Here is a 113,293-nt window from a genome sequence, read left to right as displayed (position 1 = left end):
TGCACGAGCGCGATCGCGGAGGCGAAGCGGCGGTCGGACAGGTCCGGGAAGAACGGCTCCAGCTGGCCGGTGGTCAGCATGCCCTTGTAGACGACGGTCCGCGCGGACAGCGACGGGAAGTACACGCCGGCCTCCCGCTCGGCGCGCTTGCGCAGCACGAACGCCTTGCGGTCCAGGGCGATGCCCGCGGAGGTGCCGTCGGCGACGAAGAGCTGACGGAAGACCGGCATGGTCGAGCGGGCGGTGGCGCCCAGCAGCTGGGGCGCGACCGGCACCTCGCGCCAGCCGAGGACGGTGAGGCCCTCGTCGGCGGCGATCGTCTCGATCTGCGAGACGGCGTCCGCGGTGGAGTCCTCCGGGAGGAAGGCGATGCCGACGGCGTAGGAGCCCGCCGCGGGCAGTTCGAAGCCGGCGACGTCGCGGAAGAAGGCGTCCGGGACCTGCGACAGGATGCCCGCGCCGTCGCCGGAGTCGGGCTCGGAGCCGGTGGCGCCCCGGTGTTCCAGGTTGCGCAGGACGGTCAGAGCCTGTTCCACCAGGGTGTGGGACGCCTCGCCGGTGAGGGTGGCGACGAAGCCGACGCCGCAGGCGTCGTGCTCGTTGCGGGGGTCGTACATACCCTGCGCAGCAGGGCGAGCATCCATGAACGACCAGTTCCGGCCGTTCGTGGAGTGCTGGGACGGCTGGCGCGGCGTACGCATCGGCTCTCCCGTCGTCGTCAGGTGGCATGTGCAGGTGCCGAGGGACGACGTTGGCCCTCGCGTGATCGCAAAATTTCGTGCAGGTTACATGATGGAGCGGTTCTCGGGAAGCGGGATAATCCGTTCCACCATGCGGACACCCCGGCTGTGCGGACGGGTCACCGAACCGGCGGTGGAGGCTGTGTGGGGGGCCGGACGGATCGATCGGTCGGATCGGCCTGCGTCGGCCCGAGGGGGCGGAGCGGGCGCCGTCGCCCACCCCGTCGAGTGCGCGGCGGGCGTCGTTGCCCGCGGCGCTTACGGCTCATGCCCGGTCGTTGCGCCCCCGAAACCAGCGAGTAACGACTACCTATGCGGTCCCTTGCATAGGTCCGAGCCGCCCTATCCTACGGCCGTTCCGAACAGGGTGCCCAGGGCGTACGTCACACCGGCCGCCGCGCCGCCCAGCAGCAACTGCCGCAGCCCGCTGTACCACCAGGTCCGGGCCGTCACCTTGGCCACGACCGCGCCGCACAGGAAGAGCCCGAGCAGCGCGAGCAGGACGGCCGGCCAGAGCGTGGTCGCCCCCAGCAGGTAGGGCAGCACCGGGACGAGGGCGCCCAGCGCGAAGGAGCCGAAACTCGACACCGCGGCCACGGTGGGCGAGGGCAGGTCCCCGGGGTCGATGCCCAGTTCCTCCCGGGCGTGGATCTCCAGTGCCTGCTCGGGGTCCTTCGACAGCTGCCGGGCGACCTCCTCGGCCAGCCGCGGCTCGACGCCCCTGGCCGCGTAGAGCGCGGCCAGCTCGGCCTCCTCGTCCTTCGGGTGCTTCTTCAGCTCGCGCCGCTCCACGTCCAGCTCGGCCTCGACCAGCTCCCGCTGGGAGGCCACCGAGGTGTACTCGCCCGCGGCCATGGAGAAGGCGCCGGCCGCCAGGCCCGCCAGTCCGCTGAGGACGACGGTGTGCTGGCCGACCGCCCCGCCGGCGACACCGGTCATCAGGGCGAGGTTGGAGACGAGGCCGTCCATGGCACCGAACACCGCCGGACGCAGCCAGCCGCCGTTCACGTCCCGGTGCGTGTGGTTGTCCCGGTGCGCCTCGTGCAGCGCCGCCTCGGTGTCGATGATCGCCATGAAAGATCCGCTCCCCTTGTCTGGACTAGTTCCAGATTTGTACAACCCCCAAACTACGCTCGGAATTCCGTCCCCGCCAGCAAGGAAAGGCTGCGCTAACCTGCGCTTTTACCCTCCGGCGGCCTCTCCGCCCATTCTGCTGCCCGGGCGTCGACCGGGTGACGCTGGGGCTCCTCGTGCTCGCGCCGCCCGCCCGGGTGGGACACATGCCGCATGGCATCGACCGCCCGCACCCCCTCCGCCCCGGAACCGCCGGACGCCGCCGGGTTCCGCGCCCGGGCCCGGGGCGCCCTGCTGGGCCTGGCCGTCGGTGACGCGCTCGGGGCGCCCGCGGAGAACATGAAGCCCTCCGAGATCCGGGCGCGCTGGGGGCGCATCACCGGGTACGTGGCGGAGAACCCGGCGGGCACGGACGACACCGAGTACGCGATCTTCTCCGGTCTCCTGCTGGCCCGGCACGGCTCCGCGCTGACCCCGGCCCATGTGGAGACGGCCTGGCACGAACTGATCGCCGACCGCCACGAGGGCCCGTTCCGCGGTGCCGGTTTCAGCGAACGCGGCACGCTGGAGAACTTGCGCCGGGGCCTGGCCGCCCCCATCTCCGCCCAGCACCGGCACGCCTGGAGCGACGGCCTGGCCATGCGCGCGGCGCCCTTCGGCGTCTTCGCCGCGGGCCGCCCGGCGGAGGCGGCCCGGCTGGTCGCGATCGACGGCTCGGTGAGCCACGACGGCGAGGGCATCTACGGGGGCCGGGCGGTGGCGGCGGGCGTCGCCGCGGCGATGGCGGGCGCCCAGGTGATCGCGGTCGTGGCCGCTGCCCTGGCGGTCGTGCCCGACGACTCGTGGACCGCGCGCTGCCTGCGCCGGGCCGTGACGGCCGCCCACCGCGGCGAACGCGCCGTGCGTTCCGCGGTCGTCATCGGCGGTTACCCCTGGACCGACCTGGCCCCCGAGGCGGTCGCGCTCGCCTTCGGCGCGTACGCGGCGGCCGACGGCGACTTCGAGCAGTCCGTCCTGACGGCGGTCAACATGGGCCGCGACGCGGACACGACGGCGGCGGTGGCGGGAGCGCTGGCCGGGGCGACGCAAGGGGTGTCGGCGATCCCGGCCGGCTGGGCGGCCCCCATCGGCCCGGTCCGCGGCAGCTGCCTCCCGGCGATGGCCGGCTACCACGTCCTGGACGTGGCGGACCTGCTGACCCCGCAGCCCCCCTCCCGGGAACCGGCCCCGACGGACCCCGGGCCGGCCCCGGCGGACTTCGTCCTGGCGGCGGGAGACGAATCGGAGGCGTCCCCATGACGACGGACGAGATGACACCGCCCGGCACTGCGCGGCAGGCAGCCACGGCACAGCACGACCCGCCGGCCGCCCTCGGCGCGCACGCCCCACGGGAGACCGGGACCGCTCGAGTGACGGTCGCGGGCGGCGCGTGGGCGGAGGACACCGGGGCCGCCGGCGAGGCCGGGGCCGGCAGCCGGACCGAAGGGCTCCTGCTGGGCCTCGCCGCCGGCGACGCCGCCGGCTGGCCCGCCGCCCGGCACAGAGCCGCCCGCATGCCCGACTGGACCCGCCGCCTCACCCGCGAACTGGACACCTTCGCCGAGCAGAACGCCACGACCACCCTGCCCGTCCCCATCGCCCTGAACCAGCCCCCCGAGCCGCTGCGCCTCGGCCCCTCCGACGACGCCGAATGGGCGGCCTTCGCCGCCGAGGCCCTCCTGAGCGCCGGTGCGGACACGGTCCTCGACGACCTCGGCCGGGACCGCCGTATCCGGGCCGCCATCGACCTCACCTGGAACGCCGTCGCCGGGGAGGTCGCCGCCGCGGCGGACCGCGCCCCGGAGATCGAGTCCGCCGTCCTGCCCCTGCGGGCCCGCATCTCCGTCCGCGCCGGCCTCGGCAACCTCGCCACCGGTCTGCGCCCGCCCGCCACCGGCCACGACAACCCGCACTACTTCGACGACGCCGCCTGCGTCCGCGCCTGCGTCCTGGCCGCGGCCCACCCCGGCGACCCGGCCGGCGCCGCCGCCCTGGCCGAGTTCGACGCCCGCTACATCCAGGACGGCGACGGCGTGCACGGCGCCCGCGCGATGGCGGCGGCCCTCGCCCTCGCCCTGGCCGGCGCGGACGTCGGCGCCTGCGTCGCGGCGGCCCTGGCCGAACTGCCCGAGACCACGGAGATCGGCCGCAACGCCCGGCACGCCCTGCGCCTGGCCGCCGCGGCGGACGGCACCTTCGCCCTGGTCCCGCCCCTGGAGCACCAGATCGTCGACCACGTCTACAGCTACGGCATCGCAGCCGCCGAGACCGTGCCGGTCGCCCTCGCCCTGGCCACCGCCGCCCGCGGCCGCATCGCGGAGGCCGTCCCGGCCGCGGCCTGCCTGTCCCGCGTCGCGGACTCCGCCCCGGCCCTGGCCGGGGCCCTCACCGGCGCCCTGGGCGGCGGCGCGTCGATCCCGGCGTCCTGGCGTGAGACCTGCCGCACCCTTTCCGGCTGCGTCCTGCCCCGCCTCACCGGCACCGACCTGGTGGAACTCGCCGGGCTGCTGGAAGCAGCACAACCGGCCCGACCGGGAGGATGATGCGGCCATGCAGCCCGAATCACACCAAAACGCCACCCTGGACGAGCGGATCACCGGCGCCCTCGTCGGCGCGGCCGTCGGCGACGCCCTCGGCGGCCCCGTCGAGGGCTACAGCCCCGAGCAGATCCTGGAACGCCACGGCGGCCGCGTGCACGGCGTCGTCGGCCCCTGGCACGGTGACGACTGGCGCACCGCCCGCCCCCTGGCCCCGTACCACAAGGGCGACGGCCACGTCACCGACGACACCTTGATGACGCACGCCCTGATCCGCGTCTACGCCCGGGTCCGCGACCACCTCGACGCCTACGCGATCGCCGACCACCTGGTCCCCGACCTGATGACCGAACCCCGCTGGATCCCCGAGCTGGAGACCGAGGCACTCCCCCTGCAGCGCCTCTTCCTCGCCGAGAAGTGGCTGGTCACGCGGCTCCACTACGGCCACGCCGATCCGCGCGAGGCCGGCACCGGCAACATCGTCAACTGCGGCGCGGCCATGTACGCGGCCCCGGTGGGCCTGGTCAACGCGGCCGACCCGCGGGCGGCGTACGCCGAGGCCCTGGACGTCGCCGGCGCACACCAGTCGTCGTACGGCCGTGAGGCGGCGGGCGTGCTGGCCGCCGCCGTGGCCGCCGCCTGCACCCCCGGGTCGAGTCCGGACTCGGTCGTCTCGGCGTGTCTGACCCTGGCGAAGGACGGCACCCGCGCGGCGATCGAACAGGTCTGCGAGGAGGCCTCGCGCCACACGGACTTCGAGTCGGCGCTCGCCCCGCTGCGCGAGGCGGTCACCCCCTTCGACACCGTGGGCCCCGACTACCGCGCGCCCTCCCTGGGCGCCCGCCGCCCGTCCCGGCTGCACGCCGTCGAGGAACTCCCGGTCGCGCTGGGCATGCTGCTCGTGGCGCGCGGCGACTACCGCCACGCGGTCCTGGGCGCGGTGAACTACGGCCGCGACTGCGACTCCATCGCCACCATGGCGGGCGCCCTGGCCGGCGCCCTCGGCTCGCCGGTGCCCGAGGAGTGGGCGAAGACGGTGGCGGAGGCCAGCCGTCTGGACCTGTGGGAGCCGGCGGCGACGCTCACGGCCGTGACCCGCGAGATCTTCGCCAAGGACGTGGCCCGCCGCCGCGCCCACGAGCGGGCGTTCGCCTCCCTCGGAGGCCGGGAATGCTGCGACTGACCTGGGTGCAGCCGGAGGACCTGATCGGCCACGAGCTGCGCCAGGCGGCCCAGGACGGCCGGGAACCGTCGCGGATCGCGGCCCGCTGGCGCGCCGCGGGCGGCGCACCGGCCCCCCTCGCGGCCGGGGCGTCCCCCACCCCGGCCTCCCGCTCCCTGCGCCGCCTGGCGGAGGACCTCCTGGACGAACTGGCCGACCTGCCCAGCGCCTTGGCGGACGACGAGCCGACCGGCCTGGAGGCGATCCGGGCCGCCTGCCCCGACTGGCCGGCCCCCTCGGCCCGCTCGGCCCGCTCGGCCACCACCACCGACCGCCTGGAGGCCGCCTGGCTGGGCCGGGCCGCCGGCTGCCTGCTGGGAAAGCCGGTCGAGAAACTGCCCCTCGACGCCGTCCGCCGGCTCGCCCGCGCCACCGGCAACTGGCCCCTCGCCGGCTACTTCACCGCCCGCGGTGTGCCGCCGGACCTGCTGCGGGAACACCCCTGGAACCGCCGCTCGGCGGCCACCTCCCTCGCCGAGAACATCGACGGCATGCCCGAGGACGACGACCTCAACTACCCCCTGCTGAACCTGATCCTGCTCCGGCGCCACGGCACGGGTTTCACCACCGCCGACGTGGCCCGCACCTGGCTCGACGAACTCCCCGCGGGCCGCACCTTCACCGCCGAGCGCGTCGCCTACCGCAATCTGCTCTGCGGCCTGGAGCCCCCGCACACCGCCCGCCACCGCAACCCGTTCCGGGAGTGGATCGGCGCCCTGATCCGCGCCGACGTGCACGGCTGGACCCACCCCGGCGACCCGGCCGCCGCCGCCGAACAGGCCCACCGGGACGCCACGCTGACCCACACCGGCAACGGCGTCTACGCGGCGATGTTCACCGCGGTCGCGATCGCGACAGCCGCGACCGGCGACCACGACGTCCACGCCTGCCTGCGCGCCGGCCTCACCGTCGTCCCCCCGCGCTCCCGCCTCGCCGCGGCCGTCCGGCACGCCGTGCGGCTGGCGCGCGAGCACGAGGACTTCGACACGGTCGTCGACGAGCTGCACGCCGTGCACGCCGAAGGCCACCACTGGGTGCACGCCGTCCCCAACACGGCCCTGACCGCGGCCGCGCTCACCCACGCCGACGGTGACTTCGGCGGCTCGATCAGCCGCGCGGTCGGCGGCGGCTGGGACACGGACTCGGTCGGAGCGACGGCCGGGAGCATCGCGGGCCTGCTGGCCGGGCACCCCGCGGCGCTGCCGGACCACTGGACGGCACCCCTGAAGAACCGCCTGTCCACGTCGGTGGGCGATTTCAACGGCATCGGATTCGACACGCTCGCCCACCTCACGCACCGGGAGATGCACCGCTCATGACAGCGCCTCAGCCCGCGCCCCTGTCCGGTCTGCGCGTTCTCGACCTCGCCACCCTCTTCGCCGGCCCGATGGCCGCCACCCTGCTCGGCGACTTCGGCGCGGAGGTCGTCAAGGTCGAGCATCCCGCGAAGCCGGATCCCTCACGCGGCCACGGCCCGGCCAAGGACGGCGTGGGCCTGTGGTGGAAGACGCTCGGCCGCAACAAGCGCACCATCACCCTGGACCTGTCCAAGCCCGGTGGCCGCGCCACACTGCTGCGCCTCGCCGCCACCGCCGACGTGATCGTCGAGAACTTCCGCCCCGGCACCCTGGAGAAGTGGGACCTCGGCTGGCCGGAGCTGTCGGCCGCCAACCCCCGGCTGGTGCTGGCCCGCGTGACCGGGTTCGGCCAGTTCGGCCCCTACGCCCACCGGCCCGGCTTCGGCACCCTCGCCGAGGCCATGAGCGGCTTCGCCGCGATCACCGGCGAACCGGACGCGCCCCCGACCCTGCCCCCGTTCGGCCTGGCCGACGCCATCGCGGGGCTGACGACGGCGTACGCCGTGATGACGGCCCTCGCGGCGCGGGAGCGCACCGGCGAGGGCCAGGTCGTGGACACGGCCCTGATCGAGCCCATCCTGGCCGCGCTCGGCCCCCAGCCCCTCTGGTTCGACCAGCTCGGGCACGTGCAGCCGCGCACCGGCAACCGCTCCCCCAACAACGCGCCGCGCGGCGTCTACCGCACCGCGGACGGCTCCTGGGTCGCGGTGTCCACCTCCGCCCAGTCGGTCGCCGAGCGCGTGATGCACCTGGTCGGCCGCCCGGAGCTGATCGACGAGCCCTGGTTCGCGACCGGCGCCGACCGCGCCCGCCACGCCGACGTCCTGGACGAGGCGGTCGGCTCCTGGATCGCCGCGCGCACCCGCACCGACGTGCTGGCCGCCTTCGAGAAGGCCGAGGCGGCGGCGGCTCCGATCTACGACGTCCGGGACGTGATGGCGGACCCGCAGTACCAGGCCCTGGGCACCGTCACCACCGTCGACGACCCGGAGCTGGGTCCCCTGCGCATGCAGAACGTCCTCTTCCGCCTGTCCGCCACGCCCGGCGCGATCCGCTGGGCCGGCCGGCCGCACGGCGCCGACACCGACGAGGTCCTCACCGAACTGGGTCTGACCCCGGCCGACCTCACCGCGCTGCGCACCGAGGGCGCCCTGTGACGCGCCACCCCCTCACCTGGCTCTACGCCCCGGGCGACCGGCCGCACGTGGTGGCGAAGGCCCTCACCCGCGGTGCCGACGCGGTGGTGGTCGACCTGGAGGACGCCGTCGCCCCCGACCGCAAGGCGTACGCCCGGGCCGCCACCGCCGAGTTCCTCGCCGAGCCGCCGCCGGTCCCGGTCCACGTCCGCGTCAACGCCCTCGGCAGTCAGTGGGGCGAGGAGGACGTCGCCGCCCTCGCGCGGGCGCCCGGCCTGTCCGGGCTGCGCCTGCCCAAGGTGACCTCGCCCGCGGAGATCATCCAGGTCGGGAGCCGGGTCGCGACCGGCCTGCACGCCCTGGTGGAGTCGGCCCTCGCCGTGGAACTGGCGTATGTCATCGCCACCGCCCACCCGGGCCTGCGCGGCATCTCCCTCGGCGAGGCGGACCTGCGGGCCGACCTGGGCGTGCGCGACGACCGGGGTCTGGACTGGTCGCGGTCACGGGTGATCGTGGCCGCCCGGGCCGCGGGTCTGCCCCCGCCTGCCCAGTCGGTCCACCCCGACATCCGCGACCTGCCGGGCCTGGCCGCCTCCTGCGCGCACGGCCGCGCGCTGGGTTTCCTCGGCCGGGCCGCGATCCACCCCCGGCAGCTTCCGGTGATCGAGCGCGCCTACCTGCCCACCGAGGAGGAGATCGAGCGGGCGGAGTCGGTCCTCAAGGCGGCGGCGAGCGACCCGGGTGCCCAGGCCCTGCCCGACGGCCGTTTCATCGACGCGGCGATGGTGACGGCGGCCCAGCGCACCCTCTCCCTGACCCGCCACCGCTGACCATCGCGGCCCGTGGCCGCCGAGGGCCCGACCCCGCCCGGGGGGCGGGAGCCCACCGAAGTCGCCACCACCGAGGGTCCCGTCCCGTCGCCGCTCGGGCCCCGTGGCCGGCCGCTCGGGGACCCGGCGGCCACACGGTCGCACCCGGCACGGCGCAGACGTCCCCGGTGGGCCCGCCGCCGCTGAGGGTCGCGGGCGGGTCACCGGTGAGGGCCCACCGGTCCCGTCCGGAAGTGGTCCCAGGGTCTTCGCGGGCCGTGGGTCTTCGCGCGCCGTCGGCGGAACGCGGCGCGGGCGCCCCGGACGGTTCCGGGGCGCCCGCGATGCCGTGGAGGAGAGCCGGTCAGGTCTTCTTGCCCGACCCGGCCTCGTTCCTCGCCTCGTCCCCGGTCTCCTCCCGCCCGGCCTCACCGGCGAAAGCGCCACCGGCCTTCTCCGCGGGCTCGTCCGCCTTGTCCGCGGCCTCGGTCTTCTCCTCGCCACCGGCTCCCGCCTCGCCGGCCTCGACCACGGGGGCGGCGGCCCCCGGCTCGACGACGTCCTCCCGGCCGGGCCGCTTCTTCGCCGACACCACGAGGTAGGTCACCGCGAGCAGGAACACCAGGATCGCGGTCCACACGTTGAGCCGCAGGCCCAGGACGTGGTGGGCGTCGTCGACCCGCATGTACTCGATCCACGCGCGTCCCGAGCAGTACGCGGCGACGTACAGGGCGAACGCCCGGCCGTGCCCGAGCCGGAAGCGGCGGTCGGCCCAGATGACCAGCAGGGCCACGCCGACGCACCACAGCGACTCGTACAGGAACGTCGGGTGGTAGGTGCCCGGGATCCGGCCGTCGGAGGAGGAGGTGATCTCCAGGGCCCACGGCAGGTCGGTGGGCTTGCCGTACAGCTCCTGGTTGAACCAGTTGCCCCAGCGGCCGATGGCCTGCGCGAACGCGATGCCGGGCGCGACGGCGTCGGCGTAGGCGGGCATGGGGATGCCGCGGCGGCGGCAGCCGATCCAGGCACCCAGCGCGCCCAGCGCGATAGCACCCCAGATGCCGAGGCCGCCCTCCCAGATCTTGAAGGCGTCCACCCAGTCACGGCCCTCGCTGAAGTACAGCTCGTAGTCCGTGATCACGTGGTAGAGGCGGCCGCCGATCAGGCCGAAGGGGACGGCCCAGACCGCGATGTCGGCCACCGTGCCGGGCCGCCCGCCCCGGGCGATCCACCGCCTGTTGCCGAGCCAGACGGCGACGAAGACGCCGATGATGATGCAGAACGCGTAGCCGCGCAGCGGAACGGGGCCGAGGTACAGCACCCCGCGCGACGGGCTGGGAATGAAGGCAAGTTCCATGGCAAGGTCGACGCTACCGTGCCGGACCGGGCCCGGGGCGGGCGGCCCGGCTACGGGTCCATAACAGGGGCGGCTGAATTCCCTATCCCTGATTCGCCTTCTGCACCATCTGCTTGAGCTTGGCCGGGGTCATCGTGCGGTCCTGGTAGATGTTCCTGCCGTCGAGCAGCACGGTCGGGGTGCCGGAGAACCCGCCCTTGTCGAACGCCTGGTGGGACTTGGCGACCCAGCTGTTGTGCGTGCCGTCCTCGACGCACTTGCGGAAGGCGGGCGTGTCCAGGCCGTCGACCTTGCCGGCCAGCTCGATCAGTTTGCCGTTGTCCGCGTAGGCGTCGTCGACCTCCTGCGGCTGGTTGTCGAAGAGCACGTCGTGGTACGCGGCGAACTTCCCGGCGTCCTGGGCGCAGGCGGCCGCGTTGGCCGCGTTGCGCGAGCCGGTGCCGCGCATGTTGCCGTCGATGAGGGTGACCAGGTGGTACTCGACCTTGAGCCGGCCCGCCCCGGTCAGCTCGTGGATCACCGGCCGGTAGACGGTCTCGAAGGACTTGCAGGCGGGGCAGCGGAAGTCCTCCCACACCGTGAGCGTCGACTTGGCGCCGTCCTTGCCGACCTGGATGGCCAGACCGTCCTTGCCCTGCGCCCCCGAGGGCGCCACGACCGGGCCGGAGGCCTCGCCGCCGTCGTCCTTGCCGGCGTTGGCCGCGACGACGCCGATCACCGCCGCGAGTCCCAGGACGGCGACGACGGCACCGCCCACGATCAGCGCGCGCCGGCGCTTGTCCGCGGACTTCTGCTTCTCGCGCTCGACCGCCAGTCGCTCACGGGCGGTGCGCTTTCCCTCACGGTTCTTCTCGCTCACACCCCGGAAACGAACCGGGGAGACGCACCGCGCCTCCCCGGCCCCAGGTCCACCCGTACGAGGGACCCGTATGACTTCCGGCGTCGTCACGCCCGTCCGCGCACGCCCTGGGCGAGGTCACCGGCGAGGGCGCGCACGGCCTCGACGCCGGCCGCCTCGTCGGGGGCGTCGAGCATGGCCTTGACGAAGGCCGAGCCGACGATCACGCCGTCGGCGAAGCCGGCGACCTCGGCCGCCTGGGCGGGGTTGGAGACGCCGAGCCCGACGCAGACCGGCAGGTCGGTCCCGGTGCCCCGGGTGCGTTCCACCAGGTCCTGCGCCTGGTTGCTGACGCTGGCACGGGTGCCGGTGACGCCCATGAGGGAGGCGGCGTAGACGAAGCCGCTGCCCGCCGCGGTGATCTGCGCGAGCCGTTCGTCCTTGCTGCTGGGGGCGACGACGAAGACGGTGGCGAGACCGTGCTTGTCGGCGTGCTCCCGCCACAGCGCCGACTCCTGCACGGGCAGGTCGGGCAGGATGCACCCGGCGCCGCCCGCCTCGGCCAGCTCGGCGGTGAACCGCTCGACGCCGTAGCGGTCGATGGGGTTCCAGTACGTCATGACGAGGATGGGCTTGCCGGTGGCGGTGTGGGCCTCGCGGACGGTGCGCATCACGTCGGCGATCCGGACGCCGCCGCGCAGGGCGATGTCGTCGGCCGTCTGGATGACGGGGCCGTCCAGGACGGGGTCGCTGTGCGGCAGGCCCACCTCGACGACGTCGGCGCCGCCGGCGACGACGGCCTTGACGGCCTCGATGCCGCCGTCCACGGTCGGGAAGCCGGCCGGGAGGTAGGCGATGAGGGCCGCACGCCCCTCCGCCTTGGCCGCGGCGAGGGTGTCGCTCAACAGCTGCAGGTTGCCGCTCACTTGGCGTCCCCCTCGATCTCGGCGGTGCCGGAGGCGTCCTCGGCGACCTCTGCGTCGGTGTCGTACAGGCCGAAGTAGCGGGCTGCGGTGTCCATGTCCTTGTCACCGCGGCCGGAGAGGTTGACCACGATCAGCCCGTCCTCGCCCAGCTCCCTGCCGACCTCCAGGGCACCGGCCAGGGCGTGGGCGCTCTCGATGGCCGGGATGATGCCCTCGGTGCGGGACAGCAGGCGCAGCGCCTGCATGGCCGCGTCGTCGGTGACCGCGCGGTACTCGCCGCGGCCGGAGTCCTTCAGGTAGGAGTGCTCGGGGCCGATGCCCGGGTAGTCCAGGCCGGCCGAGATCGAGTAGGGCTCGGTGATCTGGCCCTCCTCGTCCTGCAGGACGTAGGAGCGGGAGCCGTGCAGGATGCCCGGCTCGCCCGCGGTCAGGGTCGCGGCGTGCTCGCCGGTGTCGACGCCGTGCCCGGCGGGTTCGCAGCCGATGAGGCGCACGCTCTCGTCGGGGATGAAGGCGTGGAAGAGGCCGATGGCGTTGGAGCCGCCGCCGACGCAGGCGATCGCGGCGTCGGGCAGGCGCCCGGCGCGCTCCAGGAGCTGGCGTCGGGTCTCGACGCCGATGACTCGGTGGAAGTCGCGGACCATGGCCGGGAAGGGGTGCGGTCCGGCGACCGTGCCGAACAGGTAGTGGGTGCGGTCGACGTTGGCGACCCAGTCCCGGAAGGCCTCGTTGATGGCGTCCTTCAGCGTGCGGCTGCCGGACTTCACGGCGATGACCTCGGCGCCGAGCATGCGCATGCGGGCCACGTTGAGGGCCTGGCGCTGCGTGTCGATCTCGCCCATGTAGATGGTGCAGTCGAGACCGAAGAGGGCGCAGGCGGTGGCGGTCGCGACGCCGTGCTGGCCGGCGCCCGTCTCGGCGATGACCCGGGTCTTGCCCATGCGCTTGGTGAGCAGGGCCTGGCCGAGCACGTTGTTGATCTTGTGGGAGCCGGTGTGGTTGAGGTCCTCGCGCTTGAGGAAGACGCGGGCGCCGCCGGCGTGCTCGGCGAAGCGGGGCACCTCCGTCAGGGCGGAGGGGCGGCCGGTGTAGTTGACCAGCAGGTCGTCGAGTTCCCTGGCGAACTCGGGGTCGTGCTTGGCCTTGTCGTACTCGACGGCCACCTCGTCGACGGCGGCGACGAGGGCCTCGGGGATGAACTTGCCGCCGAACGCGCCGAAGTAGCCCTCGGGCGTCGGGGTCCGCCCCTCGGGGTCGGGGATGAAGAACTGGCTGGGCATGCGGATACCTCACGGTGAGTGGGTGTGGGATGCACTGATCGCCGTGGGGGCAGGGCTTCGCTGTCGACCGCGGGCCGTATGTGGCTCGTCGCGTCCGCGCGGCGGCAGCCGCACGTCAGATGATGCCCCGCGCCCTAACGGGCGCGCTGCCATCGCATGCCGTTGACCTGGCCCGGTTCGTCGCCGATGACGTACCGGACGCGGCGGCCGTGGACCCGGCGGGCGGGCGCACGGCAGCCGCGGGGGCGGCAGCCGCGCGCGAGGCGGGCGTACCGGTCCACGGTCGTCAGGGTGGTGGTCATCGGGGCAAGCCTAGCGGGAGGTCAGCTCCGGCCGTGCCGGAGTGCGGGGTGTTCACCGGCCGCCACCAGGTCGGACACCGCCGTCCTGGGGTCCTTGCCGGTGACGAGGGACTCGCCCACCAGGACCGCGTCGGCGCCCGCGTTGGCGTAGGCGATGAGGTCGTGCGGGCCCCGGACGCCGGACTCGGCGATCTTGATGATGTGGTCCGGGATCTCGGGGGCCACGCGCTCGAAGGTGCCGCGGTCGACCTCGAGGGTCTTCAGGTTGCGGGCGTTGACGCCGATCACCCGGGCGCCCGCGTCGACCGCGCGCTCCACCTCGTCCTCGTCGTGCACCTCGACCAGCGGGGTGAGCCCGATGGACTCGGCGCGCTCGATGAGGGACTCCAGGGCGGGCTGGTCGAGGGCGGCGACGATCAGCAGGGCGACGTCGGCGCCGTAGGCGCGGGCCTCCCACAGCTGGTAGGAGGTGACGATGAAGTCCTTGCGCAGCACCGGGATGTCCACCCGGGCGCGCACGGCCTCCAGGTCGGCGAGCGAGCCGCCGAAGCGGCGCTGCTCGGTGAGGACGGAGATGACGGCGGCGCCGCCCGCCTCGTAGTCGGCGGCGAGGCCGGCCGGGTCGGCGATGGCGGCCAGGGCGCCCTTGGAGGGGCTGGAGCGCTTGACCTCGCAGATGACCTTGACGCCGTCGCCGCGCAGTGCGGCCGCGCCGTCCTTGGCGGCGGGAGCCTTCGCCGCGCGCTCCTTGAGCTCGTCGAGGCTGACGCGCGCCTGCCGCTCGTCGAGGTCGGCTCGGACTCCGTCGATGATCTCGTCGAGCACACTCACGCGAGCGGCCCCCTTCCAGACTCTTGACAGTTCCAGCGACCGATCGGAAGCCGATGGTCACTGCGATGGTATCCGCAGCGGGGCGTAGGCCTCGCATCCGGTTGACGCCGGTCCCACTACCTGGACGTACACAAGATGATCAAGGATGGAGCCAGCCACCGAAGGGCAGGTTCCGGACAACCGTGAAGACCAGCAGCAACGCCCCGAGGCTCCACACCAGCCCGGCCGGGGGGTCGATCCGCAACGGGCGCCCGCGGACGGCGTGGACCACCCAGACGGTCCAGAACACGGCGAAGGCGAGGTAGCCCGCGACGGCGGCGGCGTTGTCCTGGAGGGCGGCGGCGAGGTCGCCGTGGACGACGGCGTGGGCGCTGCGCAGTCCGCCGCAGCCCGGGCAGTACAGGCCCGTGTACCGCAGCAGCGGGCAGGCCGGGTAGTGGCCGGGTTCGTTGGGGTCCACCGCGCCGACGTAGGCGAAGGCCGCGGCCGCCGCCGCGAGCACCCCGGCGGGGATCGCGAGGCGGCCGGCGAGGCCGGTCGTCGCCCGGCGGTGGCCGGCCGTCACCCGGTGGTGGTCGGTGTTCACAGCAGGCATTGTGCCCCGCACACGCGCGAGGGGCGGCTGCGGCACGTGCGTGCCGGCCGCCCCTCGCGCGGGGACGCCTGGTGCGCCGGGCTCAGCCCTGGGCGCCCGCCGGCTCGCGGTCGCCGGTCGTCTGGTGCGGCTGGCCGTGCTCCTTGGGCTGGCCGAGGCCCATCATGCGCATGATGCCGCCGACGACACCGCCGAGGAGCACGACCGCCATGCCCGCCCAGAAGCCCACCGGGTGGTCCATCACCATGAAGGCGCCCGCGACGCAGAAACCGATGAAGGCGATGATGACACCGGTCCAGGCGGCCGGGGTGTGACCGTGGCTGCTGCCCGCCATTGCTTGCTCCTCGTTGCTGTGTGCGTGTCTGAGCAGGACGCTCGGGGCCATTGTTCCGCACGCGCACTCGCCGGGTCACCGGGGGTGCGCCCCGTCCTCACCCGTGCGGCTCAGGCGCCGGTCGGGTCCTCGCCCCGGTCCAGTGCCTTCCACAGGTCCTCGGGCCGGTCGGGGTCGACGGCCGGGGCCGCGCGGCGCGGCCGGGGCCTGCTGCCGCCGCGCTCGTAGCGGCCGGACATCCCCGGCCACAGGCGGCCGTAGCGCAGGGCGAGCAGTCCGGCGAGCAGGATCAGGACGCCGCCGACGGCCGCGACGTAGGGCCAGGCGGTGTGGCTGAGGGCGCCGACGGAGGCGGAGGTGTCGCCGGTGGCCTGGGCGGCCTGCTCGTCGAGCGCGGAGCTGTCGGAGGCGCCGAGCAGGGCCGCGGCGACGATGCCCGCGCCGGAGAGGGCGAGCAGCCCGGCCACGACGAGCCGGCCGGCGCGGCGCACGGCGAAGACGGCGACGAGCGCGGCGAGGCCCACTATGGCGAGCGCCGCGGGGACACCCGTGACGTCGCTGCCCTTGGCGGTGAGGGGGAACGCGCCGCCGGCCACCGTCGCGGTGCCCTCCGACCACTGCTGCCGGGTGGCGAGCAGGGCCACGGCCGCGCCGAGCGCGCCGGCCGGCAGGGCGACGGCGAGGCTCAGGCGGCCGGCCCGGGAGGGTCCGGCGGCTCGGGAAGGGGGGTGAGGTACGGCAGTCACGTACTCCACTATCGCCTGAACCCCGGGCGATACGTCACCCGGGGTTCGTCTCAGGCCCCGTCCAGACGGTTGGCCGTGTGCACGGCGCGCAGCACCGCGGCCGCCTTGTTGCGGCACTCGGTGTCCTCGGCGACCGGGTCCGAGTCGGCGACGACACCCGCCCCGGCCTGCACGTACGCGGTGCCGTCGCGCAGGAGGGCGGTGCGGATGGCGATGGCGGTGTCGGAGTCGCCGGCGAAGTCGAGGTAGCCCACGCAGCCGCCGTACAGCCCGCGCCGGGACGGTTCGAGTTCGTCGATGATCTGCATCGCCCGGGGCTTGGGCGCACCGGAGAGGGTGCCGGCGGGGAAGCAGGCGGTGAGGACGTCGAAGGCGCTGCGGCCCGGGGCCACGCGGCCGGTGACGGTCGAGACGATGTGCATCACGTGCGAGTAGCGCTCGACGGACATGAAGTCGACGACCTCGACCGAGCCGGGCTCGCACACCCGGCCCAGGTCGTTGCGGCCCAGGTCGACGAGCATGAGGTGCTCGGCGCGCTCCTTGGGGTCGGCCAGCAGCTCCTCGGCGAGGGCCTGGTCCTCCTGCGGGGTCGCGCCGCGCCGGCGGGTGCCCGCGATGGGGTGCACCATGGCCCGGCCGTCCTCGACCTTGACCAGCGCCTCGGGCGAGGAGCCGACGACGTCGAACCCGTCGAAGCGGAAGAGGTACATGTACGGCGAGGGGTTGGTGGCCCGCAGCACCCGGTAGACGTCCAGGGCGCTCGCCGTGCAGGGCGTCTCGAAGCGCTGGGACGGCACGACCTGGAAGGCCTCGCCGGCCCGGATGCGCTCCTTGATGTCCTCGACGGCCTGCTGGTAGTCGGGGCCGCCCCACCGCGCGGTGTACTCGGGCAGTTCGGAGGGCGGGAGCACGGCCGGGGGCTGGGCGACCGGGCGGGTCAGGTCGGCCTGCATGGCGTCGAGGCGGGCCACGGCGTCCGCGTGGGCCTCGTCGACGCCCGTGTCCCGGTCGTTGTGGTTGATCGCGTTGGCGATCAGCAGGACCGAGCCCTCCCAGTGGTCCATGACGGCGAGATCGCTGGTCAGGAGCATGGTCAGCTCGGGCAGCCGGAGGTCGTCGCGCTCGCCGGGGCCGATCTTCTCCAGGCGGCGGACGATGTCGTAGCCGAGGTAGCCGACCATGCCGCCGGTGAACGGCGGCAGGCCCTCCTGGTGGGGGGTGTGCAGGGCCTCGATGGTGGCGCGCAGCGCGGCGAGCGGGTCACCGCCGGTGGGGACGCCGACGGGCGGGGCGCCGAGCCAGTGGGCCCGGCCGTCGCGCTCGGTCAGGGTGGCGGCGCTGCGGACGCCGACGAAGGAGTACCGGGACCAGGAGCGGCCGTTCTCCGCCGACTCCAGCAGGAAGGTGCCGGGGCGCTCCGCGGCGAGCTTGCGGTAGAGCGCCACCGGGGTGTCGCCGTCGGCGAGGAGCTTGCGGGTGACGGGGATGACCCGCCGGTCGGTGGCGAGCTTGCGGAACGTCTCGAGGTCCATGGCGAGTGACCTTACTGATCCGTGGCGGGGTCGCCGGTGCCGCCGTCCTTCAGCAGCACGTCCTCGTCGAAGCAGGTGCGCGCGCCGGTGTGGCAGGCGGCGCCGACCTGGTCGACCTGGACCAGGATCGTGTCGGCGTCGCAGTCCAGCGCGACGGACTTCACCCACTGGACGTGGCCGGAGGTGTCGCCCTTGACCCAGTACTCCCGGCGGCTGCGCGACCAGTACGTGCACCGGCCGGTGGTCAGGGTGCGGTGCAGGGCCTCGTCGTCCATCCAGCCGAGCATCAGCACCTCTTTGGTGTCGTACTGCTGGGCGATGGCGGGCAGGAGGCCGTCGGGGCTGCGCTTGAGGCGCGCGGCGATCTCCGGGTCGAGGCGGCCGGATCGGTCGGACGTGCTGGTCATGCCGACCATTGTGCCGCGCCGCGCCGCCGGACCCGGTTCCGTGTCCACTGGGCGGACCGGCGCGGCGGCCTCGACCGGCACGTCCGCTGGGCGGACCGGGGGGCCGGCCGTAGGCTGGCCGCATGTCGACCCATGCCAAGCGTGAACGACTTCTCCTCGCCGACCTGTTGGAGACCGCGGGCCCGGACGCGCCCACCCTGTGCGAGGGCTGGCGGACCCGGGACCTCGCCGCCCACGTGGTGGTGCGCGAGCGCCGCCCGGACGCCGCCGGCGGCATGCTGATCAAGCAGCTCGCGCCCCGGCTCGACCGGGTCATGGCCGAGTACACGGACAAGCCGTACGAGGAGCTGATCCAGCTGATCCGCACGGGTCCGCCGCGCTTCTCGCCGTTCTCCCTCAAGCCCGTCGACGAGGCCTCGAACATCGTCGAGTTCTACGTCCACGCCGAGGACGTACGCCGCGCCCAGCCCGACTGGTCGCCGCGCGAACTCGATCCGGTCTTCCAGGACGCCCTGTGGTCCCGTCTGGAGCGCACGGCCCGCCTGATGGGCCGGGGCGTGCCGACGGGCCTGGTGCTGCGCCGCCCCGACGGCCAGACGGCGGTCGCCCACCGCGGCACCCCGGTCGTCACGGTCACCGGCGAGCCGTCCGAACTGGTGCTGTTCTCCTACGGCCGCCAGAGCGCCGCCAAGGTCGACCTGGCGGGCGACGAGAACGCCATCACCGAACTCCGGCGGTCGAAGCAGCTGGGGATCTGAGCGGTCCGGCGTTTGTGGGCCGGGACCCGGTCAGCGCGGGAGTTCGGCGCGTCGCAGCGGGGCGGAGCACAGGGTGACCAGGGCGCCCAGGCCGCAGATCGCCGCGCACACCGCGAAGACCGGGCCGGTCGACCACCGCTCGACCGCGGCGCCGACCAGCGGGAACGTCAGCGGGGCGATGCCGAACCCGGTCAGGGTGGCGACGGAGGTGACCCGGCCCAGGTGGGCCGGGCTCGCCGTGACCTGGAGCAGGGCCCCGCGCAGGGCACCGCCGAGTCCCGCCGCCAGGCCGACGACCAGGGTGACGGCGGTCGCGGTGGGGGCCGACGGGGTGTGCGCGAGCCCGGCGATCGCCAGGGAGCCGACGATCTCTCCCCCGGCGATGACGAGCCCGGCGCGGGGGACGCGGCCGCGCAGGGTGAGCAGCAGCGAGGCGGCCCCGGCCCCGGCGCCGAACCCGGCGAGCACCCACCCCATGCCGGCCGAGCCCCACCCCTTCTCCTCGGCCAGCAGGATCAGCCCGAGGTTCATCGGCCCGACGAAGCCGAGGTCCGCCAGGGCCGTGGCGATCACCAGCGGCCGCAGGACGCGGTGCCGCCCGATGTGACGCACCCCGTCCCGCAGACCACCGGGCGTGGCACCCGGCGGGTGCGGGGAGTCGCCCCGCGCGGTCTCCGGCGAAGGTGCGGCATCGGCCGGGACGGCCTTCGGCGAGTGACCGCCCCCGGCCGGCGCGGCACCCGGTGAGCCCTCGGTGCCGCTCGGCACGGCGGCCGGTGAGCGCGCCGGACCGGTGGCTGCGGGCCCGGGTGGCGGTGCGGAACTCCCCGCCGCCTCCGCCTCTCGCGTGGTCCGCACGGCCCGCAGGACGGGCAGCGATCCGCCGATGAGGAGCGCCGCCAGGGCGAACGCCCCCGCCGTGCCGCCGAGCGCGATGCCGAGGCCCGCGAGCGGGCCGCCCAGGACCGTGGCGAGGCGGGTGGCGAGACCGCGCAGGCCGTGGACGCGGGCCAGCTGGCCGTGTCCGGTGATGCGCGCGGGCAGTGCGCCCGCGGCGGGCAGGAAGACGGCGTCGACGATCCCGAACAGCAGTGCCGTCGTGCCGAGCGCCCACAGACCCGGGCTGGTCACGAGCAGCGTTCCGGCCGCCGCGACGACCAGCAGGAAGCGCAGGGCGCTGCTGCCGAGGACCACGCGGCGCGGCCCGTAGCGGTCGGTGATCACTCCTCCGCCCGGCATCAGCAGGGCGCGCGGCGCGGCGCTCAGCGCCGTCACCAGCCCGGCCTGGGCAGGGCTTCCGGCCTGGACGGCCGCCCAGGACAGGGCGACGTAGTAGACGGTGTCCCCGACCGCCGACGCCGTGTACGCGCCGAGCCAGCGCAGCACGTTCGGGTCGCGGTGGGCGGCGGTCTCAGTCACGGAAGGGGAAGGCATGGGTGTGCAGCGCGACGTTCTCGCGCCCCTCGGTGTTCCCGGCTGCCTCGGCCGCACGCCCCCGCTCCTGGTACTTGCGGGCCAGCGCCCGCAACTCCTCGGCCAGTTCGGCAAGTTCATGCGCCGTGAGCCGCAGGACCGACTCGGAGGACTCCGCCGCGGTGCTCCACTCGGGAGCCCAGTGCGGGCGTTCGTCGAGGTATCGCCGGTACATGCCGGCCTGCTGGTCGAACAGGAGACGGCCGGCCGCGGTGTGCGCCGCGGCCCGTTCGGGGTCGTCGCGGAAGTCCTCGTCGTGGATGCTCACCCCGTCCGAGGCCGGCTGCCACCAGCGTTCCCGCCCGTCGGCGCTCTGCGGCTCGGCCTCCTCGATCAGGCCGTGCTCGGCCAGCTTGCGCAGGTGGTAACTGACCAGCGAGACGGCCTCGTCGACCTGTTCGGCCAGGTGCGAGGCGGTGGCGACCCGGGAGAGTCTCAGGCAGCGCATCAGCCGGATGCGCAGCGGATGGGCCAGCGCTTTGAGGGTGCCCACGTCGGTGATGCGGCGGTCCCGCTCCTCGCCTGCCATGCCCATGACCGTAGAAAGGAAAGGAATGTTGCACAACTCCTTTTTTGCGCAACGTCCGTTCGGCACCCGGCACGGGAAGGCCCCGGCCGCGTTGCGCGGCCGGGGCTTCAGGGGGCGGGGTCTCAGCGGCGGGGTGTCATCGCACCGGGTGGCCCGCTTCCCCGAGGGTCTGCTTGACCTGGCCGATGCGCAGGTCGCCGAAGTGGAAGACCGATGCGGCCAGGACCGCGTCCGCGCCCGCCTCGACCGCGGGCGGGAAGTCGGCCAGGGCGCCCGCGCCGCCCGAGGCGATGACCGGGACCGTGACGTGCTTGCGCACGGCCCGGATCATCTCCAGGTCGTAGCCGTCCTTCGTGCCGTCCGCGTCCATCGAGTTGAGCAGGATCTCGCCCGCGCCCAGCTCGGCGGCCCGGTGCGCCCATTCGACCGCGTCGATGCCGGTGCCGCGGCGGCCTCCGTGGGTGGTCACCTCGAAGGAGCCGGACTCGGTGCGGCGCGCGTCGACCGACAGGACCAGGACCTGGCGGCCGAAGCGCTCGGCGATCTCGCGGATCAGCTCCGGGCGGGCGATGGCCGCCGTGTTGACGCCGACCTTGTCCGCGCCGGCCCGCAGCAGCCTGTCCACGTCCTCCGCCGTGCGCACGCCGCCGCCGACCGTGAGCGGGATGAACACTTGCTCGGCCGTGCGGCGCACCACGTCGTAGGTGGTCTCGCGGTCGCCCGACGAGGCGGTGATGTCCAGGAACGTCAGCTCGTCGGCGCCCTCGGCGTCGTACACCTTGGCCATCTCGACGGGGTCGCCCGCGTCGCGCAGGTTCTGGAAGTTGACGCCCTTGACGACCCGGCCGTTGTCCACGTCCAGGCAGGGGATGACTCGGACCGCCAGGGTCATGAATCGTGCTCCTCTAGTGTTCCGCTGAGGGAGTGCCTCTGAATGCTTCGACTTCCACCGACACCAGGACCCGGGAGTCGATGAACCCCTGCACGACCAGCAGGGTCGTGGCCGGGCGTACGGCGTCGAACATCTCCTTGTGGGCCCGCCCCACCGCGTCCACGTCCCGCGCGTGGGCCAGGTACACCCGGGTGCGGATCACCGAGTCGGCGGTGAGGCCGAACTCGGCGATCGCCTCCAGGGCGGTGGCGAAGGCCACCTTGGCCTGTTCGTAGGGGTCGCCCTCGCCGTAGAGCACGTCGCCCTTGAAGGCGGTCGTGCCCGCGACGAGCACACGGTCACCCGCCGCCACGGCCCGTGCGAAACCGAAGGAATCTTCCCAGGGACTTCCGCTCTGCACACGCCGTACGGCTTCGGACGTCATGACGACACAGCCTCCAAGGCTTCTTCCAGGGTGAACGCCTTCGCGTACAGCGCCTTCCCTACGATCGCGCCCTCGACACCGGCCGGTACGAGACCGGCGATCGCGCGCAGGTCGTCCAGGGACGACACGCCCCCGGAGGCGACGACGGGGCGGTCGGTGGCCGCGCAGACGTTCTTCAGCAGCTCCAGGTTGGGGCCCTGCAGCGTGCCGTCCTTGGCGATGTCGGTGACGACGTAGCGGGCGCAGCCCTCCTTGTTCAGGCGCTCCAGCGTCTCGTACAGGTCGCCGCCGTCACGGGTCCAGCCGCGGCCGCGCAGGGTCGTGCCCCGGACGTCCAGGCCCACCGCGATCTTGTCGCCGTGCTCGGCGATGACCCTGGCGACCCACTCCGGGGTCTCCAGGGCGGCGGTGCCCAGGTTGACGCGGGTGCAGCCGGTGGCGAGGGCGGCGGCGAGGGTGTCGTCGTCGCGGATGCCGCCGGACAGCTCGACCTTGATGTCCATCGCCTTGGCGACCTCGGCGATCAGCTCGCGGTTGTCCCCGGTGCCGAAGGCGGCGTCCAGGTCGACCAGGTGCAGCCACTCGGCGCCGGAGCGCTGCCAGGCCAGGGCGGCCTCCAGCGGGGAGCCGTAGGAGGTCTCCGTGCCGGACTCGCCGTGCACCAGGCGGACGGCCTGGCCGTCACGGACGTCGACGGCGGGCAGGAGTTCGAGCTTCGAAGCCATCAGAGGGTTCCGATCCAGTTGTTCAGCAGCTGGGCTCCGGCGTCGCCGGACTTCTCGGGGTGGAACTGCGTGGCCCACAGGGCGCCGTTCTCGACGGCCGCGACGAACGGCTTGCCGTGCGTGGACCAGGTGACCTTGGGGGCCTCCATCGCCGGGTTGTGCGTCTCCAGCGACCAGTCGTGGACCGCGTAGGAGTGCACGAAGTAGAAGCGCGCGTCCGCGTCCAGGCCGGCGAAGAGCCGCGAACCGGGCGCCGCATCCACGGTGTTCCAGCCCATGTGGGGCACCACCTCGGCCTGCAGCGGCTCGACCGAGCCGGGCCACTCGTCGAGTCCGTCGCTCTCCACGCCGTGCTCGATGCCGCGCGCGAAGAGGATCTGCATACCGACGCAGATGCCCATGACCGGCCGGCCGCCGGACAGCCGGCGGTCGATGATCCAGTCACCGCGCGCCTCGCGCAGACCCGTCATGCAGGAGGCGAACGCGCCGACGCCGGGCACGAGCAGGCCGTCCGCGTTCATGGCCTTGTCGTAGTCACGGGTGATCTCGACGTCCGCTCCCGTGCGGGCGAGGGCGCGCTCGGCGGAGCGGACGTTGCCGAAGCCGTAGTCGAAGACGACGACCTTCTTTCGCGGGCTGCTCAATTCCACACCTCCAGCCTCAGGACACCGGCGGCCAGGCACATCGCCGCGCCGATCGACAGCAGCACGATCAGGCCCTTGGGCATCTTCTGCCTGGCGAACGAGTAGACCCCGCCGGCGAGGAACAGGCCGACGACGATCAGCAGGGTCGAGATGCCGCTCACAGGGCGCCCTTCGTGGACGGGAGGATGCCGGCCGCGCGCGGGTCGCGCTCGGAGGCGTAGCGCAGGGCCCGGGCCAGCGCCTTGAACTGGCACTCCACGATGTGGTGCGCGTTGCGCCCGTAGGGCACGTGCACGTGCAGGGCGATCTGCGCCTGGGCCACGAAGGACTCCAGGATGTGCCGGGTCATGGTGGTGTCGTACTCGCCGATCATCGGCGCCATCTTCTCGGGCTCGGTGTGCACGAGGTAGGGGCGGCCGGACAGGTCGACGGTGACCTGGGCGAGGGACTCGTCCAGCGGGACCGTGCAGTTGCCGAAGCGGTAGATGCCGACCTTGTCGCCGAGGGCCTGCCGGAAGGCGGCACCGAGGGCGAGGGCGGTGTCCTCGATCGTGTGGTGCGAGTCGATGTGCAGGTCGCCCTCGGTCTTCACGGTCAGGTCGAACAGACCGTGCCGGCCGAGCTGGTCGAGCATGTGGTCGTAGAAGCCGACGCCGGTGGAGATCTCCGTCTTGCCGGTGCCGTCGAGGTCTATCTCGACGAGGACCGAGGTCTCCTTGGTCGTCCGCTCCACGCGTCCGATGCGGCTCATTGACTCTGCTCCTTCTTCAGTGCACGGACCGCGTCGAGGAACGCGTCGTTCTCTTCGGGGGTTCCGGCCGACACGCGCAGCCACCCGGGGATGCCGTTGTCCCGCACCAGCACCCCGTGGTCGAGGATCTTCCGCCACGCCGCGTGCGCGCCGCCCTCGCCGTCGAAGCGCCCGAACTGCACGAAGTTCGCGTCGGACTCGACGACCTCGTAGCCGGTCGCCCGCAGCTCGGTGACCAGGCGGTCCCGTTCGGCCTTCAGCTGCTCCACATAACCGAGCAGCGTGCCGGTGTGTTCCAGGGCGGCCAGGGCGGTCGCCTGGGTGACGGCGGACAGGTGGTACGGCAGCCGGACCAGCTGGACGGCGTCGACGACGGCCGGGTGTGCGGCCAGGTAGCCCAGGCGCAGGCCCGCCGCGCCGAACGCCTTGGACATGGTGCGCGAGACGACGAGGTTCGGGCGCCCCTCGATCAGCGGCAGCAGCGAGTCGCCGTGGCTGAACTCGATGTACGCCTCGTCGACCACGACCATCGACGGCTTCGCCGCCTGCGCGGCCTCGTACAGCGCGAGGACGGTCTCGCGCGGGACGGCGTTGCCGGTGGGGTTGTTGGGGGTGGTGACGAAGACCACGTCGGGCCGGTGCTCGGCGATGGCCTGCTCGGCGGCGGCGAGGTCGATCGAGAAGTCCGCGCCGCGCGGCCCGGAGATCCAGCCGGTGCCGGTGCCGCGCGCGATCAGCGCGTGCATCGAGTACGACGGCTCGAAGCCGATCGCCGTGCGGCCCGGACCGCCGAAGGTCTGCAGCAGCTGCTGGATGACCTCGTTGGAGCCGTTGGCCGCCCAGACGTTGGCCACGCCGACCCGGTGTCCCGAGGTGTCGGTCAGGTACTCGGCCAGCCGCGTGCGCAGCTCGACCGCGTCCCGGTCGGGGTAGCGGTTGAGGTTTCTGGCCGCCTGACGGACCCGCTCGGCGATGCGCTCGACCAGCGGTTCGGGCAGCGGGTAGGGGTTCTCGTTGGTGTTCAGCCGTACGGGGACGTCCAGCTGGGGCGCGCCGTAGGGGGACTTGCCGCGCAGCTCGTCGCGTACGGGGAGATCGTCGATGCGTACGTCGCTCACTTGCCCTGCGGAACCTTCCAGTCGAACCTCGCCTTGATCGCCGCGCCGTGGGCCGGCAGGTCCTCCGCCTCGGCCAGCGTGACGACGTGGTGCGCGACGTCGGCCAGCGCCTCGCGCGTGTAGTCGACGATGTGGATGCCGCGCAGGAAGGACTGCACGGACAGGCCCGAGGAGTGGCAGGCGCAGCCGCCGGTGGGCAGGACGTGGTTGGACCCGGCCGCGTAGTCGCCCAGCGACACGGGCGCCCAGGGGCCGATGAAGATCGCGCCGGCGTTCCTGACCCGGTCGGCCACGGCGGCGGCGTCGGCGGTCTGGATCTCCAGGTGCTCGGCGCCGTAGGCGTCGACCACCTTCAGGCCCTCCTCGATGCCGTCGACCAGGACGATCGCCGACTGCCGGCCGGACAGGGCCGGGACGATCCGGTCCTCGACGTGCTTGCTGGCGGCGACCTGCGGCTGAAGCTCCTTCTCGACGGCCTCGGCGAGGTCGGCGGAGTCGGTGACCAGGACGGCGGCGGCCAGCGGGTCGTGCTCGGCCTGGCTGATCAGGTCGGAGGCGATGTGCACCGGGTCGGCCGTGTCGTCGGCGAGAACCGCGATCTCGGTCGGGCCCGCCTCGGCGTCGATGCCGATCTTGCCGGTGAAGTAGCGCTTGGCGGCGGCGACCCAGATGTTGCCCGGGCCGGTGACCATGTTCGCGGGGGCGCAGGACTCGGTGCCGTAGGCGAACATCGCGACGGCCGTGGCGCCGCCGGCCGCGTAGACCTCGTCGACGCCGAGCAGGGCGCAGGCGGCGAGGATGGTCGGGTGCGGCAGGCCGCCGAAGTCGGCCTGCGCGGGCGAGGCGAGCGCGACGGACTCCACGCCGGCCTCCTGGGCGGGCACCACGTTCATGATCACGGAGGACGGGTAGACCGACCGGCCACCGGGCGCGTACAGCCCGACGCGCTCGACCGGAACCCACTTCTCGGTCACGGTTCCGCCGGGCACGACCTGGGTGGTGTGCGTGGACCGGCGCTGGGCGCGGTGCACGGTCCGGGCCCGCCTGATGGACTCCTCCAGGGCCGCGCGCACGGCCGGGTCGAGCTCCTCCAGCGCACGCGTGAGCGCGGCGGCGGGGACCCGCACTTGGTCGAGCCTGACCCCGTCGAACCGCTCGGCGGCGTCGATCAGCGCCGCGTCGCCCCGATGATGCACGTCCTCGCAGATCGGACGCACCTTGTCCAGGGCGGCCTGTACGTCGAAGTCGGCTCGGGGCAGCAGGTCACGCAGGGCGGGGCCCTCGACGAGGGCGTCGCCGCGCAGATCGATTCGGGAGATCACGTGCTCAATTCTCTCAGACCCGGGTGAGGCACTGTCCGCACGTATCAGTGGCTGATACGGCGCGCCGCGGAATCCGGTGGAACACTCCTCACTCTTCGCTTTCGAGTCGTCACTCTTCGGGCATGAACAGTTGTACGAGGAACCGACCCGCGCGCGTATCCGCGGGGAGAAGGGAGAGCGGTGACCGAGGGGGACGGCGTCCGCGCCGGTGAGCTGCCCGACGACCTGACCGCCGCCGAGGCAGGCATGTGGCAGGCGTTCCGCAACGGCAGCGTGTACGACCTGAGCAGCGGGGACGCCGTGGCGGACGATCCGCACGCCGGCGGGCCGTGGGACGAGGAGCGGACCGTGCGGGCCCGGATCGTCTGCTGGCTGCTGCTCGACGGACCGCCCGCCCTGGCCGGGCGGGTGGCGTCGCTGAAGCTCGTCGGCGTGCAGGTCAGCGGCTCACTGGACCTGGCGGGTGGCACCGTGGAGCCGTACGTGGAGCTGCGCCGCTGCCGGTTCGAGCAGGACGTGCTGCTGCCGGAGGCCCGCTTCACGACCCTGCGGATGGTGGACTGCTCGGTGCCGCGGCTGGAGGCGGCCCGGGTGCAGACGGAGGGCGACCTGCACCTGCCGCGCTGCCGCTTCCACCACGGCATCCGGCTCACGGACGCGCAGATAGGCACGGACCTGATGCTGAACCAGGCGGTCGTGCACCGGGACCGCAGCGGCCGGTCGGTCGCGGCGGACGGCCTGACCGTCGGCCAGGACCTCCAGGCCGAGCTGCTGGAATCGCACGGCGAGCTGAGCCTGCGCGCGGCCACCGTCGGCGTGTCGCTGAGCCTGCGCGGGGCCCGTCTGGCCAATCCGTACGCCCGGCTGGCGCTGAACGCCCCGCAGCTGACCGTCGAGCGCAGCCTCTACCTGACCCCGGCGGGGGTGGGGGCGCAGGCGATGAGCGGGATGACCCCGGCGGAGGGCACCCGGATCCAGCGGTTCGCCTGCGAGGGCGGCATGCGGCTGGACGACGGGCGCTTCGGCGACGCCGTCGACTTCGAGCTGGCCCGGTTCACCCTCGCGGACGGACAGGAGCTGTCGCTGCGCCGGGTGCAGACGCCGGAGCTGCGGTTCCTCGGGGAACGGCCGGCGCGCGGCCGGGTGGTGCTCTCCGGCGCGAAGGTCGTCAACCTGATGGACCGGGCCGACGCCTGGCCCGGCCCCGGCCGGCTGCACATGGGCGGCTTCACCTACGAGAACCTGGTGCCGCGCGGGCCGTTCCCGCTGGACGAGCGGCTGGAGTGGGTCGCGGCGGCCACCGCCGAGTACAACCCGGAGCCGTACGAGCGGCTCGCGGCCGTGCTGCGGGCGGGCGGGGAGGACCAGCACGCCCGGGAGGTGCTGCTCGCCAAGCAGCGCCGGCACCGCGAGAGCCTGCCGCTCGCGGCCAAGATGTGGGGCTACGCGCAGGACTGGACGGTCGCCTACGGGTACCGGCCGGGCCGGGCGGCGGTGTGGATGGCCGTGCTGTGGGCGGCGGGGTCGGTCGCCTTCGCACAGGCCGGGCACCCGCCGATGAAGCGGGGCGAGCACCCCGAGTGGAGCCCGGTGCTCTTCACCCTCGACCTGCTGCTGCCCGTCATCGACCTGGGCCAGGTGGGTTTCTGGCAGTTGCGCGGCGGGTGGCAGTGGCTGGCGACGGTCATGATCCTGCTCGGCTGGATCCTGGCGACGACGGTCGCGGCGGGCGCGACCCGGCTGTTGCGGCGCAACTGAGGCGTCCCCTGGGGTCGAAGGTGAAGAGCTGTCATGTTTTTACCTTCTCTTGACCGAAAGCCGTACAACTTTTCGCAATGTGCCGGAACGATCTGGCGCCGCCGCGAGCAGCCGACTTTCAATGGTCGGCACCATGGCGATGCAGTTGCCGTTCATCCGCGCGAGCCGGATGACAAGGACCCCCCACCCCGCCGCCCGCCCGGACGACGACGAGGTGCTGCTCGACGCGCCCGACGCGCGGCTGAGCCCGGCGCTGGTCGCCGCCGCCCGCGGCGAGCACGGCCCGGCCGCCGCTCTGCTCCTCGCCACCCGGACGGCCGGCGAGTGGGAGCGGCGCGACCGGTACGTGACCCGGCTGGCCGCCTTCGCCCGCTCGCGCCCCGAATGGCTGGACGCCTGGCTCGCCCTCGCCCCGAAGGACCCCGACGCGCTCGTGGTCGGGGCCCAGCTCGCGGTGGACCGCGCCTGGGGCTCGCCGGCCCGGGCCGAGCTGCTGCGCGAGGTGAGCCCGCTGATCACGGCGGCGGCCCGGGCGGACCAGCGCGACCCGGTGCCCTGGCGTCTGGCACTCGACCACGCCCGGGGCGCCCAGGCCGGCCACACCTACTTCGAGGAACTGTGGGCGGCGGCCGTCCGGCGGGCCCCGCACCACTACGGCTGCCACGTGGCGGCCCTGCGCTACCTGGCCGCCTCCTGGCACGGCTCGCACCGCGAGTGCTTCGACTTCGCCGACCGGGCCGCCCAGGACGCCCCCGCCGGCACCCTCGTCCAGGCCCTCCCGGTCAGGGCCGCCTTCGGCTACCTCACCGACGGCTGCGGGCCCGAGGTGCCGCGTGGACGCCTGGACGCGGCGGCCGACCGGGCGATCGCGCTGTCCCCGCTGCTGCCCGCGGCCGACCCCTGGCCCGCCCGGATGCGCAACCTGCTGGTCTTCGTCCTGGTGCGCCTGGAGCGCTGGCAGGACGCCCGCGAACAGCTCCGGCTGAACGGCCCGTACGCCACCTCGTTCCCCTGGGACCGGGTGTCGGACGACCCGCTCGGCCACTTCCTGGCCGTGCGCGAGCAGGTCCGGGCCGCGGCGGCCGGGCAGCCGCCCGGGCATCCACAGGGTGAACGGGGCGGACGGGTCCGCGGCGGCGACCATTAGGCTCTTGCGTCGTGACCACCGTCCGGCTCCCCCTCTTCCCCCTGAACTCGGTGCTGTTCCCGGGGCTCGTGCTCCCGCTCAACGTCTTCGAGGAGCGGTACCGCGCCATGATGCGCGAGCTGCTGAAGACGCCCGAGGACGAACCGCGCCGGTTCGCCGTCGTGGCGATCCGCGACGGCCACGAGGTGGCCCCGAGCTCACCCGGCATGCCCGATCCGACCGCCCTGCCCGAGCGGGGGCCGCTGGCGGGCTTCGGCCCGGACCCCGTCAAGGCGTTCCACAAGGTCGGCTGCATCGCGGACGCGGCGACCGTCCGGGAGCGCACCGACGGCTCCTTCGAGGTGCTGGCGACCGGCACCACCCGGGTGAAGCTGCTGTCGGTCGAGGCGTCCGGCCCCTTCCTGACGGCCGAACTGGAGCCGCTGGCCGAGGAACCGGGCGACGAGGCCCCGCCGCTCGCGGAGGGGGTGCTGCGCTCCTTCCGCCAGTACCAGAAGCGCCTGGCGGGCGCGCGGGAGAGGTCGCTGACGACCGGGGCGGAACTGCCCGACGAACCGGGCGTGGTGTCCTACCTCGTGGCGGCCGCGATGATGCTCGACACCCCGACCAAGCAACGGCTGCTCCAGGCCCCCGACACGGCCTCGCGCCTGCGGGACGAGCTGAAACTCCTTCGCGCCGAGACGGCGATCATCCGTAACCTGCCGTCGTTGCCGGCGTCGGAACTGACGCGCGGCCCGATGAGTCTCAACTGAGCGGACCGGCATGGCGAAGAAGGCGAAGAAGCAGCAACAGCAGGGCGGCACGCCCGCGACGGTGGCCCTCACGGCGGCGGGAGCGCGGTACACGGTCCACTCCTACGACCACGACCCCGCCCACCCCTCCTACGGCGAGGAGGCCGCCGAGGCGATGGGCGTCTCCCCCGACCGGGTCTTCAAGACCCTCGTCGCGGACGTCGACGGCACGCTGACCGTCGCCGTGGTCCCGGTGGCGGGCCAGCTGGACCTCAAGGCGCTGGCCACGGCGGTGGGCGGCAAGCGGGCGGCCATGGCCGACCCGGCGCTCGCCGAACGCACCACGGGGTACGTCCGGGGCGGCATCTCCCCGCTGGGCCAGCGCAAGAGGCTGCCCACGGTCCTGGACGCGTCGGCGTCGGACCACGCGACGATCTGCGTCTCGGCCGGGAGGAGGGGCCTTGAGGTGGAGCTCTCCCCGCAGACCCTCGCGGACCTGACGCAGGCGGTCCTGGCCCCCATCGGCCGCCCGGCCTGAGAACCGCCGCACCCGGCCCGGGCCGCGGACGGACGCGCGGCGCGGGCGGCCGCGCGACGCCACGACGCTCGGCGGCCGGCGGCAGCCACGGCGGGTCCGGCCCCGGGCCGGCGTGGCCGACGGCGTGCGGTCGGCTCCCCGCCCGCCCGGCGCCGGTCGGCTACGTGGCGGGCGGCGGCTGCGCCCCGTACGGCCCGTCCGCGAACTCCGGCTCGGGGTCCCGGGGGCCGAACAGGGCCGTGAGCCCGAGGTGCACCACCAGCGCGGCGAGCGGCCAGGCCAGCAGCGCCCCCTTGGCCCCGAGCTTCAGCGGCGCGGAGAACGTCACCCCCTTGCCGACCTCGCGCGCGTGCGCGATCACGTCCTGGGCGGGTCCGAGCCAGACCCCGACCCGCCAGGCGAGCAGCGAGCCGAGCAGCCCGCCGACCGCCAGTCCCACCACCAGCGGCACGCCGCCGCGCCGCCGCAGCAGGAACACCGCCAGCGCGCTGATCAGCCCGAAGCCCAGCGCGAGCAGCACGAACGTGCCGTCGACCCCGATCGCCTGTTCGCCCTCGGTGTCCTTGAGGTAGACGACCCAGTTGCCGCCCGTCACGTCCCCGACCAGCGGGACGTGCGGTGCGAACCACCACCACAGCAGGCCCAGCAGCACCCCGCCGAGGGCCACGGCCACGGCCACCACACCGGCCTCGCGTACTTCCGTCCTCATCCCGGGGCCGTCCTGTCCGTACCAGCCGTCTCCGCGGTGCTCGGCGTGCTCGGAGCCCGGTGCCACGGGCCCGGTGGCCGGCGGCTGCCACGGGCCCTGGGCGGAGTGTTCGTGCGGTGGTGGCGGCGGAGTCAGCGGTGCGGTCACCCTGTCATCGTGCCAGGTGCGCCTGTGCACCGCGTCACCGGACGATCCGTCCCTGCTCACCGGACGGCCGCCCGGCGGTACGCCCAGGTCGCCACGGCCAGGGAGACGACGCCCACGGCCCCGCACACGGCGAGGTCACCCAGCACGAACGCCCAGTCGGGATCCGGCCCGAAGGTCCGCGCGAGCGCCTCCACCCCGTAGGTCGACGGCAGCAGGTCCCGCGCGAACCGCACGAACTCCGGCATCCGGTCGGCCGGCAGCACCCCCAGCAGCAGCGCCGCCGACATGCCCAGCTGCCCGAGCAGCGTGGCCAGCTCGGGCCGGGGCGCGAGCAGCCCGAGGGCCGCCCCCAGGCCGGCGAGCGCGGCGCCCGCGAGCGGGATGACGCCGATGAGGATCCACAGATGGGCCAGCGGCAGCCCGAACAGCACACAGCCGAACACCGCCGTGACGACCGTCCCGGGCACGGTGAACGAGGCGTACGCGCCCGCCGCGCCCAGCACCACGGCCGCCGGCGGCACCGGCAGGGTCGCGTAGTGGTCGAGCCCGCCGCTGGCCCGCAGCTGCCCGAAGTACTGCGCGAGCAGGTTCAGCGCGACGAAGGCGACGACCAGGACCGAGGAGCCGGCGACGACCGCCTGCGCCTCACCGCCGTCGTCCACGACCCCGCGCATGAGGATCATGATCCCGACCGACTGGAAGGTCGCCACGAACAGCAGCGGGATCCGCGCCACCCGCGCACGGGACAGCTGCGCCCGGTACACGGCCGCCAGCGAGGGCCACAGCCGCGCCCGGGGGCCGAGCTCGGCCGCGCCCCCGGCGGGCTCCTCGGCGGCCAGGGCACCGCCCGGCAGGACATCGGCGGGTACGACACTCACGTCGCGCTGCTCCCCTTCGTCGGGTCCACTGCGGCAGTCGGTACGTACGCGGAGGCCCGGTTGCTCAAGCCCGGCCCGTCCGGGGCCCCCCGCACCCGGGGCCTTGGCGATCGGGGCGTGGGCGCTCGCCGCCCGGGTGCCGCTCACGCCTTGACCAGTCCCTGCTGTGCGGCCCCGCCCAGCGCCAGGTAGACGTCCTCCAGGCTGGGCGTGGTCAGGGTGAAGTCGTCCAGCGCGGCGAAGGCGGCCCCGCCGGTGACGGTCGCCACGACCGCCCGGGCCTCCTCGGGCCCGAGCCGGAGCGTCCAGCGGCGGCCCGACTCGGCGGCGCGGTCCCGCAGTGCGGCCACCTCCGGGACGTGCAGCGGCGCGCTCTCCCGCCACACCAGGTCGACCCGCACCTCACCGGCCACCCGCTCCTTGAGCCCGGCCGGGGTGTCGCAGGCGATGACCCGCCCCCGGTCCAGGACGGCCACCCGGTCCAGCACGGTCTCGGCCTCGATGACGTTGTGGGTGACCAGCAGCACCGTCGTCCCGTGCTCGGCGCGCCGCCGGTCGACCGCGGACCAGACGGCCCGCCGCGCCACCGGGTCCATGCCCGTGGTCGGCTCGTCCAGCACCAGCAGAGGGCGCTCGCCCACCAGGGCCGCCGCGAAGCACGCCAGGCGCCGCTGACCCCCGGAGAGCTTCTTCAGCGGCCGTCCGGCCAGGGGCGTGAGCCCCAGCTCGTCCAGGACGGCGTCCCGTTCGGCGCGGGCCCGCCCGGCGCCCAGTCCGCGCAGCCGCCCGGTGGTCTCGGCGGCGAGCGACACGGTCAGCTCGTCGAGCGCGGTCGACTCCTGCCCCAGGTAGGCCAGGATCCGGGCGGCCCGTTCGGGATGGCGCACGATGTCGTGGCCGAGGATCCCCACGCTGCCGCTGTCGGGCCGCATCAGTCCGGTGAGCTGCCGGACGAGGGTGGACTTGCCGGCGCCGTTCGGCCCGAGCAGACCGAAGATCTCGCCGCGGCGGATGTCCAGGTGCACGTCGTCCGTGGCCCGGACCTCGGCGGTGGCGGGCACTCCGCGCCGGCCCCGGACCGCCGGATAGGTCTTGGTCAGCCCGCGCACCGCGCACACGATGTCCCCATCGTGCCGAAATGCCTGTGCCGCGCGCGTACTCACAAGGGACGAGACTACGGGGTCGGGGACCCCGGCCCGCTCCCGGGGCGGCCGGTGAGGGGAAATGCGCCCGCGGGATTCTCAGTCGCCGACCGGGGCGTGCTCCACTCCCGTGCGGACGCCGATCTCCTTCCAGAAGCCGGCCCGGATGGCGTAGCGGTCCCGTTCGTCGATCTGGTCGTCCTTGTGGGCGAGCAGGCCGAAGCGGGCGGCGTAGCGCAGCAGCTCCCCGTCGACGCGGTGCGGGATCCGGGGGTACATCCCGGACAGTTTCTGCAGGTGGCTGTGGTCCCCGAGGCGTTCGACCCAGCGCCGGGCGAAGACCTGGCCCACCTCGTAGGGGTCGCCGCCGACCGTGGTGATGTCCTCCTCGCGGTCGGCCCAGCGCTGCTCGGCGGTGGTCAGCTGGGCGAGCGTCGGCATCGAGGCGGCCTCGGGGGGCTCGGGTGCGGGCCGGTCGACCCACCCTTTGTCGGAGGACCAGCGCAGGGTGGCGGAGGCGGGCTGCCGTTCGTGCTGGGTGCCGGGGGCCCGCAGGGCTGCCAGGTCCTTGGGCGTGGGGACCCCTCCTTTGGCGGCGGCGGGCACCCGCTCGCCGGTGCCGTCGGGGACGGGGGCGGCGGCCTGGTGGTCGGGCTGCGGGGCGGGCCGCTCGGGCGGTGCGGACAGGGCGGAGTCGGGCAGGGGCGCGGAGAGGATCGCGGCGATCTCGGGCCGGGGTGCGGGCTGCGGCGCGCACACCCCGGTGTGCTCCTTGGCGCGGACGGCCTTGGTGATCCACGTCCGGTCCAGGACGCGCCGCTCGTCGGCCTCGGCGACCAGGTCCTCGGACTGGTTGTAGTCGCCGTCGGCGGCCTGTACCGCCCACAGGTGGACCGCCACCCCGTGTTCCTTGGCGGCCATCATGCCGGGCAGCAGATCGCCGTCGCCGGTGACCAGGACGATGTCGGAGCAGGCGCGGTTGCGGGCCAGTTCGGTGAGCTCGGCGTGCATCGCCGCGTCCACGCCCTTCTGCGCCCAGCGGCCGTCACTGCGGGTCAGCGCGCCCAGGCGGACGGTGACCCGGGGCATCACGCGCAGCCGGCGGTGCTCGGGCTGCGGGACGCGGTCGGGGGCGCCGTCGAACCAGTAGATGCGCAGCAGGGGCTGCGCGGTCTCGGATTCGGCGCGTTCGCGCAACGCCTGGATGAGGGCGGCGTGGTCGACGGTGATGCGGGACCGCGAGGGCTCCCCGGCGAGGAGGCTCGCCGCGGCTCCCAGCAGATATCCGGCGTCCACCAGGACGATGCAGCGGTCCACGCGACTCACCCTCTTCCCAGGAGGTTTGCTTCGGGGCTCGCTTCGAGTCTGCCCGACGGCGCGGAGGTTAACGGCCGGAACTCGATCTTCGGCGTGGCGTTTCGCCCCGCCCTTCTCCGACTACCCCTGTCACGCAGGGTGATTGCTCGACATGCGAGCGTCGTCGGCCTGTGTGAATCTGATCCCGGCCCTGGCCCCTAGATCCCCCACAGGAGGCATCACCATGGCCAAGAACAAGAACCGTGACCGTAAGCAGCAGCGTCCGACCGACCGCGGGCAGCGGGCGGACCGCCGTCCGGCGGCCGAGACGGAGGCCCAGCCCGAGGTCGAGTTGACCCCCGGCGACGTGGCGACCCGCAAGCGCAAGCGCAGCTTCGGCCACAACTGACGTCTGTGTGAAGGGTTTGCCGACCCAGGTTCGCCGACCCCCCACACACGTGCACGAGGGGCGTACCAGGTACCGGGTACGCCCCTCACGCGTGTGCGCGGCCCGCGCCGGCCGGTTCAGCCCGCCAGGCAGGACGGGCCGAGCAGCACCTTCAGGTCGCCGAAGAGCGCCGGGTCGGGCTTGACCCGGTGCCGGTCCAGGCGCAGCACGGTCGTCTTGGTCGGTCCCTGGAGCTTGATCCGGACCTCGCTGTCGCCCTTGTGGTGGCTGAGCACCTCGCCGAGGCGGCTGACCAGCGGCGGGGTGACCCGGGTGGCCGGGATGGTGAGGACCACGGGCGCGTTGGTGCCGGCGTTGGACAGGTCCGGGACCATCAGCTCCATGGCGACCAGCCGCGGCACGTCCTCGCGCTTGTCGAGGCGGCCCTTGACGAACACCACGGCGTCCTCGACGAGTTGGGTCGAGACGAGCTGGTAGGTCGCCGGGAAGAACATGCACTCGATGGAACCGGCGAGGTCCTCGACCGTGGCGATGGCCCAGGCGTTGCCCTGCTTGGTCATCTTGCGCTGCAGACCGGAGATGATGCCGCCGATGGTGACGACCGCCCCGTCCGCGTGCTCGCCGCCGGTCAGCTGGGAGATGCCCGCGTCGGCCTTGTCGGACAGGATGTGCTCCAGCCCGAACAGCGGGTGGTCGGAGACGTACAGACCGAGCATCTCCCGCTCCTGGGCGAGCAGATACGTCTTGTCCCACTCGTCGGTGGAGAACTCGACGTCGAGTCCGAAGCCGGGCTCGCTGGTCTCCGCCTCGCCCATGCCGCCGAAGAGGTCGAACTGCCCCTCGGCCTCCTTGCGCTTGACCGCGACCACGTTGTCGATCATCGGCTCGTACTGGGCGGTGAGGCCCTTGCGGGTGTGGCCCAGGGAGTCGAAGGCGCCGGCCTTGATCAGGGATTCGGTGGTGCGCTTGTTGCAGACCACCGCCTCCACCTTGTCCAGGTAGTCCGGGAAGGACGTGTACTTCCCCTTGGCCTTGCGGCACCGGATGATCGACTCGACCACGTTCGTGCCGACGTTGCGGACGGCGGAGAGGCCGAAGAGGATCACGTCGTCGCCCTGCGCGGCGAAGTTGGACATCGACTCGTTGACGTTCGGCGGGAGCACCTTGATGCCCATGCGGCGGCACTCGTTGAGGTAGACGGCCGACTTGTCCTTGTCGTCCTTCACGGACGTGAGCAGGGCGGCCATGTACTCGGCGGGGTGGTTCGCCTTGAGGTACGCCGTCCAGTACGAGACGAGTCCGTACGCGGCGGAGTGCGCCTTGTTGAACGCGTAGCCGGCGAAGGGGACCAGCACGTCCCACAGCGCCTGGATGGCCTCGTCGCTGAAGCCCTTCCTGCGGGCGCCCTCCTGGAACAGGACGAAGTTCTTCGCCAGTTCCTCGGGCTTCTTCTTGCCCATCACGCGGCGGAGGATGTCGGCCTCGCCCAGCGAGTAACCGGCGATGATCTGGGCGGCCTTCTGCACCTGCTCCTGGTAGACGATCAGGCCGTAGGTGACGTCCAGGACCTCCTTGAGGGGCTCCTCCAGCTCCGGGTGGATCGGGGTGATCTCCTGCTGGCCGTTCTTCCTCAGGGCGTAGTTGGTGTGGGAGTTCATGCCCATCGGGCCCGGGCGGTACAGGGCCGACACGGCGGAGATGTCTTCGAAGTTGTCCGGCTTCATCAGCCGGAGCAGGGAGCGCATGGGGCCGCCGTCGAACTGGAAGACGCCGAGGGTGTCGCCGCGCTGGAGCAGTTCGAAGGTCGTGGGGTCGTCGAGCGGCAGGCTCAGGAGATCGATGTCGATCCCCTTGTTGGCCTTCACCATCTTGACGGCGTCGTCCATGATCGTGAGGTTGCGCAGGCCCAGGAAGTCCATCTTCAGCAGGCCGAGCGACTCGCAGCTCGGGTAGTCCCACTGCGTGATGGTCACGCCGTCGGTGTGCCTGACCCAGACCGGGACGTGGTCGGTGATGGTCTCGCTGGACATGATCACGCCGGCCGCGTGCACGCCCATCTGCCGGACCAGGCCCTCCACACCGCGGGCGGTGTCGATGACCTTCTTCACGTCCGGCTCGTTCTCGTACATCCCGCGGACCTCGCCGGCCTCGCTGTAGCGCGGGTGGTTCGGATCGGTGATGCCGGAGAGCGGGATGCCCTTGCCGAGGACGTCGGCGGGCATGGCCTTGGTGATGCGGTCGCCCATCGCGTACGGGTAGCCCAGCACGCGCGCGGAGTCCTTGATCGCGTTCTTGGCCTTGATGGTGCCGTACGTGCCGATCATGGCGACCTTGTCGGCGCCGTACTTCTCCGTCACGTACCGGATCACCTCCACGCGCCGGCGCTCGTCGAAGTCGATGTCGACGTCGGGCATGGAGATGCGCTCGGGGTTGAGGAACCGCTCGAAGATCAGGCCGTGCGGGATGGGGTCGAGGTCGGTGATGCCGAGGGCGTAGGCGACGATCGAGCCGGCCGCGGAACCACGGCCGGGGCCGACCGCGATGCCCTGCTTCTTGGCCCACATGATGAAGTCGGCCACCACGAGGAAGTAGCCCGGGAAGCCCATCGAGATGATGGTGTCCATCTCGTACTCGACCTGCTTCATGCGGTCGTCCGGGATGCCGTCCGGGAAGCGGCGGTGCATGCCGCGCATGGTCTCCTCGCGGAACCAGCTGACCTCCGTGTACCCCTCGGGGATGTCGAACTTCGGCATGAGGTCGCGCTTTTCGAACATGCCGGTGGTGTCGACCATCTCGGCGATCAGGCGCGTGTTGGCGCAGCCCTCCTGCCAGGCGTCCGAGGAGTCGATGGCGTACATCTCGTCCGTGGACTTGAGGTAGTAGCCGGTGCCGTCGAACTTGAAGCGGTCCGGGTCGGACAGGTTCTTGCCGGTCTGGATGCACAGCAGCGCGTCGTGGGCGCCCGCCTCGTGCGCATAGGTGTAGTGCGAGTCGTTGGTGACCAGCGGGGGGATTCCGAGCTTCCTGCCGATCTCGAGCAGGCCGTCGCGGACCCGGTGCTCGATCTCGATGCCGTGGTCCATCAGCTCCAGGAAGTACCGGTCCTTGCCGAAGATGTCCTGGTAGTCGGAGGCGGCCTTGAGTGCCTCGTCGAACTGGCCGAGGCGCAGCCGGGTCTGGACCTCGCCGGAGGGGCAGCCGGTGGAGGCGACGATGCCCTCGGACCACTGGGCGATGGTCTCCTTGTCCATCCGGGGCCACTTCTGCAGCCAGCCCTCCGCGTAGGCGTCGGAGGACAGCCGGAAGAGGTTGTGCAGCCCGGTCTTGTTCACCGCCCACATCGTCTTGTGGGTGTAGCCGCCGGAGCCGGAGACGTCGTCCCGCTTCTGGTGCGGCTGGCCCCACTGGATCTTGCGCTTGTTGCGGCGGGACTCGGGCGCGACGTACGCCTCGATCCCGATGATCGGGGTGATCCCGGCCTTCTGCGCGGAGTGGTAGAAGTCGTACGCCCCGTGGAGGTTGCCGTGGTCGGACATCGCGATGTGCGACATGCCCATCTCGTTGCACGCGTCGAACATGTCCTTCAGCCGCGCGGCACCGTCCAGCAGCGAGTACTGGGTGTGGACGTGCAGGTGCGTGAACGGCGGCTTCGACACGGCTGCGGCCTCCAGGGAAGACGTGGGCGGACGGGGCCCGACAGGCTGCGGACAGTCTGGGGGACAGCGTCGAAGTCTATGCCTCGGCGGTGACACCCGGAGGGCGGACCCGCGTACCTTCTCGGTGTGGGCCGGGGGCACTCCCGCCGGCCGCCGCACGTTAGGCAAGGGGCGGACCTGCCGCCCGCAGACGTCTGCACCAGGAGGCACCCAGCGATGTCGTTCCCGCAGCTCAGCGACGAGCGTCGCGGCGAGGAGATCCTCGCCGTCTTCGACACCGCCTTCGGCCGGCTGCTGGCCGCCGACCCTGCCGCGTTCCGCGTGAAGTTCCGCAAGATGGCCGCCTCGGCGTTCGCCTTCTACCGCGGCACGGCGTGCCTCTTCTACCACGACCTGGACGAGGAGAAGGACGGCGGGCGGGCCGGGAGGACCCTCGGCCTGCCGTACCTGGACGAGCGCACCTCGCGCGTGTGGATCCACGGCGACCTGCACGCGGAGAACTTCGGCACGTACATGGACGCCACCGGCCGCCTGATCTTCAACGTCAACGACTTCGACGAGGCCTACGTCGGTCCCTTCACCTGGGACCTGAAGCGCTTCGCCGCCTCGGTCGCGCTGATCGGGTACGCCAAGGCGCTCAGCGACGAGCAGATCTCCGAGCTGGTGACGGTCTACGCGGTCGCCTACCGGGAGCGGATCCGCGCGCTGGCGACCGGCGCCAAGAGCGACGAGGTGCCGCCCTTCACGCTGGACACCGCGCAGGGCCCCCTGCTGGACGCGCTGCGCGACGCCCGCTCGCTGACCCGGTTCGGGCTGCTGGAGTCGATGACGGAGGTCCGTGACTTCGAGCGCCGCTTCGCGCCCGGCGGCGGCTCCGTGGAGCTGGACGCGGCCACGCGCTACAAGGTGCTCGCCGCCTTCGACGGCTATCTGGAGACGCTCCCGGACAGCTCCCTGGCCCGCCCGGACTCCTACCGCGTCAAGGACGTCGTGGGCCGGCGCGGCATCGGCATCGGCTCGGCGGGGCTGCCGTCGTACAACATCCTGCTGGAGGGGCACAGCGACGCCCTGGAGAACGACGTGGTGATCTACATCAAGCAGGGCCAGACCCCGGCGGTCTCCCGGCACATCACCGACCCGGCGATCCGCGACTACTTCCAGCACGAGGGGCACCGCACGGTCATCTCCCAGCGGGCCCTGCAGGCCCACGCCGACCCGTGGCTGGGCTGGACCGAGCTGGACGGCGCGGGCCAGCTGGTCGCCGAGGTCTCGCCGTACGCGGTGGACCTCGACTGGGGCGACATCGACGAGGCGGAGGAGATCGCCCAGGTGGTGGCGGACCTCGGGCGGGCGACGGCCGCGATGCACGCGGCGGCCGACGACCAGTCCGGCGAGTCCCTGGTGCCGTTCTCCACGGAGCGGGCCATCGACGCGGCGATCGCGGCCGACGAGGAGGGCTTCGCGCCCCTGCTGGTGGACTTCGCTCACGCCTACGGCGCCCGGGCGCGGGCCGACCACCAGATCTTCGTGGACCTGTTCCGCAACGGCCGCATCCCGGGGGTGTGACGAACGGCACCATTCACAGGCACCCTTTAGGGGTCTCTTACCGGACCCCGTGACACACTCTCCTATCGCTATGGACATATCCGGGATCCCGCTCAGAGCCGTGCGCGCGGCGCTGTTCACGGCCGTGGTCGTGACGCTCAGCACCGCGTCGCACGTGCTGCTGTCGCGGGTCCCGCTGCCGGTGGGCACGGTGGCCGCGGTCGCCGCCGCGGTGTTCGCCATCGCGTTCGCCCTGGCGGGCCGCGAACGCTCCTTCCCGCGGATCGCGGCCCTGCTGATCCCGCTGGAGCTGGCCGCCGACACGGTGTTCACCACGGGCCAGCACGCCTGTTACGGCCGGGCGGGCGGCCCGGTCGCGGGCCCGCTGCGCTCGGTCGGGCTGGAGGTGCTCTGCGGCGGCGGCGAGATCGGTGGTCCGCTGGCCCGGGTGGCCGGGGCCACCGGCACCGAGCGGCTCGCCGTCGCGATCGCCCACGCCGACCCGGCCACGGCCTGGCTGCTGCTCGGCGCGCACCTCGGCGTCGGCCTCACCGCCGCGCTCTGGCTGCGCCGGGGCGAGCGGGCCCTCGCGCAGCTGCTGCGCGCGGTGGCGGCGACGACCTTCCGGCCGCTGCTGCTGGCGGTCGCCGCGGTCACGGTGGAGCGGGCCCCGGCCGGACGCCGGCTGTCCGCCCCCGCCGCCCGCCGTGGGGCCGGCACCCGCGGCCGGATCCTCGCGTACTCCCTGGGACGGCGTGGACCGCCGTGCTCGCCCGCCCTCGTCTGAGGCACCTCCCGAGCACCCGCAGTCCCCCTGACGTATTCCGCGCACCGGCGTGTGCGCGTCCCCACTGGAGAACACCACCATGAGCAAGCGGAACAGCCAGGCGGCCAAGACGGCGGCCCGCGAGCGGCTGCGCGTCGAGCGCGAGCGCGAGGCCAAGCGCGCCAAGACCAGGCGGCAGATCATCGTCGCCGGTTCGATCGTCGCCGTCCTGGCGATAGCCGGCGGCATCGGCTACGCGGTCGTGCAGGCCAACAAGCCCGACGGATGGGACGCCGCGAAGGACGCCAAGCTCGTCAAGCCGGCGAACACCTCGGGCAAGGACGGCACCACGGTCGTCATCGGCAAGGACAGCGCCGAGAAGACCCTCGTCATGTACGAGGATCCGCGCTGTCCGGCCTGTGCCGCGTTCGAGCAGTCCGTCGGCTCGACGGTCGACAAGGACGTCGAGGACGGCAAGTACAAGATCCAGTTCGTCGGTGCGACGTTCATCGACGGCAACGTGCCGGGAGTGGGCTCCAAGAACGCCCTCAGCGCGCTCGGTGCCGCCCTGAACGTCGGCCCCGAGGCCTTCCTGAAGTACAAGACGGCGCTGTACTCGGCGAAGTACCACCCCAGCGAGACCGAGGACAAGTTCAAGGACGACGACTACCTGATCGAGGTGGCGAACTCCGTCGACGGCCTCAAGGGCAACAAGACGTTCCAGACGGCCGTCAAGAACGGCACCTACGACAAGTGGGCGCTGGTCATGAGCGAGAAGTTCGACGCCGACGGCGACAAGTACGGCTTCCAGGGCACGCCCACGCTGCTCATGGACGGCAAGAAGATCACCGGCAGCGACGGCAAGAACACCCCGATGACCCCCGACGACTTCAACAAGGCGATCGACGCGGCCCTCAAGAAGTAGCCGGGGCCTCCCGGCCGTTCGCGTGCCCGGTCCGCCGTAGCACAGGACGACTCCTCGTGCGGGCAGGCCGGGTGAATGCGAGGAGCCACTACTCAAACAGCGGGCGAACTTCCGGAGTTCGCCCGCTGTGGGTCATACCGACCGGTAACCTGATCGGCCGTGACCAGTCGATACAGATCATCGAACACGTCCGAGGGCCTCAACTCCCTCGCTCCGCGCCGCCGTACGGTCGTCAAGGCCGCGGCGGCGACTGCTGTCCTGGCCGGGCCGCTGGCGGCAACCCTGCCCGCGCGCGCCGTCGACCAGGCACCCGCCTTCCTGCACGGCGTCGCCTCCGGCGACCCCCTGCCGGACGGCGTCCTGCTGTGGACGCGCGTGACGCCCGTCCCGGAGGCGATACCGGGCTCCGGGCTCGGCCCGGACACCGAGGTGAGCTGGACCGTCGCCAGGGACAAGGCGTTCATGGACGTCGTCGCCAAGGGCTCCGCCCTCGCGACGGCCGCATCGGACCACACCGTGAAGGCCGACATCCGCGGTCTGGAGCCGGCCACCGACTACTGGTTCCGATTCTCCGCCGGCGGCACCGACTCCCCCGCCGCCCGCACCCGCACCGCCCCCGCACACGACGCGGCCGTCCCGGGGCTGCGCTTCGGCGTGGTGTCCTGCGCCAACTGGGAGGCGGGTTACTTCTCCCCGTACCGGCACCTCGCGGCCCGCGGCGACCTGGACGCCTGGCTGCACCTGGGCGACTACATCTACGAGTACGGCACCGGCGAGTACGGCACCCGCGGCACGGTCGTCCGCCCGCACGCCCCGGCGCACGAGATCGTCACGCTGGCCGACTACCGCATCCGGCACGCCCGTTACAAGACCGACCCGGACCTGCAGGCGCTGCACGCCGCGGCCCCGGTCGTGGCGATCTGGGACGACCACGAGCTCGCCAACGACGCCTGGTCGGGCGGTGCCGAGAACCACACGGAGGGCGCCGAGGGCACCTGGTCGGCCCGTCAGGCGGCCGCCAAGCAGGCCTACTTCGAGTGGATGCCGGTGCGTCCCGCCATCGCCGGCACCACCTACCGCCGGCTGCGCTTCGGCAAGCTGGCCGACCTGTCGCTGCTGGACCTGCGCACCTTCCGCTCCCAGCAGGTCAAGGTCGGCAACGGCGAGGTCGACGACCCGGACCGCACCCTCACCGGCCGCGCCCAGCTCGACTGGCTCAAGGCGGGCCTGAAGGCGTCCGACACCACCTGGCGGCTGGTCGGCAACTCGGTGATGATCTCGCCGTTCGCCATCGGCTCGCTCTCCGCCGACCTGCTCAAGCCACTGGCCAAGCTGCTGGGCCTGCCGCAGGAGGGCCTCGCCCTCAACACCGACCAGTGGGACGGCTACACCGACGACCGCCGCGAGATCCTGGCGCACCTGCGGTCCCACGCCATCCGCAACACGGTCTTCCTCACCGGCGACATCCACATGGCGTGGGCCAACGACGTGCCGGTCGACGCCGGCACCTACCCGCTGTCCCCGTCGGCCGCCACGGAGTTCGTCGTCACCTCGGTCACCTCGGACAACCTCGACGACATCGTGAAGGTCCCGGAGGGCACGGTCTCCGCGGTCGCCTCGCCCGTGATCCGCGCGGCCAACCGGCACGTCCACTGGGTCGACACCGACCGCCACGGCTTCGGCGTCCTGGACCTCACGGCCGAACGCGCGCAGATGGACTACTACGTCGTCTCCGACCGCGCCCGGCGCGAGGCGACCGCCAAGTGGGCGCGCTCCTACCGCACCCGCAGCGGCACGCAGAAGCTGGAACGCGTCCACGACCCGGTCTGAGCCGTCCCTCAGAGGCTGTCGAGGAAGCCGAGTGCCACCCGCCAGGTGGTCTCGGCGGCCTCCGCGTCGTAGTCCGGCAGGTCGGGGTCGGTGTAGAGGTGACCTGCCCCGGCGTACCGGTACACCTCGACGTCGGCGCCGGTGCGGCCCATCTGCAGGTACCAGGCGCTGAGCCAGTCGTCCGTCTCGAAGGGGTCCGGCTCCGCCACGTGCAGCTGCACCGGCAGGTCCTCGGCCGTCACCCCCGGGGCGATGTCCGACGTGCCGTGCAGGAGCAGCAGGCCGCGCGCCTTGTCGTCGCCGAGGGCGAGGGTCTGGGCGACGGAGGCACCGAGCGAGAACCCGGCGTAGACCAGTCCGCGCTCCGAGTAGGGCGCCGCGGCCAGTACCGCCCGCTTCAGCAGCTCGTCCTTGCCGATCCCCTCCTTGTGCTCCATGCCCTCCTCGACCGTGTCGAACGTACGTCCCTCGAAGAGGTCGGGCGTCCACACCTCGTGCCCGGCGGACCGCAGCCGGTCGGCGGCCCGGTGCACGGCGGGCCGCAACCCGTAGGTCGAGTGAAAGAGCATGATGTTCATGGGGCCATGGTGCCAGCCGGGTGTGGCGGCCCGGGATCGCGGCAGTACCCAGGACGCAGCGGAAGTCACATGTTCATGCCCCCGGGGAGCCGGTTAGGTTCGGTGGCATGGAGAACCTGCTACGACCGCTGATCGTGGTCGGTGGCTCGGTCGTGCTCACGCTGGTGATCGGCTGGGCCACCGACTTCCTGCTGCGCAAGGCCGACGAACGGCACCACGACACCCCGCTGTGGGGTCTGCTCCGCCGTGCCCGCATCCCCTACCAGCTCGTGCTGTGCGCCGCCCTGCTGAGAGGGTCCTACGACCAGGCGCAGCTGCTGCAGAGCCGCGAGGAGGCCGTCGGCAGGACGCTGACCCTGGTGCTGATCGGCTCCACCGCCTGGCTCGTCATCCGGATCGCGGCGGCGATCGTCGAGACGTCCTACAGCCGGTACGCCCATGCCCGGGCCCACCGTGACCCGGCCCGGGTCCGCCGGGTGCGCACCCAGGTGACGCTGATCATGCGGGTGGTGTCCGCGATCGTCGGCGTGGTGGCCGCGGCGAGCATGCTGCTGACCTTCCCGGCGTTCAAGGCGGCCGGTGCGTCGCTGCTGGCCTCGGCCGGGATCCTCGGCATCGTCGCCGGTGTCGCCGCGCAGTCGACGCTGAGCAACATGTTCGCGGGCTTCCAGATCGCCTTCGGCGACATGGTGCGCATCGGGGACACGGTGGTGGTGGACGGCGAGTGGGGCACGGTCGAGGAGATCACCCTGACGTTCCTGACCGTCCGCACCTGGGACGAGCGCCGGATCACCATGCCGGTGTCGTACTTCACGTCCAAGCCGTTCGAGAACTGGTCGCGCGGCACCCCGCAGATGACCGGCATCGTCTTCTGGCACGTCGACCACTCGGCCCCCGTGGAGGCGATGCGCGACAAGCTCCGCGACATCCTGCGCGAGTGCCCGGCCTGGGACGGGCGCGCCTACAGCCTGTCCGTCACGGACAGCACCCCCAGCACCATGGAGGTGCGGGCGCTGGTGACGGCCAAGGACGCGGACGACATCTGGACCGTCCGGGTCACCGTCCGCGAGGAGATGATCCGCTGGCTGACCGCCGAGCACCCCTACGCCCTGCCCCGGGTGAACACCGCCGACGCGGTGCTGCCCCCGTCCCGCAACGGCCACCGTCACTCCCACGACCCGGTACCGGTGCAGCAGCGCCGGTACCACGGCGTGAGCCGCACGGAGCGCTGAGCGACCGGCCCCGGCCCGCGCTCCGCGCGAAAGGGCCGCCCGCGCTGCGCGGGCGGCCCTTTCGCGCGTGCCGGGTCAGTGTCCGCGCTCGGCGCCCCCGTTGACCTGGATGATCTGGGAGGTGACGTGCCGCGCCCCCGGTGAGGCCAGCCAGTGCAGAGTCCCGGCGACGTCACCGGGCGTCCCGGCCCGTCCCGTGGAGGTCTCGGCGATGAGCCGTTCCCGCCGCTCGGCGCCCATCGCGTCCCCGAAGAACTCGGTGTCCTCGACGTAGCCGGGCGCGACGACGTTCACGGTGATGCCGCGCGGGCCCAGCTCCCGGGCCAGCTGGTGGGCGTACGGGTGCAGTCCGGCCTTGGCCGCCGCGTACGCCCCGCTCCCCGATCCCCGGTAGGCGGCGATCGAGCCGAGGAACAGCACCCGTCCGCCGGGCTCGGCCAGGCGCGTCTTCAGCGCCTCGGTGAGCAGCACGGCGGTCAGGAGGTTGAGCCGGAAGTTCACGGCCCAGGTGCGGGCGACGCCGCGCAGCGGTTCGTCGTCCGTCCCGGCGTCCGGTTCGAGCAGGCCGTTGCCCCCGGCGCCGTGGACGAGCACGTCGACGGCGCCCAGCTCCTGCTGCACGAAGGCGGCGACACCGCGCACGTCGTCCGGCTCCGCGAGGTCGGCCGCGTACGTCAGTGCGCCCGGCACCCCGGCGTCGTCCAGGACCTCGGCCCGCCGGCCGAGCAGCAGCACCCGGTCGCCGTCCGCCGCGAACACCCGCGCGGTCGCGAGACCGATCCCCGTGCCTCCACCACTGATCACCACGTTGCGTGCCATGCGGTCGACCTTACGGCCCGTCAGCCGGCGGGCGCGAGCTCAGCGCAGGCTGCGCACGTCCAGGTGCCGCAGAACCCGGTCCACCACCTCCGGGTCGGCTCCCGGCTCGCTGCGCGCCGACAGCACCTCGTGGCGTGCCGCGCTGAGCATCTGCTGCTGGATCCGCCGCACCCGCTTCACGCGCCGGGCCCGCTCCCGGTACGCCTCGCGCCGCTCGTCCTCGGCCAGCTCCGGGCTGATGCGCACCGCGATGTCCATGGCCCGGCGCAGCATCTGCTCGGACAGCTCCTCGGGCAGCTCCTCGTCCTGCTCGATCTCCAGCAGCCGCAGCTTGGCCGCCTTGGCCGCGCGCAGGGCCAGGGCCTTGGCGAACTCCTTCTCGTGGTCGGTGTCGGCCTTCACGCCCAGGCGCCGCACCAGCCAGGGCAGGGTCAGGCCCTGCAGCACCAGCGTCGCCATGATCACCCCGAAGGCGATGAAGATGATCTCGTCGCGGCTGGGGAACGGGGCGCCGCTGTCGGTCTCCAGCGGGATCGCCAGCACCAGCGCGACGGAGGCGACCCCGCGCATCCCCGCCCACCACATGACGACGGTCTCGCGCCAGCTGACCGGGATGTCCTCGTCGTAGTCCCGCCGCGCGTGCAGCCGTTTGGTCAGCCAGGTGGCCGGCAGCAGCCACAGCAGCCTTACCAGCACCACCACGCACACCACCAGCGCCGCCCACCCGAGCAGCTCGCCCCACCGCCCGGACGCGGTGTTGATCGCGTTGTGCAGCTCCAGGCCGACCAGGCCGAAGGCGACGCCGGTGACGAGCGTGTCGACGATGTTCCAGAAGGTGTGCCCGGCCAGCCGCGTCATGACGTCGTCGGCGTCGGAGCCGTGCTCGGCGAGGAACAGCGCGGTGGTGAGCACGGCGAGCACACCGGAGCCGTGCAGTTCCTCGGCCATCACGTACGAGGCGTAGGGAACCAGCAGGGTCAGGCCGATCTGCAGGGTCGCGTCGCCCAGGAGGTCCATCAGCTTGTTGGCGCCCCAGCCCAGCGCGAGCCCGACCGCCACCGCCACGACGGCCGACAGCACCAGGTCCAGGCCGGCCTGCCAGGGCGAGAACGTCCCGCTGACGGCGGCGGCGATCGCGACGTGGTAGAGCACGATGGCCGTCACGTCGTTGAACAGCCCCTCGCCCTCCAGGATCGACACCAGACGGCGGGGCAGGCCCAGCTGCCCGGCGACGGCGGTCGCGGCGACCGGGTCGGGCGGTGCGACCAGCGCCCCGAGCGCGAACGCGGCGGCGAGCGGCAGGCCCGGCACGATCGCGTCGGCCGCGGCGGCCACACAGGCCATGGTGACGAAGACCAGCGCCACGGCCAGCAGGAAGATGGGTCTCTTGTTCGCCGTGAACTGCCGCCAGGAGGTACGCCGCACGGCCGCGTACAGCAGGGGCGGCAGCAGCAGCGGCAGGATGAGGTCCGGCGGGATCTCGACGTTCGGCACGAACTCGAGCAGGGCGAGGGCGATGCCCAGGAGCGTCATCAGCACCGGAGCGGGGACGCCGAGCCGGTCCCCGACCGGCACGCTGATCACGGCCCCGAGCAGCAGGACGAACAGCAGGGCCAGCTGATCCACGGTCAGCGCTCCGGGAGGTCAGAGGTGCACACGACTGATCTCAAGACTGCCACGCACCTGCCCGGGCAAACCGTTTCCGCACCCGCCGGGGCACCGCCCGGAACGGCTCAGAGCGAGCGCCGCATCCCCTGATGCGGAATCCCGGCCTCCAGGTATTCCGGCCCGTAGGCCCGGTAGCCGAGCCGCTCGTAGAAGCCGAGCGCGTGGGTCTGCGCGTGCAGGTCCATGGCCGCGAGTCCGCGTGCGCGTGCCGCGTCCTCGACGGCCCGCACCAGGGCGGCGCCGACCCCGAGCCCGCGCGCGTGAGCCGCCACCGCCAGCCTGCCGAGACACCCCACCGAGGGGTCCGCGCCGGTCTGCGCCACGGCCGCCGCCCCGGTCAGCAGCCGCCCGGTCCCGAGCGGCACCCCGTCCTCCCGGACGGCCAGCACGTGCACGGCCCCGGCGTCGTACGCGTCGTACTCGAGGTCCTCCGGCACGCCCTGCTCACCGACGAAGACCTCCTTGCGCACCGCGAAGCACGCCTCGCGGTCGGCCGGGTCCTCGGCGACCCGCACCGCGTAACCCGGGGTGCTCACGCGTACGTCTCCTCCCGGACCTGGTCCAGGGCCTGCTGCAGGTCCTCCGGGTAGTCGCAGGAGAACTCGGCCCACCGGCCGTCCCCGGGGTGCTCGAAGCCGAGGCGCACCGCGTGCAGCCACTGCCGGGTCAGCCGCAGGCGCTTGGCGAGCGTCGGGTCGGCGCCGTAGGTCAGGTCACCGACGCAGGGGTGGCGGTGGGCGGCCATGTGGACGCGGATCTGGTGGGTGCGGCCGGTCTCCAGCTTCACGTCCAGCAGGGACGCCGCGCGGAACGCCTCGATGAGGTCGTAGTGGGTGACCGACGGCTTGCCCTCGGCGGTGACCGCCCACTTGTAGTCGTGCTGGGGGTGCCGGCCGATGGGCGCGTCGATGGTGCCGCTGGTCGGGTCGGGGTGGCCCTGGACCAGCGCGTGGTACCGCTTGTCGACCGTGCGCTCCTTGAACTGGCGCTTGAGCGAGGTGTACGCGTACTCCGACTTGGCGACCACCATCAGCCCGGACGTGCCCACGTCCAGGCGGTGCACGATGCCCTGGCGCTCGGCGGCCCCGGACGTCGAGATCCGGTACCCGGCGGCGGCGAGACCGCCGATGACGGTCGGCCCGGTCCAGCCGGGCGAGGGGTGCGCGGCCACGCCGACCGGCTTGACGATGACGACCACGTCGTCGTCGTCGTGGACGATCTCCATGCCCTCGACCGGCTCGGCCACCACCTGCACCGGCGCCGGCGCCTGCGGCATCTCGACCTCCAGCCAGGCGCCGCCGTGCACGCGCTCCGACTTGCCGACCACCGACCCGTCGACCGTGACCTTCCCCGAGGCGGCGAGCTCGGCCGCCTTGGTGCGGGAGAAGCCGAACATGCGGGAGATGGCGGCGTCGACGCGCTCGCCCTCCAGGCCGTCGGGCACGGGCAGGGTACGGATCTCGGGAATCGTGCTCACCCGTCGAGTATGCCGGACGGGTCCGACGCGGCCGTACGCGCGCTCAGTCCTTGTGGACGGTCCCGTCGGGATCGAGCCCCTTGAACGACAGCAGCACGATCAGGATGCCGCCGCACACGATCGCCGAGTCGGCCAGGTTGAAGACGGCGAAGTGCTTGGGCGCGATGAAGTCGACGACCGCGCCCTCGAAGACGCCCGGCGCCCGGAAGATCCGGTCGGTGAGGTTGCCCAGCGCACCGCCGAGCAGCAGGCCCAGCGCGATCGCCCAGGGCAGGCTGTAGAGCTTGCGGGCCAGGCGGGCGATCACCACGATCACGGCCGCCGCGATCACCGTGAAGATGACGGTGAAGGCCTCGCCGAAGCCGAAGGCCGCGCCCGCGTTGCGGATCGCCTCGAACCTCAGCCAGTCCCCGATGATCTCGATGGGCGGGTGGTGCTCCAGCTTGGCCACCACGATCAGCTTGCTGATCAGGTCGAGGGCGTAGGCGAACGCGGCCACCGCGAACAGGACGGCGATGCGGCGCTTGCCCCGGGGCCGCTCGGCGGCGCCGTCCGGCCCGGCCGCCGCGGCGGCCGGAGGGGTCCGGTCGGTGCCGGCGGCGGGAGCGCCCTCGGAACCGGCGCGACCGGCGGGCGCCGCGTCCTCGCCGGGCCGCTCCTGCCCGTCCCCGGCCGCGTCCGGGGTCTCCGGCGTACCGATGATGCGCTCCGCCTCTGCCACGTGAGTCCCTCGCCTAGGTGCCTGACTGAGGACGAGGGTACGACACGCCCGCCGCGATCCACGTGCTCAGGAGGCATTCGGCCCCGGTCAGTACCTGCGCTCCTGCTTCTGCTTGCACTCCACGCACAGCGTGGCCCGCGGGAAGGCCTGCATCCGGGCCTTGCCGATGGGGTTGCCGCAGTTCTCGCACAGGCCGTAGGTGCCCGCGTCGAGGCGCTCCAGCGCGCGCGTGGTCTGGTCGAGCATCTCGCGCGCGTTGGCGGCCAGGGCCAGCTCGTGCTCGCGCGTGATGTTCTTGCTGCCGGTGTCGGCCTCGTCGTGCCCGGCGCCGTCGCCGGAGTCCCGCATCAGACCGGCCAGCGACCGCTCCGACGACGTGATCTCCTCCCGCAGCCGCGTCTCCTCCGACATCAGCTCCGACCGCGCCTCGTCGACCTCCTCCGCCGTCCACGGGTCCTCACCCGGACGTACCGCCAGCTCGCCGGGCTCGGCCGCGCCGCGCGCCTTCGGCACCGCGGTCTTGGCCGCCGTCGCCGTGCCAGGAGTCTTCTTCGCACCCACCGTGGTCGCTCCCGTCTGCTGCGCGGCGTGGGCCGCGCCCGCCTTCTTGGCCGTGCTGCTCCCGGCCGTGTCCTGTGTGACCGCGCCGGTCCGGGTGGTGCCCTTCCCGGTCGCGTCCTTCGTGGTGGTGCTCGTGCCCCGGGCGTCCTGGCCGGCGACCCCCCGGGCGCTCCCCCGCGCGACGGCCTCCCCGGCCCGCGCCGCCCGCGTCCCACCCGCGGCCTTCCGGGCCGCGGCCGTCTTCCCCGCCGCCTGCTTCCCCGCCGCCTTCTTGGCGGTGGTCTTCTTGGCGGTCGCCTTACCGGCGGCGGACTCCGGGGCCGCGGTCTTCCCGGCGGGGGACTCCGGGGCCGCCGTCTTCCCGGCGGGGGACTCCGGGGCCGCCGTCTTCCCGGCGGGGGACTCCGGGGCCGCCGTCTTCCCGGCGGCGGGCTTCCCCGTGGCCGCCTTCGTGGGCGCCGTCCTCCTGGAGGCCGGCCTGTCCTGTCCCCCGCTCGCCTTCCTCGCAGACGCCTTGCCGGCCGCCCCGCCGGCCGCGGGCCTCCCGGTCTCCGTCGCCGCCTTCCCGGCCACCGGTTCCCCGGTTCCGGCCGCCGTCCTTCCGGCCGCGGCCGTCCCCGCGGTGTCCTTCTCGACCGCCGGGACCTTCTTCACCGCCGCCTTCGTCTTGCGGACGACCGCCTTCGCGCCCTCGGTCGCCTTCTGCGCCGCCCCCTTCGCCGCCCGCCCCGCCGGGCCCGCCTGCGCGGACTTCTTCCCGCCGGCGTCCTCGGCCGCGCCGCCGGAGGCCCCTGCGGACCCACCGGACGCCGGCTGCTGTACGGCGGACTTCTTCGCCACCATGGCCGCGGCCCCTTCACATATTGTGATCTTGCTCGTGAATCGTGCTGGGACGATAAATCGACTCGAGTCCCGCGGCAACGGGGCACACCGCCCGATTCGCCCGCCCCGCGCACGCCGCGCGGCGGACCTGCATCCGTTGTGCCCAGCTCCCCGCCCGGTAATCCGCCGGTCAGGGCGTCCCAGGATCCGAACACCCATACCCTGTCCATTCGGGTCATCAAACCCATCTCGTCCCCGCCGCCCTCCCCGGCCCGCACCCGGCCCACGCCCGGCCCGGAAAGCGGTCGGCCGCCGCCCGCGCGGCGCCGTACACTGGGCGGAGCGAAAAGCGTGGATGGGGACGAGTAGCGGCGTACGCAGCCCAGAGCGACCCGGGGACGGTGTGAGCCCGGGGGCGAGCCCGACGCGAAGATCACCCCGGAGCCGCCGGAAGAACGCCGCAGCGACAGGCAGCGGCCAGTAGACCCGGCATCGCGACCCCAATGAGGGGGCTCACCGGCGCACACCCCGTGCCGGGGGGCCAAGGAGGGTGGTACCGCGGGAGCGCGCCGAAGGCGGCGCAGGCAGACGTAGCTCTCGTCCCTCCGGACGGAAGGCAGCAAGTCCGCCGGAGGAAGCCCGCTGATGACATCGCCGACGTACCGCCAGGTACCCGCACAGGTCGACCTGCCCGCCCTCGAGCACGCCGTGCTCGACTTCTGGCGCGAGCAGAAGATCTTCGCCAAGAGCCTGGAGCAGTCCGAGGGCCGCCCCGAGTGGGTGTTCTACGAGGGCCCGCCCACCGCCAACGGCATGCCCGGCGCCCACCACATCGAGGCCCGCGTCTTCAAGGACGTCTTCCCCCGCTTCCGCACCATGCGCGGCTACCACGTCGCCCGCAAGGCCGGCTGGGACTGCCACGGCCTCCCGGTGGAGCTCGCCGTCGAGAAGGAACTGGGCTTCTCCGGCAAGCAGGACATCGAGGCGTACGGCATCGCCGAGTTCAACGAGAAGTGCCGCGAGTCGGTGACCCGGCACACGGACGCCTTCGAAGAGCTCACGACCCGCATGGGCTACTGGACCGACCTGAACGACCCGTACCGCACGATGGACCCCGAGTACATCGAGTCGGTCTGGTGGTCGCTGAAGGAGATCTTCACCAAGGGCCTGCTGGTCCAGGACCACCGCGTCGCCCCCTGGTGCCCCCGCTGCGGCACCGGCCTGTCCGACCACGAGCTGGCGCAGGGCTACGAGACGGTCGTCGACCCCTCGGTCTTCGTCCGCTTCCCGCTCACCTCCGGCCCGCTCGCCGGCGAGGCCGCGCTGCTGGTGTGGACGACCACCCCCTGGACCCTGGTGTCCAACACCGCGGTCGCCGCGCACCCCGAGGTCACCTACGTCGTCGCGACGAAGGGCCCGGAAGGCACGGAGAAGCTCGTCGTCGCCGAGCCGCTGCTCGCCAAGGCCCTCGGCGAGGGCTGGGAGAGCACCGGGCAGACCTTCACGGGCGCCGAGATGGAGCGCTGGACCTACCGGCGCCCCTTCGAGCTGGTCGACTTCCCGGCCGAGGCCCACTTCGTCGTCAACGCCGAGTACGTCACCACCGAGGACGGCACGGGCCTGGTCCACCAGTCCCCCGCCTTCGGTGAGGACGACCTCAAGGTCTGCCGCTCCTACGGCCTGCCCGTGGTGAACCCGGTCCGCCCCGACGGCACCTTCGAGGAGGACGTCCCGCTCGTCGGCGGCGTCTTCTTCAAGAAGGCCGACGAGAAGCTCACCGCCGACCTCGACGAGCGCGGCCTGCTCTTCAAGCACGTCCCGTACGAGCACAGCTATCCGCACTGCTGGCGCTGCCACACCGCACTGCTCTACTACGCCCAGCCGTCCTGGTACATCCGCACCACGGCCATCAAGGACCGCCTCCTCGCGGAGAACGAGAACACCAACTGGTTCCCGGACACGGTCAAGAACGGCCGCTACGGCGACTGGCTCAACAACAACATCGACTGGGCGCTGTCCCGCAACCGCTACTGGGGCACCCCGCTGCCGATCTGGCGCTGCGAGGAGGACCACCTCACCTGCGTCGGCTCCCTCACCGAGCTGACCGAGCTGACCGGCACGGACCAGTCGGGCCTGGACCCGCACCGCCCGTTCATCGACGAGGTCACCTTCGCCTGCCCGCAGGACGGTTGCGGCGGCACCGCCACGCGCGTGCCCGAGGTGATCGACGCCTGGTACGACTCGGGCTCGATGCCGTTCGCGCAGTGGGGCTACCCGTACAAGAACAAGGAGCTGTTCGAGGCCCGCTACCCGGCGCAGTTCATCTGCGAGGCCATCGACCAGACCCGCGGCTGGTTCTACACGCTGATGGCGGTCGGCACGCTGGTCTTCGACAAGTCGTCCTACGAGAACGTGGTCTGCCTCGGTCACATCCTCGCCGAGGACGGCCGCAAGATGTCCAAGCACCTGGGGAACATCCTGCAGCCGATCCCGCTCATGGACCAGCACGGCGCCGACGCGGTCCGCTGGTTCATGGCCGCCGGCGGCTCCCCCTGGGCGGCCCGCCGCGTGGGTCACAGCACCATCCAGGAGGTCGTCCGCAAGACGCTGCTGACGTACTGGAACACGGTGGCCTTCCAGGCCCTGTACGCCCGTACGTCGAACTGGGCCCCGTCCGCGGCCGACCCGGCCCCGGCGGACCGCCCGGTCCTGGACCGCTGGCTGCTGTCCGAGCTGCACGCCCTGACCGACCAGGTCACCGGGGCGCTGGACGCCTACGACACCCAGTGCGCCGGCAAGCTGCTGTCCGCGTTCGTCGACGACCTGTCCAACTGGTACGTGCGCCGCTCCCGTCGCCGCTTCTGGCAGGGCGACAAGGCGGCCCTGCGCACGCTGCACGAGGTCGTCGAGACCGTGACGCAGCTCATGGCCCCGCTGACCCCGTTCATCACCGAGCGGGTGTGGCAGGACCTGATCGTCCCGGTCACCCCGGGCGCCCCCGAGTCGGTGCACCTGTCGTCCTGGCCGGAGGCGGACCTGTCCGCCATCGACCCGGAGCTGTCGAAGCAGATGGTGCTGGTGCGCCGCCTGGTCGAGCTGGGCCGCGCCACGCGCGCGGAGTCGGGCGTCAAGACGCGGCAGCCGCTGTCCCGCGCCCTGATCGCGGCGACCGGCTTCGAGACGCTGGACACCGAACTGCGCGCGCAGATCACGGAGGAGCTGAACGTCGAGTCCCTGGCGACGCTCAGCGAGGTCGGCGGGTCCCTGGTGGACACCACGGCCAAGGCCAACTTCCGCGCGCTCGGCAAGCGGTTCGGCAAGCGCGTCCAGGACGTCGCCAAGGCCGTCGCGAACGCGGACGCGGCCGCCCTGTCCCTGGCTCTGCGGGAGGGCACGGCGTCGGTGGAGGTCGACGGCGAGACCATCACGCTGGCCCCCGACGAGGTCATCATCACCGAGACCCCGCGCGAGGGCTGGTCGGTAGCGTCCGACGCGGGCGCGACGGTCGCCCTGGACCTGGAGATCACCGAGGAGCTGCGCCGTGCGGGCCTGGCCCGTGACGCGATCCGCCTGATCCAGGAGGCCCGCAAGAACAGCGGCCTCGACGTGGCCGACCGCATCGCGCTGCGCTGGACCGCCACGGACCGGGCGACGGTGGATGCCCTGACCGACCACGCCGGTCTCATCGCCGACGAGGTGCTCGCCACCGACTTCGCCCAGGGCGAGGCGGACGGCACGTACGGCGAGCCGTTCACCGACGAGGGCCTGACCCTCACCTTCCGCCTGCGCAAGGCGTAGCGCCCACGGACCGAAGGCCCGGTGCCGCCGAGATCCTCGGCGGCACCGGGCCTTCGGCGTCGCACCCGCGCAACGGGGAGTGCGTGCCGGCGAACGCAGGGCGCGAACGCGCGTAGCACAAGGGCGAGGCCCCGGGGATGATCCCGGGGCCTCGCCCTGAACGCTGCCGACCGCTACGCCGTACTACGGGCCATCAGGCCGTCAGTTGTCGTCCTCGTCGATCAGGAAGCCCCGCATGGGCGAGGGCGCCTGACCCATCGGCGACGGACCCTGCGGACGCACCGGCGCCATGGGCTGGGTCATCGCCGGGGACATCTGCTGCTGGCCGCCGTAGGACGGAGCGGACGGCGAAGGGGCGCCGCCCATCGTCTGGTTGCCGCCGTACGACGGGGCGCTCGCGCCGGCCGGTGCCATCGAGGGCGCCGGGGACGGCGGGAGGGACGCGGTCGCCGGGGTGCGCGGCGGGGCCAGCGAGTCGTCGGCCTGGGTCTCCAGCTGGCGCAGCTGCGACTCCAGGTACGACTTCAGACGTGTGCGGTACTCGCGCTCGAAGCCGCGCAGGTCCTCGACCTTGCGCTCCAGCGTGGCGCGGGCGGACTCCAGGGAGCCCATCGCGACGCGGTGCTTCTCCTGCGCGTCCCGCTCCAGGGCGTCGGCCTTGGCACGGGCGTCACGCTCCAGACCCTCGGCACGCGAACGGGCCTCGCCCACGATCTTGTTGGCCTCGGAACGGGCCTCCGCGATCGCCTGGTCGGCGGTCTGCTGGGCCAGCGACAGGACACGGGCGGCGCTGTCGCCACCGGGACCCTGCTGACCGGGGCCGCCCATCGGACCGCCCATGGGGCCGCCCATCGGGCCGCCCATCTGCTGCATCGGGGGCTGGCCCATGGGACCCGGACCCTGGCCCATCGGGCCGGGACCCTGGGGGCCGCCCTGACCGCCGGGACCGGCGGGCAGCTGCGGTGCACCGCTCGGCAGCTGGGGCGGACCACCCATGGGGCCACCCATCTGCTGCTGCGGCGGGCCCGATATGCCGGCGGGGACGGGACCACCCGGACCGCGCATGCCCTGCTGCTGTTGCTGCTGCTGGTCCTGCTGCTCCGGAGGCTTGCGCATGTTCTGCTGGTTCTGCGCGGCGGCACGCGTGGCCGCGGCCAGCTTGGCGCGCAGGTCCTCGTTCTCCCGGAGCAGGCGGGTCAGTTCGGCTTCGACCTCGTCGAGGAAGGCATCGACCTCGTCCTCGTCATAGCCTTCTCGGAGGCGGACGGTCGTGAACTGCTTGTTCCGCACGTCCTCGGGGGTCAACGGCATCTCTTCACCTCAACGTAGTCGTCGGCATTCGGCAAGACCATGGTTCACATCGCTCACAGCCGGCTCACGATCGAGATCAGGATGTAGACGATGATCATCAGTACGAAGAAGGACAGGTCGAGCGCCACGCCCCCGAGACGCAGCGGCGGAATGAACCGCCGCAGAAGCTTGAGCGGTGGATCGGTGACAGTGTAGGTGGCCTCCAGAACGACCACCATCGCCTTGCCGGGTTGCCACGAGCGGGCGAACTGGAAGACGTAGTCCATGACCAACCGGAAGATGAGCACGATGAGGAAGCACATCAGCGCGATGTAGACGACATCCAAGACCACGCTCATGACCTCTTGCTTCCCTCTCCCCTGTGCCCTGCTGTGTTGCGCTGTGTACTGATGTTTCCGGTGGTGCGTCTCAGCTCTGGTTGAAGAACCCGCCCTCTGCGATGCGGGCCTTGTCCTCCGCCGTGACATCGACGTTAGCAGGCGACAACAGGAACACCTTCTGCGTCACCCGCTCGATACTGCCGTGAAGACCAAACACCAGACCGGCCGCAAAGTCGACAAGTCGCTTCGCGTCTGTGTCGTCCATCTCAGTCAGATTCATGATCACCGGGGTGCCTTCACGGAAGTGTTCCCCGATGGTACGGGCCTCGTTGTAGGTCCGCGGGTGGAGTGTGGTGATCCGGTAAGGCTCTCGTTCGGACACGACCTTGGGCATGATCACCGGTGCGTTCTTCTCCAGGTTTGCGCGTTCTTGTGTGATGGATGCCACGGGCGCGATACGCGCCGGACGGCTGGATTCCGCGGGGAGCGAAGCGGAGCGGGCGGCCGGTTCGCGAGGGGCGGACGGCTGTACGACTCGTACCTCTTCGTCCCTTTGGGGCTGATGTGAGATATGCGACTGGTGGGACGGCTCGTGCCGTCGGTGGTCCCGCTCGGGCTCCGGGTCCAGTTCGGGTTCGAAGTCGTCGTCGGGGTCGAACCCGCGGCCGTCGTACCCATCGTCCTCCACGAGGCCGAGGTAGACCGCCATCTTGCGCATCGCGCCGGCCATGCTCTGAGTCCTCCGCTCTGTGGTGGATCGGCTGACGACTGCCAAGTGCCTGCGATCCACGTGGTCCTTGAATCCACCTTTCGGCGGCAATGACCATATTTTCTGCTGTGGTCCGACTTCTTGGCGACGTTACCGGAGCCTGGGGCGGACTCCGAGTACCGCGCTGCCGACGCGCACATGTGTCGCTCCGGCCGCCACGGCCTGCTCGAGGTCCGCACTCATCCCTGCCGAGACCATGGTGGCAGCCGGATGACTCCGGCGCAGGTCGGTCGACAAATCCATCAACCGCCCGAACGCCGCCTGTTCGCGTCCCGCGTACTCCCCCGTGAGCGGCGCGACCGTCATGAGTCCGGCGAGCCGCAGCCCCGGAGCACCCGCGACCTGATCGGCCAACTCCCCGATCCCGTCGGGCGCCACGCCGCCCCGCTCCCCCCGGGCACTCTCCCCGGCGTCCAGCGCGACCTGCAGCAGGCAGCCCAGCTCGCGCCCGGACCGCACGGCCTCCTTCGAGAGCGCGGCGACCAGCTTGGCCCGGTCGACGGACTGCACGAAATGCGCGTAATTCACCACGGACCGCACCTTGTTGGTCTGGAGTTGACCCACGAAGTGCCAGATCAAGGGCAGATCCGAGCAGGCGGCGGCCTTCGGCGCGGCGTCCTGGTCGCGGTTCTCGGCGACGTGCCGCACGCCGAGCTCCGCGAGGAAGCGGACGTCGCTCGCGGGGTAGGTCTTGGTGACCACGATCAGGGTCACCTCCTCGCGTGCCCGCCCCGCGGCCGCGCACGCCCCGGCGATACGCCGCTCCACCTTCGCCAGGTTCGCGGCGAGTTCGTCCTTGCGCTCCGTCATGCCCATCAGTCCAGCCACACATAGCCCGCGAGCCGACCGGTGGTGCGGTCGCGGCGGTACGAGAAGTGATCGCGCGATTCCAGCGTGCACACCGGCGACTGCTCCCGGTCGCGCACCCCGAGCCGTTCCAGCTGGGCGTGCACCCCGGCGCTCACGTCGACCGCCGGCGTGCCCCAACTCGTCTCGGCGTACGCCGCCGGCTCGACGGCGCTCACCTCGGCGCGCATCTCACCGGGCACCTCGTAGCACCGGCCGCAGACCGTGGGTCCGGTGCGGGCGACGATACGGGCGGGCTCGGCCCCCAGTTCGATCATCGCGCCAACCGCGGCCGGGACCACCCCGGCGACCATGCCCGGCCGGCCCGCGTGGGCCGCGGCGGCCACCCGCGCGACCGGGTCGGCGAGCAGGACCGGCACGCAGTCCGCGGTGAGCACGGCCAGGGCGAGACCCGGGCGCGTGCTGACGACCGCGTCGACGGACGGCAGGCCGGCCGACGGTCCCCACGGGCCGTCGACCACCGCCACGTCCGCGCCGTGCACCTGGTTCATCCAGACGACCAGGTCGGGTGCGACGCCCAGGGACTTGGCGGCCAGTTCCCGGTTGGTCCGTACGGCGCCGGGGTCGTCACCGACCGCTCCGCCGAGGTTGAGCTCCTCATACGGAGCGGCGCTCACCCCGCCCCACCGGTCGGTGAAGGCGAAGTGCGCGCCGCTCACGCTCTCGCGCTGTCCTATCACGTCAGAAGGATCACTTGAGGAAGTCCGGTACGTCCAGTTCCTCGGCCGCGCTGTCCGAGTAGGACCGCGGCGCCGGCGGGACCGGCGGGGCGACCGGGATGTCCTCGACCGGCTTCGGCGCGGGCTCCGGGTCTTCCTTCGGGGTCACGCTCCCGAGCGATCCGAAGGACGGGCGGCTCTCGGCCTGCCGGACGGGGGCCGGTTCCTCGCGCTTGGCGGAGGAGGACCCGAGGACGTTGTCCCGGCGGGCCGGGGGCTGGCCGCCGTCGAACCCGGCGGCGATTACGGTGACCCGCACCTCGTCGCCGAGGGCGTCGTCGATGACCGCACCGAAGATGATGTTGGCCTCGGGGTGGGCGGCCTCGCTGACCAGCTGGGCGGCCTCGTTGATCTCGAACAGGCCGAGGTCGGAGCCGCCGGAGATGGAGAGCAGCACACCGCGGGCGCCGTCGATGGACGCCTCCAGCAGCGGCGAGGAGATCGCCATCTCGGCCGCGGCCACCGCGCGGTCGTCGCCGCGGGCCGAGCCGATGCCCATGAGGGCCGAGCCGGCCTCGGACATGACCGACTTGACGTCGGCGAAGTCGAGGTTGATGAGGCCCGGGGTGGTGATCAGGTCGGTGATGCCCTGGACACCGGAGAGCAGGACCTGGTCGGCCGACTTGAAGGCGTCGAGGACCGAGACCTGGCGGTCCGAGATGGACAGCAGCCGGTCGTTGGGGATGACGATGAGGGTGTCGACCTCTTCGCGGAGCTCGGCGATGCCGTCCTCGGCCTGGTTCGCGCGGCGCCGGCCCTCGAAGGTGAACGGGCGCGTGACCACGCCGATGGTGAGGGCGCCCAGGGAGCGGGCGATGTTGGCCACGACGGGTGCGCCGCCGGTGCCGGTGCCGCCGCCTTCACCGGCTGTCACGAAGACCATGTCGGCCCCCTTGAGGACCTCCTCGATCTCCTCGCGGTGGTCCTCGGCGGCCTTGCGGCCCACGGCCGGGTTGGCTCCGGCGCCGAGTCCGCGGGTGAGTTCCCGGCCGACGTCCAGCTTGACGTCGGCGTCGCTCATCAACAGAGCTTGCGCGTCGGTGTTGATGGCGATGAACTCGACGCCCTTGAGACCGACCTCGATCATCCGGTTGATGGCATTGACACCACCGCCGCCGACACCGATGACTTTGATGACTGCGAGGTAGTTCTGCGGTGCTGCCACGTCGAAGGCCTCTCGCCTCGAGTTACGTGTCGCCCGGTCACCGTGACGCCCTGCGCCCCGCGACCCGACGACTGATGCCGAATGGGACGGTCCGTATCGCCGACCCGAACCCTAACCCTGAAGTTTAGGGTTACCAGTGTGTCCGTTCCTTGGAGTCTTCTGAACAGGACACTAAGTCGACAAGTGGCGCACGTTCAACGAACACGCCGAACCTCCCGTTTTTCTTTTCACCCTATGTGATCAGCCGTAGCAGTGCCCAACCAGGGTGCTGGCCTGCGCGGATGTGCGTCAACTCCCCGATGACGCCGGGGCGGTGGGCACACTCACGTCGAAGTACCCCGCTTCGGGCGTTGCTTTCATCAAGGCGGTGAGGGTACGGGCCTTCGCGGCGCCCTTCTCACTGCTCCCCCAGACGACCGTGCGGCCGTCCCGCAACTCCAGCGAGATGTCGTCGTAGGAACGGACCTTGACGGTCCGTGTGTCGCGCGCGACGGCGGCCGGGACGGCGCGCGCGACGGCGACGGCCTCGCGCACCAGCCGGGGCTCGCCGAAGCGGCGCAGGCTCGCGGCCGCGGAACCCGACCTGGACAGCGTCAATTCCAGTGCGGGGACACCTTTCGGCGCCCGGGAAACCGTGGCGAAACGGACACCCTCGTCGTCCACTTCGACGAACTCGCCGCCTGTGCGGACCATCAGAACCGGTGTCCGCTCGACCACTTCCAGATCGATTCCGTGGGGCCAGGAACGGGCCACCTCGACCGAGTCGATCCGGGGCAGTTCCCGGAGCAGCCGCGCCTCGATCGCGTCCGTGTCGACGGAGATCAGCGGGTCGCCGAGCGGGACGTCCGCGGCCGACCTGACCTGCGCCGGCGTCAGGACCCGGGTGCCGGACACCGAGACGTGCTCGGCACGCAGCCAGTCGGAGCCGTAGAACAGCCAGAGGCCCGGGATGCCGAGGAAGACCAGGGCGAGACCCAGGATGACGATCACACGAACGTGGCGCCGCCGCAGGCGCCTTGCGGGCGGCGGGCCGGACGACCTCTGCTGGCGTTCCCCGCGCTCGGCGGTGGTCGATCCGGCCACGCTCCCCTGCCTTCCGTCATACGGGCCTAGCGATGTGCACGAGCGGCGGCGATCGCCTCGTACACCATGCCGACGAGGAGGTCGTCGGCGTCCCGGCGGCCGAACTCGGCGGCGGCGCGGGACATCTGGTACAGCCGGTGCGGGTCGGCGAGCACGGGCAGGACGTTCTGCTGGACCCACTCGGGGGTCAGCTCCGCGTCGTCGACCAGCAGTCCGCCGCCGGCCTTGACCACCGGCTGGGCGTTGAGCCGCTGTTCGCCGTTGCCGATGGGCAGCGGGACGTAGGCGGCCGGGAGCCCGACGGCGGAGAGTTCGGCGACGGTCATCGCGCCCGCGCGGCACAGCATCATGTCGGCCGCGGCGTACGCGAGGTCCATCCGGTCCAGGTAACTTACCGGGATGTACGGGGGCATTCCCGGCATCTGGTGGACCTGCGGCAGTTCGTTCTTCGGTCCGACCGCGTGCAGGATCTGGATCCCGGCCTGCTGCAGCCAGGGCGCGACCGTCTGCACGACCTCGTTGAGCCGGCGGGCGCCCTGGGAGCCGCCGGAGACCAGCAGCGTGGGCAGGTTGGGGTCGAGCCCGAACGCGGCCCGGGCCTCGGGGCGTACGGCGGCCCGGTCCAAGGTGGCGATGGAGCGCCGCAGCGGGATGCCGATGTACCGGGCGCCGCGCAGCTTGCTGTCCGGGGTGGACACGGCGACCTGGCTGGCGTACCGCGAGCCGATCTTGTTGGCCAGGCCCGGGCGGGCGTTGGCCTCGTGGATGACGATCGGCACGCCGAGGCGCTTGGCCGCGAGGTAGCCGGGCAGGGCGACGTAGCCGCCGAAGCCGACCACGGCGTCCGCCTTGGTGCGCTCCAGGATCTGCTCGGTGGCCTTGATGGTGCCGCGCAGCCGGCCCGGGACGGTGATCAGCTCGGGGGTGGGCTTGCGCGGCAGCGGTACGGCCGGGATCAGCGCCAGTTCGTACCCGCGCTCGGGTACGAGACGGGTCTCGAGCCCGCGTTCCGTGCCCAGGGCCGTGATCCCCACGGTCGGATCCTGCCTGCGCAGGGCGTCCGCGAGGGCGAGCGCGGGCTCGATGTGGCCCGCGGTTCCTCCGCCGGCGAGTACGACATGCACCGAAATTCACCGCTCTCCGGACGGACGCGCCGCCGAGGCGCGCCGTCGCATCGTGTTCCATCTCCGGGGACTCCGACCGGAACGGGTGCCCCCAGCCCCCCGCTTTCTACCAAAGCGGGGTTGCCGCATCGCAAGCGCCGCCCGCGCAGCGGGCTCGTCGCGTGCGAAGGCGATCATCAGCCCGATGGCGAACATGGTCGGCAGCAGGGCGGATCCCCCGTAGGAGAACAGCGGGAGGGGGACACCGGCGATCGGCAGCAGACCGAGCACCGCACCGATGTTGATCACGGCCTGGGCCGTGATCCAGGTGGTCACGCCTCCCGCGGCATACCTGACGAAGGGGTCCTCCGTGCGTCCGGCCACGCGGATACCCGCATAGCCTAGAGCCGCGAAGAGGGCGAGGACCGACAGCGTCCCCGCGAGGCCCAGTTCCTCACCGGTGACGGCGAAGATGAAGTCGGTGTGGGCTTCGGGTAGTTGGCCCCATTTCTCCACGCTCGCGCCCAGCCCGGATCCGAAGATCCCACCGGAGGCCAGGGCGTAGATGCCGTGCACGGCCTGCCAGCAGTCGACCGGGCCGGACTGGGGCTCGGTGGCGCCCAGGCACTGCAGGCGGGCCATGCGGTTGGGGCTGGTCTTGATGAGGATCAGGCCGAGCACGGCGGCGACCGACAGCACACCGGCGAACAGGCGGGTGGGGGCCCCGGCCAGCCACAGCAGGCCGAACAGGATGGCCGTGAGGATGATCGCGGTGCCCATGTCGCCGCCGATCATGATGAGCCCGAGGAGCATGAACGCGGCCGGGACCAGCGGCACCAGCATGTGCTTCCACTGGTTCAGCAGCCTCTTGTCCTGCTTGCGGGCCAGCAGGTCGGCGCCCCACAGCACCAGAGCCAGCTTGCCGAACTCACTGGGCTGGAGCTGGAAGGAGCCGCCGAGGGCGATCCAGTTCTGGTTGCCGTTGACCGAGACCCCTATCCCCGGCACCTGCACCAGGGCCATGAGGCACACGGCGCCCGCGAGGATGGGGTAGGCCAGCGCGCGGTGCAGCCGCACCGGCATGCGCGAGGCGGCGAGCAGCAGTCCGGTGCCGATCGCGGCCGCGAGCAGCTGCTTGCGGAAGAAGTAGGAGCCCGGCAGGGACATCTGCAGCGCGGTGATCTGGGAGGCCGAGTAGACCATCACCAGCCCCAGCACGGTGATCAGCGCGCTGCCGCCGAGGATCAGGTAGTAGGCGGTGAGCGGCCGGTCCCAGCCCCTGCGCGCCCGGCCGTAGAAGGCCAGAACGGGGTTGTCGCGCAGGGAGCGGGACGGGGCGGGGCGCTTGGGGGTGCGCGCCACGGGGGGCCGTCCGGTGCGGCTGGTGGGCATCGCGCTCACCCCGCCGTGCCGGACGGGATCGCCTTGCCGTGCGGGCCGTCAGGCCGCCGCTCGGGCACCAGCCGCATCCGTGTCACGCGTCCCTCCCAGGTACGCCCGGCGTCCCCGCCGGGCGAGGCGGAACCCGGGTCAGCCCTCGGCGGAGCCGAGTTCACGGACGGCGTCCGCGAAAGCGTCCCCGCGCTTGTTGTAGTTGACGAACATGTCCATGGACGCGCACGCCGGTGCCAGCAGCACCGTGTCGCCGGGGCGGGCGAGCCGCCGGGCCTCCTCGACCGCCGCGCGCATCGCCCCAGTGTCGGTCCGGTCGAGGTCGACGACGGGTACTTCCGGGGCGTGTCGCGCCAGGGCTTCGCGGATGAGCGCGCGGTCGGCGCCGATGAGGACGGCACCGCGCAGCCGGGTGGCGGACTTGGCCACCAGTTCGTCGAAGGTGGCTCCCTTGGCGAGTCCGCCCGCGATCCACACGATGGACTCGTAGGCCGCCAACGAGGCTTCCGCGGCATGGGTGTTGGTGGCCTTGGAGTCGTCCACCCAGGCCACGCCGTCCACTTCGGCCACGTGCGCGATGCGGTGCGCGTCGGGGGTGAAGGCCCGCAGGCCGTCCCGCACGGCCCCGGCGGGGACGCCGTAGGCGCGGGCGAGGGCCGCCGCCGCGAGGGCGTTGGCGACGTTGTGCGGGGCCGGCGGGGTGACGTCGGCGACCTCGGCGAGCTCCTGGGCGTTCTTGTGCCGGTTCTCCACGAAGGCGCGGTCGACCAGGATGCCCTCGACGACGCCGAGTTGGGAGGGCCCGGGCGTGCCCAGGGTGAAGCCGACGGCCCGGCAGCCCTCCTCCACGTCGGCCTCGCGGACCAGGTCCTCGGTGGCCTTGTCGGCCACGTTGTAGACGCAGGCGACCCGATTGCCCTCGTAGATGCGGCCCTTGTCCTTGGCGTACGCCTCCATGGAGCCGTGCCAGTCGAGGTGGTCGGGGGCGAGGTTGAGCACGGCGGCGGAGTGGGCGCGCAGCGAGGGCGCCCAGTGCAGCTGGTAGCTGGACAGCTCCACGGCCAGGACGTCGTACGTCTCCTCGCCGAGGACCGCGTCCAGCAGCGAGACGCCGATGTTGCCGACTGCGGCGGTGCGCAGCCCGGCCGCCTTCAGGATCGAGGCCAGCATCTGGACGGTGGTGGTCTTGCCGTTGGTGCCGGTGACGGCCAGCCAGGGAGCCGCGTCGGGGCCGCGCAGGCGCCAGGCCAGCTCGACGTCGCCCCAGACCGGCACGCCCGCCTGCTCCGCCGCCCCGAACAGCGGCTTGTCCGGCTTCCATCCGGGCGCGGTGACGATCAGCTCGGTGCCCTCCGGGAGGCTGTCCCCGTCGCCGAGGCGCACGGTGACCCCGAGCGCCTCCAGCTCGGCTGCCTGCGCCCGCGCGCGCTCGTCCGCGCCGTCGTTGACGACCGTGACGCGCGCACCGAGGCCGTGCAGCACCTTGGCCGCCGGGACGCCGGAGACGCCGAGCCCGGCGACGGTGACGTGCTTGCCCTGGAAGTCGAAGGGCTCCGAGGAGGTCACTTGTCCGCTGCCCATCCCGCATAGAAGAGGCCCAGTCCGACGATCACACAGATGCCCTGGATGATCCAGAAGCGGACCACCACCAGGACTTCGGACCAGCCCTTGAGTTCGAAGTGGTGCTGCAGTGGCGCCATCCGGAAGACGCGCTTGCCGGTGAGGCGGAACGAACCGACCTGGATCACCACGGACATGGTGATCAGGACGAACAGGCCGCCGAGGATGGCGAGCAGCAGCTCGGTGCGCGAGCAGATCGCGAGGCCGGCGAGCACACCGCCGAGCGCGAGCGAACCGGTGTCGCCCATGAAGATCTTGGCCGGCGAGGTGTTCCACCACAGGAAGCCGAGGCAGGCGCCCATCAGCGCGGAGGCGACCACCGCGAGGTCGAGCGGGTCACGCACCTCGTAGCACGCGCCGGGGTTGGTGAGCGTCTGCGCGTTGGCGCAGGACTCCTGGAACTGCCAGACGCCGATGAAGGTGTAGGCGCCGAAGACCAGCACCGAGGCGCCGGTGGCCAGACCGTCCAGACCGTCGGTCAGGTTCACGCCGTTCGACATCGCGAGGATCATGAACAGCGCCCAGACGACGAACAGCACGGGGCCGATCGTCCAGCCGAAGTCCGTGATGAACGACAGCTTGGTGGAGGCCGGGGTGTTGCCGCGGTTGTCCGCGAACTGCAGGGACAGCACGGCGAACCCGATGCCGACGATCAGCTGGCCGGCCATCTTCGCCTTGGCCCGCAGGCCCAGCGAACGCCGTTTGACGATCTTGATGTAGTCGTCGAGGAAGCCGACCAGGCCCATGCCGACCATCAGGCCCAGCACCAGCAGGCCCGAGAAGGTGGGCGCCGCGTCGACGTCCGGGTCCACGTACCCGGTGATGACCTTGGCCAGGAAGTACGCGGCGACGGTCGCCAGGATGAAGGCGATACCGCCCATGGTCGGCGTACCGCGCTTGCTGGCGTGCTCGCGCGGGCCGTCGTCGCGGATGTACTGGCCGTATCCCTTGCGCGCGAGGAGCTTGATCAGCAGCGGGGTGCCGATCAGCGTGAGAAAGAGACCAATGACTCCTGCGAACAGGATCTGCTTCATCATCGGGCGGAAACCTCACCCTCGGCACCGGTCTCGAGCAGCGCCTGCGCCACACGCTCGAGCCCGACCGAACGGGACGCCTTCACGAGCACGACGTCCCCCGGGCGCAGCTCGCTGCGCAACAGGTCGACCGCCGCCTGTGCGTCGGACACGTGCACCGACTCCTCACCCCACGAACCCTCGTTATATGCGCCCAGTTGCAGCCAGGCGGCTTCCCTGCCACCGACCGCGACGAGCTTGCTGACGTTGAGCCGGACGGCGAGCCGTCCGACCGCGTCGTGCTCGGCGAGAGCCTCGTCCCCGAGCTCGGCCATCTTGCCGAGCACCGCCCACGTACGACGCCCCTTGCCGATGGCCACCAGCGCGCGCAGCGCGGCCTTCATGGACTCGGGGTTCGCGTTGTAGGCGTCGTTGACGACCGTCACGCCGTCCGGGCGCTCGGTGACCTCCATCCGCCAGCGGGAGAGGGAGCCCGCCTCGGAGAGCGCGAGGGCGATCTCGTCTGCGGACATGCCCAACTCGTGGGCGACGGCGGCCGCGGCGAGCGCGTTCGACACGTGGTGCTCACCGTACAGGCGCATGGTCACATCACTTGCACCGGAGGGTGTGTGAAGCCGGAACGAGGGCTGTCCGGTGTCCGTGAGTCGCACGTTCTCGGCACGAACGTCCGCTTCGCCGGACTCTCCGAAGAACAGCACCTTCGCCTTCGTACGGGAGGCCATGGCCCGGACGTAGGGGTCGTCGGCGTTGAGGATCGCGGTGCCGCCGTCGGCCTCGGCGGGGAGGGACTCCACGAGTTCGCCCTTGGCCTGGGCGATCTGCTCGCGGCCGCCGAACTCGCCGATGTGGGCGCTGCCGACGTTGAGCACCAGACCGACCTTCGGGGGTGTCAGGCCGGTGAGGTACCGGATGTGCCCGATGCCGCGGGCACCCATCTCCAGGACGAGGAACCTGGTGTCCTCGGTGGCGCTGAGCGCGGTCAGCGGCAGCCCGATCTCGTTGTTGAGCGAGCCCGGCGTGAACACCGTGGGGGCCTTGCGCTGCAGCACCTGCGCGATGAGGTCCTTGGTGCTGGTCTTGCCGGCCGAGCCGGTGAGGGCGACGAGGGTGGCGCCGAGGCGGGCCACGACGTGCCGGGCGAGGGCGCCGAGGGCGCTCTGCACGTCGTCCACGACGATCGCGGGCACGCCGACGGGACGGGTGCCGAGGACGGCCACCGCTCCCGCCTCGACGACGGCCGCGGCGAAGTCGTGGCCGTCCACGCGCTCACCGGCGAAGGCCACGAACAGGCTGCCCGGCCCCGCTTCGCGGGAGTCCCGGACCACCGGGCCGGTGACCTCGACGGACGGATCCGGTATGTCGTGCGTCTGCCCGCCGACTACTTCTGCGATCTCGGCGAGGGAGAGGGCGATCACAAGTTCATCCCCTGGGTCTTCTGGATTTTCATCCCTGGGTCTTCTGGATGGCTTCGCGGAGCACCTGGCGGTCGTCGAAGGGACGGACCACCCCGGCGATGTCCTGGCCCTGCTCGTGGCCCTTGCCCGCGACCAGCACGGTGTCGCCGGGTTCGGCGCGGGCGACGGCGGCGGCGATCGCGGCGGCCCGGTCCTCGAAGACCTGCACCTCGCCGCGCTCGTGCGCCGGCACGGACGCCGCGCCCTGGAGCATGGTGGCGAGGATCGCGAGGGGGTCCTCGGAGCGGGGGTTGTCGGAGGTCAGCACGGCGGTGTCGGCGAGCCGGGCCGCGGCGGCGCCCATCGGCTCGCGCTTGGTGGTGTCCCGGTCGCCGCCGCAGCCCAGGACGATGTGCAGCTTGCCCTCGGTGACCTTGCGCAGGGCGCGCAGCACGGACTCGACGGCGTCGGTCTTGTGCGCGTAGTCGACGACGGCGAGGTAGGGCTGGCCGGCGTCCACGCGCTCCAGGCGGCCCGGCACGCCCGGGACGGCGGCGACGCCGTCGGCGGCGGCCTGCGGGTCGAGCCCGGCGACGGCCAGGGCGACGATCGCGGCGAGGGTGTTGGCCACGTTGAACGGGCCGGGCAGCGGCGACTTGGCCGCGATCCGCTCGCCCTTGGGGCCGACGACGGTGAACGTCGAGTCCAGCCGGCCGATCTCGACGTCCTCGGCGCGCCAGTCGGCGTCGGGGTGGCCCTCGGCGGAGTAGGTGACGACGGGGACGGTGGCCTCGTTGGCCAGCCTGCGGCCGTACTCGTCGTCGACGTTGACCACGCCGAGCTTGCCGCGTGCGGGGGTGAACAGCTGCGCCTTGGCCCGGAAGTAGTCCTCCATGTCGGAGTGGAACTCCATGTGTTCCGGGCTGAGGTTGGTGAAGACGCCGATGTCGAAGACGCAGCCGTCGACCCGGCCGAGGACCAGGGCGTGGCTGGAGACCTCCATGGCGACCGCCTCGACGCCGCGCTCGCGCATGACGGCGAACAGGGCCTGCAGGTCGGTGGCTTCTGGGGTGGTGCGCTCCGACTTGATGCGCTCGTCGCCGATGCGCATCTCCACGGTGCCGATCAGACCGGTGGAGCGGACCGTCCTGAGCCCGCCCTCGACGAGGTAGGCGGTGGTGGTCTTGCCGGAGGTGCCGGTGATGCCGATCTGGAGCAGGTCCCGGCCGGGGTGGCCGTAGATCGTGGCGGCCAGTTCGCCCATCCGTCCGCGCGGGTCGTCGGCGACCAGGACGGGCAGTCCGGACGCGGCGGCGCGCTCGGCGCCGGTCGGGTCGGTCAGCACGGCGGCGGCACCGAGGCCCGCGGCCTGGGTGACGAAGTCCGCACCGTGCAGCCGGGCGCCCGGCAGGGCGGCGTACAGGTCGCCGGGGCGGACGGCGCGCGAGTCGTGGGTGATGCCCGTGACCTCGGCGGCGCCCTGCGGCGCGGGAGCACCCAGCTGACGGGCGAGTTCCGCGAGGGGTGTGGCGGAGACCTGCACCGGCCTGGGCGGCCCGGGATACGTCACGGGATGGCCCTTCTGGGTGGTTTGGGACTGATCAGCGTGTGGCACGGCGGTGAGCGTACCGGGCGTACCCGTCTCGGGGCGAAGTGAGGGGCCGGGGCTGTGGTGGTTCCCGGGGCCGGGAGTGATCGTCGTCACGAGGTGGTTCCTGGTGTGTTCCGTGCTGACCTGGGCCTGGGGCCCGTCAGCGCTTGAAGGTGACGGGGAGTTTCGCGGGCGCGGCGCCGGTCGGCGGGACCTGGAGGGACTTCAGTGCGAACTCCATGACCTGCTTGTAGACCGGCCCGCAGATCTGCCCGCCGAAGTAGCTGCCCTGGGTGGCGTTCTGGATGGCGCAGTAGACGGTGATGCGGGGTTTGTCGGCGGGAGCGAACCCGGCGAACGACGAGGTGTAGCCGTGGTACTTGCCGGTGGCCGGATCCACGCGGTTGGCGGTGCCGGTCTTGCCCGCGACGCGGTACCCGGGGATGCGCGCCTTGGTGCCGGTGCCCTCCTGGTCGTCCACGACGGACTCCAGCATCCGAGCGAGGGTCTTCGCCGTCTTCGCGCTGACGACCCGTGTCTTCTCCGGCTTCGGGGCGGGGGTGTAGCGGCCGTCGGGTCCCTTGGTGCCGCGGACGAGCGTGGGCTCGACGCGCACGCCGCCGTTGGCGATGGTCGAGTACACGGAGGCCGCCTGCATCGCGTTGATGGACACGCCCTGGCCGAAAGGGATCGTGTACTGCTGCGAGGTCGACCACTTCGACGGCGGGGCCAGGATGCCCGGGGTCTCGCCGGGGAAGCCCAGGCCGGTGTAGTGGCCGAGGCCGAACTTGCGCAGGTAGTCGTAGAGGACCTCGTTGGAGCGGGCCTGGGTCTTGCCCAGCTGGCCGGTGGCCAGGATGGTGCCGATGTTGCTGGACTTGGCCAGGACGCCGTTCAGGGTCAGGTACCAGGTGGGGTGGTCGATGTCGTCCTTGAACAGCCGGTCGCCGCGGTGCAGCCGGTTGGGCACCACGACGTGGGTCATCGGGGTGGCCACGCCCTCCTCCAGCACGGCGGCCATCGACATGACCTTGGCGGTGGAGCCGGGCTCGAAGGCGTCCTGGACGGCCGCGTTGCCGAGCGCGGCGGGGTCGGCCCCGGACAGGTCGTTCGGGTCGAAGCCGGGCGAGTTCGCCATGGCGAGGATCTGCCCGGTGCGGGTGTCCTGGACGATGACGTAGCCCCGGTCGGCCGCCGACTCCTTCACCTGGTCGCTGATCGCCTTCTGGGCGGCCCACTGGATGTCCCGGTCGATGGTGAGCTCGACGTCGCTGCCCGGGACGGCGGGGGTCTCGGTGGCGCCCCCCGCGGTGGGGACGAGCCGGCCGCCGGACTGGGCGTAGCGGATCTTGCCGTCCTTGCCGGCCAGCCGCTTGTCCAGCTGCAGTTCGATGCCGCCGCCGGGCTTGCCCTCGGCGTTGACCCAGCCCAGTATCCCGGCGGCGAGGTCGCCGTTGGGGTACACCCGCTTGCTGGTGGCGACCGAGAAGACACCGCCGAGGACGTTGCGCGCGGACTTGTCGGTCTCGGCCTTCTCGGCGAGCGCGGACTTCAGGTCCTTGATCTGCTTCCAGACCTGCGGGGTCTGCCGGGAGGCCAGCTTCACGTAGCGCAGGGCCTCGTTCTTCGGCCGCAGCTTGGCGACCAGCTCCTCCTGGTCCTGCCCGAGGATCGGCGCGAGGAGGGCCGCCGCCTGCTCGGGCCCGTCGTCGATCTTCAGCGTGGCCGGGGCGAACATGGTCGGGTCGGCGGTGATGTCGTAGGCGTCCTCGCTGGTCGCGAGCGCCACTCCGGAGCGGTCGGTGATCTCGCCGCGGTCGGCTGCCAGCACCTGCCCGACGTAGCGGTTCTGCTCGGCCTTGGCGGCGTACGTGCTCGCGTCGACGGCCTGCACCTGGAACAGCCGCACCACGAAGGCGGTCAGGACGAGGGTCAGCGCGAGCCCCACCAGGCGCAGGCGCGGGCGGGGGCTGCCGAGGCGGAGCTGCTTGGGAGGCGCCGGACGCCGGCCCGGTGACGGCCGCCGCGCGGGACGGGCGCCCGGGCCGGGGCGGCGCCGGGCGTCGGGGCGGGCGGGCCTGGCGGGGCCGGGCACACGACGGCGTGGCGGTTCCCTGTCGGACACTTCCGTCACCTGCCGGGGGTCTGGGTGGGGCCGTCGGTCATGGCCTCGGGGGCGAGGACCGGGGGGATGTGGGTGTCGGTGCGCCGGACGCCGGACGCGGGGCCCGGGACGCCCTTGACCTTGCCGTCGGGGCCGAGGAAGGCGGGGTCGCCGCCGGGGACCATGCCGAGTTCACGGGCGCGGCGCTGGAGGGCCTCGGGGGCGGAATAGGCGTCGATGTCCCGCTGGAGGGCCTGCTCCTCGTCGGTGAGGCCCTTGGTCTCGCGCTGGAGGTCGTCGAGCTTGAACGCGCCTTCGCTCAGGGCGGAGTTCAGCACCAGCAGGCAGATGAGGCCGCCGCCGAGCAGGAGGACGACCAGGAGGACGAAGGGCGTGCGGGCCGCCTGGCCCGGGCCGTTCGGGAAGAGCCGCGCGAGACGGGCCGCTCTGCCCTTCAATTCGGGTTTGCTGCTCACTCACGCTCCTCGGTCCGGGGCGGCCACCCGCGGCTCACCCGACGTCCTCCCTGATGCGCTGGGCTCCGCGCAGTCGCGCGGGCGCGGCGCGCCGGTTCTCGGCGATCTCCTCCTCCGTGGGGAGTTCGGCACCCCGGGTCAGCAGCTTGAGCCGCGGCTGGTAACGCTCGGGCACGACGGGCAGCCCGGGCGGCGCGGTGGTGGCGGCGCCGGCCGCGAAGACCTGCTTGACCAGCCGGTCCTCCAGCGAGTGGTACGACAGCACGGCGATCCGCCCGCCCACGGCCAGGGCCTTCACCGCGGCCGGGATCGCCCGCTCCAGCACGGACAGTTCGCCGTTGACCTCGATGCGCAGGGCCTGGAAGGTGCGCTTGGCCGGGTTGCCGCCGGTGCGCTTGGCGGCCTGCGGCAGGGCGTCGCGGATCAGCTCGACCAGCCGCGCGCTGGTGCTGAACGGCTCCTTCTCGCGCTCGCGCACGATCGCGGAGACGATCCGCTTGGCCTGCTTCTCCTCGCCGTAGGCCCGCAGGATGCGCACGAGTTCGCCCGGCGGGTAGGTGTTGAGGACCTCGGCGGCGCTCACGCCGGCCGTCTGGTCCATGCGCATGTCGAGGGGGGCGTCCTGCGCGTAGGCGAAGCCGCGGTCGGCCTCGTCGAGCTGCATGGAGGACACGCCCAGGTCGAACAGGACGCCCTGCACGCGCGCGATGCCGAGCCGGTCGAGCACGTCGGGCAGTTCGTCGTAGACGGCGTGCACCAGGGTGGCGCGGTCGCCGTGGGGTGCCAGGCGCTCGCCGGACAGGCGCAGCGCCTCCTTGTCGCGGTCGAGGGCGACGAGCCGGACGCCGGGGAACCGCTCCAGCAGGGCCTCGCTGTGGCCGCCGAGGCCCAGGGTGCAGTCGACGACGACCGCGTCCGGGCCCTCCAGGGCGGGTGCCAGCAGATCCAGGCACCGCTGGAGCATCACCGGGACGTGTCGACTCTGGCTCAAGGGGCCCTCTCAGATCCGGCGGGCCCGTACGCACCGCCGGGTCCCCGCCCTCCCCCGGGCTGGGGACCCCCGGTGAGGGGGAGGCCCGCCGGCGCCGGGGGCGTCAGCCGACCGGGAGCGGGAGGAGGCCGAGCCGTACGTACGCGCCGCGCACGCGGGGAGATCTCCGGTCGTCGCCGGGAATCTCCGGGGAAATCAGTGCAGCGAGGAGGTCCCGCCTCCCGCTTCGCGTCACTTTAGTCCACGGTGTCTCGCGGTCAATCAACCGGCCTGCGCGTCGCAGCCGCCGGCGCCGCGACCCGCCGGGCCGCCGCTGTGCGTTACCTCACAACCCCGTCCGACTGGCATTTTTGTCCGCTCTCACAAGAGGTCCGCAGGGGGTGCGACCAGTAACGTCATGACTATGACGACTTCTGCATCGGTCCCCACGGGTTCGGAGAACAACGCGAAGAGCGGCGGCACGGTCACCGACCGTATCGTCGAGGCGAACGCCCGCTACGCCGCCTCCTTCACCGACCCGGGGATGGACGCCCGCCCCGTTCTGAACGTCGCCGTCGTGGCCTGCATGGACGCCCGTCTCGACCTGCCCGAGGCCCTCGGCCTGCAGCTCGGTGACTGCCACACCATCCGCAACGCGGGCGGTGTCGTCACCGACGACGTGATCCGCTCCCTGACCATCAGCCAGCGCAAGCTGGGCACGCGCAGCGTGGTGCTCATCCACCACACCGGCTGCGGCCTGGAGAGCCTCACCGAGGACTTCCGCAACGAGCTGGAGGCCGAGGTCGGCCAGCGTCCGGCGTGGGCGGTGGAGTGCTTCCGGGACGTGGACCAGGACGTGCGGCAGTCGATGCAGCGCGTGCGGACCTCGCCGTTCGTGCCGCACACCGACGACGTGCGCGGCTTCGTCCTCGACGTGCGCACCGGCCTGCTGCGCGAGGTCGACCCGGCCTCCTGACCGGGACGTGCCGCCGGGGTGACGGGCCCGCCCGCCCCGGAACCACAGCCACCGCTGCTGTCGAAGTCCTGTCAGTCACATGTTCGAATGGCACCAAGACCGACATATCGCGGCCAGTTGTCCACAGTCGAGTGACACGAATCGGTAACGGCAGCAAGAATGCGGGAGTGGCGTCGCGCGGGGTTGTGCGCGCGTGGTGCCCGTGGTTCGGGGTGGGCCGGCCCGCGTCATGCGGCGTCGGCCCGGGAAATTGGGGTATCCCGTGCTCCCTGGAGAGCGGGAAAGGCCGAGGAGGGCCGGGTGACGACCTATGACGATCGAGCGAGCCTCACTGATCTGACCGCCGTGGTGGAGCGCGTGCGGGATTCGGTGGAAGGCGTGATCGAGGGCAAGCCCGAGGTCGTACGGCTCTCGCTGACCGTGCTGCTCGCCGAGGGACATCTGCTCATCGAGGACGTCCCCGGTGTCGGCAAGACGATGCTGGCGAAGGCGCTGGCGCGGTCCATCGACTGCTCGGTGCGGCGCATCCAGTTCACGCCGGACCTGCTGCCGTCGGACATCACCGGTGTGTCCATCTGGGACCAGCAACGGCGCGACTTCGAGTTCAAGCCGGGGGCCATCTTCGCGCAGGTGGTGATCGGCGACGAGATCAACCGCGCCTCGCCCAAGACGCAGTCCGCGCTCCTGGAGTCCATGGAGGAGCGGCAGGTCACCATCGACGGCAAGACCTACGAGCTGCCCGGCCCCTTCATGGTGGTGGCGACGCAGAACCCGGTCGAGATGGAGGGCACCTACCCGCTGCCGGAAGCCCAGCGCGACCGCTTCATGGCCCGCGTCTCGGTCGGTTACCCGAGTGCGGAGGCCGAGTTGCAGATGCTGGACGTGCACGGCGGCGTCTCCCCGCTCGAGGACCTCCAGCCCGTGGCGCACGCGCACGAGATCCTCAAGCTGATCGAGGCGGTGCGCGGGGTGCACGTGGCCGAGCCGGTCCGGCGCTACGTGGTCGACCTGGTCGGCGCCACACGCACGCACCCCGACCTGAGACTGGGCGCCTCCCCGCGCGCGACGCTGCACCTGCTGCGCGCGGCGAAGGCGTCCGCCGCCCTGAGCGGCCGGGAGTACGCCCTGCCGGACGACGTGCAGGCCCTGGCCGTCGCCGTCCTGGCGCACCGCCTGCTGCCCACCGCCCAGGCCCAGCTCAACCGCCGCACCGCCGAGCAGGTCGTCGAGGAGATCATCCAGCACACCCCGGTCCCCTCCGCGCCGCAGCAGAACGGCTACGGCGCCGTGGGCCGGGCCGCGCCCGCGTATCCCTCGCACCCGCCGCGGAGGCTGTGATGAGCAGCACCGCGGGGACGGGGCAGGCGGTGGCCGACCGGGGTGAGAAGGGCGGCATCCGCACCGCCCTGGGCGGTCTGACCACCCGCGGACGCTCCTTCCTGGCCGCCGGTGTCGCGGCCGCCGTGTGCAGCTACGTGCTCGGGCAGGGCGACCTGCTGCGGGTGGGCCTGCTCCTGGCGGTGCTGCCGCTGGTGTGCGCGGCGGTGCTCCACCGCACCCGCTACCGGGTGGCGGGCAGCCGCCGCCTCTCCCCCGCGCGCGTGCCCGCCGGCAGCGAGGCCCGGGTGCACCTGCGGATGGACAACGTCTCCCGGCTGCCCACGGGCCTGCTGATGCTCCAGGACCGGGTGCCCTACGTGCTCGGCCCGCGGCCCCGTTTCGTGCTCGACCGGGTGGAGGCCGGCGGCCGGCGCGAGGTGTCCTACCGCGTCCGCTCCGACCTGCGCGGCCGCTACCCGCTGGGCCCGCTCCAGCTGCGCCTGACCGACCCGTTCGGCATGTGCGAGCTGACCCGCTCCTTCTCCTCGTACGACACGCTGACGGTGATCCCGCGGGTGGAGCCGCTGGCGCCGGTGCGGCTGAGCGGTGAGGCGAAGGGGTACGGCGACGGCCGGCAGCGCTCGCTCGCCCTGGCCGGCGAGGACGACGTGATCCCGCGCGGGTACCGCTACGGCGACGACCTGCGCCGGGTGCACTGGCGTTCCACCGCCCGCTACGGGGAGCTGATGGTGCGCCGCGAGGAGCAGCCCCAGCGCGCCCGCTGCACGGTGCTGCTCGACACCCGGGGCATCGCCTACCGGGGCGCCGGTCCGGACTCCGCCTTCGAATGGGCCGTCACGGGCGCCGCGTCGGTGCTGGTGCACATGCTGGAGCGGGGCTACTCGGTACGGCTGCTCACGGACACCGGCAGCACGGTGCCGGGCGAGGGCGGTGACGGTTTCGCCGGCGCCAGCCAGGAGTCGGCGGACGCGGCCGGGCTGATGATGGACACCCTCGCGGTGATCGACCACTCCGACGGGGCGGGCCTGTCCCGCGCCTACGACGTGCTGCGCGGCGGCAACGAAGGGCTGCTGGTGGCCTTCCTCGGCGACCTCGACGAGGAACAGGCCGCGGTGCTGGGCCGGATGCGCCAGCGCAGCCCGGGTGCGGTCGCCTTCGTGCTGGACAGCCGCACCTGGGTGCGGGAACCGAGCGACGTGCCCGGTCCGTTGGACGCACGCGGGGAGCGGTTGCGCATGCTGCGCGACTCGGGCTGGACGGCCCTGGGCGTGCCGCGGGGCGCGCCGCTGGACGAGCTGTGGCGGCAGGCGGACCGGGAGCGCCGGGGCGTGGCCGCCGCGGGCGGCGGGGAGGGACCGTGATGAGCGGGCGGATACGACTGACGCTGGGGGCCTGGGCGGCCACGCTGACGGCCGCGTGCGCCCTGCTGCCGCTCGTCCAGCCGGCCACGTGGATCGTGCAGGCGGCGTTCCTGCTCGCCGTGCAGGCCGCCGTCGGCACGGCGGCCCGCAGGGTGCCGCTGCCCCGGCCGCTGACGGTCGCCGCCCAGGCCGCGGTGACGGTCGTCCTGCTGACCTTCCTGTTCGCCCGCGAACAGGCCCTGGCCGGGCTGATCCCCGGTCCGCAGGCCCTGGACCGCTTCGCGGTCCTGCTCCAGCAGGGCGGCGACGACATAGCGCGCTACGCGATCCCGGCACCCCTGGACTCCGACGGCATCCGGCTGATGCTCATCGGCGGGGTGCTGATCATCGGTCTCCTGGTGGACACCCTGGCGGTGACCTTCCGCAGCGCCGCCCCGGCCGGGCTCCCGCTGCTCGCGCTGTACTCGGTGGCGGCGGGGCTCTCCGACGGCGGCACGGACTGGCTGTGGTTCGTGGTGGCCGCCGCCGGCTACCTGATGCTGCTGCTCGCCGAGGGCCGCGACCGGCTCTCCCAGTGGGGCCGCGTCTTCGGCGGGCCCTCGCGCACGGCCGGAGCCGAGCACAGCGGCACCGTCGCCCCCGTCCGCACCGGCCGGCGCATCGGCGTGGTCGCGCTGGGCATCGCCCTGGTGGTCCCGCTCGGCCTGCCCGCGATGAACGGCGGCCTGCTGGAGTCGGTCGGGACGGGAGCGGGCCGCGGCACGGGCGGAGGCGGCACGATCTCCGCCGTCAATCCCCTGGTGTCGCTGCGGGACAACCTGAACGCGGACGAGGACCGGCAGGTGCTGTCCGTGCGGACGAAGATGCCGGACGTCTCGGACCTCTACCTGCGGATCGTGTCGCTGGACGACTTCGACGGCACCACGTGGAAGCCGTCCCGCCGGTCCATCACGGCCGTCCCGGACGGCCCGTTCCCCACGCCCATCGGTCTCGGCCCCGACGTGAAGCGCTCGGAGGTCGCCACCACGATCTCGGCGGCCGACTGGTACGCCCAGGACTGGCTGCCCATGCCGTACCCGCCGAGCGGCGTGCGGATCAGCGGCAACTGGCGCTACGAGCCCCAGGGGATGACCCTGGTCGGCGACCACGGGCAGAACACCCGCGGGCTGACCTACCAGGTCGAGAGCCTCGACGTGCGGCCGACGGCGGAGCAGCTGGCCTCGGCCGGGCCGCCGCCCGCGGACGTCCTGCGGGACTTCACCGAGCTGCCCGACTCCCTGCCGTCGTCGGTGCCGCGCACCGCCCGCAAGGTCACCGCGGGCGCGGACGACCCGTACGCCCGGGCGGTCAAGCTGCAGGACTGGTTCGCGGTGACCGGCGGCTTCGAGTACGACACGCAGGTGCAGGTCGGCAGCGGCTCCCAGGCCATCGCCCGCTTCCTGCGCGACAAGCAGGGCTTCTGCGTGCACTTCTCGTTCGCCATGGCCGCGATGGCCCGCTCCCTGGGCATACCGGCCCGGGTCGCGGTGGGCTTCGCGCCGGGTTCCCCGCAGGCGGACGGTTCGGTCTCGGTGGGGCTGCGGGACGCGCACGCCTGGCCGGAGCTGTACTTCGAGGGCGTGGGCTGGACCCGTTTCGAGCCCACGCCGAACCGTGGCTCGATGCCGAACTACACCCTGCCCGACACCCCGGACAGCTCGGTGCCGGAGAATCCGCTCCCGTCGGAGTCCGCGTCGGCCGCGCCGTCCGTGGCGCCTTCGCGGAGCGAGGGCTGCACGCCGGAGCAGAAGAAGCTGGACGGCGGCTGCGCGAGCGAGTCCCCGCAGGCGGCGCTGCCCGTCGACGGCGACGGCCCCGAGTGGTACGCGCTCGGGCTCTGGGCGCTGGCCGGGCTGGCGGTCCTGGCACTGCCGCTGGCGCCGATGCTGTGGCGGTTGCGGACCCGTGCCGTCCGGCTGGGGGCGCACGGGCGGGGTGAGGCGGACGCCGTGCCGCACACGCTGGCCCTGTGGCAGGAGCTGACCGACACGGCGTGGGACTTCGGCATCGTCCCGGAGGAGTCCCGGACCCCGCGCAAGGCGGCCGCCCGCATCGTCCGGCTCGGACGGCTCGACGACACGGCGGCGGCCTCGGTGCACCGGGTGGCGGACGCGGTGGAGCAGGTCCTGTACGCGCCCCGGCCCCGGCCGGTGGCGGGCCTCACGGAGGACGTCCGCCGGGCGGCGGCGGGCCTCGGCGCGGCGGCCGGCCGCACCACCCGGCTGCGGGCCCTCCTGGCCCCCCGCTCCACGGCCCGGGTGGTGTGGGCGGCATCCGCCTGGTGGTCCGGCGTACGGGAACGGGCTGCGGCGCTGCGCCCGACCTGGCGGAAGACGTCGGGACAGCAGGGCTGAGGCGGCTCGGGAACAGTCCGAGGCGAGTCGAGGGCAGTGACCGGGGCCGGGGCCGACCGCGCGCGAGGACGCGTCGGGCCGGGCCCCGGTCCGGTAGGGGCGGCCGGCCCGGGCTCGGTACGCGGGCCGGCCGCTCTCTCCCGCGCAGAGGTGCCCGGCCCGGTGCGGAGATGCAGCCCTGGTCCGGCGGGCGGCCCGGTTGCGGCCCGCGCCCCAGCAGCAGGTCGGCACGGGCCGGCGCGTGGGTGGCGTTCGGATCCGGTCGGTGTGCGGACGTGCGTCAGGGGGTGACCACCGGGTGGGTGGTCACCCCCTGACGCACGGGATCACGTGGGCGGGCCGGCCGCGGGGCTAATGGCCGCCCTGCTCGTCACGGCGCTTCTGCCAGCGCTGTTCGATGCGGTCCATCATGGAGCGCCGCGAACGGCCCTGACGGCGGGCCTGCGGCCCTCCGGCGGCACCGGCGGCCTGTTCGCCCGGCTTGGGCGCCTTGCGCCAGCCGGTCACCGCGAGCACGGCGCAGCCCAGCATGACGAGGAAACCCACGACACTGAGCCAGACCTGCTTGGCGACCATACCGGCCATGAGGAGCGCAATACCTACGAGGAAGCCCGCGACCGCCTGGTAGACCCGCCGCCGGGTGTACGTACGCAGCCCGCTTCCCTCGAGCGCCGACGCGAACTTGGGATCTTCGGCGTACAGCGCTCGCTCCATCTGCTCGAGCATGCGCTGCTCGTGCTCCGAGAGCGGCACGGAGTCCTCCTCATCGTGCAGTCGCCGGGGCGACCCGGGGGGTCCCTTCAGGATAGGCAGGGAATCGCCCCCGTGAAACCCGCCCCTCTGCGCCATTTGGCCAACCGGCACCCGCCACGGACGTCCGGCTCGCTGAGGCTTCCATTCCCCGGCGGCCGATCCGTCATGCCGGAACGGTCTCCCTCGATCATACGGCGCGAAGCCCCCATTCGGGGGGCCTGTGGCGTACTCCATGCGCAGCCGCGCCGCTGATCAGCGGCGGTGCCTCAGGAGGCTGTTCGACTCCCGGCGGTACCGGGAGCCTCACCGGCATCGTCTGTCTCAGTGCTCCGCGCTGTTCTCACCGGCCCCAGGCGATCCGGTGGTCTCCGTGGTCTCGGCGAGGACATGGAGCTGTGTGGCGACGGAACGGAACGCGGGGAGTCCGGCCGCGGCCTCCTCCAGCTTCAGCAGCGCCTCCAGGGCTCCCGGCTCGGTGTCCACGAGGACGCCGGGCACGAGGTCGGCGAAGACCCGCACGCCGTGGACCGACCCGACCCGCAGGCCCGCGCCCTCGACCAGGTCCGTGAGCTGCTCGGCGGTGAAGCGGCGCGGCACGGGGTCACCCGAGCCCCATCGTCCGTTCGGGTCGTCGAGGGCCTGCCGGGCCTCCTTGAAGTGCCCCGCGAGGGCCCGGGCGAGCACGGCACCGCCGAGACCGGCGGCCAGGAGGCTGAGGACGCCGCCGGAGCGCAGGGCGGCCACGGCGTTGCGGATGCCCTCGGCCGGGTCGTCGACGTACTCCAGGACGCCGTGGCACAGCACCACGTCGTAGCCGCCGCGCTCGGCGACGTCGAGGAGTCCGTGGGCGTCGCCCTGCACGCCCTTGACCCGGTCGGCGACGTCCGCCTCGGCGGCGCGGCGCTCGAGGGCGAACAGCGCGTTGGGGCTGGGGTCGACGACCGTGACCCGGTGACCGAGGCGGGCGGCGGGCACCGCGAAGTTGCCGCTGCCGCCCCCGGTGTCGAGGACGTCGAGCGATTCCCTGCCCGTGGCCTTGACCCGGCGGTCGAGGGCGTCCTGGAGGACCTCCCAGACCACGGCGGTACGGAGTGAGGCGCGGGGGCGCATCGGGTCCGGCACGGCAGTTGACTCCTCGGCGCGGCACCGCCTCTTGCACGGCGGCGCGAACGGGGTGCCTCCCCCGGCGCCGTGAAGAACGGGCGGGGAAGACCTCAGGCGTCCCCACCCTATTGCCTCGGCCGTGACGACCGGCATGCCCCGGTCCGGGGAGGTCCGCGCGGCGGGAACACCGGCCCGCCCACCCGGGCCGTGCACCACGCACGCGGGTACGCCGGAGTCCGGCACGGGCCCCGGCAGGCCCCGCCCGGCCCGGGCACCCGATCGGTCCGCGCCGGGTATGCCCCCGCCCGGTACGGGAGCCGGTCGGGTCCCGTCCGGCACGTCCCGATCCGCCGCGGGGTCCGTCAGCCCGCGTCCGGCATGTCCCGCTCCGGGTTCGGGCCCTCCGGGCGGTCCTGGTCCGCGCGGGGCTGCGGGAGCACCGGCTGGAGGACCAGCATGCGCTCCACGAGGCGGAGGAACATCGACACGTCCCGTATCAGGTCGTCGGCGTCCCGGTCGCAGGCCGCGCCCTGGATGCCCGCCTCGGCACGGGCGCGGCGCCGGGCGCCGGAGGCGAAGAGGGCGCTCCACTCCGCCAGTTCGGGCGCGATCTCCGGGAGCACCTCCCAGGCACTTCGGATCTTGGCCCGGGCCCGGGGTGACGTCTCGGGCCGGCCCCGGGCGGCGAGCACGGCGGCGGCGGTGCGCAGCGCGGCGAGATGGGCCGTCGCGTAGCGCTCGTTGGGGGTTTCCAGGACGGTGGCCTCGTCGAGACCCGCGCGCGCCTGGGCGAGCAGGTCGAGGGCGGCCGGCGGGGCCGAGGCCCTGCGCAGCACGGGGTGGACGTCGCTCGCCGGGCCGGTCAGTGAGGGGGCAGGGCCGGAGGCGCGGCGCCGGCGGGCGGCTGCTGCGTGATAGCTGGCCATGACGAACCTCCTGTCGTCTGTGTGACGGCACGTCAGTGCCGTATGCCCCCATCGTGCGGTATGGCACTGACAATCCGATCCGACCTGCGGTTTTGCCTCGTTCGTAGGTTCGGAGTAGTTTTTGCACTGACCAGTCAGTTCAAATGGTGGGGAGTCTCGTGGGGGAACGGACGGGAGGGGCGCGGATCGTCGCCGACGGCCTCGGGGTCAAGGGGCCGCGGGGCTGGGCGGTCCGCGGGGCGTCCGTCGACGCCGGACCGGGATCGCTCGTCACGATCGAGGGCCCGTCCGGGTCCGGCCGCACGTGCCTGCTGCTGGCGCTGACGGGGCGGATGAAGGTCACGGAGGGCACGGCGGAGGTGGGCGGGGCGCGGCTGCCGAAGCAGTTGCCGGCGGTCCGCCGCTTCAGCGCGCTGGCACACGTGCCGGGGGTCACCGACCTCGACCCCGCCCTGACCGTCGGCGAGCACCTGCGCGAACGGGCTCTGCTCCAGCGGCGGTTCGGCGGTTCGCTGCGCGGGCTGCTGCGCCCTCGCCGTGAGCGGGCGGCGGAGTCGCAGCGCCGCGTCGACGAGGCGCTGGAAGCCGCCGGACTCGCTCCGAAGGCGCTGCCCAAGGGCCCGCGCACGGCGGTGCGCGACCTGGAGCGCCTGGAGGCGCTGCGGCTGTCCGTCGCCCTCGCGCTGATCGTCCGGCCACGCCTCCTGGGCGTCGACGACGCGGACTTGAAGCTGGCCGACGCCGAACGAGCCCGGATGTGGGAGCTGTTGAGGTCCCTCGCCGACGCGGGGACGACGGTGGTGGCGGTGTGCAGCGAGGCGCCGGAGGGAACCGTCCGGCTCTCCACGCACACGGACCCCGACGGCGAGGGCGGCGGCACGGACGACGGTGACCCACGGGCCCCGGGGAACGAACCGGACGCCGGGAACGCGCCGGACGCCGGGCCCACCCGAACCACCACTGCCGGCACCGCCGGAACCGCGGACGGCACCGCCACCGCCGGGGACGGCCCGGCCGGCCCGGAAGAGGGGAAGGGCGATGCGCTCGCCGAAACTCGCCGCGCTTGAGCTGCGCCGCTTCGGCCGGGGGAAGCTGCCGCGGGCGGGACTGGTCGCGCTGCTCGTACTGCCGCTGCTGTACGGGGCCTTGTACCTGTGGTCGTTCTGGGACCCGTACGGCCGGCTGGACCGGATCCCCGTGGCCCTGGTGAACGACGACAGGGGGGCGACCGCCGACGGCAGGAAGGTCACCGCGGGCGACGACATCACCGAGCGGCTGCACGACAGCAAGACCTTCGACTGGCGCGAGGTGAGCGCCGAGGAGGCCCGCCGTGGTGTCGAGGACGGCACCTACTACCTGTCGCTCACGATGCCGGCCGACTTCAGCGCGCGCATCGCCTCGAGCTCGGGCGAGTCGCCCGAGACCGGCGCCCTGCAGGTGCGCACGAACGACGCCAACAACTACATCGTCGGGCAGATCTCCCGGACGGTCTTCGCCGAGGTCCGGCAGGCCGCGTCCACGAAGACCTCGCGGACCTTCCTGGACAGGATCTTCGTGTCGTTCTCCGGCATCCACGGCGAGACCGTCAGGGCGGCGCAGGGCGCCGACCGGCTCAAGGGCGGTATCGGCAAGGCCGAGAAGGGCTCCGAGGACCTCGCCGACGGCCTGTCGGACGCCAAGGACGGCAGCGGCGAGCTGTCGACGGCCCTGACGAAGCTCACCAAGGGGGCCGGTGCCGTTCAGGACGGCGCCCGGAGTGTCGCGGACGGCACGCAGAAGCTCGCCGACCGGGTCAACGGTCCGGCCGCCAAGGCGGGCCCGTTCCTGAAGGGCAACGAGAAGACCGTCGGCGACACGGCCCGACTGGTCGCCGACTCCTCGGGCGTGCTGCGCAAGCACCTGGACACCCTGGTGAAGAGGGCCCCCACCGCCGCCAAGGGCGCTCGCGCCGCGTCCACCACGCTCACCGACGTGTACGCCCGGCGCTGCGCCGATCCGGCCCTGCCCGACGCGGCCTGCGCCGACCTGAAGAAGGCCGAGGACGCCGCGGCCGACGTCACCCTCATCGCGGACGACCTCGACACGCTGGTCGCTGACCACGACGGCGACCTGGACCGGCTGGACAAGAACCTCGCCGCCCTGCAGAAGCAGTCCCAGGCGCTCGCCGACCGCGCGCCGCACCTGGCCGAGGACCTCGACGACGCCGTCGAGAAGATCGACAAGCTGAACGACGGCGCGGCGAAGGTCGCCGCGGGGGCGAAGAAGCTGCACACGGGGCTCGGCAAGGCCAAGACCGGTGCCGCCGACCTGGACGAGGGAGTCGGCGAGCTCAAGACCGGCGCGGACGACCTCAACGGCGGCCTCTACAAGCTCGTCGGCGGCTCCGGGAAGCTCGCCGGGGGCCTGCACGACGGGGCGGAGAAGATCCCCGACTACGACAAGCCGGACCGCGACCGCCGCACCGAGGTCATGGCCGACCCCGTGCGGCTGGCCTCGCACGACCTGCACAAGGCGCCGAACTACGGCACCGGCTTCGCCCCGTACTTCATCCCGCTGTCGCTGTGGGTGGGGGCGATGGTGGCGTACATGCTGATCACGCCCATGAACCGGCGTGCCCTCGCGGCCGGCGCCCCGGCCTGGCGGATCGCGCTGGCGGGCTGGCTGCCGGTGGTGGCGATCGGGGTGCTGCAGACCGTCGCCCTGATGTCCGTGCTGCACTGGGCCGTCGGCCTGGAGATGGTCCGGGCGGCCGGGACGGTGGCCTTCCTGTTCCTGGTGACGGCGTGCTTCGCGGCGATCGTGCAGTGGCTGAACGCGCGCTTCGGGGCGGCCGGGAGGATCCTCGTCCTGGCCCTGCTGATGCTGCAGCTCACCTCGGCGGGCGGCACGTACCCCGTACAGACCAGCCCCGGCTTCTTCAACGCGCTGCACCCGTACCTGCCGATGAGCTACGTCGTCGAGGCGCTGCGGCGGCTCATCACGGGCGGCGGCCTCGGGCCGGTGTGGCAGGCGTGCGTGGTGCTGGCGGCGTTCACCGCCGGTGCCCTCGCGCTGACCGCCGTGGCGGCCCGCAGGCGGCAGGTGTGGACGCTGGACCGGCTGCACCCGGAGCTGACCCTGTGAGTGCCTCCGTCACTTCTCCCGGAAAGGTTCCTGTGACAATCGGGGCCATGGAAAGCAGCAGTGCCGCGTCGGGCGGCAGCACGCGCCGCGAGGCCACCCGGCAGAAGCTCTACGAGGCGGCCGTCACGCTCATCGCCGAGCAGGGGTTCTCCGCCACGACCGTGGACGAGATCGCCGAGCGTGCCGGAGTCGCGAAGGGCACGGTGTACTACAACTTCGCGAGCAAGTCCGTCCTCTTCGAGGAGCTGCTGCGGCACGGCGTCGGCCTGCTCACCGCCTCCCTGCGGGACGCGGCCGAGCAGACCGCCGGCCGGGGCGGCAGCAAGGTCGACGCCCTGGACGCGATGATCCGCGCGGGGCTGGTCTTCATCGACCGCTACCCCGCGTTCACGCAGCTGTACGTGGCGGAGCTGTGGCGCACCAACCGGGCCTGGCAGTCGACGCTGATGGTGGTCCGGCAGCAGGCCGTCGCGGTGGTGGAGGACGTGCTGCGCGAGGGCGTGGGCAACGGCGAGTTCAGCGCGGAGATCGACGTTCCGCTGACGGCGGCGGCGCTGGTCGGCATGGTCCTGGTGGCGGCCCTCGACTGGAAGTCGTTCCAGCCGGAGCGTTCCCTCGACGACGTGCACGCGGCCCTGTCCCGCCTGCTCCAGGGCCGGGTGAGCGGCCGCCGCTGACCGGCGGGGCAGCGCACGGGCGAGAAGACATCGGTGTCACGCGAAGGCGCCGGTCCGGTCCGGCCGCGTCCCCCGCGGGCCGTTCCGAACCGGCGCCTTCCGTGCTCCCCCGTGCGTCCCCCCGCAGGACCCCCGTTCGCGGTCGTCCCCCGGTTCTCCCGGGTGATCCGGTCCGCCCGGATCACCCGGTCGTACTCCCCCGTGCCTCGCTCCCGCCGGCTGCGCCGGCGGAAGGAGCGGATCGCGGGCCGGCTCCGTTCCGGCGCCCCGTGCCGCCGGTGCCGGAGCCGTGCCCCTCTCCGTGTCTCCACTCTCCCGTTCCCGCAGGTGGCCGCCCATCCGCGCGCGTACTCAACTCCCCGTCTGAGTACGGGTACTCACGGCTGAGCGACGGCCCCCGGATCGCGCCGCGGCCGCCTGGTCACGACGACGTCCGCGCCCGTACTCGAGGTGGCCCGCGCAACCGCTCGGACCAGGGCGGATAAAGTCCCTGGCATGGCACGGATTGCGGTGATCGGCGCCGGGACGGGCGCGATGGCGGCCGCGGCCCGGCTGGCCGTCGCGGGCCACCGGGTGGCGGTGTACGAGCGGACGGACACCTACGGCGGGGCGCTGCGCCGCTTCGCACGCGACGGGTTCTCCTTCGACACGGGCCCCGGCCTGCTGCCCCTGCCGGCCGTCTACCGCGACCTGTTCGTCAAGACCGGCAAGGAGCCGCTGGAGGCGTGTGCCGAACTGGTCCAGGTCGACCCGTCGTCACGGCACGTGTTCGCGGACGGCACGGCGGTGTCCCTGCCGAACGCCTCGCGCGCCGGTGTGGTCGCCGCCCTGGACGAGGGACTCGGAGCGGGCGCCGGACAGCGGTGGGGCGACTTCCTGGTGCGGGCGCGCGAGGCCTGGGACCGGACCCGGCGACCGCTCCTGGAGGAGCCGCTGTGGCCGAACTGGCAGGTGCTGGCCGAGCGCGAGCCCTACCCGGCGGTGCCGCACAAGCGGCTGCTGCGCACCCGCAGGGCCGGCACCCTCGCCGAGGTCGGCGCCTGGGAACTGCGCGACCCGCGGCTGGCCGCACTGCTGGAGAGTCACGCCCTCAGCCACGGCCTGGACCCGCGGACCACGCCCGCGAGCGCGGCGGTCCTGCCGTACATGGAGCACGCGTTCGGCACCTGGTACGTGCGCGGCGGGATGCGGGAGCTGGCGCGCGCGGTCTACGAGCGGTGCCTGGCCCGCGGGGTCGTGTTCCACTTCGGTGCCGAGGTGACGGGAGTCCTGGAGAAGGACGGCCGGGCCGCGGGGATCGAACTGGCCGACGGGACGGCCGTGGAGGCCGACCACGTCGTCGCCGGGGTCTCCCCCGGCGTGCTGGACCGGCTGGCGGGCCGGGCGGTGCGGGACGACGGCGGGGTGCGCCCGCAGCCGGCGGCGGCAGCGCGGCTGACCGTCCTGCTGGCCCTGCGCGGCGCCCGCCCCGAGGGCACGGCCCACCGCACGGTGGTGCACACACCGGACCGCGAGGCCGAACTGGACGCCCTGTTCGGCGCGGCGGAGCCGGCCGGGCGGCCCACGGTGACGGTGCTGCGGCCGGGTGACGAGCGGTCGGCCCCGGAGGGCCACGAGGCGGTCACCGTGACCGCGGTCGTCCCCGCGCGGCCCGACCGGTCCTGGGACGACGTGGCCGAACGGATGGTGACGGCGGCCGGACGCGCCGTGCCCGGGCTGCGCGAGCGGGTGCTCTGGCGGGAGCTGCGCACCCCGGCCGACATCGCGGACGCGACGGGCGCGGAGGGCGGCGCGGTGCCGGTCCCGGCGCTGGCGGCGGCCGGGGGGCGGCTGCTGCACCCGTCCAACACCACCGTCGTGCCGGGCCTGTTCGCCGTCGGCGGCTGGGCGCACCCCGGCGGCGGACTGCCGCACGCGGGCATGTCGGGGGCGCTGGTGGCCGGACTGATCGTGGAGGGGCCCGGGTTCCGCGGCTCGCAGTGACCTTCCGCCGCGGGCTTCAGAAACGGTACTGCTCGTCGAAGCCGTTGCCCTGCGGCTGCTGCCCGCCCCCCTGGTAGGGGTAGTGCTGCTCGGGCGGGAGTTCCTGGCCGTACTCGTCGGTGTTGCGCTGCTGTGGCACCCACGCCCCGCCGGGCGGTGTCTCCCCGCCGTAGGTGCCGGGGTAGGCGTCCTGCGCGTAACCCTGCTGGCCGTGGTACTGCTGGTCGCCGTAACCGGTGTCGTAGGCGGTCCCGCCGTAGTTCGACGAGCCGATGTACGGGTCCGAGTAGGCCGCGTACTGCTGCTGTCCGGTGCCGTCGTAGCCCTGCTGCTGGCCGTAGCCCGAGTAGTCGTAGGAGTAGGACTGGTCGGAGCCCTGGGCCGCGTACTGGTCGTGGGACCGGCCCGGGTAGCCGGTGTCGCCGTACACGCCGTAGTTGCCGGTGTCGTCGGGCATGGGCTGCGGCTCGTAGACGGCGGTGTTCCCGTCGTCCGTCGCGCGGCCGTGGCGCACCGGGGTGAAGACGTCGTCGTGGTCGTCGTCCTGGCCGTAGCCGTCGGTGTCCCGGCTGTGGCCGGTGCCCTCGTCGCCGTAGCCGCCCTCGGCCTCCAGGTCGGAGACCTCCAACGTCGGCTCCTGGCGCCCGCGCTCACCGCGGCGGCGCCTGCTGCCGCCGAGCACCGGCGCGCTGACCGCCCAGCCGGCCGCGAAGCCGCTGCGGAACGACAGGGTGACGTAGGTCTGCCCGACCGCGAAGGCGGCCGCGCCCAGGCCGATCACCACGACCGACGGGATCAGGACACCGACGACGACACCGAGGAACCCGACGAAGGCCAGCAGACGCCAGCGCAGCCGCGCCTTGTACTGCAGGAGCACCTCGCCCAGCAGCCACAGCGCGACGACGCCGAACGCGATGTAGAGGACCGCCCAGCCCATGTACGCCCCTCTCCCAGTGGCCGTTACGCAGTGTGTCGTATACCGGTGCGAACGGTCTAGGCCTGCGGTGGGTGGTGCAGGCCCAGGTTCTCGTAGATCTCCAGGGTCGCCGTGGAGTTGTTGAGCGTGATGAAGTGCAACCCGGGCACGCCTTCGGCGAGCAGCCGCGCACAGAACTCCGTGGCGAATTCGATCCCAATGGAGCGTACAGCGGCCGGATCGTCTTGTGCTGTGAGGATCCGCTCTTTCAGGGCGGCCGGGAACGCGGCGTTGGTCAGGGAGCCGATGCGCTCCAGCGTCCGCACGCTGGCGATCGGCATGACCTCGGGGATGATCGGGGTCTCGCAGCCGGCGGCCGCGACCCGGTCGCGCAGCCGCAGGTAGTCCTCCGGCTGGAAGAACATCTGCGTGATGGCGTAGTCGGCGCCCGCCCGGCACTTGTCGACGAAGTGGCGGACGTCGGTCTCCCAGTCCGCGGAGCGCGGGTGCATGGCCGGGAAGGCGGCCACGCCCACGCAGAAGTCACCGGACGCCTTGATCAGTTCGACGAGCTCGGCCGCGTAGGCCAGGCCCCGGGGATGCGGCACCCACTCGCCCATCGGGTCGCCGGGCGGGTCGCCGCGCAGGGCGAGCATGTTGCGGATCCCGGCGTCCGCGTACTGGCCGATGATGTTGCGCAGGTCGGCCACCGAGTGGTCGACCGCGGTGAGGTGGGCGATCGGCGTGAGGGTGGTGTCGGAGGCGATCGCCTCGGTCGCCTTGACCGTCCCGGCGCGGGTGGAGCCGCCCGCGCCGTAGGTCACGGAGACGAAGTCGGGCGCCACCGCCTCGACCCGGCGCAGCGCGTTCCACAGGTTCCGCTCGCCCTTCGGGGTCTTGGGCGCGTAGAACTCGAACGAGTACGTCGTCTTGCCGGTCGCGAGCATGTCGCGCACGGTGCGGGCGTGGTCCGATCTGATGGATGCGGTGCCGAGGGCCATACCGGCAGGTTAGCCAGGGGGCGTCGGTCCCCCAACCGCGCACAGGGTTTTGCACCTATTGTCCACGAGTTGTCCGTCCTTCTGTCCACTCCTTGGATACAACGGGGATCAGCGCTCCCGCAGGCGCTTGGCGAACCCGGCCGCCGCGTCACCCGGGTCACCGGCTTCGGTGATCGCCCGTACGACGACGACCCGCCGGGCGCCCGCATCCAGGACCTGGTCGAGGTTGCCGAGATCGATGCCGCCGATGGCGAACCAGGGGCGGTCGGTGCCGAGACCGGCCGTGTACCGCACGAGGTCCAGCCCGGGGGCGTGCCGGCCGGGCTTGGTGGGGGTCGGCCAGCAGGGGCCGGTGCAGAAGTAGTCCACGCCCTCCTGGCCGGCTGCCGCGGCGGCCTCGGGCCCGGCGTGGGTGGAGCGGCCGATCAGGACGTCGTCGCCCAGGATGGCGCGGGCCGCGGGGACCGGGAGGTCGCCCTGGCCCAGGTGCAGGACGTCGGCGCCGGCGGCGTGGGCGACGTCCGCCCGGTCGTTGACCGCGAGCAGCTTGCCGTGCCGGGCGCAGGCCTCGGCGAACACCTCCAGGTGCTCCAGCTCCTCGGCCGCCTCCATGCCCTTGTCGCGCAGCTGGACGATGTCGACGCCGCCGGCCAGCACGGCGTCCAGGAACGCGGGAAGGTCGCCCTGGCGCTTGCGGGCGTCGGTGCAGAGGTAGAGCCGGGCGTCGGCGAGCCGGGCCCGGGCGGTGGTGGCGGCGGAGGTCGCGGTGCCGGTCATGGGAGTCCCCCTCGGTGTCGGTGGCGCGGGCCCCCGTCCGCGTGCGGTGCGAAGCGTGCGGGCGGCGGGACCCTGGTGGTCGGCGCGGGCGGCCTCGCCCGTGCGCCGTGGGTGGGCCGGGGCGCGGCGCCCGGCCGGTCGGCGCGGGCACCCGCGTGCACCTCCGGGTGCGTGCGGGCGGGAGGGCCGGGTGGGGCTGTGCGGTTCCGTCACCGGAAGGCCCCGCCCGCCGGGCGGTTCCGGCCGGGCGGGCGCGTCCCGTCCGGGACCGCCCCGGGCACCTTACGCGCCCGAGGCCCGGATGCGTCCCGCCCGTGAAAGAGCACGGCCCGGTCCCGGGCCGTGGCCCCGTGGGCCACGGCCCCGCACCGGGCGGCTGTTCGGGTCCGGCCCCGCTCGGGCGGTGCCGGACGGTCCTCCCGCGGAGTCCGGGTCAGACTGCGAGCGCCTGCGCGCGGCGCTTCACCTCCGTGCCGCGGTTCTCGCTGAGCGCCTGCGCGGGGGTGCCGGGCAGGCTGGGGTCGGGGGTGAAGAGCCACTCCAGCATCTCTTCGTCCGTGAAGCCGTCGTCCCGCAGGAGCGTCAGGGTCCCGGTGAGGCCCTTGACGACCTTGTCCCCGTCGATGAAGGCGGCGGGAACGTGCAGCGCCCGGTTCTCACCGCGGCGTACGGCGATGAGCTGGCCCTCCTTGACCAGCTGCCGCACACGCGTCACCTCGACACCGAGCTGCTCGGCGATGTCGGGGAGGGTGAGCCAGGCGGGGACGAGAGCATCGATCTTTGCGTCAATCTCGGTCACGGGAACAAGCCTGCCATCCGCCACCGACAGTCGGAAGCCGACCCGGTCCACCCGGGCGCGACGGCCCGCTCCGCCCCGGCCCCGGTCTCAGGCCGTGGCCGCCTTCATCGGCCTGGCCGGGTCCGCCAGCAGCACCGGGTTCATCGGCGTGCCCGACTCGATCAGGCGGCGGCCCTGCGCCAGGTCCCGCGGGCGGCCGACCGCCAGCAGCGCGACCAGCCGCTCGCCCCGCAGCCAGCACACCGTCCAGGCCGGGCCGGAGGGGTCGCCCCGCCACAGCAGCGCGTCGGCGGCCGCGTGGTGCCCGGCGTACTGCACGAACCGGCCGAACTGCTCGGACCAGAAGTAGGGCACCGGGTCGTACACCGCGGGCGGCTCGCCCGAGGCCCGGCCGACGATGTTCGCGGCGACCGTGCGCGGCCCCTGCAGGGCGTTGTCCCAGTGGTGCACCAGCAGGCGCTCGCCGTACCGGCCCGAGGGGAAGGAGGCGCAGTCGCCGACCGCGTACACGTCCGGCACGCGGGTGCGCAGGTGCGCGTCGGCGACCACCTCGCCGTGCGCGCCGAGTTCGACGCCGGACCCGGACAGCCAGGCCGTGGCGGGGCGGGCGCCGATGCCGACGACGACCGCCTCCGCGGGCAGCCGCGAGCCGTCGTCCAGGACCACCGCGCCGGGCTCCACCCGCTCCACGCGCGCGTGGGTGCGCAAGGAGGCGCCCGCGTCGGCGTACCAGCGGGTCATCGGCGCGGCGACCTCGGGGGGCAGGGCTTCGGCGAGGGGACGGCCGGCGGCCTCCACGACGGTCACCGAGCAGCCCGCCTCGCGCGCGGCCGTGGCGAACTCCGCGCCGATCCAGCCCGCGCCGACGACCACGATCTCGTGCCGGGCGGCCAGCACCGGCCGCAGCCGCTCGGCGTCGTCCAGGGTGCGCAGCAGGTGCACGCCGGGCACTCCCTGCGTGCCGGGCAGCCGGACCGGTTCTGCGCCGGTCGCGACGACCAGGACGTCGTAGGGCACCGCTCCGGCCTCGGTGTCCAGTTCGTGGGCGCCCGGGCGCAGGCCCAGCACCTCGCAGCCGAGGCGCAGTTCGATGCCCAGCGCCTCGAAGTCCACGTCGAAGGCGGAGCCCTCGGCCTTGCCGAGCAGGACGGCCTTGGACAACGGCGGTCGGTCGTAGGGCTGGTGGGGTTCGGCGCCGATCAGGCTCACGGTGCCGGTGAAGCCCTGTTCGCGCAGGGCGACCGCGGTCTGCACCCCGGCCATGCCCGCGCCCGCCACGACCACGCGCCGCGGCACGGACGGGCCTGCTTCCTGCGTCTGCTCGCTCACCTGATCACCATAGACACCTGACACTCCGTCAGTCAGCGCCCCTGCGCCGTGACCTGCTCCACAACGCTCGTGCCGCTGCCCGGCCGGGACTCCCACTGCCAGGTCTCCTCCAGCCGCACCCGCCCGTCGGGCAGCTCCACGACCGTCGAGACGCAGTGCCCCGAGGCGGTGGTGCCGTCCCGCCCGAGCTGGACGTAGCGGAAGTCGAGCCTGTCACCTTCCCGGATACCCACGAGATGCCCGTGTACGACGTCCCCGCCCGCGTAGTCGGCCCAGACCGCGCCCTCCCGCTCGTGGTAGGTGAACCGGGTGGACGTCCCGACCTGGCCGGGTGCCTGGTCGGCGACCGGGGCGAGGACCAGACCGTCGAGGGATCGGGCCATGGAAGGAGGCTCCCTTACTGCGGCGTGCGGGGTCGGGCTAGGGTGGCCAACGTAGAGCACTCGCGGGAGCCCGGACGCACCGGGCTGAGAGGGAGGCTGGCGGCCTCCGACCGTACGAACCTGATCCGGGTCATGCCGGCGAAGGGAGGGGCTGGACGCCCATGTCGCGCACGTCCACCACGTCGGACGTCCTCGTCGTCGGGGGCGGGATCATCGGCCTGGTCACGGCCTGGCGGGCCGCGCAGCGCGGTTTCGCCACGGCCCTGGTGGATCCCGAGCCCGGCGGCGGAGCCGCCCAGGTCGCCGCCGGGATGCTGGCCGCCGTCACGGAACTGCACTACGGCGAGCAGACCCTGCTGCAGCTGAACCTCGCCTCGGCCGGCCGCTACCCGGACTTCACGGCCGAGCTGACCGAACTGACCGGACACGACCTCGGCTACCGCCGCTGCGGCACCCTGGCCGTGGCCCTGGACGCCGACGACCGCGCCCACCTGCGAGAACTGCACGCCCTCCAGCAGCGGTCCGGGCTGGACTCGCAGTGGCTGTCGGGGCGCGAGTGCCGCCGGCTGGAGCCGATGCTCGCGCCGGGCGTGCGCGGCGGGCTGCGGGTCGACGGCGACCACCAGATCGACCCCCGGCGCCTCGCCGGGGCGCTGGTCGCCGCGTGCGAGCGGGCGGGGGTGGTCCTGCACCGCGTCCGGGCCGAGCGGCTCACCGTCGAACGGGACCGGGCCGCGGGGGTGGTCACCGACGACGGGACCGCGCTGGGCGCGGGACAGGTCGTGCTGGCCGGGGGCAGCCTCAGCGGCCGGCTCGCGGGCGTCCCGGACGAGGTCCTGCCCCCCGTACGGCCCGTCAAGGGCCAGGTGGTGCGGCTGACGATGCCGCCGCGGCACGGGCCGTTCCTGAGCCGCACCGTGCGCGCGGTCGTGCGCGGCAGTCACGTCTACCTGGTGCCGCGCGAGAGCGGTGAGCTGGTGATCGGGGCGACCAGCGAGGAGCTGGGCTGGGACACCACCGTCACCGCGGGCGGCGTGTACGAGCTGCTGCGCGACGCCCACGAGCTGGTGCCGGGGATCACCGAACTGCCGCTCACCGAGACCCGGGCCGGACTGCGCCCCGGCTCCCCGGACAACGCCCCGCTGCTCGGTCCGACGGCTCTGGACGGACTGCTGCTGGCGACCGGTCACTACCGCAACGGCGTGCTGCTCACGCCGGTGACCGGCGACGTCCTGGCGCACGCCCTGGCCACGGGCGAACTGCCCGCCGAGGCCCGTCCCTTCACCCCCGAGCGCTTCCGCACCGCCACCGCACTCACGGAGCAGCCCGCATGAACATCTCCGTCAACGGCGAGCCCCGCCACGTCCGGCCCGGCACGGCTCTCGACGCCGTGGTGAAGTCCCTCACCACCTCGACCTCGGGGGTGGCCGCCGCCCTCAACGAAACCGTCGTCCCGCGCACGCAGTGGCCCGCCACGCCCCTGTCCGAAGGGGACCGCGTGGAAGTCCTCACCGCCGTCCAAGGAGGCTGACCATGGCCGACGATCCGTTCGTCCTCGGGGACACGTCCTTCACCTCCCGCCTGATCATGGGGACCGGCGGGGCGCCCAGCCTCGACGTGCTGGAGCGCTCCCTGGTCGCCTCCGGCACGGAGCTGACGACGGTGGCGATGCGCCGGGTGAACGCCTCCGTGCACGGCTCGGTGCTGTCCGTCCTCGACCGGCTGGGCATCAAGGTGCTGCCGAACACGGCGGGCTGCTTCACCGCCGGCGAGGCCGTCCTCACCGCCCGCCTCGCGCGCGAGGCCCTCGGCACGGACCTGATCAAGCTGGAGGTCATCGCCGACGAGCGCACCCTGCTGCCGGACCCGATCGAGCTGCTGGACGCGGCCGAGACGCTGGTCGACGACGGCTTCACGGTGCTGCCGTACACCAACGACGATCCCGTGCTCGCGCGGAAGCTGGAGGACGTGGGCTGCGCGGCGATCATGCCGCTCGGTTCGCCGATCGGGTCGGGTCTGGGCATCCGCAACCCGCACAACTTCGAGCTGATCGTGGAGCACGCGCGCGTGCCGGTGATCCTCGACGCGGGCGCCGGGACGGCCTCGGACGCGGCGCTGGCGATGGAGCTGGGGTGCGCGGGCGTGATGCTGGCCTCGGCGGTGACGCGGGCGCAGGAGCCGGTGCTGATGGCCGAAGCCATGCGGCACGCCGTGGAGGCGGGCCGGCTGGCCCGCCGGGCGGGCCGGATCCCGCGGCGGCACTTCGCCCGGGCGTCGTCGCCGGGCGACGGCATGGCCGCCCTGGACCCGGAGCGCCCCGCCTTCCGGTAGGGGTGCGTCCGCCCTCGCGGGGCACGTCACAGGTCCGCTGCAGTACCGCCCCGACGGCAGCCGCGGGGACGGCCCCGTCGGTCGCGGCTCGTACACTCGCCTGCGTGGACACGACCCTTCAGGACCCCTTGGTCGGGCAGGTGCTCGACGGCCGGTACCGCATCGACGCGCGGATCGCGGTCGGCGGGATGGCCACGGTCTACCGGGCCGTGGACACCCGCCTCGACCGGATCCTCGCGCTCAAGGTGATGCACCCCTCGCTCGCGGTCGACGCCTCGTTCGTCGAGCGGTTCATCCGCGAGGCCAAGTCGGTGGCCCGGCTGTCCCACCCGAACGTGGTGCAGGTCTTCGACCAGGGCACCGACGGCGCGTACGTCTACCTCGCGATGGAGTACGTCGCCGGGTGCACCCTGCGGGACGTGCTGCGCGAGCGCGGGGCACTGCAGCCGCGTGCCGCCCTGGACATCCTGGAGCCGGTGCTGGCCGCCCTGGGCGCCGCCCACCGCGCCGGGTTCGTGCACCGCGACATGAAGCCGGAGAACGTGCTGATAGGGGACGACGGCCGGGTGAAGGTCGCCGACTTCGGCCTGGTCAGGGCCGTCGACACGGTGACCAACACCACCGGCACGGTCCTCGGCACGGTGTCGTACCTCGCCCCGGAGCAGATAGAGAACGGCACCGCGGAGCCCCGCGTCGACGTGTACGCGTGCGGCGTGATGCTCTACGAGATGCTCACCGGGGACAAGCCCCACGACGGGGACTCCCCCGCCGTGATCCTCTACAAGCACCTGCACGAGGACGTGCCGCCGCCCTCGGCCGCCGTGCCGGGCCTGGCCTACGAGCTGGACGAGATGGTCGCCTCGGCGACCGCCCGCACCCCTGAGGTCCGCCCGTACGACGCGGTGGCGCTGCTGGCGCGGGTCCGCGACGGGCGGGCCCGCCTCGCCGACGACCAGCTGGACGCGGTGCCGCCGCGGGCGCTGACGTCGGACCACGACAACGCCGACGACCGCACGAGCGTGATCCCCCGTGCGCTGACGACGCCCCGCCCGGGCGCCTCCGGCCGGGACGGCGCGGCACCGGAGGCGGAACTGAACCGCACCAGCCGTCTGGCGTCCCCGCCGCCGGCCGCGCCGGCCGGCCGCCGGGCGGTGCCGCGCGGCCCGATGGCGCTCGTCGTGGCCGTCCTGCTGGTGCTGGGCGTCGGCACGGGCCTCTGGTACATCAACTCCGGCCAGTTCACCGAGGTCCCGCCGCTGCTGGCGAAGACCCAGGACCAGGCCGAGGACCGGTTGCGGGACGCCGGACTGGAGCTGGGCAAGGTGGAGCACGCCCACAGCGACACCGTCGAGCGCGGCCGGGTCATCAGCAGCGACCCCGGCACCGGGGCGCGCATCCGCGGCAACGACTCGGTGAGCATCACCGTCTCCGACGGACCCGAGACCGTGCGGGTGCCCGCCCTGGCCGGCCGGGAGCTGGCCGAGGCCCGGTCCCTGCTGAAGGACGACGGCCTGGAGCCCGGCATGGTGACCCGGGAGTTCAGCGACGACGTGCCGCGCGGCGCGGTCGTCTCCGCCGAGCCGGCGGACGGCACCAAGGTGCGCGCGGGCACGGCCGTGGCGCTCGTCGTCAGCAAGGGCAGCCCCGTCGACGTGCCCGACGTCACCGGTGACGACCTGGCCGACGCCGAGGCGGAGCTGAAGGAGGCCGGGCTGAAGGTGAAGGTCGCCGAGGAGCGGGTCACCTCCGCCGAGTTCGAGCAGGGCCAGGTCGCCGCGCAGAGCCCGAAGGCCGGCGGCCGGGCGGCCGAGGGCGACACGGTGACGCTGACGGTGTCCAAGGGCCCCGAGATGGTCGAGGTCCCGGACGTGGTGGGTGACGGCGTCGACGACGCCACCCGTGCGCTGGAGGAGGCGGGCTTCGAGGTGGACGAGGACCGCGGGCTGCTCGGCCTGTTCGGCGACACCGTCGAGGGACAGTCCGTCGAGGGCGGCGAGCGCGCGCCCAAGGGCTCGACGATCACAATCGAGATCCGGTGACGGCCGCGGGCACGGAGCCCGCGGCCGGAGCCGAGTCGCGGGCATGCCACCCTGGACGGGTGAATCCTCAGCTGTCCGGCCCGTCCCGCAACCCCGTGGGCAGCCACATCCCCGTGGCCGGCGGTCTCCACCGCGTCGGCCTGTCCTACGCCCGTGACCTGGCGGCGGAGGCCGTGCAGGTCTTCGTGGCCAATCCGCGCGGCTGGGCCACCCCGGCCGGGAACCCCCGGCAGGACGAGGCGTTCCGCGCGGCCTGCGAGGCCGACGGGATCCCCGCGTACGTGCACGCTCCCTACCTGATCAACTTCGGTTCCCACACCGGGGCGACCGTCGAGCGGTCCGTGCAGTCGCTGCGGCACTCGCTGCGGCGTGCGCGGGCGATCGGCGCGCGGGGCGTGGTGGTCCACACCGGCAGCGCGACGGGTGGCCGGGAGCGGCCGGTGGCGCTGCGGCAGGTCCGGGAGCACCTGCTGCCGCTGCTGGACGAACTGACCCACGACGACGACCCGTTCCTGCTGCTGGAGTCGACGGCCGGACAGGGTGCCTCGCTGTGCTCGCGCACCTGGGACTTCGGCCCGTACTTCGAGGCGCTGGACGCCCATCCGAGGCTCGGCGTGTGCCTGGACACCTGCCACGTCTTCGCCACCGGGCACGACCTGACCGGCCCCGGCGGCATGCACCGGACGCTGGACCTGCTGGTGGACACGGTCGGCGAGGGCCGGCTGAAGCTGATCCACGCCAACGACTCCAAGGACGTGGCGGGCGCCCACAAGGACCGGCACGAGAACATCGGCGTCGGCCACATCGGCGAGGACCCGTTCCGCGCGCTGATGACCCACCCGGCGACCGAGGGCGTGCCGCTGGTCATCGAGACGCCGGGCGGCAAGCAGGGGCACGCGGCGGACGTGGAGCGGCTGAAGAAGCTGCGCGACGGCTGAGGAGGCCGGGCGACGGCTGAAGAAGCCGCGCGACGGCTGACGGACGCCCGCGGCGCCCTCAGAGCCCGGGGCCGTCCCCCGGTTCCTCCTGGTACGAGTAGCGCTGCTCGCGCCAGGGGTCGCCGATGTTGTGGTAGCCCCGCTCCTCCCAGAAGCCGCGCCGGTCGGCGGTCATGTACTCCACGCCGCGCACCCACTTGGGGCCCTTCCAGGCATACAGGTGGGGCACGACGAGGCGGACCGGGAAGCCGTGCTCGGCGGTGAGCAGCTCGCCGTCCTTGTGGGTGGCGAACACGGTCCGCTCGGAGGCGAAGTCGGACAGCCGCAGGTTGGAGCTGAACCCGTACTCGGCCCACACCATCACATGGGTGACGTCGTCGGCGGGCGGCGCGAGGTCGAGGATCGTGCGGGCGGGGATGCCGCCCCACTCGGCGCCCAGCATGCTGAACTTGGTGACGCAGTGCAGGTCGGCCACCACGGTGGTGTGCGGCAGGGCCGTGAACTCCTCGTGCGTCCAGCAGTGCTTGCCGCCGGCGGCGGTGGCGCCGAAGACCCGGAACTCCCAGCGTTCGGGCCGGAACTTGGGAACGGGGCCGTAGTGCGTGACCGGCCAGCCGCGCTGTATGCGCTGTCCCGGGGGCAGCACCGGCTGCGTCGCTCCTGCCGAATCGCGCCCTTCTCCCGATTCGTGTCCCAGCGGCTGACCCATGACTCCATCCTGACAGACCCGGAGCGATGCCCCCGACCGGACCTGCTCCATACTCGGACGAATTGGACTAAGCATGCCCTAACTTACTAAGTGAACACTTACTGGACGATCTTCGCGCGCAGTGGAATCATGCGGCGCACCTGCCAGTCCCCCGCGTGGAAGGAGCCTCTGCGATGCAGGGCGACCCCGAGGTCCTCGAATTTCTCAACGAGCAGCTGACCGGCGAGCTGACGGCGATCAACCAGTACTGGCTGCACTACCGGATCCAGGACAACAAGGGCTGGACCAAGCTCGCCAAGTACACGCGTGAAGAATCCATCGACGAGATGAAGCACGCGGACAGGATCACCGAGCGGATCCTGATGCTGGACGGCCTGCCCAACTACCAGCGGCTCTTCCACGTGCGCGTCGGCCAGACGGTCACCGAGATGTTCCAGGCCGACCGGCAGATCGAGGTCGAGGCGATCGACCGTCTCAAGCGCGGCATCGAGGTGATGCGCGCCAAGGGCGACGTGACCTCCGCGAACATCTTCGAGGACATCCTCGCGGACGAGGAGCACCACATCGACTACCTGGACACCCAGCTGGAGCTCATCGAGAAGCTGGGTGAGGCGCTGTACATCGCGCAGCAGATCGAGCAGCCGAGCTGAGCGACGCCGTCAGGCGGCGTCTTCCAGCTCCGTGAGGACCGGCGCGCCGCGGTCGGCCAGCTCGCGGCGCGGGCAGGCGCCCCTGCCGAGGATCGCCTGGATCCGGCGGACGCACGAGCCGCAGTCCGTACCCGCCTTGCAGGCGGAGGCGATCTGGCGGGGGGTGCAGGCGCCGTTGTCCGCGTGCTGCTTGACCTGCTGTTCGGTGATGCCGAAGCAACTGCAGACGTACACGCGGTCCACCTCCCGACGGGGTCGTTCTGAATGCCGCCCCGCTGATCGGTGAGGCAAACCTAACCTTACCCGTCGGGCTCGGAGCACAAAAGCGGAGTGGGGCGCGGATCGTGTGATCCGCGCCCCAGTGCTCGCCCCGGTAACAGGCGGACCCGTTACTGGTCCCTGTACATCTCCGCCACGAGGAACGCCAGGTCCAGCGACTGGCTGCGGTTGAGCCGCGGGTCGCAGGCCGTCTCGTAGCGCTGGTGCAGATCGTCGACGAAGATCTCGTCGCCGCCGCCCACGCACTCGGTGACGTCGTCGCCGGTGAGTTCCACGTGGATGCCGCCCGGGTGGGTGCCGAGCGCCTTGTGGACCTCGAAGAAGCCCTTGACCTCGTCGAGCACGTCGTCGAAGCGGCGGGTCTTGTGCCCGGAGGCGGCCTCGAAGGTGTTGCCGTGCATCGGGTCGGTCACCCAGGCGACGGTGGCGCCGGAGGCGGTGACCTTCTCGACCAGCTCGGGGAGCTTGTCGCGGACCTTGTCGGCGCCCATGCGCACGATGAAGGTCAGCCGGCCCGGCTCCCGCTCCGGGTCGAGGCGCTCGATGTACTGCAGCGCGTCCTCGGCCGTGGTCGTCGGACCCAGCTTGATCCCGATGGGGTTGCGGATCTTCGAGGCGAACTCGATGTGCGCGTGGTCCAGCTGCCGCGTGCGCTCACCGATCCACACCATGTGGCCGGAGACGTCGTACAACTGCCCCGTGCGCGAGTCGACCCGCGTCAGGGCGGACTCGTAGTCGAGCAGCAGCGCCTCGTGCGAGGCGTAGAACTCGACCGTCTTGAACTCCTCCGGGTCGGCCCCGCAGGCGTGCATGAAGTTCAGCGCCTGGTCGATCTCGCGGGCCAGCTGCTCGTAGCGCTGCCCCGACGGGGACGACTTCACGAAGTCCTGGTTCCAGGCGTGCACCTGGCGCAGATGGGCGTAACCGCCGGTGGTGAAGGCGCGCACCAGGTTCAGCGTGGAGGCGGAGGCGTGGTACATCCGCTTCAGCCGCTCGGGGTCCGGGACGCGGGCCTCTTCGGTGAAGTCGAAGCCGTTGACGGAGTCGCCGCGGTAGGTCGGCAGGGTCACGCCGTCGCGCGTCTCGGTCGGCTTCGAGCGCGGCTTGGAGTACTGGCCGGCGATGCGTCCGACCTTCACCACGGGCACGGACGCGGCGTACGTGAGGACCGCGCCCATCTGGAGCAGGGTCTTGAGCTTGTTGCGGATGTGGTCCGCGGACACCGCGTCGAAGGCCTCGGCGCAGTCGCCGCCCTGGAGGAGGAACGCCTCTCCCTTGGCGACGGACGCCATCCGGGCGCGCAGCTGGTCGCACTCGCCCGCGAAGACGAGCGGCGGATACGACTCGAGGTCCGCGATCACTGCGCGCAGAGCCTCGGGGTCGGGGTACTCGGGCTGCTGCGCCGCGGGCAGGTCTCGCCAGGTGTTGCCAGCACTCGCGCTGGTCTTAGCGTTCACGGTCACGTCCTCAACCCTACGGGGTCCCCACGGGGCCTCCCGACCCGTGCCCAGCAAATGAGACGCGGGGTACACCCCTCGGACATGGGGTAGGGTGCGGGGCATGTTCGCGCACTCGACCCAGACCTGGTGGTGGACCGCTCATCCGGCGGCCCGCTGACTGCGCGTATCCCAGACTTCGCGAAGGCCGCCCGAGGGGCGGCCTTCGGTGTTCCCGGGGTCCGTTCCTCTCCCTGTGAGTTCCACGAGAAGGAGCACGGACCATGAACCTGCTCGGCTTGCCGGACGACCCGCGTCCGTTCGCCCTGCTGCGCCGCCGCACCCCGGGGCACGACCACGACCTGGTCGAGGCCCTGATCGGCCCGGTCACCGCCCACGAGCGGCTCGCCGGCCTGCCCGGCGAGAGCCTCGCGATCGTGCCGTTCCGGCAGATCCGCGAGCGCGGCTTCGACGTCCGCGACGACGGCACGCCTCTGCTGGCCCTCACGCCCGAGGAGACGTACACCGTCCCTCTCGCCGAGGCCCTGGAACAGCTCCCGGCGCACGGCGTCCGCGTCCACGACGGGGGCTTCGACGTCTGCGACGAGGAGTACGCGCAGATCGTCGGGCGGGTGCTCGAGGAGGAGATCGGCCGGGGCGAGGGCGCCAATTTCGTCATCCGGCGGACGTACGAGGGCCGGATCCCCGGGTTCGGCAGGGCCGACGCCCTCGCGCTGTTCCGGCGGCTGCTGGAGGGCGAACGGGGCGCGTACTGGACGTTCGTCGTGCACACCGGGGGCCGCACCCTGGTCGGGGCCAGTCCGGAGGTGCACGTGCGGATGTCCGGCGGCACGGTCGTCATGAACCCGATCAGCGGCACCTACCGCTACCCCGCGGAGGGCCCGACTCCGGAGCACCTGCTGGACTTCCTCGCCGACGGCAAGGAGATCGAGGAGCTGTCGATGGTCGTCGACGAGGAGCTCAAGATGATGTGCACCGTCGGCGACATGGGCGGGGTGGTGATCGGACCCCGCCTGAAGGAGATGGCACATCTCGCCCATACGGAGTACGAGCTGCGCGGCAGGTCGACGCTGGACGTGCGGGACGTCCTGCGGGAGACGATGTTCGCGGCGACCGTCACCGGCTCGCCGGTGCAGAACGCCTGCCGGGTGATCGAGCGGCACGAGAGCGGCGGGCGCGGGTACTACGCCGGGGCGCTGGCCCTGATCGGCCGGGACGCGGGCGGGGCCCAGACGCTCGACTCCCCCATCCTCATCCGCACCGCCGACATCGACCGGGACGGGCGACTGCGGGTCCCGGTCGGCGCCACGCTCGTGCGCGGCTCGGACCCGGTGAGCGAGGTCGCGGAGACCCACGCCAAGGCGGCGGGCGTGCTGGCGGCCCTGGGCGTGCGGCCCTCGCGGCCGCGCGTGGAGCAGGCGCGGCCGCGCCTGGCCGACGACCCGCGCGTGCGGGCCGCGCTGGACGGACGCCGGGCGTCACTGGCGCCCTTCTGGCTGCGCATGCAGGAACGCGCGCCGGAACCGGCCGGGCACGCCCTCGTCGTCGACGGCGAGGACACCTTCACCGCGATGCTCGCGCACGTGCTGCGCTCGGGCGGACTGGAGGTGACCGTGCGGGGTTACGACGCACCCGGACTGCGCGAGGCGGTGCTCGGGCACGAGGGGCCGGTGGTGCTGGGGCCCGGGCCGGGTGACCCGTCCGACCCCGCCGATCCGAAGATGCGGACGCTGCGCGCCCTGACCGCCGAGGTGATCGGCGCCGGGCGGCATGGCGTGCTCGGTGTCTGCCTCGGGCACGAGCTGATCGCGGCCGAGCTGGGACTGGAGATCGCCCGGAAGGACGTGCCGTACCAGGGGGCGCAGACCCGGATCGAGTTGTTCGGGCGGCGCGAGACGGTGGGCTTCTACAACAGCTTCACCGCGCGCTGCGACGACGAGGCGGCGGCCGGGCTGGCCGCCCGCTCGGTGGAGGTCTGCCGGGCGGCGAACGGGGAGGTGCACGCCCTGCGCGGGCCGGGGTTCGCCGGGGTGCAGTTCCACCCCGAGTCGGTGCTCACCCTGAACGGGGCACGGATCGTCCGGGAGCTGATCGGGCAGCTGCGCGGCACGGGAGCGCCCTCGGTGTGACGCGGTCCGGCCGGGGCCGCGGGGCCCCGGCCGGTGCCCTCACTCGTCGTCGAGGCCGCGTTCGATGGCGTACCGGACCAGCTCCACGCGGTTGTGCAGCTGGAGCTTGCCCAGGGTGTTCTGGACGTGGTTCTGCACCGTGCGGTGGGAGATGACCAGGCGCTCGGCGATCTGCTTGTAGCTCAGGCCCTTGGCGACCAGGCGCAGCACCTCGGTCTCGCGCTCGGTGAGCCGGGGCGCCTTCGGCTCGTCGGTGTCGGGCGCGGGCGCGGGTTCGGAGGCCAGGCGGCGGTACTCGCCGAGGACCAGGCCGGCCAGGCCCGGGGTGAAGACGGGGTCGCCGACGGCGGTGCGGCGGACCGCGTCCTGGAGTTCCTCGGTGGAGGCGGACTTCAGCAGGTAGCCGGTCGCGCCGGACTTCACCGCCTCCAGGACGTCGGCGTGCTCGCCGCTCGCGGACAGCACCAGCACGCGCAGCGTGGGGTCGGCGGCCACGACCTCCTTGCACACCTGCACGCCGGGCTTTCCGGGCAGGTTCAGGTCCAGGACGAGGACCTGCGGCGCGGCGGCCCGGGCCCGGCGCACGGCCTGGTCGCCGTCGCCCGCGGTGGCGACCACGTCGAAGCCCGACTCGGCCAGGTCACGGGCGACCGCGTCGCGCCACATGGGGTGGTCGTCGACCACCATCACCTTGATCGGGTCCCGTCCGTCCCCGGTGCTCGACGTCATCGCCGCTCCGCCTTCCCCCGCGTGTCCGTCACGCTCTTCGGTACCTTCAACTCGACTTCCGTGCCCTGACCCGGCACCGAGACCAGCTCGGCGCTGCCGCCGAGGTCGCGCAGCCGGCCGCGGATCGACTGGGCGACACCGAGCCGCCCCTCGCCCTCGGCCTGGGCCAGCCGCCCCTCCGGGATGCCGGGCCCGTCGTCCCGGACGGTGACGACCACCTCGTCCGGTTCGTCCTCGACCAGGATCCAGGCGCGGGCGTCCTCGCCCGCGTGCCGCCGGACGTTGTCCAGCGCGGCCCCGACCGCCGCGGCGACCTCCCGGGCGGCGGCGGGCGCGAGGAGCACGGGAGCGCCGGGCTCGGCGAGGCTGACCGTGGCCCTGGCGTACGGCGCGAGCAGGGCGCGCAGGTCGGCTGGCCCGTCGTCCCCGGGGTCCTCCTCGACGGCCCGGACGAGCGCGCCCTCGGCGGCGTCCTCCGAGACCCGGGAGACCGGCACGAGCCCGCCGGAGACCAGGGTGCGCAGCGCGACCTCCTGCTCACCGGCCATCCGCCCCAGCTCGGCCGCCTCGCCGCCGATGACGGCACCCCGGCGCTGCACCATCGCCAGTACCTGCAGCACGCTGTCGTGGATGTCCCGGGCGAGGCGCTCGCGTTCGCGGGTGGCGGCCTCGATCTCCAGGGCGCGGGCGAGGGTGCGCTCGGAGGCGCGGGCCACCTCGACGACGTAACCGATGGCGACGGAGGCGATGCAGACCAGCAGGACGTTGTGGACGGTGTCGCGGGCCGGGCTGCCGCGCTCGGCCAGGTTGGCGACGGCCACCAGCGAGGAGGCCAGGGCCGCCCAGCGCCAGCCGCCCTTGAGGGCGAAGGCCAGGACGGCGCCGGCGGTCCATATCGACGGCAGGGTCGGGCCGCCCGCCTGGACCCTCTCGTGCGCGTCGGCGACGGGCGTGAGCAGGATGCCGGTGAGGGCGACGGTGAGGTCGGCGGCCAGGAACCGCTTGGTGCAGCGGGCGGCGTTCGCGACCCGGGTCAGCGTGGCCAGGGTCCACCCGGCCAGCACGACGTAGTAGCCGACGGCGACCCAGGGGCGCGGGAACTCGTCGTGGTCGGTGGCGAACAGGCCGATGGCGTAGAGCATCGTGAGCACGCGGTAGGCGGTCAGCGCCCGCCACAGCGGCTGCTCGACCGACATCCTCATGACACGCTCGCGCCTGGCCATCTCCCCCACCCCCCCCGGCCCGGGCCCCGACTAGGGCTCGGTGCGCCGCTCCTGCGTCCGCTGGTCCTTCTCGGCCTGGTCCTTCTCCGCCTGTTCCTTCTCCGCCTTGGCGAGCGCGGCCCTGGCCGCCTTCCCGGCCTCCTTCTCCGCCTTCGCCGCCTCCGCGAGCTGCCGCTTCATGGCCGTGGCGTACATGTCGACGTACTCCTGGCCCGACAGCTTCATGATCTCGTACATGACCTCGTCGGTCACCGCGCGCAGCACGAAGCGGTCGTGCTCCATGCCCTGGTAGCGGCTGAAGTCCAGGGGCTCGCCGATGCGGATGCCGGGCCGCATCAGCTTGGGCACGACCTTGCCGGGCGGCTGGATCTTCTCCGTGTCGATCATCGCGACGGGAATGACGGGCGCACCGGTGGCGAGCGCGACGCGCGCGAGGCCGCCGGGCTTGCCCCGGTAGAGCCGCCCGTCGGGCGAGCGCGTGCCCTCGGGGTAGATGCCGAACAGCTCGCCGCGCTCCAGCACCTCGATGCCGCTCCTGATGGCGGCCTCACCGGCGCCGCGCGCACCGGAGCGGTCCACGGGCAGCTGGCCGACGCCCTTGAAGAAGGCGGCCGTCAGCCGGCCCTTGACCCCGGGTGTGGTGAAGTACTCGGCCTTCGCGATGAAGGTGACCTTGCGGTCCAGCACCGCGGGCAGGAAGAACGAGTCGGAGAAGGACAGGTGGTTGCTCGCCAGGATCGCGGGCCCCTCGGCGGGAATGTGCTCCAGACCCTCCACCCAGGGCCTGAAGGCGACCTTCAGCGGTCCCCCAACAGCGACCTTCATCGCGCCGTACAACAAGCGAGTGCCTCCTGTGTGTGTCGGTCAGACCATAACCCGGAGTGCCGTCGAAGGCGCCGACGGCCCTGGTCGGTGTCAGTGCGGTCGCGTACGGTGAAGGTCCCGCGAACGCCGTGCGACCCCTTCCACGACGTTCCGTGGCGTCAGTGATCGTGTCCGTCCCTTCTCACGACCTGGAGGCCGAAGGTGCCGGTCCTCGCCGGAGCCGAGCCGTTCCACCACGAGGGCGGGGAGGTCGCCGTCCTCCTCTGCCACGGCTTCACCGGATCACCGCAGTCGCTGCGCCCCTGGGCGGAGCACCTCGCCGAGCACGGCCTGACCGTCTCCCTGCCGCTGCTGCCCGGGCACGGCACGCGCTGGGAGGACCTGCGGATCACCGGCTGGCAGGACTGGTACGCGGAGGTGGACCGCGCGCTGCGCCTGCTGTGCGAGCGCCACGAGAGGGTCTTCGTCGCCGGCCTGTCCATGGGCGGTGCCCTGGCCCTGCGGCTGGCCGCCAAGTACGGCGACGCGGTGAGCGGCGTGCTGGTCGTCAACCCGGCGAACAAGGTGCACGGACTGGCCGCGCACGCCCTGCCCGTGGTCCGCCACCTCGTCCCCGCGACGAAGGGCATCGCCAGCGACATCGCCAGGCCGGACGGCAGGGAGCTCGGCTACGACCGGGTCCCGCTGCACGCGGCGCACTCCCTGCGCCGGTTCTTCCGGATCGTCGACGGGGAGCTGCCCCAGGTCACCCAGCCGGTGCTGCTGATGCGCAGCCCGCAGGACCACGTGGTGCCGCCCGCCGACTCCGCCCGGATCCTGAGCCGCATCTCCTCGACGGACGTGACGGAGGTGGTGCTGGAACAGAGCTACCACGTCGCCACGTTGGACCATGACGCGGACCGGATCCACGAGGAGAGCCTCGCGTTCATCGGCCGGCTCGCGTCCGGCCTCGTCCAGGAGCCCGGTCTCGGCAAGGAAGGGACGACCGCAGGTGGCTGAACACGACTCGGACCGCGAGGGCCGGGAGCCGGACGAGAAGGGCGTCCCGTTCGACGAGGACGCCGCCTGGGCCGCGATCGTCGCCGGGTACGGCGAGGAGCCGCCGGACCCGCCCGGCGCGAAGCCGTTCAAGCCGGTGGAGGACCTGGCGTTGCTGGAGGCCGGGACCAACGACGACCGGGTGGAGACGGCCGGTGCCGCCGGGGAGTCGCTGAAGCCCGCCGAGCCGGAGGAGCCCGACAAGTCCGAGCAGGAGCCGGTCAAGCCGCTCGGCGGCTCGGTGGCGTTCGCGCCCGGGGTCGGCCCGCGCGACTACAGCGTGGCGGAGCCCGCCGAGGAGGACTTCGACGAGGACGACGAGGGGCACTTCGTGCCTCCGGAGCCGCCGCCCCTGCCGACCGCCGACCCCACGGCGAAGTTCGCCTGGCTCGGCGTGCTGGGCGGCCCGGTGCTGCTGCTGCTCGCCGTGCTGCTGGGCTGGGAGATGACCTGGTGGCTGGCCACGCTGGGGATCGGCGGTTTCCTCGGCGGCTTCGCGACGCTGGTGATGCGGATGCGCACGGACGACGAGGAGGACGACGACCCCGGGCGCGGGGCGGTCGTCTAGGCGGCGGGCACTTTGAGGGCGGCCAGGACCGGCAGATGGTCCGTGGCCGCCCTCAGGTCTGCGTCCGTGACCCCGGGCAGAGCCGACGGCACCCCGCAGCCGAGCACCTCGATGCCGCCCGTCGCGAAGATCGCGTCGATGCGCTGGTGGGGGTCGGCGGGGGTCCAGGTGTCCTCTCCGCCCCAGGGCGCGGCGGCCCGGCAGTCGGTCAGCCGCCCGGCCAGGCGGCGGAAGGCCGGGCCCTCGGGGCGTTCGTTGAGGTCGCCGCCGGCGATCACGTGCTCCACGCCCATCCCGGCGAGGCGGTCCAGGAGCATGCCGGACTGCGCGTACCGCTCGTCCTTCTGCAGGGACAGGTGGCAGCTGACCACGCCCAGGCGGGTGCCGGCGATCCGGACGACCGCGGTGGCGAAGCCGCGGCGGTGCAGTCCGGGGGTGGGCGGCAGGAGGACGTCCTCGGTGCGTTCGACGCCCACCCGGAGCGAGCTGAGGATCGCCGGCCCGGTGGTGGTGGCGCCTCCGGTGACGTGCACCAGGTCGCAGGCGCGGGCCAGGCGGGCGAGCTTCTTGCGCCAGCGGAAGAAGCGGGGGGCCTCCTGGAGGAGGACGAGATCGGGCTCGCACGCCCTGATGACGCGGACGAGGGCGTCCGTGTCGTCGCGCAAGGAGCGGATGTTGTAGCCGAGGACCCTGATGACTGCGGAACCGTCGGGTTCCGTACGCGAGTTGGGGAGCAGCGACATGTGATCAATCTACGCCCGGGAGCCCGGGGCGCGGGGACCGTGCGCGAGTGCCGGCCGTTCGTGGTCCGGCGCGCAGTTCCCCGCGCCCCCGAGGCGCGTCCCGTGCGGGCGCTCACATGATCGGGTCGGGTTCCCTCGCCAGGTCGGCCGCGCCCACCAGGCCGGCCTTGTTGCCCAGTTCCGCCGCGCGGACCTCGGCCACCGGACGCCAGTTGCCGCCCACCAGCCAGCGCTTGTAGGACTTGCGGATCGGGCCCAGGACCAGTTCGCCCTCGTCGGACAGGCCGCCGCCGACGATGAACGCCGAGGGGTCGAAGAGGGAGGCGAGGTCGGCGAGGCCCGCGCCGACCCAGCGGGCCAGCTCCCGGTAGGAGTCGACGGCCACCCGGTCGCCCTGGCGGGCGGCCATGGAGATGTGCTTGCCCTCGATGCCGTCGGGTGTGCCGTTGCCGAGCCCGAGCAGGATCTCGGCGTTCTCCGGCGTGGCGTTGGCGCGCTGCTTGGCGTACCGCACCAGGGCGCGGCCCGAGGCGTACTGCTCCCAGCAGCCCTGCGAGCCGCAGCCGCACAGCAGGCCGTCCGGCACCATGCGGATGTGGCCGAACTCGGCGGCCACCCCGAAGTGCCCGCGGCGCAGCTTGTTGCCGATGATGATGCCGCCGCCGAGCCCGGTGCCCAGCGTGATGCAGATGACGTTGCGGTGGCCCTTGCCCGCGCCGAACTTGTACTCGCCCCAGGCCGCGGCGTTCGCGTCGTTCTCCACGACGACGGGGAGGCCCACGCGGGCCTCGACCTTCTCCTTGAGCGGCTCGTTGCGCCAGTCGATGTTGGGCGCGAAGTAGACCTCGGAACGCTGCCGGTTGACGTAGCCGGCGGCGCCGATGCCCACGCCGACGATCTCGTGACCGACGCGCGCGCCGTCCACCGCCGAGGCGATGGCGTCCACGATGCCCTCGGGCGTGCCCGGGGTCGGCACCTTGTGGGTCGAGAGGATGTTGCCTTCCTCGTCGACCACGCCGGCCGCGATCTTCGTGCCGCCGATGTCGACGCCGATGGTGAGTCCCATGAATCCCTCAGTTTCGGTCGAGCCCCGCTACGGCCAACGGTACCCGAGCCCCTGGCCCCGGGTTCGCGGTCGTCCGCGGGCCGGGCAGGGTCCAGCGGCGGCACCCGGGGTGCCGTGCGCCTCCGGAACGAGAGGTTCAGTCGAGGTCGATGCGCTCGCCGGGTCCGCCGTCGTCGCCGCGGTCCCGGCGTTCGTCCTGGTCACGCGGGTCGCCCTCGGCGTCGCGACCGGTCCAGCGTCGCTCCTGGCCCTGTACGGCGGTGCGGTAGGCGGCGAGCAGTTCGTTGCCGGCGGCCGCCAGGTGGTCCAGGACGTCCGGGTTGCGCTCGATGACCGGTTCCACCGCGGACCTGGCCTGCTCGACGACCTGCCGGACGGCCTGCTGGGCCGCCGGGCCCGCGAGCGCACCCAGCAGCGGGGACTGGATGTCCGACAGCCTGTCCGCGACGGCGTCGACGAGCTTCTTCAGTTCCTCGGCCGCGGAGCCCGGGGGTGTGCCGTACCGGGTGCGGCGGCGGGCCCTCTCCGCTTCGAGGTCCTCGGCGCACGCCTTGGACCAGGCGTCGGCGTCGAACGCCCGCGCCTCGTCCGCGGCCTCGTCGCGCGCGGCGTCGAACGGGGGCTGCTCTTCGCTCATGACGGACTCCTGACTACGGTTCGTCCCTACGACGTTACCCGAACGGCCGTACCGTGTTCACGGGCCGGACCGGCCGTGTCCGGCCACCGCGCCGTCTCACCGGGCCCGTGGCCATAGCTGCGGGTCGGGGGCGAAGCGGATGCGCAGCTCGCCCTCGCGCAGTGCGGCCCCGTCGACCGTGCAGCGGCGCAGGGCGGAGGGCAGCGGGACGATCCTGCGGAAGGCGCCCACCGTGACCACGAGTTCGTCGCCGCGCCGGACCAGGTCCAGTTCCTCGCGTACGGCGCCGGGCAGGGGGATGTGCCAGACCAGTACGCCGTCGTCGCCGAGCCGGTCGGCCACGGGCCACTCGACGGCGGGGGCCGCGGCGCCGGCGCCGGGTACGCCGAGGGCGGTGAGGTCGTCGGTGCCGCGCGGGTCGCGGCCGAGGTGCGCGACGGTGCGGACGTCGTGGGCCTGGCGCCACTCCTCCAGCGTCTTGCGCTGCTGGGCGACCGGGCCGGCCAGCCAGGTGTCGGGGGAGGCCTCGGGCAGGACCCGGTTGGCGACCACGACGTCGGTGCGCAGCCCGCGCAGGGCGAGTCCCAGTCCGGTGGTGCGCAGGGCGTCGGCACCGGCCGGTCCGGGCTCGGCGACGAGGCGGACGGCGGTGTCCCGGCCGGCGAGGACGGCTTGTACGGCGGCCAGTTCCGTGTCCCAGCGGGCCGCCGTCCCGTAGAGCGACTCGGCGGGCATGGGGACGCCGGCCAGCCGGCCGAGGACGGGGCGCAGGGCACGGGCGGCCCGCCGCTCGGGCGGCACCAGGCGGCGCAGGTAGCGGCGGAGTTCCTCGGGCAGGGCGAGCAGGGCGAGGGCCTGCGGGGCCGGGGGCAGGTCGACGACGAGGAGGTCGTACCTCTCGCAGAGCGCCGCGTCGCGCAGGGCACGCAGCAGGGCGAGTTCCTCCGCCCCGGGCAGGGGGGTGAGTTCCTCGGGGTCGAGGCGGGAGGCGCCGAGGAGGTCGAGGGCGGAGGTGGCGCGGTCCTGGAGGGCGGTGAGGTCGCGGCGGAAGTCCCGCGCCGGGTCGGGGCGCACGACGGTGAGCTGCGGGGCGGCTTCGACGGGGGCCGGGCCGGTCGGCACGCCGAGGGCGGTGCCGAGGGTGTCGGTGCGGTCGCCGCCGACGAGGAGGGTGCGGGTGCCCCCGGCCGCCGCGGCCAGGGCGGTCGCGGCCGCGAGGGTGCTACGACCGCTGCCGCCGGGGCCGGTGATCAGGAGGGTGCGCATGGGGGTGAACGCTACCGGCCGTCGACGACGTGCCCGGCGTGGCTGCGCGGTCCGCGGCCACCGCGGGGGGGGTGCCGGACCTGCGGCTCGGCCGCGTGGGCGCGACCGGCCAGGGCGAGCCCGCACCCGGCCCGGCGCGGACACCCCTGCCGTGCGGCCCTACTCGCCGGCCTCGACCCGCTTCTTCAGCCCCGCCAGCGCCCGGTCGATGATCACCTTCTCCGCCTTGCGCTTGATCATCCCGAGCATGGGGATCTTGACGTCGACGGTGAGGGCGTAGGTGACCTCCGTGCCGCCCGTCCCCGCCGGCTTCAGCAGGTACGTGCCGTCGAGGGAGCGCAGCATCTGGGACTTCACCAGGGTCCAGGACACCTCGTTGTCACCGGTCCAGGTGTAGGCGAGGACCTGGTCGTCCTTGATCGCGCCCGCGTCCATGACGAGGCGGACCTGCTCGGCGCGGCCCTGCGCGTCGCTCTTGAGGACCTCCGCCTCCTTCACCTCGCCGGTCCAGTCCGGGTAGCGGGCGAAGTCGGCGATGACCGCCATGACGTCGGCCGGGGCCGCCTCGATGGTGATGCTCGAGCTGGTGTGTTCCGCCATCGCCGTGGCTCCTCCAGATGCGGGCCGGTATGGATCGTGGTGCGCACGTGTGTGCAGCGTGAAGGCTACCGCGCACGGGACCGCCCGATCTCACCCGACCTGAGGCGTCCTCACCACTCCAGCGCCCAGGGTGTGCCGGTCCCCGCGAAGTGCCCGACGTTCACGCATTCGGTTGCCCCGATCCGCATGCGCCGCACCAGCGGCTGGTGGACGTGGCCGAAGAGGGAGTACCGCGGGCGGGTGCGGCGGATGGCGTCGAGCAGGGCCCGGCTGCCGCGTTCGAAGCGGCGCGCGACCGTGTCGTAGACCAGCTCGGGGACCTCGGGCGGGATGTGCGTGCACAGCACGTCGACCTCGCCCACGGCCTCGATTTTCGCGGCGTACTCCTCGTCGCTGATCTCGTAGGGCGTGCGCATCGGGGTGCGCAGCCCGCCGCCGACGAAGCCGAAGACCC

General features: G+C 73.0%; 107 protein-coding genes, 1 pseudogene and 1 riboswitch (2 of these 109 running past the window's edge). Of the genes and pseudogenes, 36 read left to right on the top strand and 72 right to left on the bottom strand.

What is annotated here, in order from left to right; translation table 11 throughout:
• Positions 1-701, bottom strand: partial view of a glutamate synthase large subunit gene (gltB, locus tag Q5694_RS07145; protein WP_333931252.1) — the 5' portion only. Its footprint begins 3,898 nt before the window's first position; 701 of the gene's 4,599 nt are visible here — the first part of the coding sequence; its start codon is at positions 699-701; the stop codon falls past the left edge of the window.
• A gap of 381 nt (positions 702-1,082) precedes the next feature.
• Positions 1,083-1,814 carry a VIT1/CCC1 transporter family protein gene (locus Q5694_RS07140; protein ID WP_333931251.1) on the bottom strand — a complete coding sequence of 244 codons (732 nt, stop codon included), beginning with the start codon at positions 1,812-1,814 and terminating at the stop codon, positions 1,083-1,085.
• A 213-nt stretch (positions 1,815-2,027) separates the two neighbouring features.
• On the opposite strand from Q5694_RS07140, the gene Q5694_RS07135 reads away from it, so the two are divergent.
• From Q5694_RS07135 to Q5694_RS07110, 6 genes are read left to right on the top strand one after another with little or no spacing between them, the layout of a single operon-like run.
• The gene (locus tag Q5694_RS07135; RefSeq protein WP_333931250.1) at positions 2,028-3,113 is read left to right on the top strand and encodes an ADP-ribosylglycohydrolase family protein; all 1,086 of its coding nucleotides are present in this window, start codon (positions 2,028-2,030) and stop codon (positions 3,111-3,113) included.
• Positions 3,110-4,396 (top strand): ADP-ribosylglycohydrolase family protein, encoded by a 1,287-nt coding sequence (locus Q5694_RS07130; RefSeq protein ID WP_333931248.1) that lies wholly within the window; start codon positions 3,110-3,112, stop codon positions 4,394-4,396. The genes Q5694_RS07135 and Q5694_RS07130 overlap by 4 nt, the downstream gene beginning before the upstream one ends.
• 7 nt (positions 4,397-4,403) lie before the next feature.
• Positions 4,404-5,573, top strand: a complete 1,170-nt coding sequence (locus Q5694_RS07125) for an ADP-ribosylglycohydrolase family protein (protein WP_333931246.1) — start codon at positions 4,404-4,406, stop codon at positions 5,571-5,573.
• Entirely contained in the window at positions 5,561-6,931 is a 1,371-nt protein-coding gene (locus Q5694_RS07120) for an ADP-ribosylglycohydrolase family protein (RefSeq protein WP_333931245.1), read from the top strand. Before Q5694_RS07125 ends, Q5694_RS07120 begins: the two co-directional genes overlap by 13 nt.
• Positions 6,928-8,127 (top strand): CaiB/BaiF CoA transferase family protein, encoded by a 1,200-nt coding sequence (locus Q5694_RS07115; RefSeq protein ID WP_333931243.1) that lies wholly within the window; start codon positions 6,928-6,930, stop codon positions 8,125-8,127. Before Q5694_RS07120 ends, Q5694_RS07115 begins: the two co-directional genes overlap by 4 nt.
• On the top strand, positions 8,124-8,936 hold the full coding sequence (locus tag Q5694_RS07110; protein ID WP_333931241.1) for an HpcH/HpaI aldolase/citrate lyase family protein: 813 nt from the start codon (positions 8,124-8,126) through the stop codon (positions 8,934-8,936). The genes Q5694_RS07115 and Q5694_RS07110 overlap by 4 nt, the downstream gene beginning before the upstream one ends.
• 343 nt (positions 8,937-9,279) lie before the next feature.
• On the opposite strand, the gene lgt is transcribed toward Q5694_RS07110, so the two are convergent.
• From lgt to hisI, 11 genes are all read right to left on the bottom strand, one after another.
• Complete coding sequence (lgt, locus tag Q5694_RS07105; protein ID WP_333931240.1) at positions 9,280-10,272, bottom strand: prolipoprotein diacylglyceryl transferase; 993 nt, start codon at positions 10,270-10,272, stop codon at positions 9,280-9,282.
• Positions 10,273-10,354: 82 nt separating this feature from the next.
• On the bottom strand, positions 10,355-11,131 hold the full coding sequence (locus tag Q5694_RS07100) for a DsbA family protein (RefSeq protein WP_333931239.1): 777 nt from the start codon (positions 11,129-11,131) through the stop codon (positions 10,355-10,357).
• Between the two features lie 86 nt (positions 11,132-11,217).
• A complete protein-coding gene (gene trpA / locus Q5694_RS07095) occupies positions 11,218-12,036 on the bottom strand; it encodes a tryptophan synthase subunit alpha (protein WP_333931237.1) in 819 nt (272 codons plus the stop codon).
• Positions 12,033-13,316, bottom strand: a complete 1,284-nt coding sequence (gene trpB / locus Q5694_RS07090) for a tryptophan synthase subunit beta (protein ID WP_333931236.1) — start codon at positions 13,314-13,316, stop codon at positions 12,033-12,035. Before trpB ends, trpA begins: the two co-directional genes overlap by 4 nt.
• A 134-nt stretch (positions 13,317-13,450) precedes the next feature.
• Positions 13,451-13,618 (bottom strand): tryptophan biosynthesis modulator TrpM, encoded by a 168-nt coding sequence (gene trpM, locus Q5694_RS07085; RefSeq protein ID WP_333931235.1) that lies wholly within the window; start codon positions 13,616-13,618, stop codon positions 13,451-13,453.
• Positions 13,619-13,639: 21 nt separating this feature from the next.
• The gene (trpC, locus tag Q5694_RS07080; protein WP_333931234.1) at positions 13,640-14,449 is read right to left on the bottom strand and encodes an indole-3-glycerol phosphate synthase TrpC; all 810 of its coding nucleotides are present in this window, start codon (positions 14,447-14,449) and stop codon (positions 13,640-13,642) included.
• A 139-nt stretch (positions 14,450-14,588) separates the two neighbouring features.
• Entirely contained in the window at positions 14,589-15,044 is a 456-nt protein-coding gene (locus Q5694_RS07075) for a DUF2752 domain-containing protein (RefSeq protein ID WP_333931233.1), read from the bottom strand.
• Positions 15,045-15,126: 82 nt separating this feature from the next.
• On the bottom strand, positions 15,127-15,378 hold the full coding sequence (locus tag Q5694_RS07070) for an HGxxPAAW family protein (protein WP_333931232.1): 252 nt from the start codon (positions 15,376-15,378) through the stop codon (positions 15,127-15,129).
• A 110-nt stretch (positions 15,379-15,488) separates the two neighbouring features.
• Positions 15,489-16,133 (bottom strand): TIGR02234 family membrane protein, encoded by a 645-nt coding sequence (locus Q5694_RS07065; protein WP_333931231.1) that lies wholly within the window; start codon positions 16,131-16,133, stop codon positions 15,489-15,491.
• 41 nt (positions 16,134-16,174) lie between these two features.
• Entirely contained in the window at positions 16,175-17,656 is a 1,482-nt protein-coding gene (locus Q5694_RS07060; protein ID WP_333931230.1) for an anthranilate synthase component I, read from the bottom strand.
• A gap of 11 nt (positions 17,657-17,667) precedes the next feature.
• Positions 17,668-18,063, bottom strand: coding sequence for a phosphoribosyl-AMP cyclohydrolase (hisI, locus tag Q5694_RS07055; protein WP_333931229.1), 396 nt, complete (start codon positions 18,061-18,063; stop codon positions 17,668-17,670).
• Positions 18,064-18,185: 122 nt separating this feature from the next.
• Here hisI and Q5694_RS07050 point away from each other — a divergent pair, with 122 nt between their 5' ends.
• Positions 18,186-18,821: a TIGR03085 family metal-binding protein gene (locus tag Q5694_RS07050; RefSeq protein WP_333931228.1), complete on the top strand. Its 636-nt coding sequence runs from the start codon at positions 18,186-18,188 to the stop codon at positions 18,819-18,821.
• Positions 18,822-18,851: 30 nt separating this feature from the next.
• Here the strand turns inward: Q5694_RS07050 and Q5694_RS07045 are convergent, their stop codons facing one another.
• The 10 genes from Q5694_RS07045 to hisD all read right to left on the bottom strand — a co-directional run bounded on the left by Q5694_RS07045 (position 18,852) and on the right by hisD (position 26,699).
• The gene (locus Q5694_RS07045) at positions 18,852-20,255 is read right to left on the bottom strand and encodes an MFS transporter (RefSeq protein WP_333931226.1); all 1,404 of its coding nucleotides are present in this window, start codon (positions 20,253-20,255) and stop codon (positions 18,852-18,854) included.
• The gene (locus tag Q5694_RS07040; protein ID WP_333931225.1) at positions 20,233-20,823 is read right to left on the bottom strand and encodes an ArsR/SmtB family transcription factor; all 591 of its coding nucleotides are present in this window, start codon (positions 20,821-20,823) and stop codon (positions 20,233-20,235) included. Before Q5694_RS07040 ends, Q5694_RS07045 begins: the two co-directional genes overlap by 23 nt.
• A gap of 136 nt (positions 20,824-20,959) precedes the next feature.
• Positions 20,960-21,715, bottom strand: coding sequence for an imidazole glycerol phosphate synthase subunit HisF (gene hisF / locus Q5694_RS07035; RefSeq protein WP_333931224.1), 756 nt, complete (start codon positions 21,713-21,715; stop codon positions 20,960-20,962).
• Positions 21,716-21,728: 13 nt separating this feature from the next.
• Positions 21,729-22,139 carry a RidA family protein gene (locus Q5694_RS07030; RefSeq protein WP_333931223.1) on the bottom strand — a complete coding sequence of 137 codons (411 nt, stop codon included), beginning with the start codon at positions 22,137-22,139 and terminating at the stop codon, positions 21,729-21,731.
• Entirely contained in the window at positions 22,136-22,864 is a 729-nt protein-coding gene (gene priA, locus Q5694_RS07025) for a bifunctional 1-(5-phosphoribosyl)-5-((5-phosphoribosylamino)methylideneamino)imidazole-4-carboxamide isomerase/phosphoribosylanthranilate isomerase PriA (protein WP_333931222.1), read from the bottom strand. Before priA ends, Q5694_RS07030 begins: the two co-directional genes overlap by 4 nt.
• Complete coding sequence (gene hisH / locus Q5694_RS07020) at positions 22,864-23,508, bottom strand: imidazole glycerol phosphate synthase subunit HisH (protein ID WP_443040824.1); 645 nt, start codon at positions 23,506-23,508, stop codon at positions 22,864-22,866. Before hisH ends, priA begins: the two co-directional genes overlap by 1 nt.
• Complete coding sequence (locus tag Q5694_RS07015; RefSeq protein WP_333931220.1) at positions 23,505-23,669, bottom strand: hypothetical protein; 165 nt, start codon at positions 23,667-23,669, stop codon at positions 23,505-23,507. Before Q5694_RS07015 ends, hisH begins: the two co-directional genes overlap by 4 nt.
• Positions 23,666-24,259, bottom strand: a complete 594-nt coding sequence (hisB, locus tag Q5694_RS07010; RefSeq protein WP_333931219.1) for an imidazoleglycerol-phosphate dehydratase HisB — start codon at positions 24,257-24,259, stop codon at positions 23,666-23,668. The genes Q5694_RS07015 and hisB overlap by 4 nt, the downstream gene beginning before the upstream one ends.
• Positions 24,256-25,377 (bottom strand): histidinol-phosphate transaminase, encoded by a 1,122-nt coding sequence (locus Q5694_RS07005; RefSeq protein WP_333931218.1) that lies wholly within the window; start codon positions 25,375-25,377, stop codon positions 24,256-24,258. Before Q5694_RS07005 ends, hisB begins: the two co-directional genes overlap by 4 nt.
• Positions 25,374-26,699: a histidinol dehydrogenase gene (gene hisD, locus Q5694_RS07000; protein WP_333931217.1), complete on the bottom strand. Its 1,326-nt coding sequence runs from the start codon at positions 26,697-26,699 to the stop codon at positions 25,374-25,376. Before hisD ends, Q5694_RS07005 begins: the two co-directional genes overlap by 4 nt.
• A gap of 180 nt (positions 26,700-26,879) precedes the next feature.
• Between hisD and Q5694_RS06995 the strand changes: the two genes are divergently transcribed.
• The 4 genes from Q5694_RS06995 to ybaK all read left to right on the top strand — a co-directional run bounded on the left by Q5694_RS06995 (position 26,880) and on the right by ybaK (position 30,873).
• Complete coding sequence (locus Q5694_RS06995) at positions 26,880-28,457, top strand: oxidoreductase (RefSeq protein ID WP_333931216.1); 1,578 nt, start codon at positions 26,880-26,882, stop codon at positions 28,455-28,457.
• Between the two features lie 121 nt (positions 28,458-28,578).
• On the top strand, positions 28,579-29,604 hold the full coding sequence (locus tag Q5694_RS06990; protein WP_333931215.1) for a hypothetical protein: 1,026 nt from the start codon (positions 28,579-28,581) through the stop codon (positions 29,602-29,604).
• Between the two features lie 11 nt (positions 29,605-29,615).
• A complete protein-coding gene (locus tag Q5694_RS06985) occupies positions 29,616-30,356 on the top strand; it encodes an LON peptidase substrate-binding domain-containing protein (protein WP_333931214.1) in 741 nt (246 codons plus the stop codon).
• A gap of 10 nt (positions 30,357-30,366) precedes the next feature.
• Entirely contained in the window at positions 30,367-30,873 is a 507-nt protein-coding gene (gene ybaK, locus Q5694_RS06980) for a Cys-tRNA(Pro) deacylase (RefSeq protein WP_333931213.1), read from the top strand.
• A gap of 160 nt (positions 30,874-31,033) precedes the next feature.
• Here ybaK and Q5694_RS06975 read toward each other — a convergent pair whose 3' ends face one another.
• From Q5694_RS06975 to Q5694_RS06960, 4 genes are all read right to left on the bottom strand, one after another.
• On the bottom strand, positions 31,034-31,729 hold the full coding sequence (locus Q5694_RS06975) for an AAA family ATPase (protein WP_333931212.1): 696 nt from the start codon (positions 31,727-31,729) through the stop codon (positions 31,034-31,036).
• Between the two features lie 56 nt (positions 31,730-31,785).
• Positions 31,786-32,607, bottom strand: a complete 822-nt coding sequence (locus tag Q5694_RS06970) for an ABC transporter permease (RefSeq protein WP_333931210.1) — start codon at positions 32,605-32,607, stop codon at positions 31,786-31,788.
• A 143-nt stretch (positions 32,608-32,750) separates the two neighbouring features.
• A complete protein-coding gene (locus tag Q5694_RS06965) occupies positions 32,751-33,725 on the bottom strand; it encodes an ABC transporter ATP-binding protein (RefSeq protein ID WP_333931209.1) in 975 nt (324 codons plus the stop codon).
• A 123-nt stretch (positions 33,726-33,848) separates the two neighbouring features.
• Positions 33,849-35,066, bottom strand: a complete 1,218-nt coding sequence (locus Q5694_RS06960; RefSeq protein WP_333931208.1) for an NYN domain-containing protein — start codon at positions 35,064-35,066, stop codon at positions 33,849-33,851.
• Positions 35,067-35,289: 223 nt separating this feature from the next.
• On the opposite strand from Q5694_RS06960, the gene Q5694_RS06955 reads away from it, so the two are divergent.
• The gene (locus Q5694_RS06955; protein ID WP_333931206.1) at positions 35,290-35,454 is read left to right on the top strand and encodes a hypothetical protein; all 165 of its coding nucleotides are present in this window, start codon (positions 35,290-35,292) and stop codon (positions 35,452-35,454) included.
• 116 nt (positions 35,455-35,570) lie between these two features.
• Here Q5694_RS06955 and dnaE read toward each other — a convergent pair whose 3' ends face one another.
• A complete protein-coding gene (gene dnaE, locus Q5694_RS06950) occupies positions 35,571-39,110 on the bottom strand; it encodes a DNA polymerase III subunit alpha (protein ID WP_333931204.1) in 3,540 nt (1,179 codons plus the stop codon).
• Between the two features lie 216 nt (positions 39,111-39,326).
• On the opposite strand from dnaE, the gene Q5694_RS06945 reads away from it, so the two are divergent.
• The 4 genes from Q5694_RS06945 (at position 39,327) to Q5694_RS06930 (ending at position 44,176) form a co-directional block, all read left to right on the top strand.
• Complete coding sequence (locus Q5694_RS06945) at positions 39,327-40,676, top strand: DUF2252 domain-containing protein (RefSeq protein WP_333931202.1); 1,350 nt, start codon at positions 39,327-39,329, stop codon at positions 40,674-40,676.
• 70 nt (positions 40,677-40,746) lie between these two features.
• Positions 40,747-41,442, top strand: coding sequence for a hypothetical protein (locus Q5694_RS06940; RefSeq protein WP_333931201.1), 696 nt, complete (start codon positions 40,747-40,749; stop codon positions 41,440-41,442).
• Between the two features lie 79 nt (positions 41,443-41,521).
• A complete protein-coding gene (locus tag Q5694_RS06935) occupies positions 41,522-42,346 on the top strand; it encodes a thioredoxin domain-containing protein (RefSeq protein ID WP_333931199.1) in 825 nt (274 codons plus the stop codon).
• A gap of 159 nt (positions 42,347-42,505) precedes the next feature.
• Positions 42,506-44,176: an alkaline phosphatase D family protein gene (locus Q5694_RS06930; protein WP_333931198.1), complete on the top strand. Its 1,671-nt coding sequence runs from the start codon at positions 42,506-42,508 to the stop codon at positions 44,174-44,176.
• A gap of 8 nt (positions 44,177-44,184) precedes the next feature.
• Here Q5694_RS06930 and Q5694_RS06925 read toward each other — a convergent pair.
• Positions 44,185-44,844, bottom strand: a pseudogene (locus Q5694_RS06925) (dienelactone hydrolase family protein); the annotation flags it as partial.
• Positions 44,845-44,861: 17 nt separating this feature from the next.
• Here Q5694_RS06925 and Q5694_RS06920 point away from each other — a divergent pair.
• Complete coding sequence (locus Q5694_RS06920; protein WP_333931197.1) at positions 44,862-45,986, top strand: mechanosensitive ion channel family protein; 1,125 nt, start codon at positions 44,862-44,864, stop codon at positions 45,984-45,986.
• Between the two features lie 75 nt (positions 45,987-46,061).
• Here Q5694_RS06920 and Q5694_RS06915 read toward each other — a convergent pair whose 3' ends face one another.
• The 6 genes from Q5694_RS06915 to Q5694_RS06890 all read right to left on the bottom strand — a co-directional run bounded on the left by Q5694_RS06915 (position 46,062) and on the right by Q5694_RS06890 (position 52,075).
• Positions 46,062-46,805, bottom strand: coding sequence for an SDR family NAD(P)-dependent oxidoreductase (locus Q5694_RS06915; protein ID WP_333931195.1), 744 nt, complete (start codon positions 46,803-46,805; stop codon positions 46,062-46,064).
• Between the two features lie 39 nt (positions 46,806-46,844).
• On the bottom strand, positions 46,845-48,431 hold the full coding sequence (locus Q5694_RS06910; protein WP_333931194.1) for a Na+/H+ antiporter: 1,587 nt from the start codon (positions 48,429-48,431) through the stop codon (positions 46,845-46,847).
• A gap of 107 nt (positions 48,432-48,538) precedes the next feature.
• Entirely contained in the window at positions 48,539-49,009 is a 471-nt protein-coding gene (locus Q5694_RS06905) for a GNAT family N-acetyltransferase (protein WP_333931193.1), read from the bottom strand.
• The gene (locus Q5694_RS06900) at positions 49,006-49,950 is read right to left on the bottom strand and encodes an RluA family pseudouridine synthase (protein ID WP_333931192.1); all 945 of its coding nucleotides are present in this window, start codon (positions 49,948-49,950) and stop codon (positions 49,006-49,008) included. The genes Q5694_RS06905 and Q5694_RS06900 overlap by 4 nt, the downstream gene beginning before the upstream one ends.
• Before the next feature lie 43 nt (positions 49,951-49,993).
• Positions 49,994-50,671: a signal peptidase II gene (lspA, locus tag Q5694_RS06895; RefSeq protein WP_333931190.1), complete on the bottom strand. Its 678-nt coding sequence runs from the start codon at positions 50,669-50,671 to the stop codon at positions 49,994-49,996.
• A gap of 87 nt (positions 50,672-50,758) precedes the next feature.
• A complete protein-coding gene (locus Q5694_RS06890) occupies positions 50,759-52,075 on the bottom strand; it encodes a TraR/DksA family transcriptional regulator (protein ID WP_333931189.1) in 1,317 nt (438 codons plus the stop codon).
• Positions 52,076-52,699: 624 nt separating this feature from the next.
• Here Q5694_RS06890 and ileS point away from each other — a divergent pair.
• Entirely contained in the window at positions 52,700-55,852 is a 3,153-nt protein-coding gene (gene ileS, locus Q5694_RS06885; RefSeq protein WP_333931187.1) for an isoleucine--tRNA ligase, read from the top strand.
• A gap of 201 nt (positions 55,853-56,053) precedes the next feature.
• Here ileS and Q5694_RS06880 read toward each other — a convergent pair whose 3' ends face one another.
• The 16 genes from Q5694_RS06880 to rsmH form a co-directional block, all read right to left on the bottom strand.
• On the bottom strand, positions 56,054-57,163 hold the full coding sequence (locus Q5694_RS06880; protein WP_333931186.1) for a DivIVA domain-containing protein: 1,110 nt from the start codon (positions 57,161-57,163) through the stop codon (positions 56,054-56,056).
• Between the two features lie 53 nt (positions 57,164-57,216).
• Positions 57,217-57,501 carry a YggT family protein gene (locus Q5694_RS06875; protein ID WP_007448661.1) on the bottom strand — a complete coding sequence of 95 codons (285 nt, stop codon included), beginning with the start codon at positions 57,499-57,501 and terminating at the stop codon, positions 57,217-57,219.
• Between the two features lie 70 nt (positions 57,502-57,571).
• Positions 57,572-58,213 (bottom strand): cell division protein SepF, encoded by a 642-nt coding sequence (locus Q5694_RS06870; RefSeq protein ID WP_333931173.1) that lies wholly within the window; start codon positions 58,211-58,213, stop codon positions 57,572-57,574.
• Between the two features lie 129 nt (positions 58,214-58,342).
• Positions 58,343-59,062 carry a YggS family pyridoxal phosphate-dependent enzyme gene (locus tag Q5694_RS06865; RefSeq protein ID WP_333931172.1) on the bottom strand — a complete coding sequence of 240 codons (720 nt, stop codon included), beginning with the start codon at positions 59,060-59,062 and terminating at the stop codon, positions 58,343-58,345.
• A 5-nt stretch (positions 59,063-59,067) separates the two neighbouring features.
• Complete coding sequence (gene pgeF / locus Q5694_RS06860; RefSeq protein WP_333931171.1) at positions 59,068-59,799, bottom strand: peptidoglycan editing factor PgeF; 732 nt, start codon at positions 59,797-59,799, stop codon at positions 59,068-59,070.
• A gap of 10 nt (positions 59,800-59,809) precedes the next feature.
• Positions 59,810-61,003: a cell division protein FtsZ gene (ftsZ, locus tag Q5694_RS06855; RefSeq protein ID WP_333931168.1), complete on the bottom strand. Its 1,194-nt coding sequence runs from the start codon at positions 61,001-61,003 to the stop codon at positions 59,810-59,812.
• A 288-nt stretch (positions 61,004-61,291) separates the two neighbouring features.
• Complete coding sequence (locus tag Q5694_RS06850) at positions 61,292-62,086, bottom strand: cell division protein FtsQ/DivIB (protein ID WP_333931166.1); 795 nt, start codon at positions 62,084-62,086, stop codon at positions 61,292-61,294.
• A 26-nt stretch (positions 62,087-62,112) separates the two neighbouring features.
• Complete coding sequence (murG, locus tag Q5694_RS06845; RefSeq protein WP_333931165.1) at positions 62,113-63,210, bottom strand: undecaprenyldiphospho-muramoylpentapeptide beta-N-acetylglucosaminyltransferase; 1,098 nt, start codon at positions 63,208-63,210, stop codon at positions 62,113-62,115.
• 6 nt (positions 63,211-63,216) lie between these two features.
• Positions 63,217-64,581 carry a putative lipid II flippase FtsW gene (gene ftsW, locus Q5694_RS06840; RefSeq protein ID WP_333931164.1) on the bottom strand — a complete coding sequence of 455 codons (1,365 nt, stop codon included), beginning with the start codon at positions 64,579-64,581 and terminating at the stop codon, positions 63,217-63,219.
• A gap of 138 nt (positions 64,582-64,719) precedes the next feature.
• On the bottom strand, positions 64,720-66,162 hold the full coding sequence (murD, locus tag Q5694_RS06835; protein WP_333931163.1) for a UDP-N-acetylmuramoyl-L-alanine--D-glutamate ligase: 1,443 nt from the start codon (positions 66,160-66,162) through the stop codon (positions 64,720-64,722).
• Complete coding sequence (gene mraY, locus Q5694_RS06830; protein WP_333931308.1) at positions 66,144-67,235, bottom strand: phospho-N-acetylmuramoyl-pentapeptide-transferase; 1,092 nt, start codon at positions 67,233-67,235, stop codon at positions 66,144-66,146. The genes murD and mraY overlap by 19 nt, the downstream gene beginning before the upstream one ends.
• Complete coding sequence (locus tag Q5694_RS06825; protein WP_333931162.1) at positions 67,235-68,650, bottom strand: UDP-N-acetylmuramoyl-tripeptide--D-alanyl-D-alanine ligase; 1,416 nt, start codon at positions 68,648-68,650, stop codon at positions 67,235-67,237. Before Q5694_RS06825 ends, mraY begins: the two co-directional genes overlap by 1 nt.
• A 28-nt stretch (positions 68,651-68,678) precedes the next feature.
• Complete coding sequence (locus Q5694_RS06820) at positions 68,679-70,199, bottom strand: UDP-N-acetylmuramoyl-L-alanyl-D-glutamate--2,6-diaminopimelate ligase (protein WP_333931307.1); 1,521 nt, start codon at positions 70,197-70,199, stop codon at positions 68,679-68,681.
• A 181-nt stretch (positions 70,200-70,380) separates the two neighbouring features.
• On the bottom strand, positions 70,381-72,345 hold the full coding sequence (locus Q5694_RS06815; RefSeq protein WP_333931161.1) for a peptidoglycan D,D-transpeptidase FtsI family protein: 1,965 nt from the start codon (positions 72,343-72,345) through the stop codon (positions 70,381-70,383).
• Between the two features lie 5 nt (positions 72,346-72,350).
• Positions 72,351-72,800, bottom strand: coding sequence for a septum formation initiator family protein (locus tag Q5694_RS06810; protein WP_333931160.1), 450 nt, complete (start codon positions 72,798-72,800; stop codon positions 72,351-72,353).
• Positions 72,801-72,834: 34 nt separating this feature from the next.
• Positions 72,835-73,791, bottom strand: a complete 957-nt coding sequence (gene rsmH, locus Q5694_RS06805) for a 16S rRNA (cytosine(1402)-N(4))-methyltransferase RsmH (protein ID WP_333931159.1) — start codon at positions 73,789-73,791, stop codon at positions 72,835-72,837.
• 403 nt (positions 73,792-74,194) lie between these two features.
• Here rsmH and Q5694_RS06800 point away from each other — a divergent pair, with 403 nt between their 5' ends.
• From Q5694_RS06800 to Q5694_RS06785, 4 genes are all read left to right on the top strand, one after another.
• Entirely contained in the window at positions 74,195-74,746 is a 552-nt protein-coding gene (locus Q5694_RS06800; protein WP_333931156.1) for a beta-class carbonic anhydrase, read from the top strand.
• Positions 74,747-75,046: 300 nt separating this feature from the next.
• Positions 75,047-76,084, top strand: coding sequence for an AAA family ATPase (locus Q5694_RS06795; protein ID WP_333931154.1), 1,038 nt, complete (start codon positions 75,047-75,049; stop codon positions 76,082-76,084).
• Positions 76,084-77,448, top strand: coding sequence for a DUF58 domain-containing protein (locus Q5694_RS06790; protein WP_333931152.1), 1,365 nt, complete (start codon positions 76,084-76,086; stop codon positions 77,446-77,448). Before Q5694_RS06795 ends, Q5694_RS06790 begins: the two co-directional genes overlap by 1 nt.
• Complete coding sequence (locus tag Q5694_RS06785; RefSeq protein WP_333931151.1) at positions 77,448-79,841, top strand: transglutaminase TgpA family protein; 2,394 nt, start codon at positions 77,448-77,450, stop codon at positions 79,839-79,841. The genes Q5694_RS06790 and Q5694_RS06785 overlap by 1 nt, the downstream gene beginning before the upstream one ends.
• A 351-nt stretch (positions 79,842-80,192) precedes the next feature.
• On the opposite strand, the gene Q5694_RS06780 is transcribed toward Q5694_RS06785, so the two are convergent.
• The 3 genes from Q5694_RS06780 to Q5694_RS06770 all read right to left on the bottom strand — a co-directional run bounded on the left by Q5694_RS06780 (position 80,193) and on the right by Q5694_RS06770 (position 82,624).
• Positions 80,193-80,594, bottom strand: a complete 402-nt coding sequence (locus tag Q5694_RS06780; RefSeq protein WP_333931149.1) for a DUF3040 domain-containing protein — start codon at positions 80,592-80,594, stop codon at positions 80,193-80,195.
• 321 nt (positions 80,595-80,915) lie between these two features.
• Positions 80,916-81,716, bottom strand: a complete 801-nt coding sequence (locus Q5694_RS06775; RefSeq protein ID WP_333931148.1) for a methyltransferase — start codon at positions 81,714-81,716, stop codon at positions 80,916-80,918.
• A 344-nt stretch (positions 81,717-82,060) separates the two neighbouring features.
• A complete protein-coding gene (locus Q5694_RS06770) occupies positions 82,061-82,624 on the bottom strand; it encodes an SAV_6107 family HEPN domain-containing protein (RefSeq protein ID WP_333931146.1) in 564 nt (187 codons plus the stop codon).
• 143 nt (positions 82,625-82,767) lie between these two features.
• Here Q5694_RS06770 and Q5694_RS06765 point away from each other — a divergent pair, with 143 nt between their 5' ends.
• The 4 genes from Q5694_RS06765 to Q5694_RS06750 all read left to right on the top strand — a co-directional run bounded on the left by Q5694_RS06765 (position 82,768) and on the right by Q5694_RS06750 (position 88,407).
• Positions 82,768-83,691 (top strand): ATP-binding cassette domain-containing protein, encoded by a 924-nt coding sequence (locus Q5694_RS06765; protein WP_333931145.1) that lies wholly within the window; start codon positions 82,768-82,770, stop codon positions 83,689-83,691.
• Positions 83,663-85,747, top strand: a complete 2,085-nt coding sequence (locus Q5694_RS06760) for a YhgE/Pip domain-containing protein (RefSeq protein WP_333931143.1) — start codon at positions 83,663-83,665, stop codon at positions 85,745-85,747. Before Q5694_RS06765 ends, Q5694_RS06760 begins: the two co-directional genes overlap by 29 nt.
• 47 nt (positions 85,748-85,794) lie before the next feature.
• Positions 85,795-86,424: a TetR/AcrR family transcriptional regulator gene (locus Q5694_RS06755; protein ID WP_333931142.1), complete on the top strand. Its 630-nt coding sequence runs from the start codon at positions 85,795-85,797 to the stop codon at positions 86,422-86,424.
• 495 nt (positions 86,425-86,919) lie between these two features.
• On the top strand, positions 86,920-88,407 hold the full coding sequence (locus tag Q5694_RS06750) for a phytoene desaturase family protein (protein WP_333931141.1): 1,488 nt from the start codon (positions 86,920-86,922) through the stop codon (positions 88,405-88,407).
• 16 nt (positions 88,408-88,423) lie between these two features.
• Here the strand turns inward: Q5694_RS06750 and Q5694_RS06745 are convergent, their stop codons facing one another.
• From Q5694_RS06745 to Q5694_RS06720, 6 genes are all read right to left on the bottom strand, one after another.
• Positions 88,424-89,344 carry an SCO2102 family sporulation regulator gene (locus Q5694_RS06745; protein WP_333931140.1) on the bottom strand — a complete coding sequence of 307 codons (921 nt, stop codon included), beginning with the start codon at positions 89,342-89,344 and terminating at the stop codon, positions 88,424-88,426.
• Positions 89,345-89,400: 56 nt separating this feature from the next.
• Positions 89,401-90,324 carry a methylenetetrahydrofolate reductase [NAD(P)H] gene (gene metF / locus Q5694_RS06740; RefSeq protein ID WP_333931138.1) on the bottom strand — a complete coding sequence of 308 codons (924 nt, stop codon included), beginning with the start codon at positions 90,322-90,324 and terminating at the stop codon, positions 89,401-89,403.
• A 108-nt stretch (positions 90,325-90,432) separates the two neighbouring features.
• A complete protein-coding gene (gene thiE / locus Q5694_RS06735; RefSeq protein WP_333931136.1) occupies positions 90,433-91,101 on the bottom strand; it encodes a thiamine phosphate synthase in 669 nt (222 codons plus the stop codon).
• A gap of 433 nt (positions 91,102-91,534) precedes the next feature.
• Positions 91,535-91,900, bottom strand: a complete 366-nt coding sequence (locus Q5694_RS06730; RefSeq protein ID WP_328772257.1) for an Rv2175c family DNA-binding protein — start codon at positions 91,898-91,900, stop codon at positions 91,535-91,537.
• A gap of 87 nt (positions 91,901-91,987) precedes the next feature.
• Positions 91,988-93,229 (bottom strand): NAD(P)/FAD-dependent oxidoreductase, encoded by a 1,242-nt coding sequence (locus Q5694_RS06725; protein WP_333931134.1) that lies wholly within the window; start codon positions 93,227-93,229, stop codon positions 91,988-91,990.
• Positions 93,230-93,261: 32 nt separating this feature from the next.
• Positions 93,262-93,612: a hypothetical protein gene (locus Q5694_RS06720; RefSeq protein ID WP_333931133.1), complete on the bottom strand. Its 351-nt coding sequence runs from the start codon at positions 93,610-93,612 to the stop codon at positions 93,262-93,264.
• A gap of 52 nt (positions 93,613-93,664) precedes the next feature.
• A riboswitch (TPP riboswitch) is annotated at positions 93,665-93,776 on the top strand.
• Between Q5694_RS06720 and thiO the strand changes: the two genes are divergently transcribed.
• The 5 genes from thiO to Q5694_RS06695 all read left to right on the top strand — a co-directional run bounded on the left by thiO (position 93,774) and on the right by Q5694_RS06695 (position 98,920).
• The gene (thiO, locus tag Q5694_RS06715) at positions 93,774-94,946 is read left to right on the top strand and encodes a glycine oxidase ThiO (RefSeq protein WP_333931131.1); all 1,173 of its coding nucleotides are present in this window, start codon (positions 93,774-93,776) and stop codon (positions 94,944-94,946) included. Its footprint overlaps the riboswitch before it by 3 nt.
• Positions 94,943-95,143: a sulfur carrier protein ThiS gene (gene thiS, locus Q5694_RS06710; RefSeq protein ID WP_333931130.1), complete on the top strand. Its 201-nt coding sequence runs from the start codon at positions 94,943-94,945 to the stop codon at positions 95,141-95,143. Before thiO ends, thiS begins: the two co-directional genes overlap by 4 nt.
• A 2-nt stretch (positions 95,144-95,145) precedes the next feature.
• Positions 95,146-95,943 carry a thiazole synthase gene (locus Q5694_RS06705; RefSeq protein WP_333931129.1) on the top strand — a complete coding sequence of 266 codons (798 nt, stop codon included), beginning with the start codon at positions 95,146-95,148 and terminating at the stop codon, positions 95,941-95,943.
• 104 nt (positions 95,944-96,047) lie between these two features.
• The gene (gene pknB / locus Q5694_RS06700; RefSeq protein ID WP_333931128.1) at positions 96,048-97,982 is read left to right on the top strand and encodes a Stk1 family PASTA domain-containing Ser/Thr kinase; all 1,935 of its coding nucleotides are present in this window, start codon (positions 96,048-96,050) and stop codon (positions 97,980-97,982) included.
• A gap of 59 nt (positions 97,983-98,041) precedes the next feature.
• Entirely contained in the window at positions 98,042-98,920 is an 879-nt protein-coding gene (locus Q5694_RS06695) for a deoxyribonuclease IV (RefSeq protein ID WP_333931126.1), read from the top strand.
• Between the two features lie 58 nt (positions 98,921-98,978).
• Here Q5694_RS06695 and Q5694_RS06690 read toward each other — a convergent pair whose 3' ends face one another.
• A complete protein-coding gene (locus tag Q5694_RS06690) occupies positions 98,979-99,629 on the bottom strand; it encodes a sulfite oxidase-like oxidoreductase (RefSeq protein WP_333931125.1) in 651 nt (216 codons plus the stop codon).
• A 173-nt stretch (positions 99,630-99,802) separates the two neighbouring features.
• Here Q5694_RS06690 and bfr point away from each other — a divergent pair, with 173 nt between their 5' ends.
• Complete coding sequence (gene bfr, locus Q5694_RS06685) at positions 99,803-100,279, top strand: bacterioferritin (RefSeq protein WP_333931123.1); 477 nt, start codon at positions 99,803-99,805, stop codon at positions 100,277-100,279.
• A 9-nt stretch (positions 100,280-100,288) separates the two neighbouring features.
• Here bfr and Q5694_RS06680 read toward each other — a convergent pair whose 3' ends face one another.
• Complete coding sequence (locus tag Q5694_RS06680; protein WP_443040823.1) at positions 100,289-100,522, bottom strand: (2Fe-2S)-binding protein; 234 nt, start codon at positions 100,520-100,522, stop codon at positions 100,289-100,291.
• 146 nt (positions 100,523-100,668) lie between these two features.
• Positions 100,669-102,021: a class II 3-deoxy-7-phosphoheptulonate synthase gene (locus tag Q5694_RS06675; RefSeq protein WP_333931121.1), complete on the bottom strand. Its 1,353-nt coding sequence runs from the start codon at positions 102,019-102,021 to the stop codon at positions 100,669-100,671.
• 97 nt (positions 102,022-102,118) lie between these two features.
• On the opposite strand from Q5694_RS06675, the gene Q5694_RS34790 reads away from it, so the two are divergent.
• Together Q5694_RS34790 and Q5694_RS06670 are read left to right on the top strand one after the other, a co-directional pair.
• On the top strand, positions 102,119-102,175 hold the full coding sequence (locus Q5694_RS34790; RefSeq protein WP_078625594.1) for a trp operon leader peptide: 57 nt from the start codon (positions 102,119-102,121) through the stop codon (positions 102,173-102,175).
• A 103-nt stretch (positions 102,176-102,278) separates the two neighbouring features.
• Positions 102,279-104,144, top strand: a complete 1,866-nt coding sequence (locus Q5694_RS06670; protein WP_333931120.1) for an anthranilate synthase family protein — start codon at positions 102,279-102,281, stop codon at positions 104,142-104,144.
• Between the two features lie 39 nt (positions 104,145-104,183).
• On the opposite strand, the gene Q5694_RS06665 is transcribed toward Q5694_RS06670, so the two are convergent.
• Genes Q5694_RS06665 through Q5694_RS06655 form a run of 3 tightly spaced genes read right to left on the bottom strand, consistent with a single transcriptional unit; the run spans position 104,184 to position 106,921 of the window.
• Positions 104,184-104,873, bottom strand: a complete 690-nt coding sequence (locus tag Q5694_RS06665; RefSeq protein WP_333931119.1) for a response regulator transcription factor — start codon at positions 104,871-104,873, stop codon at positions 104,184-104,186.
• Positions 104,870-106,096, bottom strand: a complete 1,227-nt coding sequence (gene macS / locus Q5694_RS06660; protein WP_333931118.1) for a MacS family sensor histidine kinase — start codon at positions 106,094-106,096, stop codon at positions 104,870-104,872. The genes Q5694_RS06665 and macS overlap by 4 nt, the downstream gene beginning before the upstream one ends.
• 30 nt (positions 106,097-106,126) lie before the next feature.
• A complete protein-coding gene (locus tag Q5694_RS06655) occupies positions 106,127-106,921 on the bottom strand; it encodes a lysophospholipid acyltransferase family protein (protein WP_333931117.1) in 795 nt (264 codons plus the stop codon).
• Between the two features lie 201 nt (positions 106,922-107,122).
• On the opposite strand from Q5694_RS06655, the gene Q5694_RS06650 reads away from it, so the two are divergent.
• Both Q5694_RS06650 and Q5694_RS06645 read left to right on the top strand, forming a co-directional pair.
• Positions 107,123-107,920: an alpha/beta hydrolase gene (locus Q5694_RS06650; protein ID WP_333931116.1), complete on the top strand. Its 798-nt coding sequence runs from the start codon at positions 107,123-107,125 to the stop codon at positions 107,918-107,920.
• Positions 107,913-108,527: a hypothetical protein gene (locus tag Q5694_RS06645; RefSeq protein ID WP_333931115.1), complete on the top strand. Its 615-nt coding sequence runs from the start codon at positions 107,913-107,915 to the stop codon at positions 108,525-108,527. The genes Q5694_RS06650 and Q5694_RS06645 overlap by 8 nt, the downstream gene beginning before the upstream one ends.
• Here the strand turns inward: Q5694_RS06645 and Q5694_RS06640 are convergent.
• From Q5694_RS06640 to Q5694_RS06615, 6 genes are all read right to left on the bottom strand, one after another.
• Positions 108,524-109,270 (bottom strand): endonuclease/exonuclease/phosphatase family protein, encoded by a 747-nt coding sequence (locus Q5694_RS06640; protein ID WP_333931114.1) that lies wholly within the window; start codon positions 109,268-109,270, stop codon positions 108,524-108,526. The two genes, Q5694_RS06645 and Q5694_RS06640, sit on opposite strands and share 4 nt — an antisense overlap.
• Before the next feature lie 112 nt (positions 109,271-109,382).
• Entirely contained in the window at positions 109,383-110,336 is a 954-nt protein-coding gene (locus Q5694_RS06635) for an ROK family glucokinase (RefSeq protein WP_333931113.1), read from the bottom strand.
• Between the two features lie 136 nt (positions 110,337-110,472).
• Entirely contained in the window at positions 110,473-110,973 is a 501-nt protein-coding gene (locus Q5694_RS06630) for a DUF5304 domain-containing protein (protein WP_333931112.1), read from the bottom strand.
• A gap of 96 nt (positions 110,974-111,069) precedes the next feature.
• Complete coding sequence (locus Q5694_RS06625) at positions 111,070-112,239, bottom strand: ArsA family ATPase (RefSeq protein ID WP_333931111.1); 1,170 nt, start codon at positions 112,237-112,239, stop codon at positions 111,070-111,072.
• Positions 112,240-112,398: 159 nt separating this feature from the next.
• Complete coding sequence (locus Q5694_RS06620; RefSeq protein WP_333931110.1) at positions 112,399-112,839, bottom strand: SRPBCC family protein; 441 nt, start codon at positions 112,837-112,839, stop codon at positions 112,399-112,401.
• Between the two features lie 110 nt (positions 112,840-112,949).
• A protein-coding gene (locus tag Q5694_RS06615) for a metallophosphoesterase family protein (RefSeq protein WP_333931306.1) crosses the window boundary here: on the bottom strand, positions 112,950-113,293 show its 3' end. 412 nt of this gene lie beyond the right edge of the window; the window shows 344 of its 756 coding nt (coding positions 413-756); the start codon falls outside the window, past its right edge; its stop codon occupies positions 112,950-112,952.

The sequence above is a fragment of the Streptomyces sp. AHA2 genome, from assembly GCF_036857595.1.
Lineage (GTDB): Bacteria > Actinomycetota > Actinomycetes > Streptomycetales > Streptomycetaceae > Streptomyces.
This window is presented reverse-complemented; position numbering and strand designations above follow the sequence as displayed.

Excerpts from the sequence above, each read along its gene's own strand:
- Q5694_RS07140 (WP_333931251.1), bottom strand. The coding sequence starts at position 1,814 with ATGGCGATCATCGACACCGAGGCGGCGCTGCACGAGGCGCACCGGGAC.
- Q5694_RS07135 (WP_333931250.1), top strand. The coding sequence starts at position 2,028 with ATGGCATCGACCGCCCGCACCCCCTCCGCCCCGGAACCGCCGGACGCC.
- Q5694_RS07130 (WP_333931248.1), top strand. The coding sequence starts at position 3,110 with ATGACGACGGACGAGATGACACCGCCCGGCACTGCGCGGCAGGCAGCC.
- Q5694_RS07125 (WP_333931246.1), top strand. The coding sequence starts at position 4,404 with ATGCAGCCCGAATCACACCAAAACGCCACCCTGGACGAGCGGATCACC.
- Q5694_RS07120 (WP_333931245.1), top strand. The coding sequence starts at position 5,561 with ATGCTGCGACTGACCTGGGTGCAGCCGGAGGACCTGATCGGCCACGAG.
- Q5694_RS07115 (WP_333931243.1), top strand. The coding sequence starts at position 6,928 with ATGACAGCGCCTCAGCCCGCGCCCCTGTCCGGTCTGCGCGTTCTCGAC.
- lgt (WP_333931240.1), bottom strand. The coding sequence starts at position 10,272 with ATGGAACTTGCCTTCATTCCCAGCCCGTCGCGCGGGGTGCTGTACCTC.
- trpB (WP_333931236.1), bottom strand. The coding sequence starts at position 13,316 with ATGCCCAGCCAGTTCTTCATCCCCGACCCCGAGGGGCGGACCCCGACG.
- trpM (WP_333931235.1), bottom strand. The coding sequence starts at position 13,618 with ATGACCACCACCCTGACGACCGTGGACCGGTACGCCCGCCTCGCGCGC.
- Q5694_RS07075 (WP_333931233.1), bottom strand. The coding sequence starts at position 15,044 with ATGCCTGCTGTGAACACCGACCACCACCGGGTGACGGCCGGCCACCGC.
- Q5694_RS07070 (WP_333931232.1), bottom strand. The coding sequence starts at position 15,378 with ATGGCGGGCAGCAGCCACGGTCACACCCCGGCCGCCTGGACCGGTGTC.
- Q5694_RS07060 (WP_333931230.1), bottom strand. The coding sequence starts at position 17,656 with ATGGACCTCGAGACGTTCCGCAAGCTCGCCACCGACCGGCGGGTCATC.
- hisI (WP_333931229.1), bottom strand. The coding sequence starts at position 18,063 with ATGACCAGCACGTCCGACCGATCCGGCCGCCTCGACCCGGAGATCGCC.
- Q5694_RS07050 (WP_333931228.1), top strand. The coding sequence starts at position 18,186 with ATGTCGACCCATGCCAAGCGTGAACGACTTCTCCTCGCCGACCTGTTG.
- Q5694_RS07045 (WP_333931226.1), bottom strand. The coding sequence starts at position 20,255 with ATGCCTTCCCCTTCCGTGACTGAGACCGCCGCCCACCGCGACCCGAAC.
- Q5694_RS07040 (WP_333931225.1), bottom strand. The coding sequence starts at position 20,823 with ATGGCAGGCGAGGAGCGGGACCGCCGCATCACCGACGTGGGCACCCTC.
- hisF (WP_333931224.1), bottom strand. The coding sequence starts at position 21,715 with ATGACCCTGGCGGTCCGAGTCATCCCCTGCCTGGACGTGGACAACGGC.
- Q5694_RS07030 (WP_333931223.1), bottom strand. The coding sequence starts at position 22,139 with ATGACGTCCGAAGCCGTACGGCGTGTGCAGAGCGGAAGTCCCTGGGAA.
- priA (WP_333931222.1), bottom strand. The coding sequence starts at position 22,864 with ATGGCTTCGAAGCTCGAACTCCTGCCCGCCGTCGACGTCCGTGACGGC.
- hisB (WP_333931219.1), bottom strand. The coding sequence starts at position 24,259 with ATGAGCCGCATCGGACGCGTGGAGCGGACGACCAAGGAGACCTCGGTC.
- Q5694_RS06990 (WP_333931215.1), top strand. The coding sequence starts at position 28,579 with ATGGTCGGCACCATGGCGATGCAGTTGCCGTTCATCCGCGCGAGCCGG.
- ybaK (WP_333931213.1), top strand. The coding sequence starts at position 30,367 with ATGGCGAAGAAGGCGAAGAAGCAGCAACAGCAGGGCGGCACGCCCGCG.
- Q5694_RS06955 (WP_333931206.1), top strand. The coding sequence starts at position 35,290 with ATGGCCAAGAACAAGAACCGTGACCGTAAGCAGCAGCGTCCGACCGAC.
- Q5694_RS06945 (WP_333931202.1), top strand. The coding sequence starts at position 39,327 with ATGTCGTTCCCGCAGCTCAGCGACGAGCGTCGCGGCGAGGAGATCCTC.
- Q5694_RS06940 (WP_333931201.1), top strand. The coding sequence starts at position 40,747 with ATGGACATATCCGGGATCCCGCTCAGAGCCGTGCGCGCGGCGCTGTTC.
- Q5694_RS06935 (WP_333931199.1), top strand. The coding sequence starts at position 41,522 with ATGAGCAAGCGGAACAGCCAGGCGGCCAAGACGGCGGCCCGCGAGCGG.
- Q5694_RS06920 (WP_333931197.1), top strand. The coding sequence starts at position 44,862 with ATGGAGAACCTGCTACGACCGCTGATCGTGGTCGGTGGCTCGGTCGTG.
- Q5694_RS06915 (WP_333931195.1), bottom strand. The coding sequence starts at position 46,805 with ATGGCACGCAACGTGGTGATCAGTGGTGGAGGCACGGGGATCGGTCTC.
- Q5694_RS06890 (WP_333931189.1), bottom strand. The coding sequence starts at position 52,075 with ATGGTGGCGAAGAAGTCCGCCGTACAGCAGCCGGCGTCCGGTGGGTCC.
- ileS (WP_333931187.1), top strand. The coding sequence starts at position 52,700 with ATGACATCGCCGACGTACCGCCAGGTACCCGCACAGGTCGACCTGCCC.
- Q5694_RS06880 (WP_333931186.1), bottom strand. The coding sequence starts at position 57,163 with ATGCCGTTGACCCCCGAGGACGTGCGGAACAAGCAGTTCACGACCGTC.
- Q5694_RS06875 (WP_007448661.1), bottom strand. The coding sequence starts at position 57,501 with ATGAGCGTGGTCTTGGATGTCGTCTACATCGCGCTGATGTGCTTCCTC.
- Q5694_RS06870 (WP_333931173.1), bottom strand. The coding sequence starts at position 58,213 with ATGGCCGGCGCGATGCGCAAGATGGCGGTCTACCTCGGCCTCGTGGAG.
- Q5694_RS06865 (WP_333931172.1), bottom strand. The coding sequence starts at position 59,062 with ATGACGGAGCGCAAGGACGAACTCGCCGCGAACCTGGCGAAGGTGGAG.
- ftsW (WP_333931164.1), bottom strand. The coding sequence starts at position 64,581 with ATGCCCACCAGCCGCACCGGACGGCCCCCCGTGGCGCGCACCCCCAAG.
- murD (WP_333931163.1), bottom strand. The coding sequence starts at position 66,162 with ATGGGCAGCGGACAAGTGACCTCCTCGGAGCCCTTCGACTTCCAGGGC.
- mraY (WP_333931308.1), bottom strand. The coding sequence starts at position 67,235 with ATGAAGCAGATCCTGTTCGCAGGAGTCATTGGTCTCTTTCTCACGCTG.
- Q5694_RS06800 (WP_333931156.1), top strand. The coding sequence starts at position 74,195 with ATGACGACTTCTGCATCGGTCCCCACGGGTTCGGAGAACAACGCGAAG.
- Q5694_RS06790 (WP_333931152.1), top strand. The coding sequence starts at position 76,084 with ATGAGCAGCACCGCGGGGACGGGGCAGGCGGTGGCCGACCGGGGTGAG.
- Q5694_RS06785 (WP_333931151.1), top strand. The coding sequence starts at position 77,448 with ATGAGCGGGCGGATACGACTGACGCTGGGGGCCTGGGCGGCCACGCTG.
- Q5694_RS06770 (WP_333931146.1), bottom strand. The coding sequence starts at position 82,624 with ATGGCCAGCTATCACGCAGCAGCCGCCCGCCGGCGCCGCGCCTCCGGC.
- Q5694_RS06765 (WP_333931145.1), top strand. The coding sequence starts at position 82,768 with ATGGTGGGGAGTCTCGTGGGGGAACGGACGGGAGGGGCGCGGATCGTC.
- Q5694_RS06760 (WP_333931143.1), top strand. The coding sequence starts at position 83,663 with ATGCGCTCGCCGAAACTCGCCGCGCTTGAGCTGCGCCGCTTCGGCCGG.
- Q5694_RS06755 (WP_333931142.1), top strand. The coding sequence starts at position 85,795 with ATGGAAAGCAGCAGTGCCGCGTCGGGCGGCAGCACGCGCCGCGAGGCC.
- Q5694_RS06750 (WP_333931141.1), top strand. The coding sequence starts at position 86,920 with ATGGCACGGATTGCGGTGATCGGCGCCGGGACGGGCGCGATGGCGGCC.
- Q5694_RS06745 (WP_333931140.1), bottom strand. The coding sequence starts at position 89,344 with ATGGGCTGGGCGGTCCTCTACATCGCGTTCGGCGTCGTCGCGCTGTGG.
- metF (WP_333931138.1), bottom strand. The coding sequence starts at position 90,324 with ATGGCCCTCGGCACCGCATCCATCAGATCGGACCACGCCCGCACCGTG.
- thiE (WP_333931136.1), bottom strand. The coding sequence starts at position 91,101 with ATGACCGGCACCGCGACCTCCGCCGCCACCACCGCCCGGGCCCGGCTC.
- Q5694_RS06720 (WP_333931133.1), bottom strand. The coding sequence starts at position 93,612 with ATGGCCCGATCCCTCGACGGTCTGGTCCTCGCCCCGGTCGCCGACCAG.
- thiO (WP_333931131.1), top strand. The coding sequence starts at position 93,774 with ATGTCGCGCACGTCCACCACGTCGGACGTCCTCGTCGTCGGGGGCGGG.
- thiS (WP_333931130.1), top strand. The coding sequence starts at position 94,943 with ATGAACATCTCCGTCAACGGCGAGCCCCGCCACGTCCGGCCCGGCACG.
- Q5694_RS06705 (WP_333931129.1), top strand. The coding sequence starts at position 95,146 with ATGGCCGACGATCCGTTCGTCCTCGGGGACACGTCCTTCACCTCCCGC.
- Q5694_RS06690 (WP_333931125.1), bottom strand. The coding sequence starts at position 99,629 with ATGGGTCAGCCGCTGGGACACGAATCGGGAGAAGGGCGCGATTCGGCA.
- bfr (WP_333931123.1), top strand. The coding sequence starts at position 99,803 with ATGCAGGGCGACCCCGAGGTCCTCGAATTTCTCAACGAGCAGCTGACC.
- Q5694_RS06670 (WP_333931120.1), top strand. The coding sequence starts at position 102,279 with ATGAACCTGCTCGGCTTGCCGGACGACCCGCGTCCGTTCGCCCTGCTG.
- Q5694_RS06665 (WP_333931119.1), bottom strand. The coding sequence starts at position 104,873 with ATGACGTCGAGCACCGGGGACGGACGGGACCCGATCAAGGTGATGGTG.
- macS (WP_333931118.1), bottom strand. The coding sequence starts at position 106,096 with ATGGCCAGGCGCGAGCGTGTCATGAGGATGTCGGTCGAGCAGCCGCTG.
- Q5694_RS06655 (WP_333931117.1), bottom strand. The coding sequence starts at position 106,921 with ATGAAGGTCGCTGTTGGGGGACCGCTGAAGGTCGCCTTCAGGCCCTGG.
- Q5694_RS06640 (WP_333931114.1), bottom strand. The coding sequence starts at position 109,270 with ATGTCGCTGCTCCCCAACTCGCGTACGGAACCCGACGGTTCCGCAGTC.
- Q5694_RS06635 (WP_333931113.1), bottom strand. The coding sequence starts at position 110,336 with ATGGGACTCACCATCGGCGTCGACATCGGCGGCACGAAGATCGCGGCC.
- Q5694_RS06630 (WP_333931112.1), bottom strand. The coding sequence starts at position 110,973 with ATGAGCGAAGAGCAGCCCCCGTTCGACGCCGCGCGCGACGAGGCCGCG.
- Q5694_RS06625 (WP_333931111.1), bottom strand. The coding sequence starts at position 112,239 with ATGCGCACCCTCCTGATCACCGGCCCCGGCGGCAGCGGTCGTAGCACC.
- Q5694_RS06620 (WP_333931110.1), bottom strand. The coding sequence starts at position 112,839 with ATGGCGGAACACACCAGCTCGAGCATCACCATCGAGGCGGCCCCGGCC.